This is a genomic window from Candidatus Villigracilis proximus, assembly GCF_016717045.1.
Taxonomy (GTDB): domain Bacteria; phylum Chloroflexota; class Anaerolineae; order Anaerolineales; family Villigracilaceae; genus Villigracilis; species Villigracilis proximus.
In genome coordinates, this window is sequence record NZ_JADJUO010000018.1 from 56,832 (window position 1) to 144,857 (window position 88,026).

109 protein-coding genes, 1 tRNA gene and 6 pseudogenes (1 of these 116 cut by a window edge) are annotated in these 88,026 nt (G+C 48.7%); 23 read left to right on the forward strand and 93 right to left on the reverse strand.

Going from position 1 to position 88,026, the window contains the following annotated elements:
- The 12 genes and pseudogenes from IPL71_RS18030 to IPL71_RS18085 all read right to left on the reverse strand — a co-directional run.
- Positions 1 to 45, reverse strand: partial view of a class I SAM-dependent methyltransferase gene (locus IPL71_RS18030; RefSeq protein ID WP_345324017.1) — the 5' end (the start) only. The gene continues 933 nt to the left of window position 1, outside the view; the window shows 45 of its 978 coding nt (coding positions 1-45); its start codon is at positions 43 to 45; its stop codon lies off the left edge, out of view.
- 1 nt (position 46) lies between these two features.
- On the reverse strand, positions 47 to 430 hold the full coding sequence (locus tag IPL71_RS18035) for a hypothetical protein (protein ID WP_345324019.1): 384 nt from the start codon (positions 428 to 430) through the stop codon (positions 47 to 49).
- A gap of 57 nt (positions 431 to 487) precedes the next feature.
- Complete coding sequence (locus IPL71_RS18040; protein ID WP_345324021.1) at positions 488 to 703, reverse strand: hypothetical protein; 216 nt, start codon at positions 701 to 703, stop codon at positions 488 to 490.
- Positions 704 to 895, reverse strand: a complete 192-nt coding sequence (locus IPL71_RS18045) for a hypothetical protein (protein WP_345324022.1) — start codon at positions 893 to 895, stop codon at positions 704 to 706.
- A 75-nt stretch (positions 896 to 970) separates the two neighbouring features.
- Positions 971 to 1,795, reverse strand: a complete 825-nt coding sequence (locus IPL71_RS18050) for a M55 family metallopeptidase (protein ID WP_345324024.1) — start codon at positions 1,793 to 1,795, stop codon at positions 971 to 973.
- 8 nt (positions 1,796 to 1,803) lie between these two features.
- A pseudogene (locus IPL71_RS18055) lies at positions 1,804 to 2,561 on the reverse strand (class I SAM-dependent methyltransferase).
- 74 nt (positions 2,562 to 2,635) lie between these two features.
- On the reverse strand, positions 2,636 to 3,100 hold the full coding sequence (locus IPL71_RS18060) for a maleylpyruvate isomerase N-terminal domain-containing protein (RefSeq protein ID WP_345324026.1): 465 nt from the start codon (positions 3,098 to 3,100) through the stop codon (positions 2,636 to 2,638).
- A gap of 183 nt (positions 3,101 to 3,283) precedes the next feature.
- Positions 3,284 to 4,450: a LysM peptidoglycan-binding domain-containing protein gene (locus IPL71_RS18065; RefSeq protein ID WP_345324028.1), complete on the reverse strand. Its 1,167-nt coding sequence runs from the start codon at positions 4,448 to 4,450 to the stop codon at positions 3,284 to 3,286.
- 48 nt (positions 4,451 to 4,498) lie between these two features.
- Complete coding sequence (locus IPL71_RS18070; RefSeq protein ID WP_345324030.1) at positions 4,499 to 4,786, reverse strand: DUF1330 domain-containing protein; 288 nt, start codon at positions 4,784 to 4,786, stop codon at positions 4,499 to 4,501.
- A complete protein-coding gene (locus IPL71_RS18075; protein ID WP_345324031.1) occupies positions 4,783 to 6,069 on the reverse strand; it encodes a hemolysin family protein in 1,287 nt (428 codons plus the stop codon). The genes IPL71_RS18070 and IPL71_RS18075 overlap by 4 nt, the downstream gene beginning before the upstream one ends.
- A 377-nt stretch (positions 6,070 to 6,446) precedes the next feature.
- Entirely contained in the window at positions 6,447 to 7,508 is a 1,062-nt protein-coding gene (selD, locus tag IPL71_RS18080) for a selenide, water dikinase SelD (RefSeq protein ID WP_345324033.1), read from the reverse strand.
- Positions 7,509 to 7,600: 92 nt separating this feature from the next.
- A complete protein-coding gene (locus IPL71_RS18085; RefSeq protein ID WP_345324035.1) occupies positions 7,601 to 8,611 on the reverse strand; it encodes a prohibitin family protein in 1,011 nt (336 codons plus the stop codon).
- Between the two features lie 54 nt (positions 8,612 to 8,665).
- Here IPL71_RS18085 and IPL71_RS18090 point away from each other — a divergent pair, with 54 nt between their 5' ends.
- Positions 8,666 to 9,358 carry an iron-sulfur cluster-binding protein gene (locus IPL71_RS18090; protein WP_345324036.1) on the forward strand — a complete coding sequence of 231 codons (693 nt, stop codon included), beginning with the start codon at positions 8,666 to 8,668 and terminating at the stop codon, positions 9,356 to 9,358.
- 35 nt (positions 9,359 to 9,393) lie between these two features.
- On the opposite strand, the gene IPL71_RS18095 is transcribed toward IPL71_RS18090, so the two are convergent.
- The 3 genes from IPL71_RS18095 to IPL71_RS18105 form a co-directional block, all read right to left on the reverse strand.
- Positions 9,394 to 9,639 carry a transthyretin-like family protein gene (locus tag IPL71_RS18095; protein WP_345324038.1) on the reverse strand — a complete coding sequence of 82 codons (246 nt, stop codon included), beginning with the start codon at positions 9,637 to 9,639 and terminating at the stop codon, positions 9,394 to 9,396.
- Complete coding sequence (locus IPL71_RS18100; protein ID WP_345324040.1) at positions 9,636 to 10,343, reverse strand: hypothetical protein; 708 nt, start codon at positions 10,341 to 10,343, stop codon at positions 9,636 to 9,638. The genes IPL71_RS18095 and IPL71_RS18100 overlap by 4 nt, the downstream gene beginning before the upstream one ends.
- 147 nt (positions 10,344 to 10,490) lie before the next feature.
- On the reverse strand, positions 10,491 to 11,795 hold the full coding sequence (locus IPL71_RS18105; RefSeq protein WP_345324041.1) for a nucleotide sugar dehydrogenase: 1,305 nt from the start codon (positions 11,793 to 11,795) through the stop codon (positions 10,491 to 10,493).
- A 137-nt stretch (positions 11,796 to 11,932) separates the two neighbouring features.
- Here IPL71_RS18105 and IPL71_RS18110 point away from each other — a divergent pair, with 137 nt between their 5' ends.
- The 9 genes from IPL71_RS18110 to IPL71_RS18150 all read left to right on the forward strand — a co-directional run bounded on the left by IPL71_RS18110 (position 11,933) and on the right by IPL71_RS18150 (position 19,792).
- Positions 11,933 to 12,529 (forward strand): NfeD family protein, encoded by a 597-nt coding sequence (locus tag IPL71_RS18110; protein WP_345324043.1) that lies wholly within the window; start codon positions 11,933 to 11,935, stop codon positions 12,527 to 12,529.
- Positions 12,530 to 12,556: 27 nt separating this feature from the next.
- Positions 12,557 to 13,465: an SPFH domain-containing protein gene (locus tag IPL71_RS18115; protein WP_345324045.1), complete on the forward strand. Its 909-nt coding sequence runs from the start codon at positions 12,557 to 12,559 to the stop codon at positions 13,463 to 13,465.
- Between the two features lie 94 nt (positions 13,466 to 13,559).
- Positions 13,560 to 13,991: a GNAT family N-acetyltransferase gene (locus IPL71_RS18120; protein ID WP_345324047.1), complete on the forward strand. Its 432-nt coding sequence runs from the start codon at positions 13,560 to 13,562 to the stop codon at positions 13,989 to 13,991.
- Positions 13,992 to 14,065: 74 nt separating this feature from the next.
- Positions 14,066 to 15,202, forward strand: a complete 1,137-nt coding sequence (locus IPL71_RS18125) for a ribonuclease D (RefSeq protein ID WP_345324049.1) — start codon at positions 14,066 to 14,068, stop codon at positions 15,200 to 15,202.
- Complete coding sequence (locus IPL71_RS18130; protein WP_345324051.1) at positions 15,192 to 16,586, forward strand: MBL fold metallo-hydrolase RNA specificity domain-containing protein; 1,395 nt, start codon at positions 15,192 to 15,194, stop codon at positions 16,584 to 16,586. Before IPL71_RS18125 ends, IPL71_RS18130 begins: the two co-directional genes overlap by 11 nt.
- Positions 16,587 to 16,625: 39 nt before the next feature.
- A tRNA-Ser gene (locus IPL71_RS18135) sits at positions 16,626 to 16,712 on the forward strand.
- A 161-nt stretch (positions 16,713 to 16,873) separates the two neighbouring features.
- Positions 16,874 to 17,725 (forward strand): nitrilase-related carbon-nitrogen hydrolase, encoded by an 852-nt coding sequence (locus IPL71_RS18140; RefSeq protein WP_345324053.1) that lies wholly within the window; start codon positions 16,874 to 16,876, stop codon positions 17,723 to 17,725.
- Positions 17,718 to 18,545: an NAD+ synthase gene (locus IPL71_RS18145; protein ID WP_345324055.1), complete on the forward strand. Its 828-nt coding sequence runs from the start codon at positions 17,718 to 17,720 to the stop codon at positions 18,543 to 18,545. The genes IPL71_RS18140 and IPL71_RS18145 overlap by 8 nt, the downstream gene beginning before the upstream one ends.
- Positions 18,545 to 19,792, forward strand: a complete 1,248-nt coding sequence (locus tag IPL71_RS18150) for an MFS transporter (RefSeq protein WP_345324057.1) — start codon at positions 18,545 to 18,547, stop codon at positions 19,790 to 19,792. The genes IPL71_RS18145 and IPL71_RS18150 overlap by 1 nt, the downstream gene beginning before the upstream one ends.
- Before the next feature lie 150 nt (positions 19,793 to 19,942).
- Here IPL71_RS18150 and IPL71_RS18155 read toward each other — a convergent pair whose 3' ends face one another.
- From IPL71_RS18155 to IPL71_RS18335, 37 genes and pseudogenes are all read right to left on the reverse strand, one after another.
- Complete coding sequence (locus tag IPL71_RS18155; RefSeq protein WP_345324059.1) at positions 19,943 to 20,833, reverse strand: lysophospholipid acyltransferase family protein; 891 nt, start codon at positions 20,831 to 20,833, stop codon at positions 19,943 to 19,945.
- Complete coding sequence (locus IPL71_RS18160) at positions 20,830 to 21,138, reverse strand: ATP-dependent Clp protease adaptor ClpS (RefSeq protein ID WP_345324061.1); 309 nt, start codon at positions 21,136 to 21,138, stop codon at positions 20,830 to 20,832. Before IPL71_RS18160 ends, IPL71_RS18155 begins: the two co-directional genes overlap by 4 nt.
- Positions 21,139 to 21,141: 3 nt before the next feature.
- Positions 21,142 to 21,975, reverse strand: a complete 834-nt coding sequence (locus IPL71_RS18165) for an aldo/keto reductase (RefSeq protein WP_345324062.1) — start codon at positions 21,973 to 21,975, stop codon at positions 21,142 to 21,144.
- 56 nt (positions 21,976 to 22,031) lie between these two features.
- Positions 22,032 to 22,721, reverse strand: coding sequence for a cytochrome-c peroxidase (locus IPL71_RS18170; RefSeq protein ID WP_345324064.1), 690 nt, complete (start codon positions 22,719 to 22,721; stop codon positions 22,032 to 22,034).
- Positions 22,718 to 23,284, reverse strand: coding sequence for a cytochrome-c peroxidase (locus IPL71_RS18175; RefSeq protein ID WP_345324065.1), 567 nt, complete (start codon positions 23,282 to 23,284; stop codon positions 22,718 to 22,720). The genes IPL71_RS18170 and IPL71_RS18175 overlap by 4 nt, the downstream gene beginning before the upstream one ends.
- Before the next feature lie 7 nt (positions 23,285 to 23,291).
- Positions 23,292 to 23,777 (reverse strand): FixH family protein, encoded by a 486-nt coding sequence (locus IPL71_RS18180; RefSeq protein ID WP_345324067.1) that lies wholly within the window; start codon positions 23,775 to 23,777, stop codon positions 23,292 to 23,294.
- A gap of 142 nt (positions 23,778 to 23,919) precedes the next feature.
- Positions 23,920 to 24,582 carry a GGDEF domain-containing protein gene (locus tag IPL71_RS18185; protein ID WP_345324216.1) on the reverse strand — a complete coding sequence of 221 codons (663 nt, stop codon included), beginning with the start codon at positions 24,580 to 24,582 and terminating at the stop codon, positions 23,920 to 23,922.
- A complete protein-coding gene (locus tag IPL71_RS18190; RefSeq protein ID WP_345324068.1) occupies positions 24,483 to 25,424 on the reverse strand; it encodes a histidine kinase N-terminal 7TM domain-containing protein in 942 nt (313 codons plus the stop codon). The genes IPL71_RS18185 and IPL71_RS18190 overlap by 100 nt, the downstream gene beginning before the upstream one ends.
- Before the next feature lie 89 nt (positions 25,425 to 25,513).
- Positions 25,514 to 25,960, reverse strand: coding sequence for a hypothetical protein (locus tag IPL71_RS18195; protein ID WP_345324070.1), 447 nt, complete (start codon positions 25,958 to 25,960; stop codon positions 25,514 to 25,516).
- A gap of 147 nt (positions 25,961 to 26,107) precedes the next feature.
- On the reverse strand, positions 26,108 to 26,665 hold the full coding sequence (locus tag IPL71_RS18200; protein ID WP_345324072.1) for a 2-oxoacid:ferredoxin oxidoreductase subunit gamma family protein: 558 nt from the start codon (positions 26,663 to 26,665) through the stop codon (positions 26,108 to 26,110).
- An 83-nt stretch (positions 26,666 to 26,748) separates the two neighbouring features.
- Positions 26,749 to 27,516: a thiamine pyrophosphate-dependent enzyme gene (locus tag IPL71_RS18205; RefSeq protein ID WP_345324074.1), complete on the reverse strand. Its 768-nt coding sequence runs from the start codon at positions 27,514 to 27,516 to the stop codon at positions 26,749 to 26,751.
- A 7-nt stretch (positions 27,517 to 27,523) separates the two neighbouring features.
- The gene (gene vorB, locus IPL71_RS18210) at positions 27,524 to 28,636 is read right to left on the reverse strand and encodes a 3-methyl-2-oxobutanoate dehydrogenase subunit VorB (protein WP_345324076.1); all 1,113 of its coding nucleotides are present in this window, start codon (positions 28,634 to 28,636) and stop codon (positions 27,524 to 27,526) included.
- 79 nt (positions 28,637 to 28,715) lie between these two features.
- Positions 28,716 to 28,961 (reverse strand): 4Fe-4S dicluster domain-containing protein, encoded by a 246-nt coding sequence (locus tag IPL71_RS18215; RefSeq protein ID WP_345324078.1) that lies wholly within the window; start codon positions 28,959 to 28,961, stop codon positions 28,716 to 28,718.
- Between the two features lie 136 nt (positions 28,962 to 29,097).
- Positions 29,098 to 29,592, reverse strand: a complete 495-nt coding sequence (locus IPL71_RS18220; RefSeq protein WP_345324081.1) for a hypothetical protein — start codon at positions 29,590 to 29,592, stop codon at positions 29,098 to 29,100.
- Between the two features lie 2 nt (positions 29,593 to 29,594).
- A complete protein-coding gene (locus IPL71_RS18225) occupies positions 29,595 to 29,984 on the reverse strand; it encodes a hypothetical protein (protein ID WP_345324082.1) in 390 nt (129 codons plus the stop codon).
- Positions 29,985 to 30,033: 49 nt separating this feature from the next.
- Positions 30,034 to 30,339 (reverse strand): hypothetical protein, encoded by a 306-nt coding sequence (locus IPL71_RS18230; RefSeq protein WP_345324084.1) that lies wholly within the window; start codon positions 30,337 to 30,339, stop codon positions 30,034 to 30,036.
- A gap of 154 nt (positions 30,340 to 30,493) precedes the next feature.
- The gene (locus IPL71_RS18235; RefSeq protein WP_345324086.1) at positions 30,494 to 30,829 is read right to left on the reverse strand and encodes a hypothetical protein; all 336 of its coding nucleotides are present in this window, start codon (positions 30,827 to 30,829) and stop codon (positions 30,494 to 30,496) included.
- On the reverse strand, positions 30,787 to 31,071 hold the full coding sequence (locus tag IPL71_RS18240; RefSeq protein ID WP_345324087.1) for a hypothetical protein: 285 nt from the start codon (positions 31,069 to 31,071) through the stop codon (positions 30,787 to 30,789). The genes IPL71_RS18235 and IPL71_RS18240 overlap by 43 nt, the downstream gene beginning before the upstream one ends.
- Positions 31,052 to 31,435 carry an MBL fold metallo-hydrolase gene (locus IPL71_RS18245; protein ID WP_345324089.1) on the reverse strand — a complete coding sequence of 128 codons (384 nt, stop codon included), beginning with the start codon at positions 31,433 to 31,435 and terminating at the stop codon, positions 31,052 to 31,054. The genes IPL71_RS18240 and IPL71_RS18245 overlap by 20 nt, the downstream gene beginning before the upstream one ends.
- Positions 31,436 to 31,866: 431 nt before the next feature.
- Entirely contained in the window at positions 31,867 to 32,016 is a 150-nt protein-coding gene (locus IPL71_RS18250) for a hypothetical protein (RefSeq protein WP_345324091.1), read from the reverse strand.
- A gap of 1 nt (position 32,017) precedes the next feature.
- Positions 32,018 to 32,248: a Rossmann-fold NAD(P)-binding domain-containing protein gene (locus tag IPL71_RS18255; protein WP_345324093.1), complete on the reverse strand. Its 231-nt coding sequence runs from the start codon at positions 32,246 to 32,248 to the stop codon at positions 32,018 to 32,020.
- Complete coding sequence (locus IPL71_RS18260; RefSeq protein WP_345324095.1) at positions 32,218 to 32,991, reverse strand: NAD-dependent epimerase/dehydratase family protein; 774 nt, start codon at positions 32,989 to 32,991, stop codon at positions 32,218 to 32,220. The genes IPL71_RS18255 and IPL71_RS18260 overlap by 31 nt, the downstream gene beginning before the upstream one ends.
- A 14-nt stretch (positions 32,992 to 33,005) precedes the next feature.
- Positions 33,006 to 33,662 carry a TetR/AcrR family transcriptional regulator gene (locus IPL71_RS18265; protein ID WP_345324097.1) on the reverse strand — a complete coding sequence of 219 codons (657 nt, stop codon included), beginning with the start codon at positions 33,660 to 33,662 and terminating at the stop codon, positions 33,006 to 33,008.
- Positions 33,663 to 33,738: 76 nt separating this feature from the next.
- Positions 33,739 to 34,128, reverse strand: a pseudogene (locus IPL71_RS18270) (DUF2867 domain-containing protein); the annotation flags it as partial.
- 95 nt (positions 34,129 to 34,223) lie between these two features.
- Positions 34,224 to 34,601, reverse strand: a complete 378-nt coding sequence (locus IPL71_RS18275; protein ID WP_345324101.1) for a DUF4260 domain-containing protein — start codon at positions 34,599 to 34,601, stop codon at positions 34,224 to 34,226.
- 24 nt (positions 34,602 to 34,625) lie between these two features.
- On the reverse strand, positions 34,626 to 35,165 hold the full coding sequence (locus tag IPL71_RS18280; RefSeq protein ID WP_345324217.1) for a TetR/AcrR family transcriptional regulator: 540 nt from the start codon (positions 35,163 to 35,165) through the stop codon (positions 34,626 to 34,628).
- A gap of 187 nt (positions 35,166 to 35,352) precedes the next feature.
- Entirely contained in the window at positions 35,353 to 36,195 is an 843-nt protein-coding gene (locus tag IPL71_RS18285; protein ID WP_345324103.1) for a CPBP family glutamic-type intramembrane protease, read from the reverse strand.
- A gap of 1 nt (position 36,196) precedes the next feature.
- A complete protein-coding gene (locus IPL71_RS18290; RefSeq protein WP_345324105.1) occupies positions 36,197 to 36,763 on the reverse strand; it encodes a PadR family transcriptional regulator in 567 nt (188 codons plus the stop codon).
- A gap of 108 nt (positions 36,764 to 36,871) precedes the next feature.
- Complete coding sequence (locus IPL71_RS18295; RefSeq protein ID WP_345324106.1) at positions 36,872 to 37,393, reverse strand: SDR family oxidoreductase; 522 nt, start codon at positions 37,391 to 37,393, stop codon at positions 36,872 to 36,874.
- Positions 37,350 to 37,745, reverse strand: a complete 396-nt coding sequence (locus IPL71_RS18300; protein ID WP_345324107.1) for an SDR family oxidoreductase — start codon at positions 37,743 to 37,745, stop codon at positions 37,350 to 37,352. Before IPL71_RS18300 ends, IPL71_RS18295 begins: the two co-directional genes overlap by 44 nt.
- A gap of 5 nt (positions 37,746 to 37,750) precedes the next feature.
- Positions 37,751 to 38,434 (reverse strand): MBL fold metallo-hydrolase, encoded by a 684-nt coding sequence (locus IPL71_RS18305; RefSeq protein ID WP_345324109.1) that lies wholly within the window; start codon positions 38,432 to 38,434, stop codon positions 37,751 to 37,753.
- Positions 38,435 to 38,491: 57 nt separating this feature from the next.
- Entirely contained in the window at positions 38,492 to 38,710 is a 219-nt protein-coding gene (locus IPL71_RS18310) for a hypothetical protein (protein ID WP_345324110.1), read from the reverse strand.
- 11 nt (positions 38,711 to 38,721) lie between these two features.
- Positions 38,722 to 39,576, reverse strand: coding sequence for a MerR family transcriptional regulator (locus IPL71_RS18315; RefSeq protein ID WP_345324112.1), 855 nt, complete (start codon positions 39,574 to 39,576; stop codon positions 38,722 to 38,724).
- Positions 39,577 to 39,593: 17 nt separating this feature from the next.
- On the reverse strand, positions 39,594 to 40,310 hold the full coding sequence (locus tag IPL71_RS18320; protein WP_345324114.1) for a CPBP family intramembrane glutamic endopeptidase: 717 nt from the start codon (positions 40,308 to 40,310) through the stop codon (positions 39,594 to 39,596).
- Position 40,311: 1 nt separating this feature from the next.
- Positions 40,312 to 41,034, reverse strand: a complete 723-nt coding sequence (locus IPL71_RS18325; RefSeq protein ID WP_345324115.1) for a CPBP family intramembrane glutamic endopeptidase — start codon at positions 41,032 to 41,034, stop codon at positions 40,312 to 40,314.
- Position 41,035: 1 nt separating this feature from the next.
- Positions 41,036 to 41,272 carry a virulence activator alpha C-terminal domain-containing protein gene (locus tag IPL71_RS18330; protein WP_345324117.1) on the reverse strand — a complete coding sequence of 79 codons (237 nt, stop codon included), beginning with the start codon at positions 41,270 to 41,272 and terminating at the stop codon, positions 41,036 to 41,038.
- Positions 41,273 to 41,291: 19 nt separating this feature from the next.
- Positions 41,292 to 41,588, reverse strand: a complete 297-nt coding sequence (locus IPL71_RS18335; protein WP_345324119.1) for a PadR family transcriptional regulator — start codon at positions 41,586 to 41,588, stop codon at positions 41,292 to 41,294.
- Positions 41,589 to 41,766: 178 nt separating this feature from the next.
- Between IPL71_RS18335 and IPL71_RS18340 the strand changes: the two genes are divergently transcribed.
- A complete protein-coding gene (locus IPL71_RS18340; protein WP_345324121.1) occupies positions 41,767 to 42,504 on the forward strand; it encodes a type 1 glutamine amidotransferase domain-containing protein in 738 nt (245 codons plus the stop codon).
- A 20-nt stretch (positions 42,505 to 42,524) separates the two neighbouring features.
- Here the strand turns inward: IPL71_RS18340 and IPL71_RS18345 are convergent, their stop codons facing one another.
- The 14 genes and pseudogenes from IPL71_RS18345 to IPL71_RS18410 form a co-directional block, all read right to left on the reverse strand.
- Positions 42,525 to 43,775, reverse strand: a complete 1,251-nt coding sequence (locus tag IPL71_RS18345; RefSeq protein WP_345324123.1) for an RNA polymerase sigma factor — start codon at positions 43,773 to 43,775, stop codon at positions 42,525 to 42,527.
- Between the two features lie 118 nt (positions 43,776 to 43,893).
- Complete coding sequence (locus tag IPL71_RS18350; protein WP_345324125.1) at positions 43,894 to 44,238, reverse strand: YciI family protein; 345 nt, start codon at positions 44,236 to 44,238, stop codon at positions 43,894 to 43,896.
- A 121-nt stretch (positions 44,239 to 44,359) separates the two neighbouring features.
- Positions 44,360 to 44,803 (reverse strand): hypothetical protein, encoded by a 444-nt coding sequence (locus IPL71_RS18355; RefSeq protein ID WP_345324127.1) that lies wholly within the window; start codon positions 44,801 to 44,803, stop codon positions 44,360 to 44,362.
- Positions 44,804 to 45,255: 452 nt separating this feature from the next.
- Positions 45,256 to 46,299 (reverse strand): phytoene desaturase family protein, encoded by a 1,044-nt coding sequence (locus IPL71_RS18360; protein WP_345324220.1) that lies wholly within the window; start codon positions 46,297 to 46,299, stop codon positions 45,256 to 45,258.
- On the reverse strand, positions 46,242 to 47,372 hold the full coding sequence (locus IPL71_RS18365; RefSeq protein WP_345324129.1) for a phytoene desaturase family protein: 1,131 nt from the start codon (positions 47,370 to 47,372) through the stop codon (positions 46,242 to 46,244). The genes IPL71_RS18360 and IPL71_RS18365 overlap by 58 nt, the downstream gene beginning before the upstream one ends.
- 16 nt (positions 47,373 to 47,388) lie before the next feature.
- On the reverse strand, positions 47,389 to 47,952 hold the full coding sequence (locus IPL71_RS18370; protein WP_345324130.1) for a PadR family transcriptional regulator: 564 nt from the start codon (positions 47,950 to 47,952) through the stop codon (positions 47,389 to 47,391).
- 15 nt (positions 47,953 to 47,967) lie between these two features.
- The gene (locus IPL71_RS18375) at positions 47,968 to 48,807 is read right to left on the reverse strand and encodes an SDR family oxidoreductase (RefSeq protein ID WP_345324132.1); all 840 of its coding nucleotides are present in this window, start codon (positions 48,805 to 48,807) and stop codon (positions 47,968 to 47,970) included.
- Between the two features lie 14 nt (positions 48,808 to 48,821).
- Positions 48,822 to 49,442: a DUF1295 domain-containing protein gene (locus IPL71_RS18380; protein WP_345324134.1), complete on the reverse strand. Its 621-nt coding sequence runs from the start codon at positions 49,440 to 49,442 to the stop codon at positions 48,822 to 48,824.
- 514 nt (positions 49,443 to 49,956) lie between these two features.
- Positions 49,957 to 50,271 carry an SDR family NAD(P)-dependent oxidoreductase gene (locus IPL71_RS18385; protein ID WP_345324136.1) on the reverse strand — a complete coding sequence of 105 codons (315 nt, stop codon included), beginning with the start codon at positions 50,269 to 50,271 and terminating at the stop codon, positions 49,957 to 49,959.
- Positions 50,270 to 50,509 (reverse strand): annotated as a pseudogene (locus IPL71_RS18390) (SDR family NAD(P)-dependent oxidoreductase); the annotation flags it as partial. The gene IPL71_RS18385 and the pseudogene IPL71_RS18390, both read right to left, overlap by 2 nt.
- Positions 50,509 to 50,640, reverse strand: coding sequence for a hypothetical protein (locus IPL71_RS18395; protein ID WP_345324138.1), 132 nt, complete (start codon positions 50,638 to 50,640; stop codon positions 50,509 to 50,511). The pseudogene IPL71_RS18390 and the gene IPL71_RS18395, both read right to left, overlap by 1 nt.
- Positions 50,641 to 50,735: 95 nt before the next feature.
- The gene (locus tag IPL71_RS18400; protein WP_345324139.1) at positions 50,736 to 51,104 is read right to left on the reverse strand and encodes a TMEM175 family protein; all 369 of its coding nucleotides are present in this window, start codon (positions 51,102 to 51,104) and stop codon (positions 50,736 to 50,738) included.
- A 552-nt stretch (positions 51,105 to 51,656) separates the two neighbouring features.
- Positions 51,657 to 52,058 carry a DUF4267 domain-containing protein gene (locus tag IPL71_RS18405; RefSeq protein WP_345324141.1) on the reverse strand — a complete coding sequence of 134 codons (402 nt, stop codon included), beginning with the start codon at positions 52,056 to 52,058 and terminating at the stop codon, positions 51,657 to 51,659.
- 33 nt (positions 52,059 to 52,091) lie between these two features.
- On the reverse strand, positions 52,092 to 52,403 hold the full coding sequence (locus IPL71_RS18410) for an antibiotic biosynthesis monooxygenase family protein (protein ID WP_345324143.1): 312 nt from the start codon (positions 52,401 to 52,403) through the stop codon (positions 52,092 to 52,094).
- A gap of 431 nt (positions 52,404 to 52,834) precedes the next feature.
- Here IPL71_RS18410 and IPL71_RS18415 point away from each other — a divergent pair, with 431 nt between their 5' ends.
- The 3 genes from IPL71_RS18415 to IPL71_RS18425 are packed head-to-tail and all read left to right on the forward strand — an operon-like array spanning position 52,835 to position 54,655.
- Positions 52,835 to 53,779: a MarR family transcriptional regulator gene (locus IPL71_RS18415; RefSeq protein ID WP_345324145.1), complete on the forward strand. Its 945-nt coding sequence runs from the start codon at positions 52,835 to 52,837 to the stop codon at positions 53,777 to 53,779.
- Positions 53,776 to 54,213, forward strand: coding sequence for an EVE domain-containing protein (locus IPL71_RS18420; protein WP_345324147.1), 438 nt, complete (start codon positions 53,776 to 53,778; stop codon positions 54,211 to 54,213). Before IPL71_RS18415 ends, IPL71_RS18420 begins: the two co-directional genes overlap by 4 nt.
- Positions 54,206 to 54,655, forward strand: coding sequence for a MarR family winged helix-turn-helix transcriptional regulator (locus IPL71_RS18425; RefSeq protein WP_345324149.1), 450 nt, complete (start codon positions 54,206 to 54,208; stop codon positions 54,653 to 54,655). Before IPL71_RS18420 ends, IPL71_RS18425 begins: the two co-directional genes overlap by 8 nt.
- Positions 54,656 to 54,685: 30 nt before the next feature.
- Here the strand turns inward: IPL71_RS18425 and IPL71_RS18430 are convergent, their stop codons facing one another.
- Positions 54,686 to 54,964: a site-2 protease family protein gene (locus IPL71_RS18430; RefSeq protein WP_345324151.1), complete on the reverse strand. Its 279-nt coding sequence runs from the start codon at positions 54,962 to 54,964 to the stop codon at positions 54,686 to 54,688.
- Positions 54,961 to 55,431, reverse strand: a complete 471-nt coding sequence (locus IPL71_RS18435) for a site-2 protease family protein (RefSeq protein ID WP_345324153.1) — start codon at positions 55,429 to 55,431, stop codon at positions 54,961 to 54,963. Before IPL71_RS18435 ends, IPL71_RS18430 begins: the two co-directional genes overlap by 4 nt.
- Before the next feature lie 197 nt (positions 55,432 to 55,628).
- On the opposite strand from IPL71_RS18435, the gene IPL71_RS18440 reads away from it, so the two are divergent.
- The 4 genes from IPL71_RS18440 to IPL71_RS18455 all read left to right on the forward strand — a co-directional run bounded on the left by IPL71_RS18440 (position 55,629) and on the right by IPL71_RS18455 (position 59,374).
- The gene (locus IPL71_RS18440) at positions 55,629 to 56,840 is read left to right on the forward strand and encodes a thiolase family protein (RefSeq protein WP_345324155.1); all 1,212 of its coding nucleotides are present in this window, start codon (positions 55,629 to 55,631) and stop codon (positions 56,838 to 56,840) included.
- 75 nt (positions 56,841 to 56,915) lie between these two features.
- Positions 56,916 to 57,950 (forward strand): hypothetical protein, encoded by a 1,035-nt coding sequence (locus tag IPL71_RS18445; RefSeq protein WP_345324156.1) that lies wholly within the window; start codon positions 56,916 to 56,918, stop codon positions 57,948 to 57,950.
- 14 nt (positions 57,951 to 57,964) lie between these two features.
- Positions 57,965 to 58,894 (forward strand): Gmad2 immunoglobulin-like domain-containing protein, encoded by a 930-nt coding sequence (locus tag IPL71_RS18450; protein ID WP_345324158.1) that lies wholly within the window; start codon positions 57,965 to 57,967, stop codon positions 58,892 to 58,894.
- Between the two features lie 60 nt (positions 58,895 to 58,954).
- On the forward strand, positions 58,955 to 59,374 hold the full coding sequence (locus IPL71_RS18455) for a CBS domain-containing protein (RefSeq protein WP_345324160.1): 420 nt from the start codon (positions 58,955 to 58,957) through the stop codon (positions 59,372 to 59,374).
- 167 nt (positions 59,375 to 59,541) lie between these two features.
- Here the strand turns inward: IPL71_RS18455 and IPL71_RS18460 are convergent, their stop codons facing one another.
- Positions 59,542 to 60,012, reverse strand: coding sequence for a SufE family protein (locus tag IPL71_RS18460; protein WP_345324222.1), 471 nt, complete (start codon positions 60,010 to 60,012; stop codon positions 59,542 to 59,544).
- A complete protein-coding gene (locus IPL71_RS18465) occupies positions 60,013 to 60,852 on the reverse strand; it encodes a sulfurtransferase (protein ID WP_345324162.1) in 840 nt (279 codons plus the stop codon).
- A 152-nt stretch (positions 60,853 to 61,004) separates the two neighbouring features.
- On the opposite strand from IPL71_RS18465, the gene IPL71_RS18470 reads away from it, so the two are divergent.
- The 3 genes and pseudogenes from IPL71_RS18470 (at position 61,005) to IPL71_RS18480 (ending at position 64,003) form a co-directional block, all read left to right on the forward strand.
- Positions 61,005 to 61,628 (forward strand): ribonuclease H1 domain-containing protein, encoded by a 624-nt coding sequence (locus tag IPL71_RS18470; protein WP_345324164.1) that lies wholly within the window; start codon positions 61,005 to 61,007, stop codon positions 61,626 to 61,628.
- A gap of 162 nt (positions 61,629 to 61,790) precedes the next feature.
- The gene (locus IPL71_RS18475) at positions 61,791 to 63,362 is read left to right on the forward strand and encodes a M50 family metallopeptidase (protein WP_345324166.1); all 1,572 of its coding nucleotides are present in this window, start codon (positions 61,791 to 61,793) and stop codon (positions 63,360 to 63,362) included.
- Between the two features lie 72 nt (positions 63,363 to 63,434).
- Positions 63,435 to 64,003 (forward strand): annotated as a pseudogene (locus tag IPL71_RS18480) (cysteine hydrolase family protein).
- Between the two features lie 90 nt (positions 64,004 to 64,093).
- Here IPL71_RS18480 and IPL71_RS18485 read toward each other — a convergent pair.
- The gene (locus IPL71_RS18485) at positions 64,094 to 64,912 is read right to left on the reverse strand and encodes a GNAT family N-acetyltransferase (protein WP_345324168.1); all 819 of its coding nucleotides are present in this window, start codon (positions 64,910 to 64,912) and stop codon (positions 64,094 to 64,096) included.
- Between the two features lie 162 nt (positions 64,913 to 65,074).
- On the opposite strand from IPL71_RS18485, the gene IPL71_RS18490 reads away from it, so the two are divergent.
- Positions 65,075 to 66,205: a M48 family metallopeptidase gene (locus IPL71_RS18490; RefSeq protein WP_345324170.1), complete on the forward strand. Its 1,131-nt coding sequence runs from the start codon at positions 65,075 to 65,077 to the stop codon at positions 66,203 to 66,205.
- A gap of 87 nt (positions 66,206 to 66,292) precedes the next feature.
- On the opposite strand, the gene IPL71_RS18495 is transcribed toward IPL71_RS18490, so the two are convergent.
- The 19 genes and pseudogenes from IPL71_RS18495 to IPL71_RS18585 all read right to left on the reverse strand — a co-directional run bounded on the left by IPL71_RS18495 (position 66,293) and on the right by IPL71_RS18585 (position 83,736).
- Entirely contained in the window at positions 66,293 to 67,156 is an 864-nt protein-coding gene (locus IPL71_RS18495; RefSeq protein ID WP_345324171.1) for a DegV family protein, read from the reverse strand.
- Between the two features lie 163 nt (positions 67,157 to 67,319).
- Entirely contained in the window at positions 67,320 to 68,294 is a 975-nt protein-coding gene (locus tag IPL71_RS18500) for an NAD-dependent epimerase/dehydratase family protein (RefSeq protein WP_345324173.1), read from the reverse strand.
- Positions 68,295 to 68,297: 3 nt separating this feature from the next.
- Positions 68,298 to 68,891: a TetR/AcrR family transcriptional regulator gene (locus tag IPL71_RS18505; RefSeq protein ID WP_345324175.1), complete on the reverse strand. Its 594-nt coding sequence runs from the start codon at positions 68,889 to 68,891 to the stop codon at positions 68,298 to 68,300.
- Between the two features lie 191 nt (positions 68,892 to 69,082).
- Entirely contained in the window at positions 69,083 to 69,880 is a 798-nt protein-coding gene (gene arsM, locus IPL71_RS18510; protein ID WP_345324177.1) for an arsenite methyltransferase, read from the reverse strand.
- Positions 69,881 to 70,150: 270 nt separating this feature from the next.
- Entirely contained in the window at positions 70,151 to 70,462 is a 312-nt protein-coding gene (locus tag IPL71_RS18515) for an ArsR/SmtB family transcription factor (RefSeq protein WP_345324179.1), read from the reverse strand.
- A 102-nt stretch (positions 70,463 to 70,564) separates the two neighbouring features.
- Positions 70,565 to 72,271: a hypothetical protein gene (locus IPL71_RS18520; protein ID WP_345324181.1), complete on the reverse strand. Its 1,707-nt coding sequence runs from the start codon at positions 72,269 to 72,271 to the stop codon at positions 70,565 to 70,567.
- Between the two features lie 220 nt (positions 72,272 to 72,491).
- Positions 72,492 to 74,261 (reverse strand): CLIPPER-2 domain-containing protein, encoded by a 1,770-nt coding sequence (locus IPL71_RS18525; RefSeq protein ID WP_345324183.1) that lies wholly within the window; start codon positions 74,259 to 74,261, stop codon positions 72,492 to 72,494.
- A gap of 177 nt (positions 74,262 to 74,438) precedes the next feature.
- The gene (locus tag IPL71_RS18530) at positions 74,439 to 74,807 is read right to left on the reverse strand and encodes an endonuclease domain-containing protein (RefSeq protein WP_345324185.1); all 369 of its coding nucleotides are present in this window, start codon (positions 74,805 to 74,807) and stop codon (positions 74,439 to 74,441) included.
- A gap of 255 nt (positions 74,808 to 75,062) precedes the next feature.
- A complete protein-coding gene (locus tag IPL71_RS18535) occupies positions 75,063 to 76,694 on the reverse strand; it encodes a vWA domain-containing protein (RefSeq protein WP_345324187.1) in 1,632 nt (543 codons plus the stop codon).
- Between the two features lie 2 nt (positions 76,695 to 76,696).
- A complete protein-coding gene (locus IPL71_RS18540; RefSeq protein ID WP_345324189.1) occupies positions 76,697 to 76,933 on the reverse strand; it encodes a hypothetical protein in 237 nt (78 codons plus the stop codon).
- A 139-nt stretch (positions 76,934 to 77,072) separates the two neighbouring features.
- Positions 77,073 to 77,840: a hypothetical protein gene (locus tag IPL71_RS18545; protein WP_345324191.1), complete on the reverse strand. Its 768-nt coding sequence runs from the start codon at positions 77,838 to 77,840 to the stop codon at positions 77,073 to 77,075.
- Positions 77,841 to 78,151: 311 nt separating this feature from the next.
- The gene (locus IPL71_RS18550; RefSeq protein ID WP_345324193.1) at positions 78,152 to 78,496 is read right to left on the reverse strand and encodes a type II toxin-antitoxin system PemK/MazF family toxin; all 345 of its coding nucleotides are present in this window, start codon (positions 78,494 to 78,496) and stop codon (positions 78,152 to 78,154) included.
- Positions 78,466 to 78,684 (reverse strand): hypothetical protein, encoded by a 219-nt coding sequence (locus tag IPL71_RS18555; protein WP_345324195.1) that lies wholly within the window; start codon positions 78,682 to 78,684, stop codon positions 78,466 to 78,468. Before IPL71_RS18555 ends, IPL71_RS18550 begins: the two co-directional genes overlap by 31 nt.
- Before the next feature lie 73 nt (positions 78,685 to 78,757).
- On the reverse strand, positions 78,758 to 79,252 hold the full coding sequence (locus IPL71_RS18560; RefSeq protein WP_345324197.1) for an SIS domain-containing protein: 495 nt from the start codon (positions 79,250 to 79,252) through the stop codon (positions 78,758 to 78,760).
- Positions 79,252 to 80,601 carry an SIS domain-containing protein gene (locus IPL71_RS18565; RefSeq protein ID WP_345324199.1) on the reverse strand — a complete coding sequence of 450 codons (1,350 nt, stop codon included), beginning with the start codon at positions 80,599 to 80,601 and terminating at the stop codon, positions 79,252 to 79,254. Before IPL71_RS18565 ends, IPL71_RS18560 begins: the two co-directional genes overlap by 1 nt.
- A 94-nt stretch (positions 80,602 to 80,695) precedes the next feature.
- Positions 80,696 to 81,442 carry a DUF1786 family protein gene (locus tag IPL71_RS18570; RefSeq protein ID WP_345324201.1) on the reverse strand — a complete coding sequence of 249 codons (747 nt, stop codon included), beginning with the start codon at positions 81,440 to 81,442 and terminating at the stop codon, positions 80,696 to 80,698.
- A 26-nt stretch (positions 81,443 to 81,468) separates the two neighbouring features.
- Positions 81,469 to 81,879: pseudogene (locus tag IPL71_RS18575) on the reverse strand (DUF1786 family protein); the annotation flags it as partial.
- An 81-nt stretch (positions 81,880 to 81,960) separates the two neighbouring features.
- Positions 81,961 to 82,836: a VIT1/CCC1 transporter family protein gene (locus tag IPL71_RS18580; protein ID WP_345324203.1), complete on the reverse strand. Its 876-nt coding sequence runs from the start codon at positions 82,834 to 82,836 to the stop codon at positions 81,961 to 81,963.
- Between the two features lie 96 nt (positions 82,837 to 82,932).
- Entirely contained in the window at positions 82,933 to 83,736 is an 804-nt protein-coding gene (locus IPL71_RS18585) for a class I SAM-dependent methyltransferase (RefSeq protein ID WP_345324205.1), read from the reverse strand.
- Positions 83,737 to 84,088: 352 nt separating this feature from the next.
- On the opposite strand from IPL71_RS18585, the gene IPL71_RS18590 reads away from it, so the two are divergent.
- Positions 84,089 to 84,856 carry a hypothetical protein gene (locus IPL71_RS18590; RefSeq protein WP_345324207.1) on the forward strand — a complete coding sequence of 256 codons (768 nt, stop codon included), beginning with the start codon at positions 84,089 to 84,091 and terminating at the stop codon, positions 84,854 to 84,856.
- Positions 84,857 to 84,914: 58 nt separating this feature from the next.
- Here IPL71_RS18590 and gcvPB read toward each other — a convergent pair.
- The 3 genes and pseudogenes from gcvPB to IPL71_RS18605 all read right to left on the reverse strand — a co-directional run.
- Positions 84,915 to 86,399: pseudogene (gene gcvPB, locus IPL71_RS18595) on the reverse strand (aminomethyl-transferring glycine dehydrogenase subunit GcvPB).
- Positions 86,399 to 87,748: an aminomethyl-transferring glycine dehydrogenase subunit GcvPA gene (gene gcvPA / locus IPL71_RS18600; protein ID WP_345324209.1), complete on the reverse strand. Its 1,350-nt coding sequence runs from the start codon at positions 87,746 to 87,748 to the stop codon at positions 86,399 to 86,401. Before gcvPA ends, gcvPB begins: the two are co-directional and overlap by 1 nt.
- Positions 87,749 to 87,763: 15 nt before the next feature.
- The coding region (locus IPL71_RS18605; RefSeq protein ID WP_345324210.1) for a glycine cleavage system protein H at positions 87,764 to 88,026 on the reverse strand (263 nt) is incomplete at its 5' end.

The following is an 88,026-nucleotide window of genomic DNA, read 5'->3' on the forward strand; positions in this document are numbered from 1 at the left end:
TGAGGTGAGGGCTTTTTCAAGCAGGGAAGTGAGTGAGTTTGTCATGTTAATCCATTTGTATTTTTACTTCATTGATTATTTTTTCCGGCATGGCTTCGCCGAGTGAGGATGTGCCGCGTTCGATGATCTGCACAGTATATTCTCCGGGCGGCAGGCCGGTGAGTGTGGCATCCAACTCTGAGAAGCACATACAGCGGCAGCCTTCTCCGCTCCATGTTTCGTAGATCATGATGCGGTTGTCTGCGATGGCGTGACTTAAGTCCGCTTTGCGGCAGCATTGATGGTTTAGCGCGTGATGGAATTTGATGGAATGACCTTCAGTGCTAATCTTTATTTCGTCTGGATTAAAGATCAGGCTGCGGGTTGCCATGCCTTTCTCTGTTTCAGCGCATCCGTGGATAGAGGAAATAAAAGATGGAGAAATTGTCATGAATTGATTGTATCGTATTATGAAAAGTCTCTAACTTTGAGAACTGTAAGAGCGTCTTTATATCTTTTTTATGTTCTTCACATTGAACACGGAGATTTGCCTGGTGCCCAAAATTGACTGCGCATCCGCATTTAATTCCACCCAGTAAAAACTGCGGTGTTCTGAGTACGGATCGACTTTGAAGACCACGCCTTCATACCAGCCTTCGCGGTCTCCAAATTTCGAATCCAGATAGATTTTTACACGGTCATTTATTTCGATTTCTTCGTTCATTTATTTTCGATTTGTAAACCAGAACAGCCCTGCGCCGATCAAAGCCGTGATTGCGCCGTTGGTGATCCACTGCGGATCGCCGCGCATAAATGTGCCCGGTAAAATATTAAGTCCCTGCAAGGCCCAAATGATGCCGGAGAGCATAAGCAGAACGGCGAAAATTTTAAGAATAGTTTTTACGGTTGAATTCATATTTCTCCTGAATAATCATACTGTTTACATATTTACATATCTACTTGTTTACTTCTCTACCCGTTTACTTTTCCTCTACCTTGCCAGCGCAAGCATCGTCCGAAACGCGAGATAGATCGTGACCATGTCATCAGCAACGTAATCCACGCGGCGGTCAGTTGTCCGTTTGGCATGGGGCATCAACGCGGCACGGTCTGCCATGTCTGATTGGATAAATTCCAAAGTCATCTTGATCGGTTTGGTCACCTTGAATGGCTTCGGCGCTTTTTTAGTTTTCAAATTAAGTACAGCGCGTTTGGCAACTTCTTCAATTAAACTCGCGGTCGCGGCGGGCGGTAAACACTCCGCAGACATACGGCTGACTGCTTTCTTGACCTGCGCCACTTCAATTTTGTTGCCGAAAAAATCCTGAACTTCTGCGCACAGAGTCTGGTCGCCTGAAGCCATGATGATGGGAACATTGAAATGTCCACAGACTGCACCATTCAAGCCCGCTTCACCAAACGCCCGATCATTGATCCACAAACCGGAGACACGTTCATCAGACCAGGTATGATCGAGAATTGCGTTAACCGCACCCATGCGTCCGTGATATCCAACGAACATCACGCCATCCACATCTTCATCCACGCCATGCACCATTGAAAGCGGCGAAGGCGATCCGGAATTTAACGTGGCGCGCGAATCCAATTCCTCGATCAAAATATTCCTGCCGTTGTTGTGACCATCCGTCACTGCCACAGATGACGCGCCGCCAGCGAACGCTCCACGAATGGCGGCGTTCACATCCTCGGTCATCAATTTGCGAAAGCGGGAATACTCAGCGTGATTTGGATTCACCTGATCCCAATGTACCACGCCTGTGATTCCTTCCATGTCTGCTGCGATTAAAATTTTCATTGCTGCTCCTATGATTTTATGGCACGAGTTGCCATGTAAGTTTCGATATATTCGCTGATCCGTAGACCATTATGATGATCTTCATACATCCCGATGATTGAAAACCCCGCATCCATCTGACCTCCCAACTGGTCGGTCAACGAGTGGCCGAATTCTGCGGGACGGTTTTCCTTAAGCAGGCGTTCCATTCCATAGGTTTCTATATCCGAAAATGGATTTTTGCGTGACGTTAAGAATTCCATTATCCAAATCATCAAAATCGAAAGATAAAATAAAGGATTATAAAGCCCGCCAGCATACTTCCGCCGTGACGTAATACGCGATACGCTTCCTTCCAGACCGGCCTGATCTCATGGATAAATAAATTGGATACCGGATGAAAGATGAAATCAAAACTTTCATCTGCGAATACAGAAAGGTCGCGCATATCACCTTCCACCGTGCGGATGGTTAAGCCTTCACGCTCCGCTACTTCACGGTCACGCGCCAGTTGGGCGGGGGAGTTGTCGAAGATGGTCACTTCTGCGCCAGCCGCCGCCATGATCGGTCCCTGCTGACCACCGCCGCAAGCCAGCCCGAGGACTTTCAGCCCCGGCATGGGCGGGAACCACTCACGCGGTACCGGCTTGTTCTCAGTTAACACGATCGACCAATCTCCAGTCCGCGCACGGGCAATTAATTCTGGTGATACGGGAACTGTCCACGGGTTTGTGCCTGACTGAACCTGACGATCCCAAGCCTCACGGTTGTATGCTCGAATATCCATTTAATTTCCTCTTGAGTCTAAAAATAATATCGGAAGTCATGAAAGACTTCCGATATTATAAAAGGTTATTTGACTTACTTGTTTTCCTTGATGATCTTTTTCACATCGTTTGCATGTTCCAATTCATGCGGGCCAAATACCCAGAAAATATCCTCCAATGAACCTGCCTCGCCCCACGGCAAAGTGGATTTTTGCACGACCATTTCTTCCGTTACCTGCCGTGTTAGTGCGATCAATTTGGCGCGGGTATCCACATATTCACGCACGATGAGGTCATAACTTAATCCTTCACGCGTGCTGACCGTTTCATCGTTGTAAACTGTTGTGCCGCGCATGGCAGGCGTAGGCGGAGTTTCCCCTTTAAGCAGGGCGTTGACAAAACCAATTGCGGCATCGTCCCAGCCGGAAAGATGCGCAACGATCTCACGGATTGTCCATAAGGGATAGATCTTGCGGTTTTTATCAATTTCGTTCAATTGCGCCATCATGACGGTGTGTGAACTTTCAAGAGATTTCAGAATTTCTTCGCGTTTTCCCATTTTGTTTTCCTTATTTTGATTTGTGAAATAGAGACGCGTGCTATAAACAAAATTTTACACCCGGATGATCGGGTGTAAGAAAAGTTAATATTCTTGTAAGTAATTTAATCGCCGCATGGAGAGGCTGTTCACGTTATTAAATAAAAAATCCGCGCCTGCAAAGCAGGCGCGGATTTTTGTATATTAGGGATTAGGCGTGCCTTCGACGGCGATTCCGACCCATGAGAAGTCGCGCTTGTCACTGACTGCGCCCGAGGCTGCCCATATCGGCTGGCCCTGATCATCTGTGCCAGCCTGCCGGACTGGGGTGATCCACCAGCGCAGAATATGCGCTACATTGTCTTTCGGACGGTAGGATGTGGGCACAATGTATTTCGTGTCGGTCACGTAATCGGTCAGGCGGCGGGTCTGACTGGCGGTAATATCTTCAACTGTGATCTGGTATGCCTCGCCATCGCGTAATGTACCCACGGATGCCCATTGCAGGGTCACCACGTCATTTGCCAGGGTGAAGGCTGCTCCGTCCGCAGGCAGAAGCAGGTTCGGGGCGGGGTAGGGAGGCGGAATAGTCGCCGTGGGAGTAGCTCCGGGAGTGGCAGCGCGGAAACAGAGCGGGATGAGTAAGTTCGCTCCCACAAACACGTTGTCGGTGGTTAATCCATTAAATTCTTTAATAGCGTCCATTGGAACTGCATAGTTTAAAGAAATGCTGGAGAGGGTGTCGCCATCCTGGACGGTGATCGGCACAGTTTCGCAGGATTGTTTGGTCGCGTCTACTGGCAGCGGGGTATTGGTTGCGGCAGGGGCAATCGTGGGGGTTGGATAGGGAATCTTTAGCACTTGCCCGACGCTGATCGGGCAACTGGAAGCCAGGTTATTTGTAATGATGATGCTTTGAACAGAGATGCCAAAAGTATATGCGATCTGTGAACAAGTGCCATCGCCTGCGGCAACCGTGTAATCAAAAGGAGGTTGAAGAGTTGCGGTAGGAACGTCTGTCGGTGGGATGGTGGCTGTGGCTGGCAATGTAGCCGTTGGTGTTTCTGATGGGGTGGGGGTTATTGCAGGGTCGAAAGTTCCCTCTGGCGCTCTGGCTCGTAATAGGAAAAATACAATGACAGCGGCGACAACGATCACGACTGCAACGATGCCGACTGCGGCGGGCAGGCTTAATGTGACCACAGGCATACGGCTGGCTTGCACCGATTTTTCCACTTTTTTTGCTGCTTTGGGTTCAGGCTTTGCGTTGAACTCTGTGCCGCATACAAGGCAGCGCGTTGCGCTTTCACTTAAACGTGTTCCGCAAGTGGGGCAGACTTTTGTTTTACTGGAGTTGGTTTCTAGGCTCATACTGTAAAAATTATACCTTGATTTTTAATTTGGAACTTTTGGGGCTTTCTACGTTCCCTCTACGACTACCATGTTTGTTCGCGCGTATTGATGACGCAATGCGCGGGCCGGCGCATATTCGGGTGAATTTACCCAGTTTTTGGCTTGTTCGACCGAGGGAAATTCAAGGATCACGAGACGTTTTGCCTGCCAGTCGCCTTCCAATGTTTCGTTTGGTCCGCCGCGTGCGATGTATTTCCCGCCATACAACTTCACCGCCTCAGGCGCCAATTTGACATATTCCTTGTACCCTTCAGGGTCAAGTACTTCAATATCTACGATCACGTATGCGGTCATGATTTATCCTTTGTTTCTGCCGGGATGATTTTGGGCAGCGTTGTGACCAGCACTTTGTCCACGCGGCGGCCATCCATATCCATTACTTCAAAGCGATACCCGTTCCATTCAAAATTTTCAGCGGCTTGAGGTACGCGTCCGAGCAGGGTCATGATGAAGCCGCTTAATGTTTCATACTCATCTTCGTGCGGGAGCAGCTTAAAGTCAAAGAGTTCCTTGAATTCATCCACTTCCAACATGCCGTCCAACAGCCACGAACCATCCTGTCTTTGGGTGGCTTGCGGTTCCTCGAATTCCATCGCGCCGACGATTTCTTCCAAAATATCGTTGATGGTTAACAGTCCCTGCAGGCCGCCAAATTCATCCACGACCAGCAGGAGTTCGGTATTCTTTTCTTTAAAGAGTTCGAGTGCGCGCGAAGCGAACATGGTTTCAGGAATAAAGTAAGCCGGCTTAAGCAGGGCTTTTAGTTCGATATCCTTGCCGGATAAACTCTCCACCAAAAGATCGCGGGATTTTACAATGCCGACAATCGTTTCAAGCGAATCCTGTCTAACGGGAAACCGTGAATAAGGACAATCGGCAATTTTTTCGCGGATCTCTTCGATGGAATCAGCGACATCCAGCCAGACCAGGTCCGTGCGCGGAGTCATCAGCGAATAGACGCGTGAATCGCCGAGGCTGAAAATCCCCTCGACCATATCCTGTTCGGCTTCCTGAAAGACTCCCGCCTGTGTTCCCTGGCTGATCAGCATTTGGAGTTCCTCTTCTGTAATGGGTGGTTCAGAGGAAGCATTGACACCAAACAGGCGCAGAACAAAATTTGTTGCCAGACTCATAAGTTTAATGAATGGAGAAAAAATTCTTGAGAGGAAAAGCATCGGCCCGGCGACAACCTGGGCAATTTTTTCCGGGCTATTAAGCCCGAGTCTTTTGGGTACCAATTCACCCAGCCAGATGGTTAGGACCGTAATGGATATAACTACAATTCCCAGCGCAATCGAAGTGCTATAGACACCGATGTAGGGAACATTTTGCAATGCCTTTCCTAATGATTCTGCGATGGTTGCGCCGCCGACCGCACCAGCCAGAACCCCGATCAGGGTGATTCCAATCTGGACTGTGGAGAGAAAAATATTTGGGTCTTCGATCAGTTTGAGGGCTAATGCTGATGATTTATTGCCTTCGCCTGCCTGTTGTTGCAGACGTGCCTTGCGTGAAGCAACCAGCGCGGCTTCTGACATGGCAAGAAGGGCGTTCACCAATATCAGAATAAAAATCATTATTATCTCATTTGCAATGCTCATGGTTTCCTTAATTAAATTAATCTAAAAGTTAAAAATATATTATGCAGGATTAAAACTATATGCCGTGAAACTCGATTCACGGCAGGAAAAATCTCTCGTCAATTGGGATGAACGATTTGTATCTGGAGGAAAACCTGAATCAGGCTCTGTAGGGATTTCTGACATAGTATTTATTACAAAACAGTTTTCGGCCCTTATTGTACCTGAAAGTTACTTCTTATCGATTTTCTTTTCAATATTTTCCAAACGCCGATCTACCCGTGTGTAAAATTTTGTGATCATCCACGGGATCACGAGTACAAGCAGTAGCAATCCGCAGGTGAGAGTTAACTCTAACACACCAATGCGAAACATTACGGCTGTACCTCGATCCCTTGTCCCGAGTGGACTTTGCCGACCGCCCAAATTGGCTGCCCCAATTCTTTTGCGCGTGCCTCGAAGGCTGCTAATTTATCTTGCGGCACCCCGAGCAGTAATCCGCCGCTGGTTTGTGGATCAAAGAGCAACATTTCTGCGGGTTCGCCAAGGCTGGCATCGAATTTAACAAAAGTATCCACATGCGCTTTGTTATCAAAGGCGCCGCCTGGGAAGATGCCCTGTTCGGCATAACCGTGCGCACCGCTCAAAAAGGGAAGTTTTCCATATTCAATGTGCAGGGATACACCCGAAGCCTGTGCCATTTCCATGCTGTGGCCGAGAAAGCCGAAGCCGGTGATATCCGTCCCGCCGCGCAGATTAAATTCCTGTGCGAGCAGTCCTGCGGTCTTGTTCAAACGTGACATCCACTCGATGGCTTCTTTCACGTCGCTTTCCGATGCTTTCTCTTGTTTGAGTGCGGTGGTGGTCACGCCGCCGCCCAAAGGTTTTGTCAACACCAATACGTCGCCCGCTTTCAACCCGCCTTTGCTCATCATATTGCGCGGATCAATAAACCCGATCACTACCAAGCCGTATTTTGGTTCCTTATCTTTGACCGTGTGCCCGCCTGCGATCACAACACCTGCTTCGCGTGCTTTTTCCGCACCGCCGCGTAATATCTCACTGGATACTTCCGGGGGGAGGTGGTCTGGTAACGCCGCAATGTTCAATGCAAGGAAGGGAGTCCCGCCCATTGCATATACATCTGACAAACTATTTGCCGCCGCGATCGAGCCGTATTCATATGGTGTATCAACAACGGGTGTGAAAAAATCTGTCGTGACTACGATCGCCTTGTCTTCGCTTAAACGCCAAACGGCCGCGTCATCCGGAGAGTCAAGACCCACTAACAGGTCCGGATACGAGGCGGGATCAAAAATATCTTTGATAGGACGCAGAACCTGCGTCAGCGCATCGGCGCTTAGTTTAGACGCTCAGCCAGCACACGCCGAAAGCGTGGTCAGGCGGATTTCGCGTCCAGTTTGAGGAATCGGCATTGCATTTCCTTTATAAAAAATAAACTTCGGAAGCCTTTACACAGAGCCGGATTATAAATCGACTCAAAAAGACTTCCGAAGTTTTTTACGAATTAAGGTGTAGTTGTGTCAGGCAGCGGCAAAATGAATTGATTACCGCTTGGGATAAAGATGGTCTGCACGCCGGGTGCGAGTTTCAAAATATATTGATATTGCACCAACGCAGGCGTCAGAGATTGCGAGAGCAATTGATTGGCTTCGGCTTCGGCCTTGGCCTGGATCAAACGTGCTTCCGCTGCGCCTTGTGCTGCAATGACCGCCGCATCCGCTTGACCTTGTGCGATCTGACGCGCCTGCTCGGCTTCCTGCTTCTTTGATTCCACAACAAACTTGGCTTGCTGCGCTTGTTGTTCTGCAACCTGCTTTTGTTCAACCGCTGCGGCATATTCATCGCTAAAGCGGATATTGCGCATCAGAAAATCAGACATGATAATGTTATTGGCTTTGAGTTTTGTCTCAATTTCTTCACGGATCGCCTGTTCCAACTCGGCACGTTTCGTGCTGACCAATTCTTCAACCCCAAATTGTGAAACCGCATTACGGATCGCCGCGCGCGCAACCGGGCGCACAACATTTTCTTCATAACGATTCTGCCAAACTGTATGTAATTGAATCAACTGTGTGGGGTCAGCCGCGTAAATTACAGAAGCATCAATAAAGATCTGCTGCCCGTCTTTTGTGCGCGCCTGAATTGAATCATCGCCTTGCACAGATCCTTCACTACTCGTGGAAGACATCGTATACGTTTGCCGCGCAATCGAATATTTTTGCACACTCTCAACAAACGGAATGATCCAATGCAAGCCCGGGGTCAGTGCAACTTCACGATAGCCATTCGGCGCAAATGCTGAGATCACCACGCCGTATTCATTGGCTTGCAGGAAGACCAATCCCGCGCCTACGGTGGTGAGAAGAAGCGCCACAACCAGCAAAACAACCACAACCGTACTCAATCCTTTTGCAGGTTGGTTGCGGCTTGCACGTGTAAAGATCAACACCAGCACACCAAAAAATCCGATCCAGGCAAAGGTTGCAAGTCCTTGCAGTAAAGTTGAAATATTCATCGTTTCCTCCGAAACATAATTTTCATGATTATAACTCGCTTGCTTAGGCTCTCAATGCGTGTTAACATTTCTCCTATGAAGAATGGTGCAGGGCAAGTAACAGATGTTTATTTGGATTCCCGCGTGCGGATCATTTGCCCGCCCGACCTGATTCCCGCCCCCGGACAATATTTGCTGGCCCACGCCAGCGGATCATCCGCACCGCTGGCTGTTCCTGTTTTCTTCAGCGACTCAGCACCGAATGGATTCCGCTCCGCACCCTTCCTGCCTTTATCGTGGATGCCCGGCACACGCCTGAATCTGCGCGGTCCGCTTGGGCATGGATTCTCCCTCCCGGCCTTTGCGCGCAAGATCGCCCTGATCGCATTTGACGAATCTCCCGCCCGCCTGCATGGATTAATTTCCATCGCGCTTAAACAAGGTGCAGAAGTGGTTTTGGTCAGCAATACAATTTTAGAAGACATGCCCGAAGCAGTTGAGATTCAACCTTTGCAGGCTATGTCAGATATTTATCAATGGGCAGATTTTGCCGCACTGGATGTGGGGCGTGAGAATCTGCCTCAGTTAAGAAAAATGCTTGGTGAGGGGAATCAGGCGAAAGGTCCGCGTGAAGCGCAGGTTTTAGTCCGCGCTCCCATGCCATGCGGCGCACTGGCCGAGTGCGGCGTCTGCGCGTTGACCATCCGCCACGAATGGAAGATGACTTGTAAAGACGGCCCGGTGTTTGAGATGAGCGAATTAAAATAAAAAGTCCTCCCGCACTTGCGAGAGGACTGATGTTTTTAGTACCAAATTCTGAACGATGTTGTTGTACTGCCTGTTAGGCCGTTATAAGTACAGGTGACATCGGTGTAGATCAAACTGCCGTAGGGCTGGCTGGCGAATGAGAGCGGTATCATACCAACGCCATTGGTATTGGTTGTGAGCGTAAACGACTCGTTTCGCCCATCCGGCCAGTGGACGATGGATGTGCAGCTTGCGTTCGCCACGGGTTGTTGGTTTTGATCTTGCACGATCACGAAGATCAATTGTGAATCAGTTGCCAGAGTGACCGCCTTCCATACAAAGGCGCGAATCTGTAATTTGCTGATGGTCTTGGGGTATTGTCCAGCGCGATGACAGGCGGGATAAGGCCTATATCTTCGCCAAGTTTGTCGAAATAGACACGGCCCAGATCTGAGACCACTACGCGCTGGCCTTCGGGTTTCCACGGCTGCCATTCAAGACGTGCTTTTTCAAAATATTGCACGATCTTATTTTCGTGATATTCAAAAGGCGAAATTGGGTAGCCAAATTGCGCGGTGCCGCCATAGTTATCAAAGAATTCAAGAAACGCGAAACAAACTGTATATCCTGTCTCTGTGTAATTGCGGCAGGCAAATGTGTTGGTTGCCACATTTAATGGTCCGGTGGAAATGTAGGTTAAACTGCCAAGCGAAGTGACTTGTACACGCTGCCCTTCGGGCAGATCAGCGCGATATTCAAAACGGGCGCGCTGAAAATATTGCACCTTTTTCCCGTCTTTGCTGGTAAATTCCTCGGTGATGGGGTATCCATACAAAAATGTGGCATTGGGGTTGCTATTGTAGAACTTAAGAAAATCTCCAATGACATTGTGCCCGGTTTCGCTAAAATATTTGTTGTTCTCTGGCGCTTGCGCGTAAACAGATCCCCAGCTTGTGCCGAGCAGGCAAAGAACGAACATTAATGTGATGGATCGGCGTAGCATCATGGATATCCTGTCTCTATACTTTTCATTATACTCAGAATCTATATGCCCGACATTACAAATAGTTATCTTCAATAATGAGCCTGATAAATTTTTATCACGGATAGTATAAGCGTGGAATGGGGGGAAACACCAATTTTTTACACGGGTTTACTTTCCTACACCGAGACGCAGGAGTGTAAACCCGGCTTTTTCCCACGCTTCATAATTCCAACCTTTGACGGTATCGATCAGGATGCGGGCTTTTGTTTTTTGTGCGATCTCTTTGGGGTTTAGTTTTGCAAATTCCGTGTGATTTACCAGTAAGAGGAGCGCATCTGCATCTTTGATGGCATCTTCAAAAGTAGCAGACATATGAATGCCCGGCAGATTCGCGTCTGGTTTGAAAGGTTCCCAGGCTTTTACCAGTGCGCCTTCGTGTTGCAGCAGATGTACAACTTCATTTGCAGGGCTTTCGCGCAGGTCATCCACATCGGGTTTGTAGGCCAGGCCGAGCGCTGCGATCTTTTTGCCTTCAAGGGAGCCGAGTGCGCGTTTAACCGTCTCCACTACAAAATGAGGCTGGGCATCATTGACTTGCCGGGCGTGATAGATGAGTGGCGTTAACGCTGGAGCGGCTTCAACGAAGAACCACGGATCCACGCTGATGCAATGTCCGCCGACGCCGGGGCCGGGGTTAAGGATCTTTACGCGCGGATGTAAATTGGCAATGGAGATGGCTTCCCAGACATCCACGCCGAATTTATTTGCGAGACGTGAGAATTCATTGGCGATGGCGATATTCACATCGCGGTAGGTGTTTTCCATCAATTTGACCATTTCTGCGGTGGTTGCGTCAGTTTGGACGATCTGTCCTTTGACGAAGATGGAATACAGATCGCGCCCGACTTGTGCCGACTCGGGAGTCACGCCGCCGATGACGCGCGCATTCTCGATCAGTTCGCGCATGATCTGTCCGGGCAAAACTCTTTCGGGAGAATATGCCAAATGGAAGTCGCGCCCAGCTTCCAGTCCCGAACGAGCGAGGATGGGAGTCACAAGGTCGACGGTGGTGCGTGGGGGGGAAGTCGATTCGAGGACGACGAGATTCCCCTTCCGCAAAAATGGGACAATGGATTCTGCGGCGGAGATCACAGCGCGCATATCCGCCAGTTTATAGGCCATGCCGTTGTATTCGCCAAATTTATTTTCCTGAAAAGGGGTTGGCACGGCGATAATGAAGGCGTCGGCCTCTTCCGGTTTTGTGGCGGCTTTGAAATTGCCAGATTGAATGGCTTTTTTTACTTCTTCATGCAAACCGGGTTCGTGAATATGGATTTCACCCTTGTTCAGGGTGTCAATAATGCGCTGACTGATATCCACACCGAGGACGTTGATGCCGTGCGCGGCAAAAGTGGATGCGGTGGGGAGGCCGATATAACCCAGGCCAATGACACAAATTTTTTGAAATTTCACTGGGACTCCAATACGTTTGATTTAACGTTCTTATTATACAACCAGCAAACTGCTTAATGTGCGCAACTTTTTTATGGCACTGCTCGTAAATTGATTGAAACCTACCCTTCTTGTTGTATAATCAAATAGAGGCGAAAATGGAATTTTTACTGGAACCCAATGTTGCTTACCTGATCTTGTTGAGCGGTGTTTTGCTTGGCTTGATGGCGATCGTTACGCCGGGAACAGGGTTGTTTGAAATTGGTGCTGTCTTTTGTCTCGCGTTGGCGGGGTACGCAGTGTATAACCTGTCCTTTAATTGGTGGGCATTGATTATTCTTGTTTTGAGCATTGTTCCGTTTATCCATGCCATTCAAAAGCCAAAACGTGAGCTGTATCTCGGTTTTTCCATTCTGCTGCTGGTGATTGGTTCAGTTTTTATGTTTGCAGTGGACGGCTGGAAGCCGGCTGTTAATCCATTTATTGCGCTGGTAACTTCGGGTCTGCTCTCAGTTTTTTTGTGGATCGTGGTGCGAAAAACTGTACAAGCCGCAGGTGTGCGCCCGGTACATGACCTTGCGGCATTGAACGGATTATCCGGTGAGGCCAGGTCAATTGTCCATGAAGAAGGAAGTGTGTTTGTGGCAGGGGAGATGTGGTCTGCCAAAAGTGAGCATGATATTCCTGTAGGCAGTTCCATTCGTGTGGTTCGTCGCGAGGGATTTATCCTCGTTGTTGAAAAAATAGTCAGTTAAATAATAAACAAGACAAGGAGAATTAATATGGACTTTTTAGCAACTGGTGGCGCTGTATTTTGTTTTGTGGGAGCGGTATTAATCATTGGCTTTGTATTTCTTGCCAATGCCATTCGCATCATCCCTGAATATCAACGTCTCGTCGTATTCCGGCTTGGCCGTTCTGTAGGTGCCAAAGGACCTGGTATTGTTCTGTTGATCCCTGTCATTGATCGTGGAGTAAAAGTGGATTTGCGCGAACAAGTGCGTGAAATTCCGCATCAGACTTCGATCACAAAAGACAATGCCCCGATCTCCATTGACTTTCTGTGGTATTACAAGGTGCTTGATCCCACTGAATCAGTGTTGCAGGTAGGTAACTTTGAAACCGCTGCGGCGGGTATTGCGGCAACCACCTTGCGCGCTGTCATCGGCGGTATTCCATTGGATGACGTGCTTTCAGAACGTGAACACATTAATAACATGCTCCGCACCCGTTTGGATGAAGTTACCGAACGCTGGGGTGTGAAAGTGACCAATGTGGAAATCCGCGAAATTGTCCCGCCGCGCGAAGTGCAGGATGCGATGAACCGTCAGATGTCTGCGGAACGTATTCGCCGCGCGCTTGTTACCGAATCCATGGGCGATCAGGAAGCCGCCATCAATCGTGCTGAAGGTACCAAACAGGCCGCGATCCTGGCTGCTCAAGGTGAACGTGAGTCCAACATCTTGCGCGCTGAAGGTGACAAGACGGCGCAGGCTTTGCGCGCAGAAGGTTTTGCTGTTGCTTTGGAAGCCATCTACACCGCAACCAAGACAGTAGATCAAAAGACAATGACCTTGCAGTATTTTGAGACCCTCAAGTCCATTGGCTCAAGCGCATCCACCAAATTCATCTTCCCGATGGAATTTACCAGCATGTTGGATAATTTCCTTGGCAAGGACGTAAAGAAGTAAAAGAAAGTAGAAAGTAAAAACGAGAAGTGGAAAGATGAAATGAAAATTTCACTTTCCACTTTTTTATTGATACAATCGCCCTGTTATGGAAATTATGACCGCATCCATTTTTGACCTGAACGCGCTGCGCAAGCTTGAAAACGAAAGTTTTGATAAAGACGCCTGGCCCCTATTTGACCTGATCGCTGTTTTGACTTTTCCTGAGGTGATTCGGCTTAAGGCAGTGGAAGACGGCCAAATGGCCGGATTCGTGGCCGGAGACCCGCGTCCGAGCAACGGGTGGGGCTGGATCGCCACCATTGCAGTTGATTCTCGCTTTAGGCGACGCGGCATTGGACGTGCCCTGCTGCGTGCCTGTGAAGCCAAACTCGGCGTGCCCCGTTCCCGTTTGACCGTGCGAGTCTCGAATCAAGTTGCGATCTCCATGTATGAAAAAGAAGGCTATGCCACCACCGAGATCTGGAGCAAATATTACAATGACGGTGAAGATGGCATGGTGATGGAAAAAGAACTTGAAAATCCATAACCGGCTCAACAGCGCCATATTTGCATTTGGCGCAAATGTCCGACTTACGCTTGAAAGGTTTATAATCAGCCGATATGTCTGAAACTCTGCCTCCGCCTATTTGGGTAAACACAAAACAATTACTACAACAATTAATTGATGATCTTGCCACACAGTCTCGCGTGGCAGTGGACACCGAATCCAACAGCCTGCACGCTTTTCGCGAGCAGGTTTGTCTGATTCAGTTTTCTTCAACCAACGCGGATTATCTGGTGGATCCGCTGGCCTTAAGGGATTTAAGCGGACTTGCCCCCATTTTCGCCGACCCGAACATTGAGAAAATATTTCACGCCGCAGAATATGACCTGGTCTGTTTACGGCGCGATTTCAATTTCAAATTTTCGAATTTGTTCGATACGATGCAGGCCGCGCGTGTGTTGGGGTATCCGGCTGTGGGCCTCGATCGTCTGCTGGGCGATAAATTTAGAATACAAACAGACAAGCGTCACCAAAAAGCAGATTGGGCCGCGCGCCCGCTGACAAAAGAGCAGATACATTACGCGCGCTTGGATACACACTATCTCTTTGATCTGCGGGATGTGTTGGAAAAGGAATTACAGGAAAGCGATCGCCTGGAGTTTGCAAAAGAGGATTTTGTCCGCGCTTGTGTGGCGGAAGAGCAGAAACAAAAGGTAACCAGCGAATCATGGGAACGATTTGCGGGGCGCAAGGATCTTAATCTGCGTGAGTTGACGATCGTGGCGCAGTTGTGCAAGTGGCGGGACAGGGAAGCTGAAAAATTAAACCGTCCGCCGTATAAGGTGGTGATGGATGATGTGTTCGTTTTATTATCCAAGAATCCGCCTGAGCAGAAGGTGGATCTTTCTGCGGCAGGATTAAGCGAGAAGCAGATCCGCTTGTGGGGGGATTCGGTTTTAGCTGCGATCAGGCGCGGGGCTTCGGCTCCGCTGGTTGAACGGAAGCAGGTTGAAGTGCGGAATGATGCGTTCCTGCGTCGGTTGGAGAAGTTGAAGTTGTGGCGAAAAAAGGTCGGGTTGGAAATGGGCGTCGAGTCAGATGTCATTCTGCCCAAGCCTTATTTATCTGCGATCGCTGAGAATCCGCCAAACGATGTGAATGAACTGGCGTCCATTATGAAAGAGACTCCTTCACGTGTTGAAAAATATGGCGCGCAGATTCTAAAAGTACTTGGAGTAAAAAATGCGAATTAACTTTCATGGTGCGGCGCATACAGTGACTGGCAGCCAGCATTTGCTGGAGATCAACGGTTCAAAATTACTTTTGGATTGCGGGTTGTATCAGGGCAGGCGCGCAGATACGTATGAACGCAACTTGAATTTTAGCTATGACCCAAAAACAGTGGACGCGGTGATCCTTTCACATGCGCATATTGACCACGCGGGTAATTTACCCAACCTGACCAAACAGGGCTATGAAGGAAATATTTTTGCCACACGTGCGACTGCTGATCTTGGAAGTTTGATGATCCGCGACTCGGGACGCATTCAAGAATCAGATGCGGAGTTCGTTAATAAAAAACGCGCACAGCGCGGCGAAGAACCGATCGAGCCGTTGTATACAGAACATGATGCAGAAGAAGTTGCAGGGATGTTTAAGGGTGTGAATTACGCTGAGGCGTTTGAACCTATTCCGGGTGTGATCGCGCGTTTTTATGAGGCGGGACATATTCTCGGTTCGGCGGGTGTGTCGCTTGAGATTGAAGAGAAAGGCAAAAAGATCCGCTTTTGGTTTTCAGGTGATATTGGCCGATACAAAATGCCTTTATTGCGCGATCCTATTTTGCCTGAAGCAGTTGATTATATGATCATGGAATCAACCTATGGCGATAAGTCGCATAGTAACCCTGAGCTTGCATACTCGGAATTTCGTAATGTTGTGAAGCTCACAGTGGAACGCGGCGGAAAGGTGATCGTGCCAGCTTTCGCGGTGGGGCGTTCACAGGAATTGGTGTTTTATTTAAATCAGATGATGGAAAATGGCGAAGTGCCGCGCGTGCCGGTCTATGTCGATAGTCCGCTGGCGGTGAATGCCACCGAAGTATTCAAACGTCATCTGGAATGTTTTGATGAAGAGACGGCTAAGTTTGTGCGTGAGTCGCGTCACCCCGCGCTGGATTTCAAAATGTTGACTTATGTGAAGTCGGTTGAGGAATCCAAGGCTTTGAATGAGAACAAAGAGCCTATGGTCATTATCTCCGCTTCAGGTATGGCGGAAACCGGCCGCATTGTGCATCATATAAAGAATAATATTGAAAATCCAAAGAATACGATCTGCATCGTTTCATGGCAGGCACCCAATACGTTGGGACGGAGATTGGCTGACCGTGAGCCGCAGGTAAATATTTTCGGTGAAGTTTACAAACGCAAATGTGACGTGGCAACGATCGGCGGGTTGTCCGGTCACGCGGGGCAGGATCTGCTCATGAAGTATGCCCTGGGCGTAAAAGATACTGTGAAACAGATCTTTTTGGTTCACGGTGAAGAAAAACAAGCGATGACCTTAAAGGGTCTTTTGAACGAACGAAAATTAAGTCAGGTGCATTATCCTGAATTGCACGAGAGTGTGGATCTGTAGAAAATTTTTCGGTTATAATCCTGCCCGCTTCACCTGATTGGGGAGGTGCCAGAGTGGCTGAATGGGATAGTCTCGAAAACTATTGTGGGCTCCGGTCCACCGAGGGTTCGAATCCCTCCCTCCCCGCTAAACAAAAAATGCGCCTGCAAAGGCGCATTTTTTGTTTCCACCATGCTCTTCACCACGAAGGCTTAAAGAAAATTTCGAGGCTTTGTGCCTTTGTGACTTCGTGGTGTAGTTATTAAACAACCTATTAAGGTCTAATTTTTAGTGGTAAGATTCGCCCAATGAAACTAAACCTTGCCCTTGCCCAGATCAACACAAAACTTGGGGATGTGGAATCCAATCTTGCCAAGCACATGGATTACATCAAACAGGCTCGAGCTGAAAAAACAGACCTGCTTGTTTTTCCCGAACTTTCCCTCACCGGATATGTTTTACAGGATTTAGTAGCCTCGGTTGCACACAAGCCGACAGAGGATGACCCCGTATTCAAACATTTACTCAAAGCGTCTCGTGATCTGGACCTGGTCATTGGATTCGTGGACGAAGACTCCCGTCATCGCTTTTACATTGCCTCCGCCTATCTTTCGGGTGGAAAAGTTTTACATGTGCATCACAAAGTGTATTTACCCACCTATGGCCTTTTCGATGAAGGCCGTTTCTTTGCCTGGGGTGATTCGATCCGCGCTTTCGATACGCGCTTTGGCCGTGTGGGCATGTTGATCTGCGAAGACTTCTGGCACGCTTCGCCGCCCTATCTGCTTTGGCTGGATGGCGCGGATATTATGCTATTTTCATCCGCTTCGCCCGGGCGTGGATTAAATGACAAGGAAAAACTTGAATCCGCGCGTTGGGTGGAACGTGTGACAAAAGCCTATGCCAGTATGTTTACGTCCTTTGTAGCCCACGCCAATCGAGTAGGCTATGAAGACGGCTTGCATTTCTGGGGCGGAGCGACCCTCTTCGACCCCAACGGCGAAGAGATTGCCATTGGCCCATATAACGAAGAAGCGCTGACCTTCGCGCAAATGGACTTAAATCAACTGCGCCGCACGCGCGCCCGTTTGCCTTTGCTGCGCGATGAACGTACCAATCTCGTACAAAAAGAATTGAACAGGATACTTTCCCGTGGTTGATATAACTCTTGGTATCAATACAAACCTTGCGCGTGAAATTCTCACGGGCTTCCTTCGATCTGAAGTGACACGCGTGGGCATGTCTCATGCGGTGGTTGGTCTCTCCGGCGGACTTGACTCCGCGCTTTCGTGTATATTGGCGGTTGAAGCGCTTGGCGCTGAAAATGTGCTGGCCGTGCGAATGCCGTATAAACTTTCCAGTAGTGACTCGCTGGACCATGCGCAATTATTGATCGATCAACTTGGTGTTCAAAGCAAAACCATCGAGATCACAGATATGGTGGAACCGCTCTTCAAGATGCACCCAGATATTTCAAAAATGCGTATGGGCAACATTATGGCACGCGAACGCATGATCGTACTCTTCGATCAAAGCGAAGTCTTCAAAGGACTCGTCATCGGCACCAGCAACAAGACCGAGATATTGCTTGGTTATAGTACGCATTATGGCGACTCCGCCAGTGCCATGAATCCGATTGGCGATCTGTATAAGACTCAAGTCCGCCAGCTTTCACGCGCGATGAATATCCCCGCCCCGATCATTGATAAGCCGCCTTCAGCCGATCTATGGGAAGGCCAAACCGATGAAGGTGAATTAGGCTTCACATATGGTGAAGTGGACAAACTTCTTTATCTGCTTGTTGACCAGCGTTACAGTCCGCTGGAAGCGATTGAAGCGGGCTTCAACGAAAAATTTGTGAATGCCGTTACAACGCGCATCCGCCGCAATCAATTCAAACGTATGCAGCCGCCGATTGCCAAGATCAGCAATCGCACCATCGGCTATGACTTTTTGTATCTGCGCGATTGGGGCACCTAATGGGGCTGCACATTCCGCCTTCACTCAAGCACAAACGTTTCTTCTACCTTTGGCTTGGACAACTGATCTCCATCGCAGGAACCCAGATGCAAATCTGGGCTTTATTTTGGCACATCAACCAGCTGAATAAAAATCCCATCGCACTGGGCGGCATTGGCCTCGCGCGCATTTTGCCCGTCATTATTTTTTCTCTGATCGGCGGCGCGGTTGCCGACTCACGGAATCGACGGAACGTGATGTTCGTTACCCAAACTGTCGCCGCGCTTCTTGCTTTAACGTTGGGCCTGCTCACCCAATTTGGGGAGATCACCATCTGGCATATTTACGCCATTACTGCATTACAGGCCATTGCCGTCGCCTTTGATGGACCATCACGCCAATCCCTGATTCCGAATCTAGTCCCCGCAAAAGATCTGCCAAATGCCTTCAGCATGACATTCACTGCATTTCAAGCAGGCTCGGTCATCGGCCCGGCGTTGACCGGTGTGGTGATCGCATTTGCGGGTCAATCTGCTGTGTATTATTTCAATGCGTTTTCCTTCCTCTCGGTTTTGCTCGCCCTCTTTATGATCGGTGACGTACCGCAGACGATTTCTGAGAAAATGTCTGGCATTAGTGTCGAGTCGATTCGCGAGGGGATTCAATTTATCTTAAGCAAGCCGGTCATTCTTTCGACCATGCTCCTGGATTTTGTCGCCACGTTCTTTGCTTCAGCAAACACTTTACTTCCCATTATTGCCACAGGTGTCCTGCATGTTGGAGTGGTGGAGTACGGATATTTATCCGCGGCGCAGGCGGTGGGTGCGGTGGCTGCTGCCCTGGTCATCTCTCAAGTACGCGAACTGCGCAAACAGGGACAATTATTTCTTGGCGCGGTAATTATTTTTGGAATTGCAACTGTAATTTTCGGCATGACAAAATCCCTCCTGATCGCGTGGCTGGCACTTGCAACCACCGGTGCGGCAGACGGAGTCAGCACGATCATTCGCAACACTATTCGGCAGTTACAAACTCCCGATCACATCCGCGGACGTATGACCAGTGTCAATCAAATATTTTTTCAGGGCGGTCCGCAGTTGGGTGAGATCGAAGCTGGTTCAGTGGCGCAATTCTTCGGCGCACCTTTCGCTGTCATCACCGGCGGGATCGGCTGTATCATCGGCACGCTGTTGATCATCCGCAAGTGGCCGCAGTTGAGAACCTACAACGGCGATGAACCAATGCTGGCTGGTGCAAAAGCCGATTAATAAATAAATATTCCGGGATTATGGGTTTAAAAGAATATCAAGACAGATACTTCGCACACAGAGAAGATTTAAACCGTAAACACAAAGTCTCGAAGACTCAAAGTCACAAAGTTTTTTTCTTGGCGCCTTTGTGACTTTGTGTCTTGGTGGTTAAGAAACCATCACACTTACACCCTCGCCTTGAGGCGGATTTTCGATAAGGCGTTTCATTTCTGCGGTTACGGCTTGATGAATGATGGCGGAGTCGGTTGTCCCTAGTTCTTTGGCGTAGATCGGTTCACCAATTTGTATGCGGACATGCACATCATGTTTCATGAATCCCACATGTGCAAGAATTTGAAGCGCGGCGGCCAGCTTTTCCTTTTCTTCTTTTGTTCTTTTTATATTCAACAGAAAATGATTTGCGGCCTTGTCCCAAACCACACCGCGAACCAAAATGGGCAGGATCGCGGTCTCTGGCGCCATGCGGATGAATACGCCTGCGGAGTCTGTCCATGCTTGCAGAGAGTCCACTGCGCCTTTGTACATATCAGGATCGGGTTCGATGTGACCAGCGGGGAAGGTGAGTGCTGCGCCGCCGGCGCGTAAATGTGCTGTGACCTGCCGCACCAGACTCACTCGTGAGGCGGCATCATCTTTTACGTAAAAGAGTTGATTGCTCATGTTGGGCAGTGCATTAAGAAATGGACGGTCCAGGGCGATGATCTTCAGGTCATTGCGTTGGAGCGCACAAAATGCGGAGAGGGTGTCGCTCATGCCCGGATGATTGGATAATGCCAGAAACGCAGAATCAGGAATCAGGTCCAGACCGAAGACGCGCACGTCACTGACGAAGTGTTTTTGTGTCAGACGCGATGCATCCACGAGGCCGTGGGTTGCGATGGCGTTGTCAAATTCCACCATGAAATCTGCAAAGTTAATTGCAGGACGTAAAAAAAGTTTGCGAAGAATTTTTGAAAGAATGGGGCGGTTTTGCCAGTCAAAAGAAGAAACAAGATCATCGAGATTGATCTGCGTTAAGAGTTCAAGATTGGATGTCATTCGGGTTCCAGTGAAAAGTGAAGCGGATAGCCTTCAAGCCCGGCCGCGAAATGTGCCTTGTTGATTAATCTTTCGGCTTCGGTTTTGGGGAGCGTTTTTACATACGCAATGCCTTTGATGTGTGCCGTAAGCATGATGTCTGCGGCTCTGTCTGTGCCAAGATAAAAAATGGAAGTGAGGATATGTACAACAAAATCCATTGGGGTGACATCGTCGTTATGAATGATGACGCGATAAAGAGGCTCAAGCTCGGTTTCTGTTTCTTCGATGATCTCGATCTCAGGGGAGATTTGTAGTTTCATCATCCCTTATTCATCATCCTTTTTCCATGCATTGTTTAGTTTGTGGATTTCGTCAGCGCTTAAGGAGATATCTGCTGCGTCAAAATTTTCCCTGATGTGCTGCGGATTAAATGACATGGGAATGGTAATGACTCGCGGCTGTGATACCAGCCAGGCCAGTGCGATCTGAAATGGCGTGGCCGAATGTGCGTTTGCAATTTCGCCCAGCGTTTTGTTGACGCGCACGCTGCGAAATTTTACAGGCGAATAAGCCGTGACCAAAATATCGTTTTGCTGACAATATTCCAAAACGCCGTTCTTGACATAGGATTGATCGGGCAGGCGGTAGGGAACTTGATTGGTGATGATGGGAGTCTCTGAAAGTGATTGCGATTGTTTCAATAACTTTAAGTTAAAGTTGCTCACGCCCAAATGTTTTATTTTTCCAGCCTGCACGAGTTTGTTCAATGCGCGGAAGGCTTCAGGCAGATTCATGCCCACACGCGGCCAGTGGATGAGATACAGGTCAATGTATTCCATCTTGAGGCGGCGCAGACTGTTTTCGCAGGATGTGAATACATCATCATAGTCAAGATGCTCGGGTGAGACTTTTGAAGTGATAAATAAATTTTCGCGTTTGGAATTTGTTTCGCGTATGGCGCGCCCGATCAGCTCTTCGGCGTGACCCGCTGCGTCATATTCGGCAGTGTCGAAGTGTGTGTATCCGATCTCCAGCGCGGAATGCAGAGCGGTCGTCGAAACAGAATCAGTTGTCAGGTCGGGGGAGGATTCGCCGCCGATCTTCCAGGTGCCGAATCCGATCTTTGGGAGAGTCAGGTTATGGATGGTTTCGTATTTCATAAGTGAAATTATAGCATTATAAAAAAGTCCGCCTGATATCAGGCGGACTGGATTTCTCAAGGTGCTTGTAATAATTCCGGCGGTGCGTTTACGCCTGCGCTTAAGGAGCGCAGGAATGCTTCGAGTTGTGCCATTTCGATTTGTGTAAAAGGAATCATCACCAGTTCACTGTGACCCACAGGCGCGATGGGCGCAGACCTGTAATGCCGGATCACTTCAGCCAGTGTCGCGATCTGACCCGCGTGCATGTAAGGCCCGGTCTCGGCCACGTTGCGAAGTGTGGGCGGCTTGAATGCGCCATCAAGTTGATGACCTTCGGAAACTATATAACGTAATTCGGCACAATCATTTTCACCGGCATCACTCCATTGACTCAGACAATTGAATTCATCGTTGAGTACATTTCTTGCACCTGTTGCGCGGCCGTCATCAGCAGGCAGGTCGTTTGCGGCGGGCACACCTGTGTTATGAAAATCATTGTTTGTAAATAACGGCCCGTTATGACATTTGATACATTGCGCGCGGTCAATGAACAATCGCAGCCCAGCGACTTCGTCAGATGTGAGCGCGGCTTTCATTGCGGTCTTGTCATCTTTTAACAGCGCTTCTACATAAGTATCAAAACGTGAAGGCGCAGGCATGATCAAACGTTCGTATGCGGCAATTGCTTTGCCCATGTTCACATACACTTGTGTCACGGCATCGCGGTCTGGGGTCATCGCATCCCATGCGGCGCGCGCAGTCATCTCCACGGGCGCGGCAATTTCAGGGAAGCTGCGCGGTCTGAAAAATCTGGCAGGCTGCCAAAAATGGATTCATATTCTGCACGATACACTTCATCGATCAAGTGCGCGTATTGTGCGCGCGTGCCGCCGTGTTCCACTGCGCTTTCCAGCGGCCCCAACGCCTGCGCCCATTGACTATCTTTGCGGCCATCCCAAAACATCCACGGGCTGTAGGCGGTGCCAATGATGGTCATTGTTTTTCGTGAGGTTGTGCCAACGCCTTGCGCGAGGGGCAGCCCATCCGAAAACATTAACTCGGGTTTATGGCAGGTGGCACAAGCCACTTCGCTGTTGGAGCTAAGGCGTGTGTCAAAAAATAATTTTTGTCCGAACTCCGCCGCCCTGGAATTATCGGCATATAGATTGGATGGATCAGGAGGAAGCGCAGGCAGACTGCCGATCCATAGCGACTTTAATGTGACAACTTCCGCTTCACTCCACGACGTTTGCCTGCTCTGTGCCCAAAGGAAAATGGCCGCGGCTGTGAGTATGATTCCGCCACTGATCAAGATCATGCGCTTCATGTTTTAGTTACTCAAGAATTAAATTAAATGTGACGTTATCGCTCTGTCCATCGGCATTGATATTGAACTTGACTTCCCAAAAGCCGAGCATTTGGAACTTCATGCCTTCCACGCGATAATCGCCATTGCCGAGGTCTTCCGTCACTTCGGGTTGGGTGGGCAAACCGTGACCATGCTGCGGCATTCCGCCATCGACCAGAATCTCAGCGCCTTCCACAGGCTGCCCATCTGCGGTCTCGATGTGAATTGTCCACGAGTGTATCTGGTTGAGCGGCAGGGGGCTGGAGTCACTGCTATAGGATACCCGAAACAGGCCTGCGTCCGAAAGAAGCGTGGTGGATGTATCCAGATCAGCTGGCGCAGACTGATTCCCCATCATCATCGGGTGTATGAATCGTGGTCCAATGATCGGCATGAGAAGAATAAATCCAATGATCACAATAATGGTAGTGATGACCGTTGTGATGATAACGGTTGTCGTTTGTTTTTTCATATACGCTCCTATGGCTTTAAGAATGAGCGTGATTTTAGTTTGGTTTTCAGGAGAACTTTGTAAAGATTCAATAAAGGAATTGACTAAACATCCGCCTTGCAAAAGGCGGATGTTTAGATGTTTTTTAAAACTTTAAGCAATATTATATTTCCAGTGATGTGTGCCAGGAGATGACGCGATTTCTGCCTGATTGTTTTGCGTCGTAAAGCGCCTGGTCTGCTCTGCGCAGGATCAATTCCAAAGTGTCCCGTTCAGATTCCATTTCTGTAAGACCAAGGCTGATGGTAATGGATGCGGAGTGCTTGTCTAATTCAATAATGGATTGGGCAATGATGCGGCATAATCGCTCGCAAACTTGATACGCCTGTTCACAGTTGGTTTCCGGCATGAGCAGGGCAAATTCTTCGCCGCCAAAGCGTGCGAACAGATCCATTTCGCGGATATTCTCGCAGCAGATTTTTGCAAATGTGATGAGCGCCTGATCTCCGGCTGGATGCCCAAACTTATCATTGATATTTTTGAAATGGTCAATGTCTATTAATGCCAGCGATAGGGGAGATTTGGTACGCGCAGCGCGTTTTAATTCCATTTCTGCCAGATCAAGCAAATGCCGGCGGTTGAATATCTGCGTAAGCATATCGGTTACGGCCAGTTTTTCAAATTTGGTTTGAATCTGCTTTAGGTCGGTGATGTCATGCCAGACAATTAGCCTTCCAACATTTTGATTGCGATGATCCAGCAGAGGGGAGATGTGAACATCGAAATGAGTACTATCCAGGATGACCTCGGCATGTGTTTGATTGATGCCGCGAAATTTTTTATGACATCGGGCCATTTTTGGAATAGGAATCCGACGGGCTGCCCGATGGGTTGTGCCGAGACACCGATCAATTTTTGCGCAGCGGGGTTAATATCCACCACTCGTTTTTGCCTGTCCAGAACGATGACGCCCTGGCTCATGTTTTCAATGAGCACACTGCGGGCGATGGGCACAATATCGAGAAAATGAAAACGCATGAGGGCGAAGGCAATTGTCAGCGCGGTGACCGTGAAAATGAAGGGAGTAATATCGGCATCTGGTAACGGTCCGCCGTTTAAAATAAATGAGATGTGTACCATCCATGGGATGATGGCTGCGGCCAGGATCGTGCTTGTTTGTTTTCGATAAATTCCAATAGAACCGTAGAGGGTTATGCATAATACGATGATGCTGATAAAGATCAAAATGTAGGAATAATAAATATTAGCCCATGCGACCGGCCCGACGTCCAAAGTGCGGACTGTGTTTAGCGCGCGCTTTCCTCCAAAATACAAATTGTGCCACGGGTCAGTCCATAGACGGATGAAAATGACAACCGGCTCAATCAGCAGGGACAAAATAATTGGGCGCTTTAATAATTTTTGGAACTGGGCATACTCGAGCGTAAAGAGCAGGAAGGCCGTTGGCACAATAAATGCCCCGAGGAGTGTGCTATCCAGCCAGAAGTATGGGGTCGGGCCTGGGATATCAGCCCAGAAAATGGCGTAGGTAATATCCCACCAGCTTAAAGCAAGTAAAAAAACAATAAGAGGCCGCGCGCCTGTTGCTGCTTGATGGGTGTACCAGATCATGATGACGACAATTAAACATGCAATTCCAGCCGTCATGAGCAGGCGCTGTAGTGAATGTTAGGTGGAGTCATTGTTTGAAAAAACATATAACTATTTCTTCAGTTTTACTATTGGAAGCCTGTGTATTAACTGATGAACTCGGGGAAATTTTTTACGATCTCGCTATATTCTTTGGCTGCTTCATTCCAGTCATTGCTGCCGGTTGTGATCGCCAGATCGAGATTGAGCAATCTGCCAACGCATTGATTCGCTTTTGTCAGCCGGTCTTCAAATTGTTTCTTAAAGACGCTGCTTATAGTTGCAATAAAGCCAAAGATCGCCACCAGAATGCAGGCCAGTCTCCATCCGCCATCTTCTGCTTGCGCTGCGGCTTGTGAGAATACATTGTTACCGCCAATGGCAGCGGCCATGCTCGCGATCAGAGTCGCTGCGGCAGGCGAGATGACATTCGCCAGAAATAATTGTGAGTCTGTTTTGCGAATATCGGCTGTTTTACTTTTCGCCACATTCAGGCTGGCTTTTACTGAATTGATAAATTTTTCATGATCCTGTGTTCCCTTGCTGTCTGTCACGTTTGCCTCCAATAAATAATTAGAATCTAATGTCTGTTACAACTATACATTAATCCCGCAGACAAATCAACAAAAAACCCGCTTAATTAAAAGCGGGTCTGGTTTTCCTTGTTGCTCGTTACTTATTACTTTTTACTACGTACTGCTCTATGCGGCAACCGCCATCTGTTCCTTCGCGGATTCAAATCCCCGGCGCAGGGCTTCGTAATTCTTCGGCAGCAAATGTTGATGACGCGCAGGCAAATGTGCCTTGAGTGCAGCTTCAAGTGTTTCAAGCGTCACTTCTGGCAGTGCTGCCAACAGTGCGCCCACAGTGACCATGTTGGTTAATTTCTTGTCGCCAATCTGTTCCGCAATTTCATTTGCAGAGACAAAGACCACGTTGATATCGTCACGTTTTGCGCCGCGATCCACCATGGATTGATTCACAACCAGCGTCCCGCCGGTTTGCATCATGGGTTCATATTTGTCAAATGACGGCAGATTTAAAGCAATGACCAACGGCGGATTCTTTACCAGTGGTGAACCAATTTCATGGTCAGCGATGACAACGGTGCAGTTCGCCGTCCCGCCGCGCATTTCAGGGCCGTACGATGGAATCCATGTCACTTCCTTGCCTGAGTCCATGGCCGCGTATGCAATGACCTGACCCGCAAACAACACACCCTGTCCGCCAAAACCTGAGATGATGATTTCTTTTTGCATTTATTCGCTCCGTTCATATGGATCAGATAATAAGTGATTAGTTGATTAGGAAAACCTAATTACCTGATCACTTATTCCTAATCTTATATTTTGATCTGCTTGATCGCATCGCTGACTTTAAAATCACCCAGCGGATACGCGGGCATCATGTGCTCTTCCACGAATTTCAACGAATTGACGGGCGTCATGCCCCAATTGGTTGGGCAGGTGGAAAGCAACTCGACTACCGAGAAGCCAAGTCCGCGGGCTTGCACTTCAAATGCCATGCGGATCGCCTTCTTTGCCAGACGAATATTTTTTGGATCATGCAATGAACGGCGCACACAATACCCAACGCCGTCTAATGTGGAAAGCATCTCAGAGACTCGAATCGGATAGCCCTGCGTTTCCACATCACGGCCATTTACCGAAGAGGATGTTTTCATGCCGGGCAAAGTTGTCGGCGCCATTTGTCCGCCGGTCATGCCGAAGTTTGCATTGTTGATGAAGATCACAGTGATATTTTCACCGCGCGCGGCAGCATGCACAATTTCACCCATGCCGATCGAAGCCAGATCGCCGTCACCTTGATAAGTGAACACAATCCGGTCAGGCATCACACGTTTCACACCGGTTGCCATCGCGGGCGCGCGTCCATGCGGCGCTTCTACAAAGTCTGTATCAAAATAGTTATAAGCAAATACAGAACATCCCACAGGTGCAACACCGATTGTCCTATCGATGACGCCCATCTCTTCCAAAACTTCCGCCACCAGGCGATGAGCTACGCCATGTGTGCATCCCGGACAGTAGTGGGTGGGTGTATCTGTAAAGCCTTCAGGTCTGTCGTACACTAAATTCTCTTTTAACATTTTGCCTCTATGCCTGCGTCATGCGTTCAAGCCACGCGTCACGCGGATGAACATCCACACTCAACTTGACCTTCGCCATGCGATGGATCTCATTCAATATCTCATCGGGGAACGGAACGACTCCGCCCATGCGCCCATAGAATTCGACGGGCACACGGCCTTTCACCGCCAACCGGACATCTTCCAGCATTTGGCCTGAATTCATCTCTGTGACAAGGAACGCATCAACCCGCGCTGTAAGCTGGTCGATCACCTCAAACGGAAACGGGCTGACAGTGATCGGTCTTAACAAACCCACCTTGATCCCCTCGGCACGCGCTTCGCGGACAGCAGACAAAGCCACACGTCCCGCTGTGCCAAAGCCGATGATGACAAATTCCGCATCATCCAGAAAATATTCCTTGTACCGAACTTCATTCGCTTCGATGGTCTTCCAGCGCTTAAGCACCCGCAGATTCATCTTCTCTTCTTCAATCGGATCCAGATAAATGGAGGAAAGAATGCGGCGTTCGCGTTTTCCCATTTTTCCGTCGGTGGCCCAATCCCAATTCGCGCGCTTGATCGGTTTCATCTCAGGCATTTGTGCGGGCTCCATCATTTGCCCCACGCAGCCATCGAGGATGACCATGCAGATCGAGCGGTACTTCTCAGCGAGGTCAAAGGAAAGACCCATCAAGTCGATTGCTTCCTGCACAGATGCAGGAGCCAGTACGATCGGCTGATAATCTCCATGTCCGCCGCCGTGGACGGCTTGGTTATAGTCTGCTTGTGCGGGCGCAATATTGCCCAAGCCTGGTCCGCCGCGCATCACGTTGACCAACACCGCGGGCACTTCAGTCCCTGCAATATAGGAAACGCCTTCCATCATCAAACTCATACCCGGGCTAGATGATGATGACATGACACGCACACCTGTGCAAGCTGCGCCATATACCATGTTGATCGCGCCCAATTCAGATTCTGCCTGCACGAAAGCACGTCCCAATTCGGGCATGCGCCGTGAAAGATATTCAAGTACTTCTGTTTGCGGGGTAATGGGATATCCGAAATACGCTTCAAGCCCGGCGCGGACAGATGCTTCGGCGATCGCTTCATTCCCTTTCCATAACTCTTTTGGCATTTTTTGTTTATCTCCGTTCATGTTACCGTTTGGTAATCCATGGAAAGATGAAAGAGGAAAATAACATCTTTCACCTTTCTTACACACTGATCGGCGCAGCCACCTTTGACGTTTCACGATAGACCGTGATCGCTGCATCAGGACAAACTACCGCACAAATAGCACACCCCGTGCAACCGTCCTTGAACGTGTGCGCGGGGTGGTAGCCCTTGGGGGTGAGGTGTGACATATTTAGCTCAATCACACTCTGTGGACATGCTCCTATGCAAATTTCACATCCTTTGCAGTAGGTATCACTTACTTCGATCCAACCTTTAGCTGGCATTTACAACTCCTTTTATACGAGAAGTCGGACATAATTTAGCGGGATTACCGCCAACTTGATTATGTCGTTTTCCGACAATTGCGAGTAGTGCCAAGCGTCACAGACAAGGACGCCGAAGGTCATTGCTTTTTTATGTCTATTCCCGGCTGATTTGTTCGATTTTTTCCTTCAATTGTTCCGCTTCTATTTTAGATTCGAGCGTTCCCGGTTCGGTTTTATGCCCGTCAGTGAAGGTAAATTTCAACCCATAAGTAGATGGTCCGTTATCCCAATCATGTGTCATGATTTCAATGCTTTTCAATTGATTTAACGAATATTTCCTGACTCGCAACGGCGTGACTGTCGACTCATACGCATGAGTAATTGTGCGGCGGACAAGGTCAATAGTCAGGGTCTGATTTAATCCGAAGATGGCACCAGCCATGAATGCCAGGCTGACCGCGATTGCTCCCAATGAAATGGCAAGGAAGAAAAGCGTAAATAAATTGAAACCCGTCCAGCCCGGCTTGATCAGCAATTCATAGGGAGCCATACACGGGAGTAGACCGATTATGAAGAGAAAAACACGCAGCCCGGTTGACATCTGCTCTGTGATCTCGATTCGTTCGTTGTTTTGAATGACGACTGACATGTTTATCCTTTGGGCGGAATGTCGCGTGCCATCTGTACGCCAATTTTATATAACTGTTTCATTTTCTCCGCATCAGGCGGCTGGGATGCGCTGTTTGCGTACGAGATGGTTAGCGTGTCGCCGCCTGTATGCAGTGTCAAAGTGGGGTTGGCTGAAAGTGTACGCAGGAATGCATCAGGCAGAGAGATGCGGCTTGCGGAAAAATCAGAAGTGCTGATCAGATAGCGGTCATCAAGATTGGGGATGTGCTGGAATTTCACAACTTCCATTTTTATACCAGCAGCGGTTTCTGTGATTTGATTGGCAATGGCCGTCAGTTTGCCTTCACCGCCCAAACGCGGACTGGCCGCGAAGTGCGGAAGATTCCATGTGGACGAGACAAATGCCAGCACATCCGTTTCGAGCGGATGATAGTGAATCTTACTGGAACGGCTTTTTACTTCACTGTCGGCCCTCCTTTACATCGCGGCGATGAAAGCCAAACATATAGACATCTCCGCTTGAAGAGTGACGTGAGTACACATTCTCCACGCGATATAGTTCGGGGCGGGTGATGTTGTTTACATACGTAACACGGTTAAGCAGGGTCAGAGTATCTTCGAGAAGTGATAACCCCAGCGCTTTTGCCAACGTATCATGTCTAGCCTTGCCTTTGCCGGCCACAACAATTACAAAGGCAACCATCATCAAAATAATTAAGAAAAAAACACAAACGACTGCAATTAATATTGTAAGGCTTGATTGCATATTCTCCTCCACCAGGGCGCACTCAAAGTTAGACTCTATCTCATGTTATATACGTCCATTATTACAAATAGATTCTCTTGTTGAGTGTATTGCAAGGATATTGCAAGCGCTTTCGTTTGCCTCCCTCTTGTTTATTGCTTGCGAACGGGCGATTTTATGGAACCGGGGTTTCGTTTGCAAGAATAGTCACTGATGTGACTAGGATCGTGTTACAGCCTGCATCCGTCATATAGCCGAGATATTTTCCCTCTGAATCATATTTGTCAATCTTGAGAATTTCCCGCCCGCTGATGCTGACGTTATCCCATTTTCTGATTAACTTTAATTGGTCGAAAATTTCCGCCGTGGCGGGAAAAATATGCAGGAGATTGATCGTTCCCGTTGGAGCCGCGTCGTCCCAGTGGTAAAAGAATTTATGCCCCATCACACTCACATCCACAACATCTTTCAATGCGTAATCTCCCGTGGTGACAAGAATATCATGCGACATGAACGGTGCAGACGAATCATACCAAAGCGAAGTGTGGCGCACCACTCCTGTAAAGTGGAGTCAGTGGGTAACTCGAAAGTCACATCCCATGTATATCCTTCAAGATTAACGATCTGTTTGTAATCAGACGAGATGGTTAGATCTTCAAATGGCGGCCTGCCTGAAATATCAACCCCGCAGGATGCCATAAAAATCATACTCATTACCAGAACGAATATTTTTTTATATTTCGATTTCAACATTTTTTCCCATCTCCAGCCATCGCAGCTTCTCGCTTAATCCCGCGGCTGTAAATTCCTTTTCGATGACCGACCTGCCTTCCCGAAAATGTTTCCAGCCTTCATAGTGGATCGGAATGAGCGTGCGCGGATTTAAGACTCGCGCCGCTTTCACCCCATCTTTCGCATCCATCGTAAAGCGGATCGGACCCGTAATCGGGAAGCTGGCTCTGCCCAAGTGAAATATCCCCACGCTGACAGTGAATCGCTCCGCCACTTCCTGAATGCCGTGATAAAAGATCGTGTCGCCGGTGATGTACAATGCGCCGTTCTGCTGGCCTTCCCATTCCAGCATGAAACCAATTGTCTGCCCTGCAAACGGGCGCACGAATAATGGTCCGTGCTGGGCGGGGGTGGCGTGACTTTTACTTTTGTATCGCCTGACTCCAAAATTGTGCTTTGCCAGTTTGCCAGTCCCTCAGCATTGCCGCGCAAACGTCTTTCGCCTGAAGTGGTTGTTAACACACGTTTGGCCTTTGGCAAAAAGGTACGCCCCGCTTGATCAAGATTATCTTCATGATGATCGTGGCTTAATAACACGCATCAATCTGCCCGAGGGCTTCCGTCGAAACAGGGGAATTTGTCAGCTTTGTCGAGCCGGTGCCCCAGCCGAAGGAATATTTCCCGCCAGCAGGATCAAATACGGGGTCGGTTAAGATGGCAGCTTTCCAATCTCAAAAGCATGGTTGCAGTGCTGATATGGGCGATTTTGAAATTCAAGATGATTTCCTCTGTAAATTTTTTAGAATTGTTCCGCCATCATTGAAGCTCAAGGGAACGAATACCTGCAAAGTGAACACAAAACACGTTTTCAAGCAGAGTGAATAAGCCGAGGTAGTACCAGTTCTCAGGCCAGAGAGGAATATCCATTTGCAGATTAAATAATTTTCCAAGATGGATGGGCTTCATTTTACATTCCAAGCAATTTCATTTCGTGTTTCAATGTTTCGGCCAACCCTTCCTTGAGTGGGCGCGGATCGTAGCCAAGATCGCGTTTGGCCTTGCTGTTATTGCCGATATAAGTGACGCCCGCAACGACACGCAGACCTTCACCTGTGAAACTCTCTGGAACAGAAATCACTTTATCAAGCACATACATCATCGCAGACATTACTCGCAGCATGCCCGCAGGCACGGCCATCGGTAAGCGCACGCCTGCGATTTCTTTTGCGATTTCGAGCCCGTTGATAAAGGTGTGCGTTGATCCGCAGATGTTGTAGTTCTCGCCGACTTTCCTTTTTCCATGGCGAGCCAATGCGCGTGTGCAATGTCATCCACGTGTGCCCAGGAGAAGGCGGTTTGTTTGGGCATGACAGGTAATTGCTTTGTCAGATATTGGATCAACGAAGTGCGCACGCTGCTCGTGTCACCGGGGCCGTAGACGAGTCCGGGCTGCACGATGACAAGCGGCAAACCTTCCTTGATCATTTGCACAGCAACATCATGCGCGCCGGCTTTGGTCTGATCGTAGACACTGATATGTTTACCTGTGAAATGATAATTTTCATCGGCTTCCACACCATGTGTATCCGAGTTGACAGCGAGTGTGCTGGTGTATACGCCTTTCGGAATATTCAATTCCTTCATCAACTCAAGCACGTTGCGTGTGCCTTCCACATTGATCGCAACCGCCTGACTCTTATCGCGCACCCCGACTTTATACCAGCCTGCCACATGGAAGACTCCATCCACGCCGGTCATCGGTTTGCGCATGGACTCTTTCTCGGTCACATCGCCCTGATAGAGGGTGACTCCCAATTGGGCCAGATCTTGCGCTTTGGCAGGATTGCGCACCACAGCGATCACATCGTGACCCGCTTCTCTAAGTTGATGGGCGAGTCGTCCGCCGATAAATCCAGTTGCGCCAGTAATAAAATATTTCATGAGTAAATTCCTTTTTATGATTTGGATTGTTGCTCAATGCCATACAGCAAAGAGGTTAATATGTTTTGAAATTCAGAGTTGAAGTCCAGATCGAAAGCGGACAGTCCTTCTTTTTCAATGACTTTGCGCGCAATGGGGGATGGGTCAGTGAGATGCCATAAGCCAACGACCAAAGCCTGACATTGCAAAATAACATGCGCACCTTCGCCTGCTTTCAGAAAAGGCAGTGACCTTTCCAGCTTTGCGCCCGTGCCTGCCAGTTTTTGCAGGATGATCTGCTTGTGCTTGAAGATCGATTCGTAGCTGACGTTTTGCTCAAGGATGGTCGAGTGGATGGCAAGCAGACGGGTAAATTCGGCCCGCTCTTGCAGTGAATCTGCAACCAGAGATGCGATTTTGGAAATGGAAGATTTCGCTTTAAGTGAATCCAGTTCCATATCCACTGCGTCGAACCACTCGATGAGTTGGTCTTCCATCAATGCCAGAAACATTTCCTCCTTGGTGGGGAAGTATAGAAAGAGGGTGCCTTTTGCCAGTTTGGCTTTGAGTGCCACTGCAGCCATGGTCACTTCGCTGTAGGAAGTGTTTTTGAAAGTTTGCATGGCGGCGGTCAGGATGACCTGCCGCTTTTCGAGTTTGTCTTCTTCGTTTGTTGCGCGTTGTTTTTTCATAATATAAATGACCTGTGGTCATTTATAACTGACCACAGGTCATTTTGTCAAGAGGTTTATGGCAATCTTTCGTTTTTTATTTCGTTAATTGATTGACCATTCCCTTCATCATGCTGGGGACGATTAATTTGTGAAATGGTTTTACAGGCAGGAAATATAGCTTTCCCAGCCAGTTGTGAATTTTGACAATCGTTGAGATATGAAGTTGGTTTTCTTTTTTATCGAGCAACAGGGAGACGCGAAAATTAAGATGTTTATCATCTTCGCCTAAAATGATTTCGTTCTCATTTCCATCGAAAACTTTGAACAAGCAGACTCTTTGTCCAATTTCACCTTTGAAGTCCTTTAGCACGGTTTTATGTTTTGCTTCACTTGAGCCGGATGTCTTTAATCCAATAATCGAAACGATTTTGTTGCGTAATGTGAAAAGCCAGCCCACCCAGACTGGACTTGATGTGAAGAAGGATTTTCCAACTTTTTCAACGTTTTAAGTTGTTCGTATCAAGTGCAACTGAATAACTGTCCAGATAATCATAGGCGGTATTTTTTAACAGGGATGTATTAGGCAGGCTGGATTTTATTGGTTTCATACTTGCCTATTATCCCCAAATGTGTGTTCTGGAACGAATCTGAATGCTTCAAACCATATCCCAAAATACGGTCCATGCTCGAATGACCAAATAAGATTAGGCCGGCAAATTGCAGAGATGCGCTGGTCAGAAGCACACCAATGACAAAGATACTGATTCCCAGGGCCTTGTGGTGAATGAAGTTATAAGTCATTGCGCCAACTTTGGGGCTGACAAGATAACCGATCATGCTGAGGTCGGGGACAAATAAAAATAATGGATACCACCACCAGGCAAATTCTAATTTTGAAAAAAGAAAGATGGAGAGACCGAACATAAATAATTCTTCGAGTTTAAGTAAATTTTTCATTTTAATTTTCCTTGTTTGCGTAAATTACAGATAAGGTTTGTAATGTTGAACCATGATCTCAACCGCCTGTTCCAGAGCGGCTTCGTTGATTTTCTGTCCCATACTTTCAATGTAGGGCAGTAAGGTATGTCCTAAAACCCAGCCGGTGAAAACAACATTATGCAATTCGTCTGGATTAAGAGCGGCTCTGTTTCCACCTGTGCCTGCCAGCCCTTTAATAATTTTTTCCTGATCTGCGAGTCTTTGCTCCTGAATTTCGCGAAAGCGGCGGGCTAGGAGCTTGTCATTACGGAGCAGGGCGCCGAGTTCGCGAAAAAAGAATGGATAGGACCAGATGATCTCAAAATTAAGGCGCATCATGCGGCGCAGTGTTTCAAGCGTGAAAGGTTGTTCCGTGGGTTGATAGATCACATCGAACTGTTTGAACATTTCCTCCATGATGGCACGGATGACCTCTTCCTTGTTCTTGAAGTGATACTGTAAATTTCCAGCGCTCATTCCTACAACTTCGGCCAAAGCATTCATTGAGATCGAAGCCGTGCCAGATTGATTGAAAACCTCGATCGCTTTTTTTTAGAATATTGTTTTTCGTTTGTTGTGACGCTTTGTATACTCGTGGTGACATGACTTTTCCTTTTTAGTAATATGTTACTAATTTAGTATATTTATACTAAATTGTCAAGGGCAAAAAAGACACTCTGCAGGGATTGCCAGAGTGTCTTTTAGTAGAAATGATTGGTTGCTAATTTTATTAAGCAGATTGATGTTTCATGCGATATTGATAGAGAGCCAGTCCCGCCGCGCCGAACAAAATGGATGTGATAATCCCTTCGTTGGTGGGGGTGAACACAGCCGCCAGCGGACCGTTGACTTTGATGAATCCATTAATGAGCAGCGGCATACTTAATGCGTTGATGACGTTGTGCAAAACGAAGACCGGCCAAACCGATTTGCTGATCAAACGCAATTCACCAAACAGAATTGCTGTGGGGAACAAGACGAGTAATCCAATGGCGAGGAAGACGGGAATGCTGGTGGTGATGGATCCTATTAATACATTGCGGTCGAGGAAATAATAGTAGTACGGCAAATGCCATGACCACCACAGAATACCAACGATCAAATGATTCAACAGCGGACGAATGTTTGCGGCTTCTAATCTTGGGGTGAGGTATCCGCGCCACGCAAATTCTTCGAAGATGTTTTTCATCAGCGAGCCGATGAACATTGTGCCAGCTACAGAAAGATATGCGTTGAAGCCCTGCGCGGCAAATCCGTCCGCGTTGACGATGCCGAGGACGGTACCCAAGCCAAAGGTTAAGAGAGCGGCGAGCGGATAGACGAGGATCGCCACCAGATACCACTTCCAGCCTGAGAGGAGATTCAAGCCGAAGCCGGAATCCTTCCAGCCATCCCCGCCAAGGGCGCGCAGTAAAATTCCTGATAAGGCGGGCGTGGTGAGCCAGACCAGCGCGCCCAAACTTTGCATGGGCGGTTGTGTGTTACCGGTGACGCCGTTAAGCCAAATGCCGAGCCAGCCGCCGCCGACAGTGAAGAGTGCGACGATGATGATATTGCGAATGATCTTGTTCATTTTATTTTCCTATTTGAATGTTGTAATTTTTTGTTTCAACGCGCTCAATGGCCGAACGCAGCCAGGTCGCGTCAGATTTTGAGTTGATGTATCCCAGCTCAAGTGTGAGCATGGCAAAAAAAACGGTGCGCGGATCGGTGACTTTGCTGGGCGTGTTTTGAGTCATTTGATACACGGCTTCATACACGGCCAGCCGCTCTTCGATCTCTTTTAGTTTGAGGTTTAGCAAGTTTAGAATTTCTTCGTCGCTGAGCTTGCCGCCGAAATACACCTGAATCAGAAACGGTTCACGCGTATCGTGCTCGGGCAGGGGGGTGGAAAGCCATTGCTGTAATTCGGCGCGGCCGGTTTCGGTGATGTTGTAGATCTTCATATCAAGGCGTTCTTCGCGCTCGACCACTTCTTTTTCGACCAGACCTTCTTCGTCGAGCTGGGCCAGCGTGCGGTAGATCTGGCTTTGGTTGGCAGGCCAGAAATGCTGCACCGAGCGGTCGAAGGCTTTTTTGAGGTCGTAGCCTGAGAACGGGGCAAAGGACAAAAATCCGAGGATGGCGTGTTTTAGTGACATGGATTCCTTTCGTATAGCACTATAATACTTGTATTATAGTATAAGTATTATAAAAAAGTCAAGGCTAAATAAAAAAGTGACCGTGAAATTTTTTTCACGGTCACTTTTTTATTTTCGATGTTTTGCGCTCCATTCGCTTAGCGTGGTGTTTGGTTTTCCCAGCAAACGATCGGCTTCTTCGGGCGAGCCATCTTCGCCGTGACGTTCGTAATGTGTCATGAGCGTTGCTGTACTTTTCCATTCGGTGTTGAAGGTCAACGTGCCGAGTACCGATAACATCTTGGTTGAGATGGGGGAGATCTTCACCTCGGGCGCGGCAAGGCTTGTATAAATTTTCATTGCTTCGCCCATGGTGTACGTCTCAGGCCCGAAGATATAAAGTTCCTTGTTTAGTGTTTCATCGGTCTGGTAACTTTTTGCAACCATGCGCGCATAATCTTCCACCGCGATCCAATGCAGCGGATGGATTTGATTCCCGATCAGCGACATGCTTTTGCCCTGAATGAACAGCGGCAAGGATTCCATGAACCACGAAGCGCGGAATATCGTATAAGGCACGCCGCTGGATTTAAGAGCCGCTTCGCCCTTAAGCTTTGACCTGCTCTCCTGGCGTATCAGCCTTTTCCACACTGACAGCGTACGCCGAAAGGATCGTCACGCGGCCCACATTTTTTTCTTTTGCAGCCTGTGCAATATCGCGCGTGGCGATGTGGTCCATGCGGTCGAAGTCCGCGTCACTTGGCCCACCCTTCAAACTAATGTGGACTCCGTCTACGCCAATCATCGCTTCTTTCAAAGCAGCAGTGTTATCCACATCACCTTTGACGATTTCATATCCAGCGCCCACAAGCTTCTGCGCCTTTTCAGGATTGCGCGCCAGCAAGCGGACATTGAATCCATCCGCCTTGAGTTGTTGTGCCACGGGCTTTCCAAGCATGCCCGTCCCGCCGATGACGAGAATGGTTTTATTTGTGTTTGTCATGTCTTTTACCTGTTTTTGATAAGCCGATTTGTTTTGCAAACTTGATGATTCGATTTGTGTCCCGAATTGCGGGACCATGCCCGAAGCAAATCACCTGCGGCTTGAGAGCAGCGATCTTCTTGATGGATTTGCGGTTTTGTTTCCAGGCCAGTTGTAAAAACTGCGGGAGGAGCGTTGAGTTCTGGCATGGTTGTGAAAAAATTGATATTGCGCAGCACATCACCTGCTATCAACACGCCGTCACGCTCGCGCCAAAAACAAACATGCCCCGCCGAATGTCCAGGCGTTTCGATGACGACAAAATCTTCAACCCTGTCGCCTTCCTGCAAAATGCGGTCAACGGGATGACCAGGTCCAGCCATAAAATTTTGTTCGAAGATGGCAACTGGGTGTTTTGGGTTCGGCATGGCCCCGACCACCAAACCGCTCTCCGCAGCAGATTTATCCTTCGCACCCACCCAAAACGGAATCCCCAACTTTTTGCATAATTCCGCGCTTGCGCCCTGATGGTCTGGGTGTGCGTGGGTCAGCGCGTGCGCGGTCAACTTATGGTTTCCAAGCTGACGCAGAATGGTTCGCCCCGAAACCTTGATACCCGCATCAATCAACGTGGAGCCGATCAAGTAGGTGTTAACCAACTGACGCGGCATGACTGGAATTTGAAAAACGTCTTTTGCAATTTGAATCATGTTGTCCTCTTGCCCCGTTTATACAGTCTTCCCCAACGTCAGAGTCAAGGGTGTGCGTCATCTTTTTTTGAACAGAAACCACCAGCCTGAGATTAAACCGATTGCCCCGCCAAGGATAAATCCGATTTGCCCCGTGGCTTCATATCCGCGAACGCCATTGAACACAAAATCCTCGGCATAATTTCCGCCGATGTACATGGCGATGAACAAACCAATCACCCCCAAAACAAATCCAATGACGAGCATAAAGAAAACGCGCAGTGTTGTTTTTAGCACTTTCAGTTCTCCTATATTTTGCGAAAGGGCAGTTGCATTTCCACAGTCACATTGTCTTCATCTTCACAGGTGAGCTCGCGCCCAAACAAATGCAATTCGCGATACGCGCCATTCGCCTCATAGCCGTTTTCACCAACCCACTGGAACAAAGCGCCAATCGCGTCGCCGACTTCGAGCAATTTTCCATGATGGATGACGGATGCCATTTCGGTCACCGCAGGCAGTTGATGAAGTTCCACGCCTCCCATCTGGACCTTTAGCCTGCTTCTGTTTTCCCAGACCTTTTCCTCCACGATAGCAGCCACCTCCATGTTGATGTCCGTTTCGACATATTCCGCGTTATCGTAGATTGCCAGTTCAGGCTCCAGCGGCGCGATTCGATTATCATCCAACCAGCGATAGACCGAGTCATACATCCCACAGCGGATATGGATAATTTCATCCAGTGTGGCGAGTGAAATTCGCGCCGAAACAATCGTCAACGGGCGAACTTCCTTCACGGTCACTTCATACGGTGAGACCGTTCCCTCGCGCTCGATCTGCCTCAGACGCGCCGCCACGCGCATGAGGCGCAGCTTTCCCTCTTTGAGTTCCTGTTCCAAATCCGCCTGCTTCATCATCAACATGCCGCGCAACTGCTCAGCGGACAAATTGTCGTTGAGCAATTGCGAAATTTGCTCCAGAGACAATCCCAAATCTTTTAACGCGATGATGCGGTTGAGTCGCGGGAGTTGTTCCGCTTCGTAATAGCGATAGCCTGAGAAGCGATCCACATGAACGGGTTTGAGCAAGCCCATCTCATCATAAATCCGCAAAGCGCGGACAGATACCTGCGCCAGTTGTGAGAAGTCACCGATTTTTAGCATGGGTAAAGTATAAACTCTTACGCAGGGACAGAGTCAAGTTTTCTGCTCATCAAAATCATTGATGTGATGATGACCACATCCTGCGCGAAGTGGATTGCCCACGCGATGAGAAGTCCCTGTGTTTCGACCAAACTCATTGCCAGCAGCCAGCCGAGGAAACCCGCCATCAATGCGCCAACAATTCCGCTGGGCATTCCGAAATAATGAGGAGCGCCGAAGACCACGCCTGAAATCAGGACGATGACGGATACCGAGAAAATTCCATACAGCGGTGAGACGATTCCGATTCTGAAGATGGCTTCTTCTGAAAAGGCGTTTGCCATCGAGAACGGAATTGACCAGAGCAGGCTGAACAAAAAGTATCGATAATCCACGCCTGCTTTTTTCAACTGGAAGAACATGAAGATACCTGTGCCAATGGTAATATACAGTCCGAGTGTGAGAGCAATCTCCAGCCAGGTCTCGTTGCCAGTGACTCCAAGCCACGTGATTTTGCTAATGTGCGCGTTGACGTCTCCCATGCGGAAGAAGCGCGCGAAGTTCTCAGGGTTGAGCAAATAGGTTAGGAGCAGAACAACGGCGGTCAGAATCAATTGCAGGGATTGAAATTTGATTTGAAAATCAACCACCGAGTTTTGGTTGAGGACGGTCTTGATTTTGGCAGTGACAGGTCGAAGGGCGAAAATGCCTGCGGCGGCGAGACCAACGATCAGGGCGGTGAGAAGCGGCGTCATGTTAACTTCCAATTCCGATGATGATAAAAATCGTCTCAAGCAGGTTCAATGCCAGATGCGCGGCAAATGGCGCAATGACATTTTTGCGCGTGACACGCAGATACGCGAAGGGGATGCCCGCGACGAGTCCTACCAACACGATATACCAGAAGCCACCCGTCCAGTGCAGGATGCCGAAGAAGAAAACCGAAATGGCGATGGCGGCGGGCTGACTGAAATTTCCGAGCAGACCAGTCAAGCCGTAGCCGCGATAAATGCTTTCTTCGACGAAGGGCGCGAGAAGCACATCTGCGATGGCGAAGGGGATGAGCGACGCGCCAAGCGCGGTGAGCACCGAACCAGCGGGGACGTAATCCCAAATGTTTTGCAGGCTGACGAGGATGGGAGTGAGAACGAAAAAGTAAAGCAGGGCAATCACCACGCCAGGGACGGCGCCGATGAGAATCTCACGCCAGAGTTGTTGACCGTCTTGCAGTTTCCAGCCGATGTCTTTCCACGAAAGACCTTCGCGCTTCATGGTTTTCATCAGGATGAGGAGCAGCCAAATTTGCAGCGCCACCAGTTGATAGGGCGTGGAGTCTGCTACGAGTTGAGGAATCGCCGCGGGGTCTTTTCCCTGCGTGACGAAGCCAAAATAAACAGAAGCGAGGACAATCAAGACCAGCGCGAGAAACGGCGCGGCGAGCAGAGTCCACCAGAGACGACCAGACTTTTGAGTGTTCATGTTAGATTTCCTTATTGATGGTTTCGATGGCTTCATCCAGCCAGCGGATTGTGGCTTCTTCAATCAACTCGCCCGAGCGCAGGGTCAATCCCCAGAACAGCGCGTCTTGCTTCAACTGCGGCACGTTCTCGCGTACATTTTGGATGGTGGCTTTTGTGTCAGTCTTGTATTCGTTCAATAATTTTTGGTGAAGGTCGCGCTGAAGTTTCAACTGGGTCAGCAGGGTTTCCTTATCCACACGGGCGCAGAAAAATAATTTAAGCAGGAAAGGGTCTTTGAGTTGGGGAAGTTCCGACGTTAGTGTCGCCCAGCCAATTGTCCAATTCCTGTGTGCCCTGTTCGGTGAGGGTGTACACGCGTCGGTCGGGACGACTGGTCTGCTCCTGCACATCGGAAGTGACCAGCCCCTCTTTTTCCAGCGCCTTGAGCGTGATGTAAATCTGGCTGAGTTTGGCGTGCCAGAAGTTGGACGTGGAGGTATCCATGAATTGTTTGAGGTCGTAACCTGTAGATGGGTTGTATTGGAGTAAGCCGAGCAGGGCGTATTTGAGCATTTTTCCTCTTGATATACAATTATTTATATATAATAATTTATATATAAGAGCTTGTCAAGAATGGAAAAACTAATCAATTGGAACTGGAATTTTCCACCACAATTGCGGTTGGATTACCAATGGCACTGGCGTTTTAGCAGAGCGATATAATTGGGTTATCACCGTTCTGGAGAGAAAAATGCCAAATAAACCCCACGTCCTGATTCCATTGCCCGATACCGACTTCGACCCGACCGAGTCCGCTACACCCTGGCGCGTGTGTGCAGAGCGAGGCTGGCGGGCAACATTCGCCACCGAGCATGGAAAAGTCGCGGCGGCAGACCATCGCCTGTTGATGGGATTCCTGCGCGGTCCGCTTGGGGCGGGAGCGATGGGCTTGCGTGATTACAAACGCATGACCGCAGCACTCGAATATCAGAAGCCGATACGATACGACGAGATTGATGCGGCTGACTATGATGCCATCCTGCTCACAGGCGGTCATGCCTCTGGCATGAAGCAATTTTTGGAAAGCAAAGTGTTGCAGGAAAAAATGGTGGATTTCTTCAAACAGAACAAAGGCGTCGGAGCAATGTGCCACGGATTGCTGGTGTTGGCGCGTGCCATAGACCCATCCACGGGGAAAAGCGTTTTGTACGATTACAAAACCACATCGCTCACCAGAGAGTTGGAACAGATTGGTTACGCTTCCACGTTTTGGTTGTTGGGACGGCGCTTTCGGACGTATGACGCGTATGTCGAGGATGAAACCCGCGCTGCATTAAAGGACACGCGCCAATATTCAAAAGGGTTGATACCCTTCCCACATTTCGTTGTGGATAGGAATTTGGTCACATCGCGTTATTGGTTGTTCGATGCCCTGCCGTATTCAATCGCATTTGCAGAGATGGTTGAACGGCGGAAAGGTCTTTTGTAGGCACTGGTTGAATCTCTCCATCAACCGTCATTGGGCAGTGTTCCTGTTAATGCTTGTTTTAGCTTTTTCTCCAAGAGCACTCTATCATTCTCGTTCTTCGTCAGTTTTATCGCTGTTTTCAAGTGCTCGATGCTTTTGTTGTTGTCCGAGTCTTTATAAAGTTCTGAAAGCAGCGAATGAAACAAGGAATTACCTTCGAGTTTTATTTTCAATGCTTCCTGCAAAGCGGCTTTGTTGCCTTTGACTTTTGCCAATGCATAGGTTCTATTTAACGCTGTTATTGGGGAGTATTGTTTTTGCAGTAACAGGTTATACAAAAGGAGAATGTGATTCCACTTCTCATTCTCTTCAACTGATCTTCGCGTATGCCAAAAAGCAATCATCGCTTCCAGTTTGTATTTTGATAAATGTGATTTCGAAGAGGATAACATCAGGTACAGTTCTCCCTTTTCAATCAATTCGGTGTTCCACTTTTCCGGGTTTTGATCACCATAAAGGATTTGTTCCCCTGATGAATTTATTCTGGATTCGAACCTTGAAGTCTGGAAACAAAACAATGCCAAAAGAGCATTAACATCCGGCACGTTTGTTATATTTATTTTGGTGAGTTGATGTGCCAGACGCATGGCTTCAAAACAAAGGTCTTCACGAATTTTTTCATCTGTTGAGGTTGAAAAATAACCTTCATTGAACAATAAATAAAGTATGGACAATACACTGTCCAGCCGCTTTTCAATATCCTTTTGGGAAATGTCTTCGAGTTCCAGTTCGCTATTTCTCAAGGCTTCTTTTGCCCTAAAAAGGCGCTTGTTGATATTCTCTTTGCTGGTGAGCAGCGCATTACCGATCTCATCGATACTAAAGCCACAAAGCACTCGAAGAGCCAAGGCAACCTGCGATTCTGTCGTCAGGCTGGGATGACTGACCGCGAACATCATCCGAAGTAAACTGTCATTGATATTTTCTTCTGAAAAATCAAATTCTGTAATGGTCGGCGTATTTAATTGCAGTTCAGGGGCTATTTTTTTATCAAATAATTGCTGTCTTCTAAACAAATCGATTGCGTTGTTTTTGGCTACGTGATAAAGCCACGCTGTGGGGTTATCGGGAATCCCTTTAGACCCCCATGTTTCGACTGCCTTTAAGAATGTGTCGCTTACGATATCTTCGGCAATTTCAATGTTTGACAGCCCAAACGTTTTACAGAGTACGGCAACAATTTTGCTGTACTCTGTTCTGAATAAATGCGGTATGAGCTCATTTTCATTCAAAATGATAAACCTTGAGCGAACTTCAGATAACGGGAATGATGAATTTCAGGAACTTAGAAGTTCTTTTTGAGAGCGCACCCAAAATAATGGGTGCGCTCTCAAACTCTGTTTTCAATATCTACATTTCAAACGGCATTACGTCACGTACTTCTACTGTTGTTCCTCCGCTCAACAAAGTTGGGCATCCTTCGGTCATCGCCACGGCTTCATCCAGGTTTTCGGCTTTGCAGATCAGGTAACCGCCGACAATTTCTTTCATTTCGGTGTAGGGCCCGTCGCTGACCACGCCTTCTGCGTTGACAGTTCTTCCTTCAAACCCGAGCACATTTGTGGCAACAAATTTGTCCTGTGCGGCAATGTTTCCGATCCAGTTTTGCCATTGGATGACCGTTTGCTGCATTTGTTCAGGGGAAGGCTTGGGCTGATCCTTATCGCCTCTAAAAATCATAATATATTCACGCATTTCAAATTCTCCTTTTGTTATGGTTGTTCAGATCAAGCCTGAACATTGAGTTGAATATTTTTACACAATGGACACGCCCATTTGAGGTTGAGCACATCACGCATATTGTAGATGACTGGCTTTATTTGCTGATTATACGACTCAACCAAACCAGCCCAGCAGCAGCCACGACCACCACGGTCATCGTCACAATTTGCTGGGTTCCGATAGCCGCGAAGACACCATAAATCGCATAGGCGATCGAGAGCAACACGAAAGCCAAAAGCGATACGACCAGGGTTGGCATGGTACCGCGATGGCGCAGGTACATCAGCACACTGCCAAGCAGTGATGTCACAACACCAACGCCGAAGACCAGCGTCACCCACGCAGGCAGGGACGTAATCACCGCGACCTGTTCAGGCGTCATCATCGCCCCTTTCATGCTTGCTTCGGCGGCGGTCAGCGAATTGACGAACTGTAAGGCGCCAACAATGTTCCATAAGAGCCCAACGAGCGCAACGACGCTAAACCAAACTCCTGGCTGTGAAGACCATGCGGAACGGATACGGGAAAGTGAATTCATTTTTTATATCTCCTTGTGTAATTGATTTATGTTACTTACACCCTTATGACGAATGACTTTTGCAAAATAGGACATTAAGCAAAAAGTATTTTGGGAATTCCCACTGTTCTTTTTGCCCAAAACCTACAAGCCTGCGTGTAGCTATCGTCCTTTTGTGTCTTTCCCTGTTCAAAGACAAGGCGGGGTTTCAAGGAAATTGTCTAAAATCCTGCCTTTTGCCTGATGGCTAGAAAAATCAATACGGCTAGTACCACCACCATCGTCCAGCCGAATCAATCGCCGAAGCGGGTGTAGATGGTTTGACCTTCGACCACAAAGGTCTCGCCGACAGTCGCGCCGCGTTCATTGACCGTGATGAACCTCTTTTATTTTGGAATTTATCAGCAAGCTGATGGATAGATGATTCACTCTAAAGTCTGGACAGCAAGCTGTCCGACTCCAGAGTGATACGATTACGAAACCTTCTTTAACAGCTCCAACGCATGACGTTCTGGCTCATTGCCTTGATATGTTCCGACCACACCGCCTTGTTCGTCCAACACGGCGAGACCGACAACTTTGCTTGTGTCACCAAGGCCAAAGCCTTTGGTGGTTTTGCCGTCCCAATCAGGAAGAATGATGACGTAATCTTGCGGGTCTTGTCCCTGCGGAATGGACTTGCTTGCTTTTTCAAAAGAGTCACGCATGGATTTTTCAGCGAAGCCACGGAACAACTTTGGCACAGAATGCAAATCCACGACATTGGCGATGGTGATGGATGTGCAGGCTTGATATTCGTCAACAGCGCGGACAGCCTTGTTTATTCTTTCTGCGTCTTCGGAAGTATCAGCAGTGTGGAAGAGGAGAATGCTGCGTTTACCAATGGAATTAAGAGTCACTTCACGACCAGAACCTGCAGCTTTGAAAGTCACAGCTGGGGCGGAGGATTGGTAATTGGTAACTGGTAATTGGCTGGAGCTGGATTTAATCTCCACCTCACTGCTCACTGATACCTGATTACTGATTTCTTCACTAGGCGCGGTCATCAATGTCACAGTTGTTCCATCCATATAGCCGATCACCATGCGGGATGTATCGCGGCCCGAAAGCAGCGCGGCGCTCATGCCGCCACCGAATGTCCAGGCGCCAGTGAGGAAGAGATTCTTGATCGGTGTTTTGGCGTTCAAGCGGGTGGTATAGGCGTTTTCCACGGTTTGCTCGGTGCCATAGATCGCGCCGCCGACGTTGCGGCTGTAACGCCAGTTTGTAATTGGCGTGCCGACTTCGATGTACTTGATGGACTTGCGCAAGTTGGGAATGATTTTTTCCACGCGGTCAAGCAGCGCCTCCGTGGCGGCATTCTTCAACTCGTTGTATTGCGGGTTGTCGCTATAGTTTTCGAGGTTGCCGCCCGTGCCCCATTGATTGTCTGTGTTCCAATCGGCGAGCGAAAAAATATTTAAGACCGAACCGCCTTCGGGTGCGCAGTCAGGATCGGCAATGTCGTAGCAGGTAATTGAAACCGCAGTGCGGTCAAATTTCCATCCATCGCGGCTTGAAAATCTTTGTTGGAATCATAGCCTTCCGCCACAAACATTTCGTGATCGGTAAAACCTTCGGCTTGCAGGTTGCGGTCAAGACCAAGATACAAGACAAAATTCGAAATAGACGGCTTTGCTTCTTCAATGCCACGGACATAATCAGCGGGAAGATGTTCACGCCCGACAAATTTGAGCAGCGTATCGGGAGAGTTTGCGTTGCTGATTATGACATCCGCTTCGACGCGCAAACCCTTCTCTGTGACGACTGCCACCGCGCGTCCATCCTTAATCTCGATCTTGTTGACTGTCTGCTTGTAGCGAATCTCCCCGCCATATTTTTTCAACGTGGCTTCCAGCGCGCGGCTCATTGCCATACTTCCGCCTTCGGGATAATACGCACCCACAAGGTGATAACTAACCCACGGGAAGATGAAGATGGCCGCGTTGAGTTTTTCCGGCGGCAAGCCGTAGTATCCCCACAACGTAGAGAAGACCGCTTTGAGCTCCACATCTTGGATGAACTGGTTCATATACTCATCCCAGGAGATGGACATGGCCGACAGCATTTTTGGATACAAGGCTGGCATTTTTTCAAGCGGCGGACGAATGCCCGCGTCCCCTTCCGCGCCAAAGCGGCGGACTTGCCAATAGGTTTCGACCATGTCTGCGATCAGGTTGTGAATGCCTTCGCGTTCATGCGGAAAGAGACGCACCAGTTCAGTTTCATATTGCACAATGTCTGCATGAGCAACAACTTCATGTTTCGGGAATCGCACTGTGTAAAACGGATCCATGCGATGAAAGTGGACCTGATCGAATACTTCCAAATCTTTCAATATGGGGTACGCCCATCCGCCTGGAGCCGCGCCATCGAGGGCGTGCAAGGCAACTTCGAAGCGATATTTCCCGCGTCGAAACTCATGAGCATATCCACCGGGAACAGTGTGATGTTCGAGTACGAGAACTTTCTTCCCCGCCTTTGCGAGGTATCCTGCGGCGCTGAGCCCTCCCAGACCTGCACCGATGACAACTACGTCAAATTTTTCCATTTTGATTTTCCTTTTATTATTTCGGCATTTCCAATTTTGGTAATTTGCGAATTTTCGGCAAGGTGTTTTTCAGCCACGCAATTTCGTTCTCGTAATGGCTGGTGCCGTAATCAAGAGTCAACTGCCAGAGGTCGCGCAATCGTTTGACGCCAAGCTCTTTATAGTTACCGTCAATGTTTGCCTGCGCCGTTTGAAATTTCAGCAGATATTCTTCAATGGCCTCGATCCGTTTTTCGAACAGACTGACCAGCTCTTCATTTGCCAGATTATGGGCAAAGAAGACTTGAATGAGCCAGGCCTCGCGGGTGATGTCCAACGGCAGCGGAGTGGACACCCACTGACGCAGCTCGCCTCTTCCCTTAACTGTGATCTGATACTGTTTCCTGTTGGGTTTTCCTTCGCCTTGAATGACCTCCGATTCCACGAGGCCTTCGTTTTCCAGATTCTCCAACGCCTTGTAAATGTGACTTTGCGTGGCAGACCAGAAGTGGGTAACCGATTGATCGAAGAATTTTTTCAAGTCATAGCCAGACATGGGTTTGTATTCAAGAAAACCGAGGATTGCATGTGAAAGTGGCATTTATTTCTCCTTGTACTAATTCTTGAGCCAGTCGCTCATGGTCATGGATGATGTGCCGAGAATGGATTCCGCGCCGTTGGGTTGGCTGACCTTGGGTGACTTTTCAAAATAGGCCATCATCTGAACGAAGTCTTTCATCGCCGGGCTTTTCATCATCATCGCCAGCATTTTCCCGAACCAGATCGGCATGGACGCGGCTTTGACGCCAGAGTGGCGGGCGTCACAATATTGCTGAAGCGCGTCTGTCATCAGCAACATGGACTTGGGGACCGTTGAGAACGAAAGTCTTGTTCGCAGCGGCTTCGGTCTGGTGCGCTTTGAAACAGCGCGGGCAAAATCTGCCAGCGAGAGGAAATAATAGGACTGAGTTTGCTTTCCAAACACGGTGGCTCGGCCGTCGTTTACGAATAATGCAAGCGCGTCCATGAACCAGCTGGGGCGGAGGATGGTGTATTCCACGCCGCTTTTCTTCAGCACTTCTTCCGCTTTGAGTTTTTCATCGATCATGGCGTATCCGCGATTCTCGGGATTGGCAGTTGTGCCTGAAATGTAGCTTACGCGGACATTCTTGCGTCCCTGCCTGGCGAGGATCTCGGTCACATCACGTGCCACCTGAGCTTCAGACTGCCACGGTACGCTGATGTTGACTCCGCTCACATCTGCGAGTGCTTTTTCGAGGGTGGCTTTGTCTTCAAAACTGCCAGTAACGATCTCAACCTTGTCGCCGAGTAATTGGCGGGCTTTGTCTGCGTTGCGAACCAGCGCACGGACGGAAAACCCATCTGCGAGAAGTTGTTTGGTTACGGGTGCGCCGACAAACCCTGCCGCGCCGATGACGAGAATTTTCTTGTCCATTTTATTTTCTCCTGTTATTGGAATAATTTCGGGAACAACAACCCAGAGTGTTTCTTGTACTCTACGAATTGAGCGTGGCGTGACAATGACTTGTCTTTTGAAAGCATATTCTTCACGAAGAAACCAAAGACCCAACCGCTGAGCACGAGGAACGGCAGCCAGTGCAGCGACATGATGGCGTAGGCCGAGTAGATCATGATCTCCCCGAGGTAGTTCGGATTGCGGGTGTATTTGAACAGGCCGTCTTCGATCAGTCCCTTTTTATTTTGCAGGGTGTAAAACTTTTGCGCGTCGCTGACATAGTGCAGGAAAATGCCGAAGATGTACAGAACAAGCACGAGCGCGGTCAGAGGCGGTGTCAACGTCACGTGGCGGCTGATGAGCAGATAAGGCGCGAGGTAGTATCCTGCCAAAGGGAGGAAGATAAAAATAAATCCAACAAGGGGATGAACTTTTTCTTCAAAGCGTTTGTCGGCATAGAGCGCGTCTTTGATGAGCCAGAGGATGCTGTACGAGCCGTGAATGGCGAGGTAGATGAAGGCTTCAGTGCTCCAGTTGTTGAAGGCGAACATCAAGCCGAGGACAACGGGGGTGACGAGTGCTTTGTGTATGTTGATGAAGGTCGCGGTTTTCATATGTATTTCCTTTTGGTTTATATGTCTATGTAGATATATTACTTATTAGAAACATGTCTGTCAAGGGGTAAAACAAAAAATCCCCCGAAAGTCAGGGGGATTTTTTAGTGAATAGGCCTTATTTATTGGAATAACAGATGGGGGGCCGGTAAAAGGAGGGGGGGGGAATGAGATTTCCCGGGGGGGCGGGGCCCGCCGGGGGGCCCGGCGCGAAATGCGGCTTGTTCAACAAATTTCCATAACGTTGAGCGGACGTCCGCGTATGTCACTGCGGGCGACCATGCGGCTTCTTTGCAATTCGTATCGAAATATTTTCCCGTCACACCTTTGACTTCAGGTGAAGAAGCAAGATATACAGATGAGTGCGAAGCCTTTGCCGCAGATTTTCCGTCATCATCGCGTACCATAAACTTAAACAGCGGGAAAATAAAACGCATAAATCCTGGCAGCATTTCGGGCGTGACACTGCGCGTCATGTTGGTGCTAGCTTGCCCCGGATAGCAGACGTTGATCGTCACATCTTTTCACGCTGGGCAAACTCGTACATCAATACCATCATCGCCAGTTTGGATTGCGAATAGGAATTCAACCCGTCAAAGGAACGCTCCGCTTGTAGATTATCCATATCCAGTTTCGCGGGCACATCGCCGCCCATCAATGTGATTACACGTGGCGATGTGCTGGCTTTCAACGAATCCATCAGTAGATGAGTCAACAAAAATGGCGTGACCACATTCACCGCAAAATTGGATTCGATTCCATCCTCGGTTAATTTTCTTTCGGATGCCGCCAAGCCCGCGTTGTTGATGAGGACATCCAACCGCCTCAACCCGCGCCTTGAACTGCTCGGCTAAAGCATGGACATTTGCCTGCGCTGATAGATCGCCAGTCAGCAAGTCCACGTTTGCATTGCCGCTTGCTGCTTTAATTTCAGCCACGGCAGATTCTCCGCTGGATTGGCTGCGCCCTGTGATGACAACCCGCGCACCCATTTTGGCAAGCGCCAGTGCGGTTTGGAATCCAATTCCGCTAGTGGCGCCGGTGACGAGGACGATTTTATTTTGCATTATTCCTCTTTCATACCCGCTGTCAATTCAGGAATAACAAACATAAACGGCATGATCATGATCTGCACCAATGTGATGGGAATCCACACGAACGCCAGCACCGCAGAAGCAAGATTAATGATGACCGCCATCCGATCTTATTAGACGTTTTTTTTTTTCTTTATCAGTCAATTTGTTTGGAGCGAGGTCCGTGTCTACAAATGCATACTTCCAAAGGCATTATCCATCAACGCCGATAACGCCATGTTGAGCGGATACAATGCCACAACAAACGGGTTGCTGAGATAGTCACCGATGAAGGCGGTGATGAAAGGGAAAAGACATGGAGAAAAAGCAAGGCAACATTCAGCCACAAAAATATTGAATCCACTTTGTGGACCTTGTGCAGGATGTGATGATGGTTCACCCAAAAGATGGCGATGATGAAAAAGCTGAATAGAAAGCTGATGAATTTCGGCGCGAGGATTTTCATCCCTTCGAGAAATACAGCAAAGGTGCTGTTCTCCAATTCAGGGACTTTCAATTCAAGCACGAGAATGGTCAGGATGATGGCGAACATGCCATCGCTAAATGCTTCGAGGCGGGATTTGGTCATGGGATGTCCCCCTGGGGGGGTGGAAAAAGGGCGCCCGGGGGGGGGGGGCGGCGGCCGCCCCCCCCGGGCCCCCCCCCCCCCCCCGGGGGCCGCGGGGGGGGCCGCCGCGCCCCGCCTCGCCCCCGCCAGCGGGGCGGCCTTGCCTTCCCCCACCGGCGCCCCCCCCCCCCGCGGCGCCCCCAGCCCCCGGGGCCGGAGGCCGGCGCGGGGCGGGGCCCCGGGGACGGGCCCGGAGGGAGGCCCGCCCCCGCCGCCCTTGCCCCACGGCCCCGCCCCCCGGCCGGGGGGCCAGCCCCCCCCGCCCGCCCCGGCCCCGGGTGCCGGGGGGGGGGGGGCCCGCCCGAGTGCTTTTTGGTGGGCCTCCGGCCGGCGGGGCCGGGCCCCCCCCCCCGGCCCCGGGCCGGGGGGCCGGGGCCGCCCGCCCCCCCCCCGCGCCCGCGCCGCCCCCGCCGCCCCGGGGCCCGAACCCCCCCGCCCTTTCCTGTTTTAACTAAAGATAGTGACAGTCCTTTTGGAGGCTGTCACTGAAGGCATTCACGTTACGAACCTGGTTTAGTGCTTGTCTCTCTCACCGACGATCTTGAACATGGTCACAATAATTGTCAATTCAACCGCGATAAATACAATGGGCATTAACAAGGCGGTGAGGGGATTTCCCGCAATGATCGACAAGACCAGATCCTGGGCTTCAACCAAAAAGCGGATGATCATCACAATGGCGATAGATTCAGGCACGCCCCTTAAGGATACAATCCCGAGGGCAATTCCAATGGCAACATTGCGCGCACTAAAAATGTAAGCAGCATTCAGGCTTGCGGCTGTGTCAGCGCCCAACCCCGGTAGAATACCGGCAGGGGCAAAATATCCTGAAAGACCGTACGCCAGGTTGAGCAGGGTGACAAGACCAGCAATGATCCTGACCCAGGTTGGAACAAGTTTGGCAGCAGGACTCATAATTTATCTCCTTGATATGTGTAAATATTAGTTTTACGGATTTACCAACGTGTAATGCTCTTGTCTTGCGCTTGAAAACTCCAATAAAGAGCCAAAGGCTTGACCTTCTTTCAAGGTCATGAAAATTGGCGTCCAGGCTTCGGCGGCTTCTTTGCTGTCCCAGCGCAGGATGATCAACCAGGAACCATCGGCATCCTGATAGATATCGCGACCTTGATAGCCAGCTTGCTTTTGGATCGCTCCGCTGCGGATATCTTTTTCTGCGCTTAAGAATTGTTCGGCGGTTACATCTGCTTTTAGATTAAAGCGGACGACTTCAAGATATTGTGATTTGACTTGTTCCATTCCGGGGACCGGGCCGGGCCGGCGGGGGGGGGGGCCCCCCCCCCCGGGGGGCCCCCCCCCCCCGCCGCCCCCCGGGGGGCCGCCGCGGGCGGGGGGGGGGGGCCCCGGGCCGCCGCCCCGGCCCCCGGGGGGGCCGGGGGGGCCCCGGGGGGCCCCCCCCGGCCGGCCCCCCGGGCCCCCCCCCGGCCCCCCCCCCCCCGGGGGCCGGGGGGCCGGGCCCCCCGGGGGGGCGCCCCCCCCGGCCCCCCCCCCCCCCCCCGCCCCGGGGCGCCCCCCCCCGGGCCCCCGCCCGCCCCCCCGCCGGCCGGCCGGCGCGGGGGGGGGGGGGCTTTGTCTCTCCTTGAGTTTGTGATAAAATTTGTGTGACTAATCACGTAATTCCTATTATATGTGCGTGAGCACGCATTTGTCAAGAGCAAAAGGAGAATTTCATGGGAGACGGATTTACAGAAATCGAACAGAATGCCTGGGGCGGGTTTCTGGGCGTTTACGGACGTATGAACCGCATGATCGAAGAGGATTTACAATCACATTCTCACATCACGCATGTTGAGTTTGAGATTCTGCTGCGGCTTTCGTGGAATGAGAATCATCGGGTGCGGATCCAAGATTTGGCTGCTGAGAGCGTTCTCACGCGCAGCGGAGTAAGCAGGTTGGTGGAGCGGCTGGAAAAAGCAGGGCTGGTCACGCGCGAAGAAGCCCCCGAGGATCGGCGCGGAGCATATGCTGTATTGACGAAAGAAGGCGCTGCAAGATTTGAAAAGGCAATTAAGGCGCATGTCGCTTTTGTGAGAGAGAACTTTCTCAGCAAGTTCAGTGATAAAGAGCTGAATCAAATGTCGGCTTTTGGCAGCGGTTGGAAAATCAAGAATAGAAGACTCGGGTCAATTTTTATCCTTGACAATATTATATACATAAATATAATATATGTATATATAAAACAAGGAGAGAAAAATATGTGGACAACTGAACATACACTCGTGACGGATGCATCCAAGGAAGCGGTCTGGAAAGTTTGGGCAGACGTGGAGAATTGGTCAAAATGGGATAAGGGCGTGGAGTGGTGCCACATCGAAGGTGAATTCAAAGCGGGCACGAAATATACGCTCAAGCCAGTGGGCGGACCAGAGGCAAAAGCCGTGATGATCGAATGCCAGCCTTTGATGCGTTTTGTGGATGTGACCCATCTTCCGCTGGCGAAAATGGAATTTGCCCACGAACTGAAAGAAGAGAAAGACGGCTTGCATGTGACTCATCGCGTGACGATTTCAGGTCCGCTGAGTTTTCTGTTCGCGCAGGTGATTGGCAAAGATACCGCCAGAGATTTGCCCGAGACAATTGGCAGGCTGGTCAACCTCGCGAAGGAGTCCAAATGAGCGAGCCGCGCTATTGGTTGATTGTTGTCTCAAAGAACCATGTGATGAACGGTGTGCGCTGGGGAATTGCGCAAGCCAATCACGGCAAGGCGGCTCCGCTTAAGAGAATGCGAGTGGGGGATGGCGTTGTCTATTATTCGCCGAAGGTTGAGTTTGAAGGCAACGAGAAATTACAGGCATTTACCGCCATCGGTGAAGTGGCAGGTGAATCTGTCTATCAATTCGATATGGGCGGCGGATTTGTTCCCTATCGCCGTGATGTAAAATACAAAGAATGTATTGAAGTTCCCATTTTGCCGTTGATCCCCGCTCTTACATTCATCAAGGATAAAACGAGTTGGGGCTATATGTTTCGGTTCGGGTTCTTCGAAATCCCCAAGGTGGATTTTGACTTGATCGCGAGTCGAATGTTGCCGGAGAAAATAAATGCCTGATGACGTTTTTCAATTTGAAATGCGGATGAAAGCCCGGGCTTTTTGCTTGGCAGGTTTCAGCATGTGGCAGAGGCAGATCAATGCGGGTTTGAAACCATTTGATCTGACCCACGCCCAATTTGTTTTGCTTGCTTCCATGACATGGCTTGCAGTCAGTGAGAAACCCCTTACACAAATAGACCTTGCCAATCATGCCAAAATGGATGTAATGATGACTTCCAATGTGTTGCGCACGTTGGAGGAAAAAGGATTGATCCTGCGCAAGCCGCATCCCACAGATACAAGAGCAAAGTCCCTTGCTGTTACCAACAAGGGACTTAAACTGGCGGAGCAGGCTGTGCAGGTGGTGGAAGGCATCGACCGTGAGTTTTTCAACTCGCTGGGCGCAGGGGCTTCGGCCTTTAATAAACAATTATTGAAACTGATTGATTCTGATACCTAGAACTTGTTTGATTTTTTCAGGGAGAGACTCTTAATACATTCTGCTTTGCATGGCCTGAAAACTTTGGAAGGCCAGAAATCCAAATAGAATGGCCATATAGGTGCTGCCCAGAAAGAGCAGTCCGCCGATTGCTGCTGCTGCGCCTGCAATGACAGAGACACCAAGCGATGTGCGCAGGCCGTTCAATGGATCGGTTTGGATTAGGATGTGCCGGGTCACCTGGCCGCCGTCCAGTGGATAGACGGGCATTAGATTGATAAATCCCCAAAAAATATTAACCCAAAGCAGACTCATAAAGAATGAGTTCAAAACGTCTCCACCGATGGAATGTAAACGACCGGGAATGGAAGAAATCCAAATAGTACAGTGGGGGCTACAATGCCGCCCAATAGAATGGTTATGACCAAAATAAGACCGGCAAATAAAAATCCGGCAAATGGCCCTGCCAAGGAAATGATGATCTGTTGATTGGCTGAAATTGAATATCGCCCGCCAAACGAAAATGAAAATGAGTTTGGCACAGTCAGTCCGCCCGTTGCATGGAGAATGATCTCCGAGTCAATTCCGTAGCGGCGGAAGGCGAGGGCGTGCCCCAATTCGTGGATCAGAATGGAAACAAACATGGCGATCACCCAGCCGATCAGGCCAGAGACGCTGCCGGATGAAGATCCAAAGAGCAGAGCGATCACCCAAAATAAAGGGTGGACTCGCACTGTGAATCCGGCAAGGGAGAAGTTAAGGTCAAAGCGGGTGGCGGGTGGGACTTGAAATAACATGGTCTTATATTTTCCTTGAGTATGGTAAAAACAGCAAAATTTTCAGAAAATCTAAAAATGGTAACGGGCAGTATACTCTGAAATGGCGGGACTGATGTTTTTTACGTGGTTCGTGATTCATGTATGAAGTTTGCAATTCTCGCGGTGGTAGAATCGAACTGTAATTTAAATTGATATCCCACTCTGGAGTGAATCCCATGTCTAACCCTGTAATTGTTGATGCAATCCGCACGCCGATCGGCGCATTGGGCGGAGTGCTTGCTTCCGTCCGTCCTGATGATATGGCGGCGCATGTGATCAAGTCCATTCTCGAACGCAATTCATTCGACCCCGCGCTGGTTGAAGAAGTATTTTTTGGATGCGCGAATCAAGCTGGTGAAGATAATCGCAACGTGGCACGCATGGCGGCACTTCTTTCGGGGTTGCCGCTGCAGGTCGGAGGCGTAACAGTTAACAGGTTGTGTGCTTCGGGTCTCAATGCCATCAATCAGGCGTCGCGGGCGATCAAATCCAATGAGGGAGATATCTACATCGCGGGCGGAGTTGAATCCATGAGCCGCGCACCGTATTCACTTCCAAAAGCGGAAGCGGGTTATTCATTTGGAAATTTAACCGCGTACGATACAGCTCTCGGCTGGCGCTATCCGAATCCAAAAATGAAGGAAATGTACGGCACAGATTCAATGGGCGAGACCGCCGAAAATATTGCAAAGGAGCGCCCGCACATCACGCGCGAAAAACAGGATGCCTTCGCAGTGCGTTCGCATCAACTTGCAATTGCCGCAATTGACTCAGGAAGATTCAAACAGGAAATTATTCCGGTTGCGATTCCTCAGAAGAAAGGCGATGTAAAACTCGTGGACACAGATGAACGTCCGCGCCGCGACACGACTCTCGAATCTTTATCCAAACTGAAGCCTGCTTTTTCCAAAGACGGCGGGACTGTCACAGCTGGGAATTCCTCGGGGCTGAATGACGGCGCATCCGCGTTGCTGATCATGAGCGAAGAAAAAGCAAAAGCATTAAATCTCAAACCACTAGCGCGGATCGTGACCTCGGCCTCAGCCGGTGTGCCCCCGCGTGTGATGGGAATTGGTCCCGTGCCCGCCGTGAAGAAAGCGCTTGAACGCGCCGGCTTGCAGATTCAAGATATTGGCTTAATGGAATTGAACGAAGCCTTTGCTGTGCAGTCGTTGGCGGTCATCGAAGACCTCGGCATTGACCCCGCACTCGTCAACGTCAACGGCGGCGCCATCGCCATCGGACATCCACTCGGCTGTTCGGGTGCGCGGCTCGTCACAACGCTGGTGCATGAAATGAAAAATCGCGGCAATGTGAAGTATGGCATTGCTACTCTTTGTGTTGGAGTGGGGCAGGGCGAAGCAACAGTGATCGAGTATTTAGGATAAAAACAAGTCAAAGGTCGAAGGTCAAAACTCATATCGACCTTCGATCTTTGACTTTCGACTTCTTTTGGAGACCAAATGAAAAAATTTATTTCTTTCCTCATTCTTCTTTCTTTTCTTGCCGCCTGCGCTGCGCCAACGCAAACCGCAGCTATACAAAATATAGAATTACCAACTGCGACGGTTGAATTCACGCCCATTCCAACTTTCACGGCTGAACCAACGATTCAACCAACTCAGGATTTTCCGACCTTTACACCGCCCACAGCGTCGCTTGCTCAAGCCAACGCGATTCAATTCAAAGCCAACGGAACCTATGCAGATATTACAGATTCCATCCCAACCAGCACAAGCAAAACTTATGTAGTCAATGCCATGCAGGGACAGGTCATGTCCATTTCGATCCTGTCGCAAATTCCTGATGGGGGATGGGGATATATTCCGATGCAGATCAAAGGTGCCGACGGGAGCATTCTTTGTCCGCAATCTGTGGAATCTGAATGTATGTTTTGGCGCGGCGCATTGCCCGCTTCACAGGATTATTTTGTAACCCTGACTCCCAATGGGGACGTGCCGCAATTCACCATGCGCGTTGCGATCAATCCGCCCGGCAAGGATGTGCAATATTTTTCATATGACAATTCTGCCACTGGGTTGTCATTAACATATTCCGATGAATTTGCGCCTGCATTGCCGGTAGTTGGAAATTATAAAACAGACCCCGAGTTAACATTGCATTTTATCGACTCAAAAACGTATGAAAAAACTAATTTAAGCGAAGTGTATTTATTGGTCAGTTCCACCTCTGATGCGCAGACCGTTGCAACCTGCACAGAACTAAATCAAAATGGCGGCGGACCTGAATATCCTGTTGGAGATGAAATTATCAATGGCTTTACTTTTACCCACAGCACATCTGAAGGCGCGGGTGCGGGCAATTACTATCAACAGGAAATCTATCGCACGGTAAATCAAAATATTTGTTATGAAGTGATCTACTATATTCACTCTACAAATGTTGGCAATTACACACCCGGCACAGTGACTGAATTTGATCGTGAAGGTATCCTGAAAAAATGGCAGCAATTTTTCTCCACGTTAACCTTTAAATAACCGGAGGCGAAATTTTGACTCACAAACATTTTCTCACCCTCCTGCTGACTCTGACTCTCACCACCCTCGCCTGCGGACTGGCTGCGCCCGCATCCCCCTCACCGACGCCTGTTCCCGTCCAAGTGACAGTTCCAGCGCCGACAGATCCTGCTCCAAACCTGTCCGCTGAGCAAATGAAGAATGCCCAGTATCAACTCGGCGCACGTGACGATCATACAGTTGTGCAACTAACCGATGGAAAATATCAACAAGGCACAGACGCCACCACAATGGACTTTGCCAACGCCGGAATTACCGAGTTTATTTCCGTCGGAGATTTAACCGGCGATGGCATTGCCGAAATCGCCGCCATCTTTTTTGAAAACTACGGCGGCACTGGCAACTTCGGTTTCCTCACCATTTATACAAATGTCAACGGCCAGCCTGCTTTTCTAACCTCAATCATGATCGATGACCGTCCGCTGATTAATAACATGTCAATCGAGAATGGCGAAATCTATCTCGATGCCGTGATCCATGGCTTTGAAGACGGCGGGTGTTGTCCCACGCTTCAAACCACACAGAGATATGCACTGGTCAATAACAAACTGCGTCTGACAAATTACACGACCGTCAATCCTGAAGGAAGAATACGCAGTATTGAAATTATGTCTCCGGCCGATCAAACGCAGGTTTCAGAGTTCGTGCAGGTCAATGGAGCGGTCAGCATTGCTCCGTTTGAAAATAACCTATCCTATTTTATTTATGATGAAGCCGGCACCCAACTCGCCAGCGGACCCGTGACTGTCACCGCGCCCGATTTCGGCGCACCCGGAACATTCAGCGAGTTGATTCCACTGGCGGGGATTCCTGTCAACACGACCATCTATTTGGAGATTCAAGATATCAGTGCCGCAGATGGTTTTATTCAGGCATTGGATGTTGTAAAATTGATAGTGAAGTAATCTGAATGATATTTGGCAGCGAGACTATATTTTGTTAGCTAGTAGAGGAGAGAGAACCCCATGCCCCATTTAGTTCGTGATTGGATGTCCAGCCCGGTTGTTGTCGTTGACCCCGATTCAAGCGTTTCCTATGCAATGACGCTCATGCGCCGCCGCAATATTCACAGCGTGATCGTGGATGTCAGCGAGAAGAATCCGTCATATGGCATTGTGACCACCACAGATGTCAGTATCAAGATCGTCGCCGCTGAACGTAACCCGGCCGAGACCACCGTGCGCGAGATCATGTCTGGCCCGCTCATCACCGGCCGCGCAGATTGGACTTTGAAAGAATGCTCAAAGATATTGGAGAAATACAAGTTTCATCATTTGCCAATCGCCGATGAACACGGCACTTTGATCGGTTTAATCTCAGCCACTGATATTTTTATGTCAGTCGAAGAACAAGGCTGGGACGAAGAGAAAAATGCGCGGTTTTAATCCGCGTCCATTAATAAAAGAGTCAGCCCGCATAAAATCCGAGCTACTTTTGTTTTTTCTTTACACAGATGATTAATAAATGTGAAAAAATTTCAACCCCGAAGGGGTGACAGATCTTTTAAAGAAGACTAAGTTTGTTTAAAACCCTAAAAAATGCAAAGAGTTGTTTATTTCTCGATCAAATTGACAGCAGTTTGTTTCATGTGTGCCAGCACACCGCGAAACCCATTCAAGCGTTGACCTGAAATGGCTTCCTCCAAATTCATGGGGGCGAAGAAATCTGCGGGCACAGCTAAAATTTCTTCGGGCTTGCTGCCATTCAATCCGCTGGCGAGGATGCAGGCCAGCCCTTGCACAGTGGGGGATTGCGGGGGAATGTCAAAGTGAAAGGTCACGCCGCCGTCATCCTGTTTTTCGCCAAATAAAAATACGGGCGTCATGCACTCAGGGATGGGTTCCATCTTTGCACGTTCTTCAGCAAATCTTTCAGGGAGCGAAGGCAAAGACTCGGCATACCCGATCAGCGTTTCTATTTTTTCCTCGCGGCTCATGCCGGCGAAGTCGTCAACGATCTCTTGTAATTTTGTGGGTAGGTAATGCAGGGACGGGATTTTCCCGCCCCTGCGATAAATACAAATTTATTTTTCGATCGGCGCATCCACCAGGTTGCCCCATTCCGTCCATGAACCATCATAGTTCTTGACATTGGGATAACCAAGCAGATACTTCAACACGAACCAGGTCAACGATGATCTTTCACCGATACGACAGTACGCGATCACATCTCCGTCAGCTTTGATATTTTTTCCTTCGTAAATAGCAACCAGCTCCTCGGTCGTCTTGAACGTTGCATCAGCTTCGTTGACTGCCTGCGACCAGGGAATGCTGACAGCCGCGGGAATGTGCCCGCCGCGAGTCGCACCTTCCTGCGGATAGTTTGGCATATGCAGCATCTCGCCGGAGTATTCTTTTGGAGAGCGGACGTCCACCAGAGCTTTCTTCGCGTTGCTGTGCGCGAGGACTTCATCACGGAATGCGCGAATGGATTTATCCGCTTCTTTCGCGCTGTACGCTGTTCGGGCATACGATGGAGTTTCTCTCACGAGGGGGCGTTTTTCCTGCTCCCATTTGGCGCGTCCGCCGTTCATGATCTTTACATTTTTATGGCCGTAGTATTCAAAGAGCCACAAGGCATAGCAGGCGAACCAGTTGGATTTATCACCATAAAAAACGACAGTGGTGTCGTTGGCGATTCCAAGTTTGGCGCACATTTCTGCGAACTGTTCCTTTGTGACAAAATCACGGCGAACCGGATGCTGAAGCGTGCTGAACCAATCGACCTGTACTGCGCCTGCGATGTGTCCCATCGGGTAGAGCAATGGATCTTCGTCTGATTCAATAATGCGGACGGTTGCGTCGTTCAGATGGTTGGCGACCCATTCGGTGTCGACCAGATATTCGGGGTGTGCGTAAGACATTTTGTACTCCTGTTTTAAAGTGTTGATCACGTTTTGTCTGTATATTTTTTACCACAGAGATGGAAAATTTCACAGCCAAAAATTATTTTATATAGAGTGGGATTGCCGCCCGCACTTTTTATAGTTGTGTGGGTTTGATGTACAATTGATATGTGGTCAAACAAAAATATTACGTCGTTTGGAAAGGCCGTAAGACAGGCATTTTCACTTCGTGGGCGGAATGTGAGAAACAAGTGAAAGGCTTTGTTGGCGCACAATTTAAAGCTTTCGGAAGCAGTAAAGAGGCTGAGGCCGCGTTTATTGCACAATATGAAGATTATCAGGGCAAAGTTTCCTCTTTAGGCAAGTGGAAAACTGCCAGCGTGCAGCCGATCCTGCCTTCCATTTGTGTCGATGCGGCGTGCAGCGGATCACCCGGAAAAGTGGAATATCGCGGTGTGATCACTGAAACCGGCGAGCAGATTTTTCACACGGGCCCCTATGAACAGGGAACCAATAATGTGGGTGAGTTTCTTGCGATTGTCCACGCGTTGACCTGGCAATTCAAACATAATTCACACGTCACCATTTATTCTGATTCAGAGAATGCCATCTCATGGGTTATCAACGGTAAATGTAAAACAAACTTAAAACACTCGCCCAAAAATGCGGTGCTCTTTGCGCTTATTCACAGCGCAGAAAACTGGCTGGCCGAAAATGAACTCCCCGAAGACAAGATCATGAAATGGGATACCGATTTGTGGGGCGAGAATCCCGCCGACTTTGGAAGAAAGTGACTGGTAAATGATGAATTATGAACGCTTCGCGTGAATGATGAATAAGTACAAAAAACCTTGAAATAGTCTTTCATATCTTACGCAGGTTATTTTTCACTCCTTTTTTCTTATTCCTCATTTCTCATTTCTTTTTCATCCTTCACATCCTTCATCCTTTTCCCCATGAAATTCCTCTCCTCATCCCTCTTACTCGCCCGTATTCGCGGAGTAGATATCCGCTTTCATTTTTCCATGCTGTTTACGCTTCCCATTGCATATTTTCTCTTTCGCCCGACAGGTGTAAGAGAGATTATCGGCGCTTTGTTATGGCTGATCGGATTTGTGCTCTGCATCTTCCTGCACGAGGTGGGTCATGCCGCTGCGGCGCAACTGGCAGGTGTGGAAGTTAAGAGCATTGTCATTTGGCTTCTGGGCGGTCTGACAAATTTTGCGCGGAAATCTGAAAAGCCTTCACACAACCTCGCCATTTCCGCGGCAGGTCCGCTGGTGAATATGTTGTTGGGATTTTTCTGCGTGCTTGGCTATGTCCTTCTTTCGATTTTATTTTTGCCCTTCCAGCGTGACGCGGAAATATTTATCTGGGGTCAGACTTTCATTAATCTGTTCTTCTCCTTGGCTGTTGTAAATATCATTTTGATCGTCTTTAATTTATTGCCCATTTATCCATTGGATGGCGGCAATATCATGCACGCCATCATGGAAATGCTCTTCGGAAAATCCAATGCGGATTGGATCACACTTCTGATCAGTATTCCCGTCTTATTGGCATTGATCATATTTGGGATTGTGACCCGTGACTATTTACTGCTTGTCTCCTGTATTTTGATCGGTCTCGCAGCTGGCACGTTGAACCGTTCCTTTTTGCGTTGGCTGAATTTGGACATTAATTATCTTTTCAAACGTTCCGGCTATTATTATCTGCAAGGTGACTTCGAACGCGCCATCCAATATTACACACAGGATATTGAACGCGAGCCGCAGCAGGCCATGCATTATCTGGCACGCGGCGCGTGTTACCTGAATACACTCCAAAAGGAAAGAGCCATTGCAGATGTGGAACGTGCTTTAAAACTTAACCCAAACAGTACGCTCGCCATGCAGTTACGCGGCGAGATATATGCCATGGATAAGGAGTACGACTCTGCGCTGGATCTGTTCACCCGGGCACAGGCGATCAACCCGAACTGGGCGGTTCCATACTATGACTGTGGATCTGTTTTCCTCGACCAAAAAGAATACCCGTCCGCTTTGGATGAGTTGACCAAAGCCATTTCGCTTTCGCCGCAGACATGGCTATTTTATTTGATCCGCTCGATCGTGTATTTCAAAATGGGAAATCTCGAAGCCGCACACAAAGATCAAGATTCCGCTTTGCGTCTTTCTGAACAGGAATCGCTGGTCATGGTTGAACTTAATACGATCGTTTATATCGATTGTCTCGACTGGGCTGAAGATTATTATGCGCGTGTGCTTGTGAAAAGTCCGCGCTCCGGTTATGCCTATCAAGGATGCGCAGATGCTTATCGTGTAAATAATGAACACACAAAAGCCATTGCCGATTATTCCCGCGCCATTGAAGTTTTACCGAAAGAAGCACGTTTATATTTTGGGCGCGGAAAATCTTATTTAGCCATTAACGAAAAAGAAAAAGCAAATGCCGATTTTCAAAAAATTGCATTGCTCACAGATAAATTGCATTTGAAGCGTCAGGCTCAGGAGCTGTTGAAGAAGTAACACCCTTGCCGGAGAAGTTGTCGTTATTAAATACAGCATTCAACTATAAACCATCAAACCAAAGGACTACCTATGAAAACTGCATTACTGGTGATTGACATTCAAAAAGATTACTTCCTGGCGGAAAAATGGAGCTGGTTAATCCGCTTGAGGCTGGCAAGAAGGCTTACATGCTGCTGCAATGTTTTCGTGAACATGGCGGGCGTCATGTCCACATTCAGCACATTGCGTTGAAACCTGATGCACCATTTTTCGTGAAAGGCACAACGGGTTCTGATATTCACGATGTGACCGCACATTTTGAAGGCGAGCCTATCGTGTACAAGCATTATCCCAACTCCTTCCGTGAGACGAATTTGCTGGAGATGTTGAAAGAGTGGGGGATCGAGCGCGTTGTCATCACTGGCATGATGACCCACATGTGTGTGGATGCCACCGCCCGCGCCGCCGCTGACTTTGGTTTTCAAGTCTGGGTTGCGGAAGATGCCTGTGCCACGCGGGATTTGAAATATGGCGAGACGACCATCCCCGCGGAGCATGTCCACAAGGCGTTTTTGGCGGCGTTGAAATCGTATGGTCAGGTGATGACTTCGGAGCAGATTATTGCGAAACTTGCCGCAGAGCAGGCGGATGCTGCTTAAGTAGAATCAACTATCAGTTAAGGAAAGAAGCGAGGAGGCTGTCACGTTTTTTTGTGGCAGCCTCCTTTTCATCTACAAAAGGGAATGGAATTAAGCTTTCACGAGGCAAATATAAGATTTGTAATCGCAGACTTTATCAAAGCCTGCTTTACGGGCTGTCTTTGCCGACGATTCGTTTCTCTTGAAACAATGCCAGCCAACTTCTTTGATGCCATGTGAAAAGGCATGTTCAAGAAAAGCCAGTGTGAGCGCCGTGGCAATGCCGCGTTGACGATAGTCACTGGTGGTCTCGATGCCGATCTCACAGCGGCCATCCGCGTTGTATTCGGAGAGACACCAGCCCGCAAGTTCATTTTCATGGATCGCGCACACGCCAAAACTTTTGGCGAGAAAATCATCCACACTGGGGCGCTCGGAGGTCATTTCTTCTTTGAGCGTTTCAAGATGTTTCAAGCCGGTATTTGCCAACAGGTCAGCATTCACCATTTGAAGTTGAAAGCCTTCGGGCATAAAATCCTGCCATTTGTGTTTCAATTCCTTGCAGGCGTAGTATTCGCGGTTTGCATGGATGATCTCTTTATCTCCAAGCAGAGCTTCCATCTTTTCTTCCCAAGCTGCTGAATCATAGTACACCGCAAAGCCTTCCAGCCCGGCCGCTACGGCGCGTGGATAAATGACATTCGCAAACATTTGTTTAATCCCAAGATTGAAGCTGTCTATTTCAGAATCGCCAGCCAGAATATATCTGTGACCTGCCTGTACGAAAAGAGCTTTGGGGTGTTCATGATTGTCCACGAAAATTTGCGCAGGCGTTTGCTTCTCAAGGATTGAGCGCCCGATGAGATGTATATCCATGCCAAGCAAAAGCGGTCGGATGAGTTCGTACGAGTTGGGGTGTAGTGCGGTCATTATTGTTTCTCCAATTTTTGCATTTAATCGTGATCGGGTAATTCTTTTAGAGAATGTCAGTTAGAACCAATTCTAAAGCCCGTCATGCCCGTCGGTTGGTTTTTGAATTTGATGTGTTCATAGCCTGCATTATATCTGTTTGCCGGGTGCTATAATCTTTTTATGCAAACCACACTTGACCCCGAAAAACAAAAACTTGCAAAACAATATTCCCGCATCAAACGCCGCCTCTGGCTGGTGGATAATCTTTTCAGTGCGGCCTATATTCTCGCCTGGTTATTCTTCGGCTGGAGCATTGCACTTCGTGAATGGCTGACGACGATCACCACAAATGAATGGCTGCTCGTTGCATTTTATATTGCCATCTTTGGCGGCATATCTGCCATTATCAATCTGCCCCTCGGGTATTACAGCGGATTTATTCTCCCGCATCGATTTGATCAATCCAACCAGACGCTCAAAGACTGGATCATTGACCAGCTCAAAGGACTGGCGATCGGTGCGCCCCTCGGCCTGATTCTGCTCGAACTTTTTTATCTTGCCTTGAGGGCCACGGGCGGTCTGTGGTGGTTGTGGGTGGCAGGCGGCATGTTGGTTTTTAGTGTTTTGATCTCCAACCTCGCGCCAATTCTCATCATGCCCTTGTTTAATAAATATGTTCCGCTTGGCGATGAACATAAGGAACTCGCTGACCGCCTGATGAAACTCGCCGAACGTGCCAATACAAAAGTCCGCGGTGTCTTTAAATTTGACATGTCCAAACGCACCAAATCCGCCAACGCCGCGTTGACCGGCATCGGCAACACGCGCCGCATTATTTTGGGCGATACCCTTATCAATGAGTTTTCACTGGATGAGATCGAGACTGTCCTCGCTCACGAGCTGGGACATCAAGTCCACAAGGATATTCCACTCTTTATTGCGTTTGGCACTTTCACAACGACAATTGGTTTTTATCTCGCATCTCTCGGGATGAATTGGGTTGTTGGTTATTTCGGATTTTCCTCGGTCAGTGACCCCGCTGCCTTTCCCGCGCTCATGTTGATTCTCAGCATTTACGGTTTACTGACCTCTCCGCTCGATAATGCCATCTCCCGCTGGCGCGAAAACATGGCCGATGATTACGCGTTATCTTCCACTCAAAAAGGTGAAGCCTTCGCATCTGCATTCACCAGATTAGCGAATCAAAACCTCGGCGAAATTGACCCCGAAAAATGGGTGGTCTTCATGTTCTACTCGCATCCTCCACTAGGCGAACGCATCGAAAAAGCAAAAGATTTTGCAACTTCATAATCAAAAAAAAAAGGACTTGCCATCATGCAAGTCCTTTTTCTCTCATTATCACGCATTACTTATTACTTCTTACTTCTCACTCGTTCTTTACTTCACCAGATCACTCATTAACTCCATCGGCACAATTCCAGCACCGACAATGCCCGGGCCGGTGTGTACGCCCAAAACAGGGGAGATGCGCACCACTTCCAGCTTGGCTACATTTAATTTTTCCTTAAATTCCGCCGCAAGCAGATCTGCTTTTTCGGCGAAGCGACCGTGTAACATGGTGACCCACACTGGGGTAGTGCCATATTTCTCACGCACACTATCTGTCAGCATATTCATTGACTTGCTTAATGTGCGTCCGTTGCCAACCGTGCTATATTTGCCGTCTGTATCCACGCGGATGACAGGTTTGAGATTAAGCAATGCGCCCGCCATCGCTTTTACACGTCCAATACGGCCGCCGCGCGCAAGATATTCCAATGTGTCGAGAGTGTAAATTACTTCGGTATTCTCGCGGATTTTCTTCAAGCGTTCCTCGATCGCGCTCATCGTCCAGCCGGCTTTGATGGCTAACGCTGCGGCCATTACTTGAAAACGCTCTCCGCCTGAGAGGGTGAGCGTATCCCAATAACTTACCTTTGCTTCAGATTCAACCTGTCCGCCGCCATCATGTGCCGAATTGAGTGTGCCGCTTAATCCCGATGAAATGTGCATGGAAAATATTTCCTTGTCTTTCTCGGCGATCTTTCGATACAACTCTGCAAAGATGCCGGCCGATGGCTGTGCCGTGGTCGGGATGGCGGGCCGCATGGCCTCAAGCCGGTTGTAGAAATCGTCCGCTGAAATCTCGGTGGCGTTGATCTCACCTTCAGGGAAGTTGATGAACAGCGGCGCCGCGATCACGCCCAATTGTTCGAGTTCTTCGGCAGATAAGTCTGCTGCGCAATCAGTTACTATTTTCATGTTTATCTCCTGTTTTATTTAATATTTCGTCGGTCATATTAAGACCGCGTATTAGATTAATTACTTAACTCAAGTTGTTACCTTATTGCCCTGCGGACTGTAATAAAGGCTTCATGATGGAACTTGAGTTACTTATTACTTTTCACTTATTACTCATCACTCTTCACTTCCTTCTTTCCAAAAACCACTTCACTGTGTCTTTGATGCTTTCATATAATGAGCGTGGCGAATAACCTAATTCATGTGTCGCTTTTGCGTGGCTGATATTGGAGTTGCTTTGCAGTACTTCCAGTGAATAAGGCGTAAAGCGCGGAGTTGTATTTGAAAGCTGGTAATACATCGGTGTAAATAGAAAAGCGAATTTTGCCAGATCAAAAGGAATTTTCATTTGGAAAAAATTCCTCCCTGTAATTTCGCGCACGGTCTCAAGCATATAGCGCACCGTGATCTTTTGCCCCGATAAAATATAACTTTCACCGCGTTTGCCGTTTTCGGCGGCAGCGATCAATCCGTCGGCCACATCGCGTACATCTACGAAATCGTATGCGCCGTCCACGTATAGCGTTGGTCTGGCTGTTGCTGCATCATGGATCACTGCGCCCATCATCGATCCGCGAAAATCATAAGGGCCGATCACGCCGGTAGGGCAGGCCACAACAGCTTCCAGTCCCGAATGAGCCGCATGTAATACATCCAATGTTGCCTCGGCTTTTGAACGGTCATATGCGCCGTAGGGATTCTGTATGTCGTATGGCACAGTTTCGTTGATCACTCCATTTTCCACGCGCTGGATCGCATGGATGGAAGATGTGTAAACCAACTTCCTGATGCCGCTTTTGAGCGCCGCCTGTAGAATATTTTTTGTACCCTCCACGTTGACTTTTCTTACGAACGGATTCGCGCCGGGCATGATCGAGATGACGCCCGCCAGATGGAAGATGCCGCGCACGCCGCGCATCGACTCAAATACTGCATCCAGATTTAGGATATCACCCTCGAACGCTTCGATATTTAATCCCGAAATTGATTCGCGGCTTTCGCCAGGCAGAATCAACGCCCGAACTTTTTCACCGCGCTCCAAAAGTTTTCGCACAAGAACATTTCCTACATGACCGGTTGCGCCAGTTACAAGCCACATTTCTTACGCCTCGTTCTTACGAAGTAGTGTATCCATCATCATGGTCGTGATCTCTCTGGCCGTCTTTTCCCATTTTGCACCTTTCGGGTCCAGCAGACTTTGAAGCAGAAGCCCCATTGCCATGGAAACGATCATGCGCGCGGTTAACTCCGGGTCTACATCGACGAAGGAGCCTTCGTCCACGCCTTTTTTGATGAGGGCAGTGAAATGTTTGTGATAACGGCGATAAGGCTTAATGCTTGCCTGCCAGATTTTTTCGTCGCGGCTGGCTTGCAGCCAGAATTCGAGGAACATGGGCAGGCCTTCTCCGGCGGTTGCGAAAATATAGGGGAAGGCTTCGGTCATTTGCAGGAATGTTTCAGGGACAGTTTTATCTTTCGCGGCTTCAATGGCGGTATCGATCGTTTCCAACCATCCATCGAGCAGGGCAAGGAAGAGTGCCTGTTTGCTTTCGAAGTGATGATAGAAAGCACCCTTGCTGATCTCTGCGTCTTTGCAAATATCATCAACGCTGGCGGTATTGAATCCGCGGGTGGAAAATAGTTTGATGGCTGATGAGATGATCTTTGCCCGTGTTTCTTCACTGCGTTGCTGCATTTTGCCTCTTGAGAATAAAAACCGACTAGTCGGTATGTTTTTACTCCCGATGGATTGCACTGTCAAGATGATGAAAATCATTAGTTGTTAAATCAAAACGGGATGGCGTGATTGCCATCCCGTGAAGAACTTTGGACTTTATCAGCTTGCTGATGAAGTTTTAGGCAGCAAGCTGCCTGACTCCAAAAGACTTACGCAGGCTTGTAGGCTGTGATCTTTGCGCTGTATACCGCTTTGTACACGGCATCGCGCGGATATTCGGTCACATCGAGTTTCATTTCGTCGAGAGCGCTGTCTACGGTTTGCTTATCGAAGAAGACGGGGTTGATTGAGATGTTCGTAAAGCCAACAGATTCCATCATGGCGATGTAGTCCTTCGCTTCAACTGCACCTGCCACACAGCCAGCCCAGGCACTCAGGCTTTGCCGAATCACTTCAGGGAGCTCGCCGTCGGTGACAATATCTGATACGGCGAGTTTGCCGCCCGGAGCAAGCACGCGGAAGGCTTCGCTAAAAACTTTTTCCTTGTCAGGTGAAAGGTTGATGACACAATTGGAGATGATGACATCCACGGTGTTGTTTTCGACCGGCAGACTCTCAAGGTAGCCGTGACGGAACTCCACGTTATTCAAGTTAACTTTCTTAACATTGGCTTGTGCGCGTTCGATCATTTCGGGCGTCATATCCACGCCGATGACTTTGCCCGTTTCGCCAACTTTTTGCGCAGCGAGGATACAGTCGAGTCCGGCGCCGGAGCCGAGATCAAGCACGGTCTGGCCGGGTTTGAGTGAGGCAAGTGTGATCGGGTCACCGCAGCCGTAGCTGGTATTGGATACGTCAGTGGGGACGGTGGTGAGAAGCTGCACGGGGTAGAGAATGTTATTCGGACTGCAGCAGTCTGAAGGTCCGCAGCAGGATGCGTTGCTTTTAATCCGCTCTGCGTAGTGTTCGCGGACTGTCTCGTGAATGGGGGTGGGGGATTGTGTCATTTTGTTCTCCTTAATATAGATAGTTGTCTATGGATGCGATTAAAAAATTTTGCAATTAATTTCTCTCTGCCCGTCAGATCGACGAACAGAGATTCGTTCTATCTAGCAGCAACCGCAGCCACAGGTGGCGCAGTCACAATTTTGGTCTTCACAGCATTCCTGGTTTACAACAGGTAATTCGTTCATGAGAGTTCTCCTTTCATATAGAAGCTTGTCTATGATACTTGCCAAAAAAAACGGGATCATGTCTCGGCCGAAGACAAATCCCGATCAGGCCTTGATGGTTTTCAACAGGTTTTCGGTTGCAACAGATTCAGGCGCGAACTTCACCATAAGTTGTCCGCAGCAATAGGCAACGCGTTCCTGATTGAGGGTGTAGAAAGTCTGCTTGCCTTCTTCGCGCACAGTGACCAACTCTGCCTCTCGTAAAATTGCAAGGTGATGTGAAACTGTGGGTTGAGAGACATCCAGTTTTTCAACAATTTCGTTGACTGAAATTGATTCACAACAACAGATGTTCATGATCTTCTGACGGGTTTCATCAGAGATGGCTTTGGCAAAGAGGACAGGGTTGAATTTCATATTGATAACCTTCTATCTGTTATTATATAGATGTTCGTCTATTTGTCAAGGAGAAAATTATCCCTTCTGAATTTTGAAAGCTCAGAAGGGATAACTATTGAATTACTGTGAGTCGTCTACTACATATTCATCGTCGATGACGTCGTCACCATCGAGGTCAACGCCAAAGTACATGCCTTCGGGGTTGGCATCTGTCCACTCGGCGTAGTTGACGTAAACGACTGCGCCTTCCTTGAGCAGAATTTCCTCGGCGGCGAATTCCTCTTCGAGTTCATCGGTGATGCGGGTCAGATAGAAATCGAAGGAGCCTTCGTTGTTCAATTTTTCGGCGTTGATCTGCAGATCGCCGGCTTTGGTATCCAGGTAGACGGTGATGATTCCGCCGCCTTGAATGTCAGCGCCTTGAACTTCGAAATAATAATCTGCTTCGGCTTCGGGATTTTCCACACCGATCACGATGAAGGGGGATTCGTCCGCTTCGGTTTCGTAGGCGATGGTCTGTTCGCCGGGATAGAAATACGCGGTGTCAATCTGACCGGGTTCAAGGTAAATACCTTCAACGCCGATGCTGAATCCCTGGCCGATCATAACGAGGTCGGTGAGAGATTCTTCGGTCAGGGCTGAGCCATCGATTGAGATGGTCACATCCAAACCGGCAGGAAGCGAATAGATTGGCTCGGGTGCATTTCCGCTGGCTCCCATGCGATAGGCGGTATAGGTGGCGCCGGGGATTTCGTTGACGATCTTGCCATCTACATATCCGAGGCGGTTGCCATTGTCATCGGTGATGAGGATGTGACCTTCACCATCAAGGAAGATTTGATTAAGTTGTTGATCCAGTTTGGCGAGGCGGCTGCCGGTGCCTGAAACTCCACTGCCATCGCAGAAGGGACATTCTTGCGTATCCACACGCGCAGAAGTGGGGGTGAGGTCGAGGGTTTGGGTGTCGGCGTTGCCAGTGTAAAGCTCAGACTCAACCTGTGGGTTGATCGAGGCTTCGTATAGCCAGGTATTATCACGCGAGTCTACGAACAGTTCGCGGGTCTGGCCGGGATAGTTGTTATCGTAGACGAGGATGGCGTATAAACCGTCACCTTTGTCTTCGACGCCGAAGGGGGTGATGGCATGTCCGCCGGAACCGTCTTCCTTGTAGATGCCGATGCTGTAGGTTTCGCCATTGGCATCCATTTGCTGGACGATTTCCATAATTTCCATCGGTGTACCTTTGATGACGCTGGTATATGTAGGGGCAACGGCTTGTGTTGTAAACCAATAAGCGATCTCACGCTGAAGGGCTTCATCGTTGATATCCAACTCGCTGGCAGTAGAACCGCCAAAGTCTGACGGGGAGATCTGGCCGGTATACATCATCAAGCTGAGCACGGCCATGCCTTCGCAATGTCCACCGGACATTGCGCCGTTGACCTGCTCCATCCATTGTTCGGCGGGCGGGGTGAGCGTACATTCGTCACCATCGAGGCGTGAACAGACCTGGTCACCGAACATGCGGCGCAGTTCGGCTGCGGTCAGGTTGGTAGCAGGGATGTCATCGCCATAGTTTTCGAAGCTGAATCCGTTTTGTTCAGGCAGAAAGCCGAGGTCATAGACAACTTCACCGGGGTTGCTGGCAGGAAGGGCGGCTTCGCCGTCTCCGCTGGGTTCTTCAGTGGCAAATTCTTCTGCGGAAGGTTCTTCTGTATAGAATTCGCCATCTTCGGCGTATTCTTCATCTGAACCACAGGCGGCTAAAAATAAACCAAGTACGATCACTAGCGATAAAATCATATAAAGCGGATGCTGTTTTTTCATTGGGTTCCTTTGGAGTGAGTGATAATAAGACTGGTTGATGTAATGGGGGGTGCCCATACCTGCTTATAAGCGTATATTTTATATGAATATTGTCGTATTTGCCTTGCATTTTGCTTCCAAATTCATAATACAAAAACGGCTTCAAGATTTACATAAAAATCTTGAAGCCGTTTTTATTGATTTCTTAATCGGGGATTTTGGTTTTTTTTAGCAGTATATGTTATGGAATGGTCAATGGGACAGTTTCATTCACGGTCACCTGGCTTGTTCCGTCAGCGTTATATACCGTTACAAGATGTGTGGCCTGGGTTTCGTTGATGGCTTCCCATGTTTCCCGTTTGCTTAGTCTGGGTGTGTTGTTGGTGATGACATAGGTGTCTATGCCCGATTTGGCCGCGCTTTCACGCCACTTTGAGCGGATTTCAAAATTGCCGGGAAATTCCGGTGAGGTGATGTTGGCGTATGCTTCGCTATAGATAAATTTGCGGGTGGCTGGATCGTAGATGTAATACAGGTAGGGGATATTGGCGCTGGCAGGCTGCAGTTTTACGATGCGGAAATCATCGTTGCCATCATAGTTCATGTCTGCAACGATCAGGCTGTTCGCGTCATTCAGCGGTGTTGATGTTTCAATTAAAACGGTGATGTCTTGCAACAAACCACCCTGACCGACATCCTCAACGCGTTGGGAGATGTTGATGCTGAAAATCTTTGTTTTGCCGGAGGAGTCTGTCGTCCCGCAGATGTTGAAATGAGTTGTCGCGGCGGATACGCCAGCGAGTTTGACGGTGCGGGTTAGATCTGCGCAGTTGCCGGCGCTGCCGGTGGAGGTTGTTGCTCCGGCGGAATTCAACGGAACTTTGACCGTGCTCCCGACTGCCAGTGTGGATGTTGGGTTAACCATTTTCAGGACGGTGGCATCGGCGTTGTATTTTAGCGCGATGGAATTCCAGGTATCTCCATTTTGCACGGTGTGAGTCCCGACACAGGGCGGGCCGTAAATTTTCCCAACACTTCCAATGTTTGGCACGGTGATGGTCGCATTTGGTGTGATCTGAGCGGGGTTGACGAGTTGTGGATTGGCTTGCAGTAATTTTGTGGGATCGGTTCCATAACAGCGGGCGATCTGCCATAACCATTCGCCTGTGACCACCTGATGCTTGATCGTTGAGCCGACTGTCAGATTCGCAGGGTTGGTGTTTGATGGGACGGCGGCACCTTTGGTGATCGCGGCGGTTGCCGGTTGTGACGGTGCAACACCGCCGCCTGATGCGGTGGCATTGGTTGAGACGGAGCCCGCATCCATGTCAGCTTGAGAGATGGTATAGGTAGCCGAGCAGGTGACAGTTACGTTTGATGCGAGCGTCAGCGTCGCTTCTCCACAGTTGATGGGGGCGCTGAGGCCGGTGTCGCTGATTGTGAATTGTGCGGGTCCGAGTGTGGCGGCTCCGCTGTTGGTGATGACGTAGGCATAGGTGATTGTCTGGCCGACATGGTCGTAGTTGAGCGGATTGGCTGTTTTGGTTAATTTTAAGATGACGGGGGGAACTGTTGCCACTGTGGTGGTGACTTGATTTGAGTTGATTCCATTTACGCTGGCGGTTGTGATGGTGACGACTGAGCCTTTATCCAGATCGGTCTGGGTGATGGTGTAGGCGGATGTGCAGGTGATGGTTTCGTTTACGTCGAGAGATGCGTCAAGATTGCCGACTGTGTTGATTTCGGGGCAGGCTGCGCCGGTGATGATGACAGGCCCGGCGGTTAATATGGTGCCGATGTTCTTGACGTTATAGTTGTATTTGATGGTCTGTCCCACGGTATTAAATGGGACTGAGGTATCTGCCTGTACGGTGAGTTCGATGGTGACTACAGCGGGCAGGGCCGGGGTGGCTTGTGCTGTATTTGCCTCGGCGGTATTGAATAGGGAGCAGGATGTTAGTGCGGATACGATAATTACGGCCAGGACGAGCGTGCGAAATATGTTCTTCATTTTTTATTTCCTTTCACTGCGGTGCAGATGGATACATATTTTGGTGGTGTGAGTATAGCATTAATGAAGTGGCTATGTATAATTTAAGGGAGCTAATTTGTGAAGGCGGCTTATCCGCGTGGAGGGTGAAGCCTGGTGGTACCCCCGTCTCTTTTACGAAACAACTTGCAGGTAAATCTATAACGCGGTCAACTCGCGGACATTCCCCACCACAGCGGACAAGTTCTTCATAACCTCTTCATTTCGAAAGCGGACAACGCGCAACCCCATCTCAATCAAAACCTGTTCGCGTTCAGCATCCTCTTTCTTTTGCTTGTTATGGATACCACCATCCACTTCAATGACCAACCCCGCTTTGTGACAGTAAAAGTCAACAATGAATCCAGCAATGACTTGTTGTCTCCGAAAATGGACTCCTAATTTGTTTCCCCGCAATTCCTGCCAGAGGACTTTCTCGGCGGGAGTCATGTCACGCCGTAGTTCGCGAGCATATTCAAGTTTTTCTTTTGTGACGTGTTGACCTGGGATGATGTTTTTGACTGGCATGGTTGAAATTTTACCCCAACCCCTCTCCCGTCTCCCCTAAAGGGGAGAAGCTAATACCACCTGAAACAAAAGTTGCTTTGCTATGGACAATCACCACAATCATCACGCAACTAGCCCCCATCCCATCATACATCCTGAGCGGAGCGACCCGATCTTTGGGGGAGCGAAGACGAAGGAGGGAAGGGCGGGGGGATAGGTCACATCCCTTCCTCATCTCCTCCCCTTTCTCTTTTTCCTCTATTTGCAATCTTATTACTAATCTATCAACAAAGCATCCAAAATATCTTCGATTGCCTGCGAATGATTCACCTGAATAAATAATCTTTTTCCATACTCCAATTTGTAATCGAGTTTACTTAGTGCCTGAGAGACCCCATCACCTTCCGCCGAGATTGAACTCATTTCAAACATAATCTTTGCACCTTCTGACCAATTTCTTTCCGCTTTTTCTACAAGCTGGCTCACAATATTTTTGTTTGAAATATGAAGGCTGATTATTGTTATTCCAGAATCCTTCAACAAGGTCGTGGCTTCGGGTAAAAACTTTTCTGAAAACTCCCCGTCGGAAATAGTTATTAATATCTTCTTGTGCTGAGAAAAATTTACATCCATTAATCGCAATGAAGCCTTTTTAATTGCGTTATGTATCGGAGTTGTGCCAAACATAAATTTGTCTGAATAAATTTCTTGTTCTAACGCATCTGGTAAGACATTAACTATATCTTTTATTGACCTTGTAACTTCTCGACTGGAAGCTAAGTCTAGCCATTCGTAAAATCTTGCTTTCGCACTTTTCCGAAATGCATCTTTAAAAAGATCATCTACAATAACTCTGATAAATCGTCTTAATTTCTCCCATACAATTTTTTGAATTACTCCTTCCGTCATCTTCTTAACAAGAGCGTTGTCTATTTTTCCACCAATTAATTTAGTTACAACATTAAGTCTTGTTCGGTTTGAGAGCCAAGTAAGTTGAATTTTGGGACGTACATCCTGCTCAAGATGGTCATATATAGTTCTGGCAAGGCTGAAAACTCTGTCTTCGTTGAAAGTGTCAAAAACTTTCTTGGGAGAGTGCCCAAGAGTTAATAATTCTAGAACTTGGTCACTCTGTTCTGAAACAAAGTCGTCCAAAGTTGTACGAATATATTTCTCGTACTCACCTACAGAACCATCGGCGATTCCTTTTGCTACAACATTAATATTTTCAAGATATGAAGAGCTTTCGTTAAACGAAGTAAGTCGTATTTGTTTTTCCTTCCTAATAAACCAATTGTTCAATTGCTCAGTTTGATTGTTCAGCCATTCGCTTTCGGAAAAAATTTTTCTAGTTAATAAATAGCTCAACAGTCTTCCCCGTAAACCATATCTTAGGTTTTTCAGTGCGGTTTGATAAAGGCTCTCTCTGATAAGCGATACTAAATCATCGTATAGGTTTTCTCGAAAATCCACTTTTTGCAAAAGCTGATTAGAATAGCCTGACCATTTTTCATTAATTACATTCTCAACTTCTTCAAGATCTGCTTTTGTTGGAATAATTTCTGTCAAAGCCAAAATGTCGCATACAACGGTTGCATCAATTAAGGTCTCTGCCTCCTCGTCGAGAGGTTGCTCCTTATTGCGTGATAAGTCAACAAATCGCCACTTTTTTTGAGGGCGTTTGAAACCCATGCCAATACAAAATAATTCAACTTCTTTAGTTTCTGGCTTTTCGGAATATATGGATTTGATTTTCCTTATTTGACGATTAAGTCCATCTTTTATTATCTCAATTTGCGGTAAGCGTTTGCCTTCTTTGTTCTTCCAATTTCGTCTCATAGAACTAGAGACGTCAATGATTATTCCGACCAATAGTGGCTTGTTTGCAGAAGACAAGTTTGGTTTCATAATCAATCTCTAAGTGGGCTAGTTATGATATCAATCAATTCTTCTAGCATCTCTTGTTGATTGACTTGTAAAAACAATCTGGCATTTTCTGGTATTTCCCATGATTTTTCAATAGCCATTTCTAATACGGCTTTGCCTATTCTGCCGCTTTTATCTAATTCTGAAGAACATTGAAATAGTGTTTTAGCTTCATTGTTCCATTTAGAGCCTTCTTTACTAAATAACGTTCGAGTTGGCATAATATCATTTTTGCCAATAAAGCCAATTACAAGGGTAACACCATCACTCTTAATTGCATTTGCAACTTCTAATAATTCTAAATAATCACCATCGGTAAATTTCCCGTTGGTAACAACGAGTAGTAAAGGTTGATATTTTTTATCTTTTGCTCATTTGCAAATCGTTCTGAGCCGTTTTCAAGGACTGAATAAGGGGCGCATCATTGAAGTCCATGTCAACATATTGTGAAATCATCCCAGTTCGATATGTTTTCCAGTATTTGTTTAATTCTGCGGCATTAGGAGTGCATGGCAACCCCTCATTTTCAGCCGTAAGTTTTAGTAGGTCTCTGACAGGTTCGGTTGGAATTTCCTCGTCAGGTGGAATGCCTAACAATCTGCTTGCTATCGAATCCAATCCTTTTAGTGCATTCCCAAACCCAAAGCCATAGAAAAACAGAGAGAATTTCGGGAGTATGTCTTTTGAGTGTGGATGTTCACAATATGAAATCGACTTATTAACCAATGTGTTTAATGCTTTGATAAGTCTCTGAAAAAAATCCTCATCTTTTTGGGAAAGTTGATATATTGAATCAAATGCGGTCTTTGACAAATCAAGAACGACACCAATTAAAAACGGCGTAACATTGTCTGTCCTTCTTGTAGTAGGCTTTTTTGAAGCGGCTTGTTGTTTGAATGAGTCGTCTTGTATTGATAATGAAATTTCAAGTTTTTCAATATAATTTCCTCCACTCGTTTGTATATTACGTGAATTTTCTCCCGTAGAAATTTGCGGTGAATCGCCGCTGATTTCAACTTTTGTCTCAGGTTTTGTTTCTTTGATGTCAGAGCGTTTTGTAGATTCCCATGCTACAGAAATAGCCCAAATAATAACTCCGAAAATTATCCACCAATACCAGTCTATCATTTTTTAATACTCCCCCAAGTCGAAGTTTTTCTGCCATATCTACAGGTAAGAATTCATCTCGAATAAATGATAATGCTCCATATAAGGCTGAAAGAGCACCAATAGATTTTGTGTTAAAATATGATTGAGATAAATTTCCTGAAATTCTTCATGTCAGTTGTCTCCATGCCCATTTTATCTAACTAGTTCTTCATAAAATCTGTGTCATTTTATCCTAGTCTACGGTCAAGGTTTTACTCAAATTCCTCGGAAAATCAGGATCAAACCCGCGCAACACACTCATGTGATACGAAAGCAACTGCAACGGCAGCTTATTTTTTGCCTGATTGATTCAAAATTGTGATAATCGCTTCTCGAATTTCGTTCAACTTTTCTGGTTTTAGAGTCCCCTCAACAGAAATGATTAATCCCTCATTTGCTGTAAATAACTTTGACGGACGCGCGTAACTTTGAAGCCTCAACATTCCCGACTCAAAATCAGTTTTATCAATCACAACCGCTTGTGCATCTCCGTAAGGATTGCTTGTGATCTGGCAGAGAATCCAGTCACTTTTATTGGCGCGTGCCAACACTACCGCTGGGCGGACTTTATTCTCGGAAAGGTCGGAAAATGGGAAGGGCAGAACTACGACGTCGCCCGATTTAGGTATGACCATGCTTCATCCTCCTCTGGTCTCATCCAGTCTTCCGCAAGCGCGGCTTCGCTTAATAATGCTGTCTCAGCAACAGGCAATGCAGGCTCATCAAGAACGATCACAAGAGCCCGGCGTGTGCCTTGCAGCGGAACAGGCTGGAGAATTTTTACATTCCCCCGTTCATCAATTATAGCTTCAACAGTAAACATGGCTTCTCCTTGCATAAGAACGGCTGAATCAATAAAGATATTTTTTCACCAACCAATTTACCAATTACCAAACCTAATCCACCGTCAGCGTCTTGGACAAATTCCTCGGAAAATCAGGATCAAACCCGCGCAACACACTCATGTGATACGAAAGCAACTGCAACGGCAACACTCCCAGCAACGCGCTTATCTGCGCATCTGATTTTGGAATAACCACCAAATCATCGCCGTTGGCGCGCAGGCGGGCGTCCTCTTCGGCGATGGTGATCGTGCGCGCGCCGCGGACTTTCACTTCATTGATCCCGCTGATGATGAGCGGCACATCGTTAGGTCCCGCCACAAAGACAATCGGGAATCCCTTGCTCACCGCGGAGAGCGGTCCATGTTTGAACTCGGTCGAGAGCATGCCTTCGCAATGGGCATACGTGATTTCTTTTAATTTCAACGCGCCTTCCAAAGCGATCGGATAGGTCGCGCCGTAGCCGAGACAGTACATGTCGTTCCACTCGTTGATGTCTTTGGCAATCGCTTCGATCTGCGGACCAACCATCTCAATCGTCTGCTCCATCAAATCAGGGATACTATCAATCGCTCGTCCTGAGCGGAGGGTGGGAAGACCCCCGGGGAGGCGCGGGGGGACGGGGGGAACGCAGTCGAAGGACCAGCGAGCCGATACGCCAGATACAAAAACGTCACGACCTGGTTGGTAAATGTCTTCGTGGCGGGCACGCTGATTTCGTATCCGCAGCACAAGGGTAGGCAGAACGAAGTCGCCTTCGTCAACGTCGAGCCCACCACGTTCGCCAATCCAAAACAAGCCATGCCGCGCTTCTCGGCGGCTTCCAACGCGTTGAGCACATCCTTGGTCTCGCCCGATTGGCTGACAAAAATCCCCACATCTTCATATCCCACCGCGGGCGCGTATTGCGCGATGAACTGCGGCGCAAGCACAGGGATGGCGGTCAGTCCCGCTAGCTGCGCGATGTACACCGAGCCCACCGCCGCCGCGTGATAACTCGTGCCGCATCCGATCAAATACAGATGACGCGCGTTCTTCATCTTTTCGACCAACGGCTGCACATCGGGGCTGCCATCCAATAAGTGGATTAACTCACGGGCGACTTGTGCCTGCTCGTGGATTTCTTTCAACATAAAATGCGGATACCCGCCCTTCTGCACCGCATCCATCGACTCCGTAACTGTTTCTGACATTCGTTGAATTATTTTTCCATCTTTGACAGAGCGCACTTCCACACGGTCTGCCCACAAGGTGACGATCTCCCCATCCTGCGGGCGGATCACTTCGCGGGTGAGCGGCAAGATCGAAGGCAGGTCAGACGAAAGACAAGTAAAGCCATCACCGATTCCGATCACCATGCCCGAACCTTTTTTGAAAGCATATAACTTATCGTCATTCGCACGCCCGATGACAAAGGCATAATCACCTTCGAGGTCGCCATACGCGAGACGGATCGCATCAATGAATTCATATCCGCGGCTGATATATCTCTCCACCGCATGCACACAAGTCTCACCGTCATTCTGCGAGCGGACAGTCATGCCCTCCGCCATAAATTCCAAACGCAGCTCAACATTGTTGACAACGTTGCCATTATGCGCCCCAACCATGTCGCCATTCGAATCCAAATGCGGCTGTGAATTAACTTGCGAAGGCTCGCCAAACGTCGCCCAGCGCAACTGCGTAATCCCGCGCTGTCCGCGCATTTCGGCGATGTTATATTTCGCCGCCACCGAATCCACCTTGCCCACATCTTTGCGCAGATCAATCTTTCCATTGTTAATGGTTGCCGCGCCAACAGAGTCATAGCCACGATAGGTGAGTCTCTCTGCCGCGTTAATAAGAATGGGTCCCAATGCTTCTTCTTTATTTGTTACATATCCAAAAATTCCACACATGGTTTAAGTCTCCTAAATTGAAATCGTAAAAGGATTATAGCGATGTCAGATGGATGTGATAACTAACGTTTTGCATGTAACTGCTTGCGATTTGTCATGCATCCCACGGCGTGACTCCACGTCCGCGCCCGCTTCGCAACGACCCGTTAATTGATTCAGCCAAATTGGGCATGATCTCCGCTGTAGCCGCCAGCAAACCAAAACAGCCCGCGATCATCATGTCACCGAATGGCACAGCGAAGTAAGGGCGCAAATAACCATGGACCGTGGACGATGGACGATTGTTCGTGGTCTGCGGTCTATCGTCCGCCGTCTGAAACATACTTCGTCTTGGCCCTGTCACCACAATATCAAACTCATCCCTGCCAAACTCAAATGGATTTATCCCATAGACCAACGCGCCGTGACCCATATCATCGAATACATCTGCATGTTTCAACGAGCCATCTGCCAATCTTCGTATCAAAGACTCAAGTTTTGGCAGGTCAATTTCCCCGGTGTGATGTTCAAAGACTCCCTCTATCCCATCACCCAAACGAAACGCCAGCGTATGAAAATTCCCAACATTGACAATGATCTTGCGCTCACGCTTCATCACCGTCGGGTCAAAATTTGCACCCAACACCGCCGCGGGCGCCGTATCCATCACCAGTAATGGACAATCGAGATTATCTGCCGAGTCAGCGACAGCCTGCATACGCGTCATGATCTTTGGAATTTTATTTGAAGGGAAGATGAAAGAAGAAAGAGAATTGCGCCGGATTCTCTCATCCAAATAATCAAACCGAAATTGACGATCTGAAACTCCCGCCGGTGCATTGCCGTGGTCAAATACCGCCACAGCAACCGCCCCAAATCTTTCAATGAAACACCATAATCCGCAAATGTTTTGGAGATCAACTCAAAATCAAAATCTTTCAGCTCGATCTTGCTGACCGCTGATAGCTGAAGGCTCTCCTCCTCCGAAACAATCTTAATTCCCAACGCCTCCACCTTCTCCAACTCATCATTCAAAGTTGTCGCGGCAGATGGTGTCATATAAACCGGAATCCCTGCGCGCGCAGCTTCTTCGATGGCCCATGCCGAAGGGCCGCCGCCCATCTGATGTCCAGTGAGCAGGATCGGGCGGCGCGAAAGAAGCGTCTGCTTGAGACGGCGATGAACCATCATGGTCGGCGAAGGCAGAACGAGTTTGAATCCGTTCTCGATGTCGAGATTCGAATCGTAAAGAAAAATATCCTGTGTGCCCGTGCCGATGTCTACCGTTAATATTTTCATGATTTTGATTTATCCAGAGATGAACGGAGATGAACAAATTTTTTTTCTTTATCCCTGTTCATCTCCGTTCATCAAGGTGATTTAAATTTCGATCCCCAGCCATTGGCGGATGAAATAGCCGATCACGAACGAGAAAGCTGCCACACTCAAACTTAATCCAGCCATTTCGATAAACCGCTCGCGGAAGGATTCTCCCTTTGCAACGGAAATGTAGTAATTGAAAACAGCAATGATGATGACCGCAGTTGTAAGCGCTATGGCAAGATCAAGATAAAAATTTTCAAATAAAAGATAGGGTAGGATGAGCAAGGTCACGGTGGTGATGTAGGCAATGCCCGTATACACCGCAGCGCGGACAGGATGTTTGCTTGTCTTTTCAGAGCGGGTGGAAAGATACTCACTGGCCGCCATCGAAAGCGAAGCGGCAATGCCGGTGATGAGTCCTGAAAGGGCGATGAGTTTCACATCTTGCAGAGCAAGCGTCAGCCCGGCCAGAGCGCCTGTTAATTCCACGAGCGCATCGTTGAGACCGAGCACCACCGAACCGGCATATTGCAGTCTTTCTTCATCCAGCATTTCGATCAATTGATGTTCATGTTTGTCTTCTTCGTCCTGATATTGGGTGGCCTGTGGAATGACTTTGGAAACCGCTTCATAATTTTCCTGCGCTTTTTCCTCTCCCTGTTCCATGAGCTTCACGCCAAAGGTAAAGCCGAATAACATACTCACCAGATAATAGAACCAGACGAAAAACCAGCGCGGCTGAACTTCCTCTTTTGTATATTCCTTCCACCCGTTGTAGTGACGGAGTTCGTCTTCGGCGATCTGATCCAAAATTTTGGCATTCTCTTTAGATTTGATACGCTTTGCCAGACGCTTGTAAATATGATATTCGGTGATCTCTGTTTCTTGAAAGAGGATGATCTTTTTGCGAATGTCTTCGCTGATGGTTTGCATAATGTACTCCTTGTGTGAAATTTTCAATGACAATTGTAAGCGATTTTATTAATCAAAAAGATGCGCCGTTCAGCGCATCTTTTTGATCCGGGGGCATTATATTTTTTGCAGGACAAAGTACCAGTATCTTCTGTTATCAAGATGCGGCATTCCATCTGGCAGATCAGGGGTGAGACCCGCGAAGTGATAAAAGGATTTGCGAAGAATGGCAGGTACATATTTATCCACCAATTGCATGCGGCGTTCGCGATCCATTTCCATCGCCTTGAGAACATTTTCCGTGATCTCTTCTTCTTTGATGAGTTTTAATCCCATGTTTTTTAGCTGCGCGTGCCAGATCTCAACTTTTTCTTCATACCGCAGATCAGTATAAAGAAAATATCCATTGGGCTTGAGCACACGTTTGACATGCTCGAAAAACTTTGTGATATTTGGATAATAAAGTGACGCTTCTACATTCAAAACCACATCAAAGGAATTATCAGGGAAGGATAACGCTTCGGCATTACCGTGATGAAATTTGAGCCCATCCAAACTGTAATGTTCGCGGCAAAACTCAATGGCGCGGGTCGAAAAATCCACGCCCGTGTAGGACTTCGGCTTGAAGTAACGCATGATAAAATTCGCGCCGCCACCGCGCCCCGAACTGACTTCAAGCGCATCCATATTATTCCACTCGATGGATTTCGCCACATGATGATAAAGCTGCATCGGGTAACGATGGATTTCATCTTCAGCCGCGAGAGGCAGGAGGTTGTTTTCCTTGTGGTGGGCGGTGTAACCAAAATTCATAAAGATGGCATTCTTGTCCTTGTCGAATGTGGAAACCAATTCGTATTGCAGGCGTGTCAGCCAGCTTTTGATATTCGGGAAACGATGAAACAACAGCTTATTGAGCATATCTCTCCTCTGTATATTGACCTTGAAATTGATTGCTGATTATAACCCTGTACATTATGGGAAGTTATCTGCATTTCAAAAGCGATGATACTCTGTAAGTTTTTTTTGGGGATAAATAAAAAAACGCATCTTTCTGACGGGGAAGCGGGTCTGACCCAAATAGCAGACCCCAGTCTTTGACATTTTCCCCTCCCGCCTGTCTGCAAGCATAAATGGATAACGCGTTTGGTATGTGAAATACGCCTGTAAATTTTAGTGACATTTTTATATTTCCCATTTTTAATCACCATGATAAAATGCACTTAAATGGGGGAGCCAAAATTTCTCCCAAATCAAATATAGGAGAAAATAAATGAAACCAATTAAGTTTCCACCGTTTTTGTATTTATTTCTTGTTCTTGTTTTGACAGGCATCGCTTGCGGCGGTATGTCTGTTACCAGCACGCCCACCCCCGCTGCAACCGCAACAGATGCGCCTCCAGAAGCAACCGCCACCAAAACACCCAGACCCACATCCACACCAAGACCCTCTCCCACTCCAAATGCTGCGGCTACGCAAAAGGCGGAAGACTTTAATGTATTGCTTAGCGAGTATAAAGAAAAGGGATATGTTACGACCACAACAGGCGAATTCTTTGAGCCGGATCCATTTCAAGAGGATTGGGCGCAATTGGGCTGGTATCAGTGGTGGCCTTTTGATTTCAAAGCCAAGGATTTTGTTTTTAGCGCCCATTTTGATTGGTCACTCGCGAGCGCTACCCCTGAAATATCTGGCTGTGGCGTGATTTTCGGCTTGCAGGAAAATGATGATCATTACGCGGTTTTCCTTGATACAAGCCGTATTTTGTTCTTGATGGGGCGCGGAACAAATGTGTACAATGTTGGAAAGACCAGAGGCCCCGGTACAGTGAATTTCTCCAACCCGGCCGAAGCGGATTTTGTCCTTTCGGTAAAAGGACAAAGCGCTTATGTGTCTGTGGATGATGTGGTGACAGAATATACGCTCTCCGCCGACCAGACTTCCGCCGGAACCTTTGCGTTCTCCATTCTTTCTGGAACCAATAAGGATTATGGAACCCGATGCGGAATGACGGATATGATCTTTTGGGAACCGAAGTAACCTGCGAATAATAAAAAATGCCCGCGAGATTTCTCGCGGGCATTTTTTATATGTATGATTACGTCAGTGTCTCGTAATTCTCTGGCAGCCAGCAGCATAGAACTAATTCGCGCGCGGCCTTCACTTCATCCATTCTTCCGAAGGGTGTGATGTGCGGGGCGTCGTGAAGCAGCTCAGGCTGAGTCTTGGCTTCTTCCGCGATCTTGATCAGGGCATCAGCGAAGCGATCGAGTGTATCTTTGTTTTCGGTTTCGGTGGGTTCGATCATCAAGGCTTCGTGGACAATGAGCGGGAAGTAGTTTGTGGGTGGGTGGAAGTTGTAATCCATCAGGCGCTTGGCGATATCCAGCGCGCGGACATCGCTGCCTTCAAAACTTCCTTCGGCCACGAATTCATGCATACAGATGCGGTCATACGGAATCTTGTAGGTGCCGCGCAAACGGGCTTGTAGATAATTGGCGTTGAGTACCGCGTACTGCGAAATGGCTTTCAAGCCGTCAGGTCCGTGCATCGAAATGTACGTGTACGCGCGGACAAGTCCGCCGCCGAAGTGGCCGTGGAAGGCCTTCATGCGTCCAATGGAATGTTTGGGGGTGACGAAGCCATATAGCGGAGCCATATCACCATCGCCTTCTTCGACGATGCCAACTAATGGCGAAGGCAGGAAGTCCAACAGGCGTTCGCTGACGCCCACAGGACCGGAGCCGGGTCCGCCGCCGCCGTGCGGGACGGAGAATGTTTTGTGCAGGTTGATGTGCATTACATCAAAGCCGAGATCGCCGGGGCGGACGATGCCGAGCAGCGCGTTCAAGTTTGCGCCATCGCCATACATTAAGCCGCCGCAATCTTTGACCAGTTTTACAACCTGCTCAATGTTTTCATCGAACATGCCGAGCGTATTCGGGTTGGTGAGCATCATGCCTACGACGGTATCGTCACAGGCGGCGGCGAGGGCTTTGAGGTCCACATTGCCACGCTCATCGGACGGGATGGTGACGACGCTCATGCCCAACATGCCAGCCGAGGCGGGGTTTGTTCCGTGCGCTGCATCGGGGATTAACATCTTGGTGCGTTTGCTGTCGTTGCGCGATTTGTGATAAGCGGCCATCATCAACACGCCGGTAAATTCGCCGTGTGCGCCGGCGGCAGGTTGAAGGGTCATGCCTGCGAAGCCGCTGATCTCTTTCAGCCATTCCTGTAATTCATACATCAAAACCAGATTGCCTTGTACGGTTTCGATCGGTTGTAATGGGTGAGTGTAAAGGAAGCCGGGCAGGCGGCAGGTATCTTCGTTGATCTTGGGTTGATTTCATGGTGCATGAACCCAAAGGATAGAAGCCTCGTCTACGCTGTAGTTGAATTTGCTGAGCTTCATGTAATGACGCACAACGTCCACTTCGGCGAGCTCGGGCAGGGGCAACTCAGAGCGCAACAAATCTTTGGGAGGCAGAGCAACTTCCGGTACGTCTGATGCGGGCATGGTCACGCCGGTCCGCCCGGGGGAGGAAAGTTCAAAGATGGTGGGTTCCATGATCGTAGCCATTATTCCATCTCCTTTAAAACTTCCACGAGGGTGTCAATTTCCTGCTTGCTGTTCATTTCGGTGAAGGCCATCAAAATATGATTTTCGAGCGAGGGGTAATCTTTGCCGAGATCGTAGCCGCCGAAGATGCCGTGATCGAGTAAATATGCGTTGACTTCACTGGCGGGTTTGGGGCAGCACAAAACAAATTCATGGAAGAACGGATCGCTGAAACACAGACCGAAGCCATCGATCTTGCTCAGTTCGTTGGCGGCGTAATGTGCTTTTTGATAACAAAGATTTGCAACCTGCTGTAAACCGGTCTTGCCAAGCACCGACATATAAACAGCGGATGCGAGCGCGAGCAATCCTTGATTGGAACAAATGTTGGATGTGGCGCGTTCGCGTTTGATGTGTTGTTCGCGCGCGGTGAGAGTCAACACGTAGGAACGTTGTCCGCGGTTATCAACGGTTTCACCGATCAGGCGGCCAGCCATTTTATGAACGTATGATTTTTTTGTGGTGAAGAATCCGAGATAGGGTCCGCCGAACCAAAGCGGAATGCCGAAGGGCTGCGCTTCGCCGACGACAATATCCGCGCCCATATCGGCGGGAGTCTTGAGCATGAGCAGTGCGGTTGGATTCGCAACGATGCAAACCAGCGCGCCTTTTGCGTGCGCGTCTTCGATCAGTTTGGTGTAATCGTGGATGCGGCCAAAGAAATCGGGATATTGGACAACGACCAGCATGGTGTTTGTGTCGATGAGTGACATCAACGCTTCGGGTCCGACTTCGAGATCAGCTGATACTTCATCTCCGGCTTCTACCAGTCCCAGGCTTTGGGTGTAGGTGCGGATGACTTCACGATATTGCGGATGCACACTGGGCGACATGACGATCTTCTTGCGCTTGCCGCGGAATTGAGCATACGCGAGATTGACTGCTTCGGCTGTGGCGGTGGCGCCGTCATAGTGCGAGGCGTTTGAAACTTCCATGCCGGTCAGGTTGGTCATCAAGGATTGATATTCAAAGATGGCTTGCAGTGTGCCTTGTGATATCTCTGGCTGGTAGGGAGTGTAGGCGGTATAGAATTCACCGCGGCGCAGCATGTGATCGACGACAGATGGAACATAATGATGATATGCGCCCGCGCCGAGGAAGGAGATCATGTGTTCGCGCACGTTTTCGTTTGTGGATGCCATTTCACCTAGTAGTGATGCGGCTTCCATTTCAGTTAATGCGGGGGGCAGGTCTAGCTCGGGGAAGCGATGTTTTTTCGGGATGGCGTCGAAGAGATCATCGAGTGATTTAACGCCGACCGTTTTGAGCATCGCATCCCGTTCGTTGGGGGAGATCGGGATATAGGTCATGTGGGCTCCGGGTTATTAATGAGCGCGCCCTGCACAATCGGCTTCGTAGGCGGTGGAGTCCATTGTGTTGTCACCGGCTGTGCCGCCTTCGATTTTGATCATCCAGCCTTCGCCGAATGGGTCAGAGTTAAGAGTTTCGGGTTTGTCTGAAAGTCCCTTGTTCACAGCGCTGACTTTTCCGGCGACGGGCGCGTAAATTTCAGCGGAGGCTTTCACTGATTCAACAGATGCAATGGCTTTGCCAACTGTCACTTCTTCGCCTTCTTCGACGAGCAATT

Bases quoted from the DNA above. Each gene is read 5' to 3' on its own strand.
- IPL71_RS18035 (WP_345324019.1), bottom strand. From the start codon at position 430: ATGACAATTTCTCCATCTTTTATTTCCTCTATCCACGGATGCGCTGAA.
- IPL71_RS18040 (WP_345324021.1), bottom strand. From the start codon at position 703: ATGAACGAAGAAATCGAAATAAATGACCGTGTAAAAATCTATCTGGAT.
- IPL71_RS18045 (WP_345324022.1), bottom strand. From the start codon at position 895: ATGAATTCAACCGTAAAAACTATTCTTAAAATTTTCGCCGTTCTGCTT.
- IPL71_RS18050 (WP_345324024.1), bottom strand. From the start codon at position 1,795: ATGAAAATTTTAATCGCAGCAGACATGGAAGGAATCACAGGCGTGGTA.
- IPL71_RS18060 (WP_345324026.1), bottom strand. From the start codon at position 3,100: ATGGGAAAACGCGAAGAAATTCTGAAATCTCTTGAAAGTTCACACACC.
- IPL71_RS18065 (WP_345324028.1), bottom strand. From the start codon at position 4,450: ATGAGCCTAGAAACCAACTCCAGTAAAACAAAAGTCTGCCCCACTTGC.
- IPL71_RS18070 (WP_345324030.1), bottom strand. From the start codon at position 4,786: ATGACCGCATACGTGATCGTAGATATTGAAGTACTTGACCCTGAAGGG.
- IPL71_RS18075 (WP_345324031.1), bottom strand. From the start codon at position 6,069: ATGATTTTTATTCTGATATTGGTGAACGCCCTTCTTGCCATGTCAGAA.
- IPL71_RS18085 (WP_345324035.1), bottom strand. From the start codon at position 8,611: ATGAATATTTCAACTTTACTGCAAGGACTTGCAACCTTTGCCTGGATC.
- IPL71_RS18090 (WP_345324036.1), top strand. From the start codon at position 8,666: ATGCGTGTTAACATTTCTCCTATGAAGAATGGTGCAGGGCAAGTAACA.
- IPL71_RS18100 (WP_345324040.1), bottom strand. From the start codon at position 10,343: ATGATGCTACGCCGATCCATCACATTAATGTTCGTTCTTTGCCTGCTC.
- IPL71_RS18110 (WP_345324043.1), top strand. From the start codon at position 11,933: ATGGAATTTTTACTGGAACCCAATGTTGCTTACCTGATCTTGTTGAGC.
- IPL71_RS18115 (WP_345324045.1), top strand. From the start codon at position 12,557: ATGGACTTTTTAGCAACTGGTGGCGCTGTATTTTGTTTTGTGGGAGCG.
- IPL71_RS18120 (WP_345324047.1), top strand. From the start codon at position 13,560: ATGACCGCATCCATTTTTGACCTGAACGCGCTGCGCAAGCTTGAAAAC.
- IPL71_RS18125 (WP_345324049.1), top strand. From the start codon at position 14,066: ATGTCTGAAACTCTGCCTCCGCCTATTTGGGTAAACACAAAACAATTA.
- IPL71_RS18130 (WP_345324051.1), top strand. From the start codon at position 15,192: ATGCGAATTAACTTTCATGGTGCGGCGCATACAGTGACTGGCAGCCAG.
- IPL71_RS18140 (WP_345324053.1), top strand. From the start codon at position 16,874: ATGAAACTAAACCTTGCCCTTGCCCAGATCAACACAAAACTTGGGGAT.
- IPL71_RS18150 (WP_345324057.1), top strand. From the start codon at position 18,545: ATGGGGCTGCACATTCCGCCTTCACTCAAGCACAAACGTTTCTTCTAC.
- IPL71_RS18155 (WP_345324059.1), bottom strand. From the start codon at position 20,833: ATGACATCCAATCTTGAACTCTTAACGCAGATCAATCTCGATGATCTT.
- IPL71_RS18160 (WP_345324061.1), bottom strand. From the start codon at position 21,138: ATGATGAAACTACAAATCTCCCCTGAGATCGAGATCATCGAAGAAACA.
- IPL71_RS18165 (WP_345324062.1), bottom strand. From the start codon at position 21,975: ATGAAATACGAAACCATCCATAACCTGACTCTCCCAAAGATCGGATTC.
- IPL71_RS18170 (WP_345324064.1), bottom strand. From the start codon at position 22,721: ATGACTGCGCGCGCCGCATGGGATGCGATGACCCCAGACCGCGATGCC.
- IPL71_RS18175 (WP_345324065.1), bottom strand. From the start codon at position 23,284: ATGAAGCGCATGATCTTGATCAGTGGCGGAATCATACTCACAGCCGCG.
- IPL71_RS18180 (WP_345324067.1), bottom strand. From the start codon at position 23,777: ATGAAAAAACAAACGACAACCGTTATCATCACAACGGTCATCACTACC.
- IPL71_RS18190 (WP_345324068.1), bottom strand. From the start codon at position 25,424: ATGACGGCTGGAATTGCATGTTTAATTGTCGTCATCATGATCTGGTAC.
- IPL71_RS18200 (WP_345324072.1), bottom strand. From the start codon at position 26,665: ATGCAAAAAGAAATCATCATCTCAGGTTTTGGCGGACAGGGTGTGTTG.
- IPL71_RS18205 (WP_345324074.1), bottom strand. From the start codon at position 27,516: ATGTTAAAAGAGAATTTAGTGTACGACAGACCTGAAGGCTTTACAGAT.
- vorB (WP_345324076.1), bottom strand. From the start codon at position 28,636: ATGCCAAAAGAGTTATGGAAAGGGAATGAAGCGATCGCCGAAGCATCT.
- IPL71_RS18215 (WP_345324078.1), bottom strand. From the start codon at position 28,961: ATGCCAGCTAAAGGTTGGATCGAAGTAAGTGATACCTACTGCAAAGGA.
- IPL71_RS18220 (WP_345324081.1), bottom strand. From the start codon at position 29,592: ATGTCAGTCGTCATTCAAAACAACGAACGAATCGAGATCACAGAGCAG.
- IPL71_RS18230 (WP_345324084.1), bottom strand. From the start codon at position 30,339: ATGCAATCAAGCCTTACAATATTAATTGCAGTCGTTTGTGTTTTTTTC.
- IPL71_RS18235 (WP_345324086.1), bottom strand. From the start codon at position 30,829: ATGTCGCATGATATTCTTGTCACCACGGGAGATTACGCATTGAAAGAT.
- IPL71_RS18240 (WP_345324087.1), bottom strand. From the start codon at position 31,071: ATGTTGAAATCGAAATATAAAAAAATATTCGTTCTGGTAATGAGTATG.
- IPL71_RS18250 (WP_345324091.1), bottom strand. From the start codon at position 32,016: ATGAAGCCCATCCATCTTGGAAAATTATTTAATCTGCAAATGGATATT.
- IPL71_RS18255 (WP_345324093.1), bottom strand. From the start codon at position 32,248: ATGGCCGTGCCTGCGGGCATGCTGCGAGTAATGTCTGCGATGATGTAT.
- IPL71_RS18260 (WP_345324095.1), bottom strand. From the start codon at position 32,991: ATGAAATATTTTATTACTGGCGCAACTGGATTTATCGGCGGACGACTC.
- IPL71_RS18265 (WP_345324097.1), bottom strand. From the start codon at position 33,662: ATGAAAAAACAACGCGCAACAAACGAAGAAGACAAACTCGAAAAGCGG.
- IPL71_RS18275 (WP_345324101.1), bottom strand. From the start codon at position 34,601: ATGAAAAATTTACTTAAACTCGAAGAATTATTTATGTTCGGTCTCTCC.
- IPL71_RS18285 (WP_345324103.1), bottom strand. From the start codon at position 36,195: ATGAACAAGATCATTCGCAATATCATCATCGTCGCACTCTTCACTGTC.
- IPL71_RS18290 (WP_345324105.1), bottom strand. From the start codon at position 36,763: ATGTCACTAAAACACGCCATCCTCGGATTTTTGTCCTTTGCCCCGTTC.
- IPL71_RS18300 (WP_345324107.1), bottom strand. From the start codon at position 37,745: ATGACAAACACAAATAAAACCATTCTCGTCATCGGCGGGACGGGCATG.
- IPL71_RS18305 (WP_345324109.1), bottom strand. From the start codon at position 38,434: ATGATTCAAATTGCAAAAGACGTTTTTCAAATTCCAGTCATGCCGCGT.
- IPL71_RS18315 (WP_345324112.1), bottom strand. From the start codon at position 39,576: ATGCTAAAAATCGGTGACTTCTCACAACTGGCGCAGGTATCTGTCCGC.
- IPL71_RS18320 (WP_345324114.1), bottom strand. From the start codon at position 40,310: ATGACGCCGCTTCTCACCGCCCTGATCGTTGGTCTCGCCGCCGCAGGC.
- IPL71_RS18325 (WP_345324115.1), bottom strand. From the start codon at position 41,034: ATGAACACTCAAAAGTCTGGTCGTCTCTGGTGGACTCTGCTCGCCGCG.
- IPL71_RS18335 (WP_345324119.1), bottom strand. From the start codon at position 41,588: ATGCTCAAATACGCCCTGCTCGGCTTACTCCAATACAACCCATCTACA.
- IPL71_RS18340 (WP_345324121.1), top strand. From the start codon at position 41,767: ATGCCAAATAAACCCCACGTCCTGATTCCATTGCCCGATACCGACTTC.
- IPL71_RS18350 (WP_345324125.1), bottom strand. From the start codon at position 44,238: ATGCGTGAATATATTATGATTTTTAGAGGCGATAAGGATCAGCCCAAG.
- IPL71_RS18355 (WP_345324127.1), bottom strand. From the start codon at position 44,803: ATGAATTCACTTTCCCGTATCCGTTCCGCATGGTCTTCACAGCCAGGA.
- IPL71_RS18365 (WP_345324129.1), bottom strand. From the start codon at position 47,372: ATGGAAAAATTTGACGTAGTTGTCATCGGTGCAGGTCTGGGAGGGCTC.
- IPL71_RS18370 (WP_345324130.1), bottom strand. From the start codon at position 47,952: ATGCCACTTTCACATGCAATCCTCGGTTTTCTTGAATACAAACCCATG.
- IPL71_RS18375 (WP_345324132.1), bottom strand. From the start codon at position 48,807: ATGGACAAGAAAATTCTCGTCATCGGCGCGGCAGGGTTTGTCGGCGCA.
- IPL71_RS18380 (WP_345324134.1), bottom strand. From the start codon at position 49,442: ATGAAAACCGCGACCTTCATCAACATACACAAAGCACTCGTCACCCCC.
- IPL71_RS18395 (WP_345324138.1), bottom strand. From the start codon at position 50,640: ATGGCGGTCATCATTAATCTTGCTTCTGCGGTGCTGGCGTTCGTGTGG.
- IPL71_RS18400 (WP_345324139.1), bottom strand. From the start codon at position 51,104: ATGACCAAATCCCGCCTCGAAGCATTTAGCGATGGCATGTTCGCCATC.
- IPL71_RS18405 (WP_345324141.1), bottom strand. From the start codon at position 52,058: ATGAGTCCTGCTGCCAAACTTGTTCCAACCTGGGTCAGGATCATTGCT.
- IPL71_RS18410 (WP_345324143.1), bottom strand. From the start codon at position 52,403: ATGGAACAAGTCAAATCACAATATCTTGAAGTCGTCCGCTTTAATCTA.
- IPL71_RS18415 (WP_345324145.1), top strand. From the start codon at position 52,835: ATGGGAGACGGATTTACAGAAATCGAACAGAATGCCTGGGGCGGGTTT.
- IPL71_RS18420 (WP_345324147.1), top strand. From the start codon at position 53,776: ATGAGCGAGCCGCGCTATTGGTTGATTGTTGTCTCAAAGAACCATGTG.
- IPL71_RS18425 (WP_345324149.1), top strand. From the start codon at position 54,206: ATGCCTGATGACGTTTTTCAATTTGAAATGCGGATGAAAGCCCGGGCT.
- IPL71_RS18435 (WP_345324153.1), bottom strand. From the start codon at position 55,431: ATGTTATTTCAAGTCCCACCCGCCACCCGCTTTGACCTTAACTTCTCC.
- IPL71_RS18440 (WP_345324155.1), top strand. From the start codon at position 55,629: ATGTCTAACCCTGTAATTGTTGATGCAATCCGCACGCCGATCGGCGCA.
- IPL71_RS18445 (WP_345324156.1), top strand. From the start codon at position 56,916: ATGAAAAAATTTATTTCTTTCCTCATTCTTCTTTCTTTTCTTGCCGCC.
- IPL71_RS18455 (WP_345324160.1), top strand. From the start codon at position 58,955: ATGCCCCATTTAGTTCGTGATTGGATGTCCAGCCCGGTTGTTGTCGTT.
- IPL71_RS18465 (WP_345324162.1), bottom strand. From the start codon at position 60,852: ATGTCTTACGCACACCCCGAATATCTGGTCGACACCGAATGGGTCGCC.
- IPL71_RS18475 (WP_345324166.1), top strand. From the start codon at position 61,791: ATGAAATTCCTCTCCTCATCCCTCTTACTCGCCCGTATTCGCGGAGTA.
- IPL71_RS18485 (WP_345324168.1), bottom strand. From the start codon at position 64,912: ATGACCGCACTACACCCCAACTCGTACGAACTCATCCGACCGCTTTTG.
- IPL71_RS18490 (WP_345324170.1), top strand. From the start codon at position 65,075: ATGCAAACCACACTTGACCCCGAAAAACAAAAACTTGCAAAACAATAT.
- IPL71_RS18495 (WP_345324171.1), bottom strand. From the start codon at position 67,156: ATGAAAATAGTAACTGATTGCGCAGCAGACTTATCTGCCGAAGAACTC.
- IPL71_RS18500 (WP_345324173.1), bottom strand. From the start codon at position 68,294: ATGTGGCTTGTAACTGGCGCAACCGGTCATGTAGGAAATGTTCTTGTG.
- IPL71_RS18505 (WP_345324175.1), bottom strand. From the start codon at position 68,891: ATGCAGCAACGCAGTGAAGAAACACGGGCAAAGATCATCTCATCAGCC.
- arsM (WP_345324177.1), bottom strand. From the start codon at position 69,880: ATGACACAATCCCCCACCCCCATTCACGAGACAGTCCGCGAACACTAC.
- IPL71_RS18515 (WP_345324179.1), bottom strand. From the start codon at position 70,462: ATGAAATTCAACCCTGTCCTCTTTGCCAAAGCCATCTCTGATGAAACC.
- IPL71_RS18520 (WP_345324181.1), bottom strand. From the start codon at position 72,271: ATGAAAAAACAGCATCCGCTTTATATGATTTTATCGCTAGTGATCGTA.
- IPL71_RS18525 (WP_345324183.1), bottom strand. From the start codon at position 74,261: ATGAAGAACATATTTCGCACGCTCGTCCTGGCCGTAATTATCGTATCC.
- IPL71_RS18530 (WP_345324185.1), bottom strand. From the start codon at position 74,807: ATGCCAGTCAAAAACATCATCCCAGGTCAACACGTCACAAAAGAAAAA.
- IPL71_RS18535 (WP_345324187.1), bottom strand. From the start codon at position 76,694: ATGAAACCAAACTTGTCTTCTGCAAACAAGCCACTATTGGTCGGAATA.
- IPL71_RS18540 (WP_345324189.1), bottom strand. From the start codon at position 76,933: ATGCCAACTCGAACGTTATTTAGTAAAGAAGGCTCTAAATGGAACAAT.
- IPL71_RS18545 (WP_345324191.1), bottom strand. From the start codon at position 77,840: ATGATAGACTGGTATTGGTGGATAATTTTCGGAGTTATTATTTGGGCT.
- IPL71_RS18550 (WP_345324193.1), bottom strand. From the start codon at position 78,496: ATGGTCATACCTAAATCGGGCGACGTCGTAGTTCTGCCCTTCCCATTT.
- IPL71_RS18555 (WP_345324195.1), bottom strand. From the start codon at position 78,684: ATGTTTACTGTTGAAGCTATAATTGATGAACGGGGGAATGTAAAAATT.
- IPL71_RS18560 (WP_345324197.1), bottom strand. From the start codon at position 79,252: ATGGAGCAGACGATTGAGATGGTTGGTCCGCAGATCGAAGCGATTGCC.
- IPL71_RS18565 (WP_345324199.1), bottom strand. From the start codon at position 80,601: ATGTGTGGAATTTTTGGATATGTAACAAATAAAGAAGAAGCATTGGGA.
- IPL71_RS18580 (WP_345324203.1), bottom strand. From the start codon at position 82,836: ATGCAAACCATCAGCGAAGACATTCGCAAAAAGATCATCCTCTTTCAA.
- IPL71_RS18585 (WP_345324205.1), bottom strand. From the start codon at position 83,736: ATGCTCAATAAGCTGTTGTTTCATCGTTTCCCGAATATCAAAAGCTGG.
- IPL71_RS18590 (WP_345324207.1), top strand. From the start codon at position 84,089: ATGAAACCAATTAAGTTTCCACCGTTTTTGTATTTATTTCTTGTTCTT.
- gcvPA (WP_345324209.1), bottom strand. From the start codon at position 87,748: ATGACCTATATCCCGATCTCCCCCAACGAACGGGATGCGATGCTCAAA.